We start from the raw sequence: 115,343 nt of genomic DNA on the forward strand, positions 1-115,343 counted from the left end.
TTCGGTCGTTCTGTCGGTTGACCTCACCCCCCAGCCCCCTCTCCTCGGGGAGAGGGGGAGCCTGACGATTTTGTTCTTTTTGCTAGAAGTATTCTGTCGTGTGCCGGTCTGACGCCGTAGGCGTCCGACCAGTTACCGCGTGCTGAGGTTGCCCGAGCTTCGTGCTGATGCCTGCCCTACCCCTGGCGGCGCGGACGTCAGCAGGCGGCAACCGGTCGGACGCATACGGCGTCGGACCGGCAGGCGACTCTATCATCAGTTTATACCCAACACAAACAAGAGCCCCCACCTGCTTGCGCGGGTGGGGGCTCTTGTTTGTAGCTGACAGCAGCTACACGAAGCTTAGCGAAGCACCAGCTTCACTTGCTGCACGCCGCTGGCGGTGGTCAGGCGGGCCAGGTACACGCCGGCGGGTAGGCCGGTGGGCTGCCAGGTCAGTTGCACCAGTTGTCCGGCGGCGGCAGTGCCGGTGGGCAGCTGCTGCACCAGGCGGCCGCTGGCGTCATAGATAGTCAGCGTGTAGGCTTGCTCCTGCTCCAGCACGAAGGACAGCGTGGTGCGGTCAGAGAAGGGGTTGGGGTAGCTGCGTAGCGCAACGGCGGCGCTTGTGCTGGCCTCGTCATTCAACGTCAGCGCGGTGCTGGTGGCCGCTGCCGACAGCGTACCAGCCGGCTCGGTGCCGTACACTAGTTGGCCTTGCAGGTATACCGTTACGCGGGCATTCTCCAACAGGTCTTTGCCCTTCGCTTGGTAGGAGTAGTCGTTGGTCTGCTGGAAAGCCGACCAATCCTGCTTGTAGAGACGGTACTGGATGTTGCCCGTGCTGCTGAGCGGCCCGAGCGTACCCAGCGCCGCGCTGAAGCGCACCTCGGCGTAGGTTTGCGTGCCCGAGCGGCCCGTTACAATCCGAACGTTGTTGTTGCCCAGTTGGGCATAGTCTACGGCCGAGAGCAGGGCGGCCGCGCCCTCGGGGCTCAGCCAGTAGCGCACCGTTAAGTCCTGATAGGCGGCGGGGGTATTGCCCTCGTTGCGCAGTTGCAGGGTAGTGCTGATGGTATTCGACGTGGTAGAGGAAGACGTGTTCTGCACGTACACGCGCAGGCTGCGAACGGCGGCTACCAGAGCCGGCTCCACGCCCCCTACCAGCTGCCCGTTGCGGTACACCGTGATGCGGGCATTCTCGGTGTAAGTGTTATTGCTGGCGTAGGAATAGTCGTCGGCTTCATTGAAGCTAGTCCAGTCCTGCTTGTAGAAACGAGCCTGGATAGGGCCGGAGCTGGCACCAGCGGCCAGGTTGCCCGCCGCAGCCGAGAAGCTGTACTCCATGTAGCCAAACGCGCCCTGACGCGGCTCCGCGAGCGGCACGTAGCGCAGCTGCACATTATTCGTTCCCAGCTGCGCATAGTCTACGGCACCTTGCATGATAGCGTAGTCTTCCGCCGTCAGCCAGTAGCGCACCGTCAATTGCTGGTAGGGAATGGCTGCGCTGCTCTCGTTGCGCAACTGCAGGTAGGGCTTGATGGTGTTGTTGGTGAGCTGGCGGTCAGCATCCTGGTGCAGCACGCTCAGGCTGGCGGCAGTACCTTGCACCGTTACCGCAAATGTCTGGCTTACCGTGGCGCAGCCGTTGGTGGCCGTGGCCGTTACGGTGGTAGTACCTACGGGGAAGGTGTAGGGTGAGGTGATGGGCGTTGCGGTACCGTTGCGTACGATACTATAAGTAAGCGTCGGAGCCGGGCTACCCGTGGCCATAGCCTCAAATGCTACCGAAGCGCCAGTCTGCCCATATGCGGCCGTGACCGGTGCTAGGGTAGGCACGGTTACTACGGGCGGAGCATTCACCGTTACAGCCTGCGTGTAGGTGTTGGTGCATGTGCCCTGCGTAATCGTCAGGGTGGCCTGGTAGGTGCCGGCTGCGGCGTAGGTGTGCGTGAAATTGCCTCTGGTGGTATAGTCAGTTTTGCCGTCGCCATCCACATCCCAGGCAAAGGTGGCGTTGGCCTCTACTACCGTAGAGTTGTTGGTGAAAGCCGTGGCCGTGCCAGCACAAGCGGTGGTAGCCGTGAAGGTTGGCTGGGGCGTTTCGCAGGTGAGGCCGGTTTGCACGGTGCGGTAGGTGGTGCCTATCCGGATGCCATCGAGTACCAACGCCGGGGAGCTGGAGCCCTGGCGAATAGCCAGCGTCCCAATATCAGACGGCGACGTGGTGCCGGCTTCGCTCACGCTCACGTTGGCCGTAGCAGGCTCGGCAGCAGCGGCCGGGTTGATGAACAGCTGGCTCACGTTGCCGCTTTCGTCGAACACGTATTTCACTACCAATTGATAGGTGGTGTTCAACTCATACTCGGTAGCGGTATAGGTAGCCGCACCACTGCCGCTGATGCCGAATTGCAGCTTGCCCGTACCCGTCCGGCGCACAAACACCCGTGGCCGGAAGGTAGAGCCCAGGTTAGAGGGGCCCAGGTGCAGGAAGTAGTCGCCGGTGGTAGTGGCGCTGCTCACGTTCACCAAAAACGACGCGTACACCGGCGTGCGGGCATATACCGGCGCAAACGGCCGGTTCACATCCTCGCCGCTGCCGGTTAGGGCCGTGGCGTTGCCGATGTTGCTGGCGTCGTAGCCGGGGTAGCTCAGGCTGGGCGTTACCACGGTGAGGGCGCGGGAGCCCGCGCCGCTGTGGGCCGTCCAGTTGTTGGTGGCAGTCAGCAGCGTATCGGCGGGATATTCGAAGTTTTCTACCAGCAGCAGCTGCGCCGGAGCGGCCAGCGTGGCCTGCTCCAGGGTAGCGGGGGCGGTGGTGAGGTAGTTTTCAGCGAAGCGCGTGTTGTCATCGTTGAACGCTACGGCGGCAAACGAGTACGACGTAGCCGGACGCAGGCCCGTTACCAGCACGCTGTCGGCACTGCCGCTGTACACTACGTAGTTGCGGGTGCCTACCTGGCTACCCTGCCCAAAGGCTGCGTTGGCGGTGTAGGTGGTGGCATCGACGGGCAGCGCATCCACAGCGCCACCCTGACGCACCAGCACTAGGCGCTTGGCCCCGTCGCCACCCGTCAGGCGCAGCACCACCGAGGTGCTGGTTATTTGCGTAGCCGCGAGGGTAGGCTGGGTGGTGGGCTCGGCAGCAAGCGCCACGGCGGCGGTGGTGAAGGCGAATTCCTGCCCATAGGCCGTGCTCACAGCCGTGGTGGCGTAGGCGCGCACGTAGTACGTGGTACCGGGCAGCAGGTCGCGCAGCACGCTGGCGAAGGTGCTGGCCTCGGTGCTGTCTACCGTGCGGTTGGTGCCCAGGGTAGGATTTGTTTCCGTACCCCACACCACGCCGCGGGCCGTTACAGGGCTGCCGCCATCGGTGGCGATGGTGCCGCCGGTGGTGGCGCTGGTGGTGGCAATGGCCGATACGGCCGTGGTGCTCAGCGTGGCCGGATACACGGGCGCCGTGCCAGTGCCGCTCACGGCTACGGCCTGGGCTGGCTGGCCGTTGCTGGTAACGGGAATGGAGACCTGATACGCTTGTGCAGCCCCAGGCGCAAAGCGTACATCCACCGTAGTGCTACCCACGGTGCCGCCCGTGGGCGCCAGCGAAATGGTGCAGCAGGCAAATGGATTGCTACCCGTGCGAATCTCCACGCCCGCCGGGGGCGTGAGCAGAATGGGATTCGTGAGGCCACTGCCGCTCACCGTAAACGACTGGCCTGCCGAAGCGCCACCCGCTACCACGCTGCCGAAGTCAGCGAGGGTAGTAGTTGAAACAGTGAGCTGTGGCTGCGGAGCCGTCAGAGTGATGGTGATGGGGGCGCTGGTGCCGGTTACGTCGCCGCAGTCGGTGGTGGCCTGGGCCACTACGTAGTAGGTGCCCGCGCCGGGGAAATCAGCACCACTCACACGGTAGGTGTTCGTGGTGACATCGCCCAGGAGCGTGAACGGGCCGGCCGTGCTGGTGCCATACAACCAGTTGAAGGTAGAGGGCGCGGCGGCCGTGGCCGTCAGCAAGTTACCCGTGCCATTAGTCGACAGCGTCTGGCTGCCCGCGGGCGTCACGGTCACGGCGTTGGTAGCCGGGGCCAGGGTTACGGTCAGGTTGGTGCCGTTGTCGGTGCCGAGGGTAGCGGGCGCGTCGCTCACCACCCGGATACGGTAGCCGGTGCCGCTGGGCGTGCCAGCCGGCAGCGTTGCCGAAATAGGCGAGCTGGTGCCCGTGCCGATGATGTTAGCGGTGGTATTCGTGGGGAATACGCCGCTGGCATTCGACAGCTGCGCCTTAAACGGACCGCTAAACGTACCCGTGGCCGTAAAGTCCACCGCAAACGCGGCGCTGCCGGTGTTGGCAGTCAGGCAATAAGACCCGTCGTAGGCCGAAGGCGTGGTGCTGATGCTGGCCATGGGCGTCGGGGTAGGCGTGGTGCCGCCGGCCAGGGTAGGCGTCAGCACCAGGTCATCCAGCCCAATGCCTTGGGCGTTGGAGCTGCCCCCTACCCCCAGGTAAGTCCAGCGCAGGTAGTAAGTGGCATCAGCGGGCAGGTTGAGGCCCGTGAGCGTCAGCTGCTTGGTTTCCGAAACAGGTGGGTAGTGATAGGCGTTGGTGCCGGCCGGCAGGCTCACCGTGGCGGCGGGTTGCGCTTGCCAGTTCACGCCGTCGGTACTCACAAAAAACTGCCACTCAAAGGCACGGGTGTTGGTGCGGTATTTTTCCACCGCAAACTCTACCCCCAGATCTTGCATGGTGGCGCCAGACGTGTTTTGCACAGCCAGCAGCACGTGCCGGGGCACCGTGTAGGTACCGCTGGCCAGAAAACCAATGGCGCGGTCGGGCGAGGAGGCCGCCGCCCCGAAGTTGTAGGTACCGCCCGTGGTAAAGTTGTTGCCGTTGGCGGCCTGCGAGAAAGCAGTGTAATTGTTGACGCTGGTGTAGGTAGGCGCAGCTTCGGCCGAGAATGTGAAGCCAGCCGGCAGCACCCCGGCCGCCGTGGTGCCCAGGTTGTTGAAATCGACCGTGGTAGCGGTGTTGCTGAGGGGCAGCTGGGCCTGTGCCGGCAGGGCCAGACCGCCCAGCGCCGTAGCGGCCACCAGCGTGCGGAGGCGCCCCAGCAGGTGCTGCGCAGGTCGCCGGAAAGTGGAAAAAGTAAAACGTGTATCCATAGAAAAGCGGCCGTGCCGCGACAAACCGTGAGAAATCAGGGATTAGTTGGTGGGGCCGTTGTCTACTTTCGCTTCCACCACGGCCTGCACTTCCAGGGGTAGGGCCGAAAGCAGATCCAGCCCCGTAGCGGCCTCAATGGCATCCACGGAGGTGCGGTAGTCGCCCCACTGCTCGCTGATGGAGTTGGTATTGGGCGTATCGATGGCAATGATGCGGGTGCCGGCCGTGATGCGGGCCACGTCGTTGTTGCCTACCGGCAAAATCACAATCACCTTCCACACGCGGTTGGGCACCGTCACGCGGCCCTGGTCGATGGTGGTGGTCACGCCGCCGTTGCTGCCCGTACCGCCTACCCCATAGCTACCGCAGATGATATACACCTCGTTATCAGGCAAAAACGTGCGCGTGTAGTTTTCCAGGTTGGCCCAGGTTTTCTGGTTGTTGTTGGGCGCCTGCGGAATCATATTCGTCATCAGGAACGTAGCCGAGTTGTTCTCGCGGGTGGAGGTGCGGTCGGCCGAGGGGCAGTTGTGGCCCCGGTCGAAGCCCGAGCCGGTGTAGCTGGTTGACTGCACCTGGTACCAACCGTCGGGCAGGCTGGTGTCGTTGCGAAAATTGTCTTGGCGGCCCACGCTACCCCGGTCTGAGGCGTCGAGGTGCCAGCTCACCCAGTTGGGCGTACCCCGGTCGCGGCTGTACGACACGGCGTACTGCGGCTTGTCGAGCAGATAGTTGTTGGGGTAGCTGGGGTCGGCGGTGGCGCCGCTGGGGTTGCCCAGCGCCAGGTGCGCATTGTCTTCCGACGGCGCCGCAACGCCAAACGGCGTCACCGCGAAATCGTCGATGTTCAGCCGCGCCGCCCCGCCCGAGGTCTTGCGAATCTCAAACTTCACCGCGCCCGGAATATTCACCGTGAAAGCCGCCGCCTGCAAGGTGCTGCTGGTAGTGAATACCGTGGCGCCTACCTTGGTCCACTTATCGCAGTTGCAGGCGGTTTGGGGCTGCGCCCACAGTTCCCAGCTGCTGCTGGCATCGGTGCCGTAGAGGGCGTGCTGCACCGTGACGGTGGCGGCCCCGTTGGGCAGGAAGAACTCCATGGTGAGGCGCCCCGCCTGTTGCAAGCGCACGGCCTGCGCACCGTTTTTGTGGTCGGCTTCGGAGGTGCCCGTTACGGCATCGGTGAGCAGCCAGGTGCCCGAGGGGAAGGTGACTTCGCCGGCCGGGTAGGTGGGTTTCGTGCCCGTATCGAAGGTTTCCTGCGTGCCGCCCGTGGGCGCAGTTTGCCCCAGCACGCGCGGTACCGAAAGGGCAAAGTAGGACAGGCAAAGCAGCCATGCGGTGCGGCTACCCAAGCGTAAAGGTGTTAGCATGAAGTAGATAAAAGGGTCCAAAACAGCCCCCTACCAGCAGGGGCGCAAAACAACGCACAAAGCTACGACGCTGAATAGGATCCTATTATCACTAAATTGTTAAATCTTGAAATTATATACAAACCGTTATTAATATAATAATATTTATACAGCTTATTAATTAGCAGCTCATCATCAGTAGTCCGCTAACGTGCATGCATTGGGTAGCACACTACTAAATTTCATATTGTGCATTACGTTAATATAATAAGGAGTAACTATGTACTCTTTTTATTACCACGCAACTGAATTATCATTCTCTCCCATGCCTCGGCCTTGGTTTGAGAAGCGAAATTGCATTCTTCATTATCCTGGTCTACCCGACGCAGATATTCCTGCTCTATTTTCTCGTTCTCCCAGAAAAAGCTGCTAGCCTGCGAGTTCCATCCTCTTTGCGTCGCCCACCAACTTTTTGATACAGGAGTTACTTCCGGCGTTTGCGCCGCCCGGCTGTGCGGACACGCTGGCTGGGCTAACTATTTGCTACAGAGGCTGTATTAATCAGAGCAATACAATATCTTAGAATACAGTCTAACGTAGCTTTTATACGCCATGATGGAGTTCAACGAAACGCAGAAAATGACCCAGTGGTGGCTGTGGCTCTTACTGGCTGGGGTGGTAGGAATTTGGGTGTGGGGTATTACGCAGCAAATTATTTTGGACCACCCTTTCGGCAACCATCCTATGTCGGATACCGGGCTGCTGATTTCCGCCATTTTCCCCCTGGCCATCGTGTTTTTTTTCCGCTCCCTTACCCTCTCTACAACCATTAATGCACAAGGCGTTTATTTACGCTATGCTCCACTCATGAGCACGCAAATAACCTGGGCCGACGTTCGGGAGGCGGAAATCATCCGCTACGGATTTGTAGGCTACGGCATCAAAGCTTCCCCTACCTACGGCACAGTATACAACGCGAAAGGCAATACCGGCTTGCTACTGCACAAAAAGAACGGCGAAAAAATCTTAATTGGCACGCAACAGCCTGAGCATCTTGCGCAAGCGGTTGGGCAGTTTATTCCCCTGCATTCCGTTGCTGGCTGAAGTCACTCCACGTTTTTCCGGAAGCTGCTTCGCTCCACTATATCTGCCAAGCGCTGGCCCTACCCCGCCGCCACGTAGGGGGGCACCTCGCTCAGCCGCTCGTTGGTGCGCTGCTCAAAATCGACGCGCCAGCAGTAGTGCTCCAGGCCGTTGGTGAGCAGCAGCAGCGGCGCCCCGATGGTTTGGTTGTAGGTGGCCGCCTGCATGGCCACGGCCGCCGTGATGGGCACCGTGGGCGCTTTGCACTCTACTAATAACAGCGGCCGGCCGTGGGCGTCGTAGGCGCAGAGGTCGGTGCGCTTGCGGCGCTGGTTGTAGGCGTGGCCGCGCTCCAGGGACAGCAGCCCCAGCGGGTAGCCCAGGTGGCCGGTGAGGTAGTGCACCACGTGCTGGCGCACCCACTCCTCGGGCGTGAGCACGACGTGCTTGCGGCGTAGCACGTCCCAGATTAGGATATTTCCGCCCGAATTTGTAACTTTGTAGTCGAAAGGCGGCAGGTTTAAGGCTTGCATCACCTCCAAAGGTACGGCCCAGAACTTCGGTTCCCGCTTTTTCGCTCCGTGCCGTCGTATCCTGACTTTTCAGGGACCGACGGTTTTTTTGTACCCGGATACATGGTTGTATGGCTATATGGATGAATGGTTGTTTTCACAGCCAATGACTTTGCCACACCTAAAATTTGAGGCTACAAGAACGTCATGCTGAGCTTGTCGAAGCATCTCGCGTGCTGATGAAAGATAGTACTCAACATCAGCACGCGAGATGCTTCGACAAGCTCAGCATGACGAACCAGAAAATCAACCATTTGACAATCAACAATCTAACCATATAAACTACATGAAAACAAAAGCTGACATTGTAGAAAACTGGCTACCCCGCTACACGGGCGTACTCCTGAAAGATTTTGGCCAGTACATCCTGCTCACCAACTTCCTGAACTACGTGCACATGTTTGCCGAGCAGTTTGGGGTAGAAGTACAGGGCCTCGACAAACCCATGCAAACGGCCACTGCCGACGGCATCACCATCATCAACTTCGGGATGGGCTCGCCCATGGCAGCTACTGTGATGGATCTACTCTCGGCCGTGAAGCCCAAGGCGGCGCTCTTTCTGGGCAAGTGCGGCGGCCTGAAAAGCAAGACCAAGCTCGGCGACCTGATCTTACCTATCGCGGCTATCCGCGGCGAAGGTACCTCCGATGATTACCTGCCCGCCGAGATTCCCGCCCTACCCTCCTTCCGGTTGCAGCGCGCGGTGTCGTCGATGATCAAGAAGTACGAGAAAGACTACTGGACCGGCACCGTATATACCACCAACCGCCGTGTGTGGGAGCACGACACGGCCTTTAAGGACTATCTGCGCCAGATCCGGGCCATGGCCGTGGATATGGAAACGGCTACCATCTTCACGGTGGGCTTCGTGAACGAGATTCCGCACGGCGCGCTGCTGCTGGTGAGCGACAACCCCATGACGCCCGACGGCGTGAAAACCTCGGAAAGCGACAAGAAAGTAACCGCCGACTTCGTGACCACGCACCTACAAATCGGTATCGAGTCGCTGCTGGAGCTGCGCAACTCCGGCGAATCGGTGAAGCACATGCGCTTCGAGTAGCCCCCCGCTGATGGCGTTTTCGGCCCTGCCCTACCCGGCAGGGCTTTTTTGTTGGCTGGTATTTTCAGCTACCCAGCGCCCCAGGGCTGAAGCCCTGGGCTACGGAGTGGCTAGGTACGGCTTTTCGCTGCATAGCCCAGGGCTTCAGCCCTGGGATGCTGGGGCAAATCTACCATAGCGTTGTACCTTTCGGCTCCATTTGTCCCCACTACCGATGATCCGACGCCTACTACCGCTTCTGTTCCTGCTGCCGTTTCTGGGCTGCCATTCTACCAACCGCCAACAGGCCGATTTACTGGTGTACAATGCCACGGTGTATACCGTAGATTCGGCATTCAGCAAAGCGCAGGCGTTTGTGGTGCGTAACGGCAAATTTGTGGCGGTGGGCCAAGCCGATGCACTACGGGCGAAGTATCAGGCCAAAGAGGAAATGGATGCCGACGGCCAGTTCGTCTACCCCGGTTTTTACGATGCGCACTGCCACTTCTACCGCTACGCCCTGGGCCTGCGCTCGGCCGATCTGGTAGGCACCGAGTCGTGGCCCGCGGTGGTGGAGCGCCTCACCGAGCACCACCAGCAGCAGCCCGATGCCACCTGGCTGGTGGGCCGCGGCTGGGACCAGAACGACTGGCCCCGCCAGCAATTCCCGACCAAAGACACCCTGGACGCGCTGTTTCCCAGCACGCCCGTGTTCATCACCCGCGTAGATGGGCACGCCGCCCTGGCCAACCAGGCGGCGCTGGACCTGGCCGGCATCACGCCCAACACGCCCATCAGCGGCGGCGTGATTGGGCGCGACCGGCAGGGCAAGCTCACGGGCCTGCTGGTAGATAATGCCGTGAAGCTGGTGTCGGCCAGAGTGCCAGAGCCGACTTCAACCGAAGCCGAAAAAGCACTCTTGCAGGCCCAGGAAAACTGCGTGGCCGTGGGCCTTACCAGCCTCGCCGACGCTGGCCTGGACCGCGCCGACATTGAGCGCATGACCATCCTGCAACGCGTGGGCAAGCTGAAGCTGCGCCTCTACGCCATGCTCAACCCTACCCCCGAAAACAAGGCCTACTACCTTCCCAAAGGCCCCATTTTCAAGGATCGGATGACCATTTGTTCCTTTAAGGTGTATGCTGATGGGGCGCTGGGCTCGCGCGGGGCCAGTCTGCTGGCGCCCTACACCGACCATCCCGAGGAAACCGGCTTCCTCCTCCAGCACCCCGAGTACTACCGCGACCTAGCCAACGAGCTGGCGGCCACCAAGTTTCAGATGAACACCCACGCCATCGGCGACTCCAGCAACCGCTTGCTGCTGGACATCTATGGCGCCGCCTTGCAAGGCCAAACCGACCGGCGCTGGCGCATCGAGCACGCGCAAGTGGTGAGCCAGGCTGATATTCCGAAGTTTGGGCAGTACCACATTGTGCCATCCATTCAGCCTACCCACGCCACCTCCGATATGTACTGGGCCGGCGAGCGGCTGGGCCAGCAGCGCCTCGAAACTGCCTACGCCTACCAGGACTTGCTGCAGCAATACGGCCAGGTGGCCCTGGGCAGCGACTTTCCAGTGGAGGACATCAACCCGCTCTATGGATTCCACGCGGCCGTGGCCCGGCAAGATGCCAAGAACTACCCCGCCGGCGGCTTCCAGATGAACAACGCCCTCAGCCGCCCCGACGCCCTGCGCGGCATGACCACCTGGGCCGCCCACGCTGCCTTCGAGGACAAGCAGAAAGGCCAGATCAAGCCCGGCATGGCCGCCGATTTTGTAATCCTAAACACCGATTTGCTGACCGCCCCCAACGATAAGCTCCGCGGCGCCAAAGTGCAGCAAACCTGGATTGCGGGGGAAAAAGTGTTTTCAATTAAAAAGTAAGAATGCCGATGATGGCGCGGGGCTGTGCCCCGTGTCTACTATTCGCAGGCCTCTGGCCTGCCCGTCTGCACGACGCACCCAAGCGTTCCTGGCGGCGCAGACGACAGCAGGCCAGAGGCCTGCGAATAGTAGACACGGGGCACAGCCCCGCGCCATCATCGGCATTTTTAATTCTTAACTCTTAATTCTCGTCCGCGCTGGGGCCATAGAGGCCGGGCACTGGAATATCGAGCAGGCGCAGGTACACGGTGAGTTGGCCGCGGTGGTGGATGCTGTGGTTGAGGCCCATGAGGCGGATGGCCGTGGCTTTGGGCGATTCAAAAATAGTATGTTCGCCGCGGTGCAGGCGGAAGTTTTCGGTTAGCTGTTCGTCGTTGGTGGCGTGTAGGGCCTGGCGCAGGGTAGCGCTGTACTCGTCGAAGCGGGCCAGCAGCTCTTCTTGGCTGGTAGGCGTGGGGCCGGGCTTGGGGCCGTTGGGGTCGAGAAAGTCGCGGGAGGCGTGCTGCACGAATAGCTGCTTGAACGCCAGCAGGTTGACCACGTGCGTAGCCAGCTGCCAGAGCGTCATGCTCTTGGGGTGCGGGCGGTAATCAGCCTGGGCGTGGGGCACGCGCTCCAGTACGCGGCGGGTGCTGGCCAGCTCGTGGTCCAGCTCGCTCAGAATGTTTTGCTGAATGGAAGAGGTATGCATGGGGATATGGGTGAAGGTGAAAACCGCATAAGAAGCCCAAAACTCGCAAAAAATTACGGGGTGAGGCACGACAACCGGCAATATTCCGCCAAGCAGTCGGCACGGCCGTTTTCGGCAGGGTAGCATACTTTTCACAGACAGGACGGCGCAGGAGGGTAGGCGCCGCCGCGGCGTGTAGCTTGTCGGCTCAGAAGTCAGCACGAGCGCGCACTTGCCATTTTTTTGATAGTATGCGGGCCGAAACGCTCTATTCTTTCATTTCCTGCTTACATGAAACTGATCCGCCACGGCCAGCCCGGCCACGAAAAACCCGGCATAATTCTCAACGAACAGAAGTACGATGTATCGGCTTTTGGCGAGGACTACAACGAGGCGTTCTTTGCCAACAATGGCTTGCAGCGCCTAGCCGAGTTTATACAGGCCCACGAAGGCCAGCTCACGCCCCTCGCCGACGGTGAGCGGCTGGGGCCGCCGGTGGCTCGGCCGTCCAAAATCCTGTGCATCGGCCTCAACTACGCCGACCACGCCAAGGAAACCGGCGCCACGCCCCCGCCCGAGCCGGTGCTGTTCATGAAGTCGACCACCTCCTACATCGGCCCGCACGACGACATCATTATCCCCCGAAACTCGGTGAAAACCGACTGGGAAGTGGAGCTGGCCGTGGTGATTGGCAAGCGCGCCTCCTACGTAGAAGAAGCCGATGCGGCCGACTACATTGCCGGCTACGCCCTGCACAACGACGTATCAGAGAGGGAGTTCCAGCTGGAGCGCAGCGGCACCTGGGACAAGGGCAAAGGCTGCGACACCTTCGCGCCGGTAGGGCCGTTTCTGGCTACCCCCGACGAGGTAGGCGACGTGGACAACCTGCGTTTGTGGCTGTCGGTGAATGGCAAAATGATGCAGGACGGCACCACGGCCAACCTCATTTTCAAGATTCCCTTCCTGATTTCCTACCTCAGCCAGTTCATGACCCTGCTGCCCGGCGACATCATCTCCACCGGCACGCCGGCCGGGGTAGGGCTGGGCTTCAACCCGCCCGTGTACCTGAAGCCCGGCGACGTGGTGGAGCTAGGTATCGACGGCCTGGGCACCGCCCGCCAGCAGGTGAAAGCGTATGGCCAGAATTGACGCCCACCAGCATTTCTGGCACTTCGACGCCGTGCGCGACGCCTGGATAACGCCCGACATGGCCGCCATCCGGCGCGACTTCCTTCCCGCCGACCTCGCCCCGCTGCTCCAGCAGCACAACCTGGACGGCTGCGTGGCCGTGCAGGCCAGCCAGAGCGAGGCCGAAACCGACTGGCTGCTGACGCTGGCCGACGAGCACGCTTTTATAAAAGGCGTGGTGGGCTGGGTGGATTTGCAGGTTGACAACGTAGCCGAGCGGCTGGCCCACTACGCGCAGTTCAAGAAGCTGAAAGGCTTCCGGCACGTGCTACAGGGCGAGGCCGACCGCGCCCTGATGCTGCAACCCGCATTTCGGCGCGGGCTGGCGGCATTGTTTGCCGCGGGCTTCACCTACGATTTGCTGATTTTGCCCGACCAGCTCGGCTACGCCGCCGAGCTGGCTGCGGCCTTCCCTACCCAGCCCTTCGTGGTCGACCACCTCGCCAAGCCCCTCATCAAGGCCGGCGAGCTGGAGCCCTGGGCGCAGGACATCCGGGCGCTGGCCGCGCACGAAAACGTGCTCTGCAAGGTGTCGGGCATGGTGACGGAGGCCGACTGGCAGCGCTGGCAGCCCCAGGATTTCCGGCCCTACCTCGATATGGTGTTTGAAACCTTTGGGCCCCAGCGGCTTTTGTTTGGCTCCGATTGGCCGGTGTGCAACGTGGCCGGGGGCTACGCCCGCATGGTGGAGTTGGTGGAAGACTACCTCCGCGCGTTTTCGGGCGCCGAGCAAGCCCGGTTTTGGGGAGAAAATGCTGGTGATTTTTACCGACTTTGAAAGCTATTCGAGTTAGCTAAGAAGGTTGTTGGAACGATGTAGAGACGCATACTTGCGTCTCATCGTCTGCGCCGCATAGCCTATATTGTTCCACAACAAGCCACTGGCGTAGAGACGCATCCTTGCACCTTATTATTCGACGACCATCGTTCAACGCCGAGACGCAACTATGCGTCTCTACATCGTTCCATCATTAACGCAAACAGTCCATTAATCCCACCCCATGGATTTACAACTTCAACATCAGGTTATTATCGTCAGCGGCGGGGCCAAGGGCATCGGCGAGGGTATTGTGCGGGTATTGGCGGCCGAGGGCGCCATTCCGGTTATTATCGGGCGCAACGAAACCGATAATCAGCAAGTGGTAGCCGACGTAACCGCCGCGGGTGGGCGGGCCGGCCAGGTGGTAGCTGAACTATCGGACCCGGCCGAGTGCGCCCGCGCCGTGCAGGCCGTGGTAGAGCAATTCGGCCGCATCGATGGTCTCGTGAACAACGCCGGCGTAAACGACGGTGTGAGCCTGGAACATGGTACGTATGAGCTGTTTATGCGCAGCCTGCACCGCAACATGGTGCACTACTACCTGCTGGCCCACCACGCCCTGCCGGAGCTAAAAAAGTCGAAGGGTGCTATCCTGAACATCACCTCCAAAACCGCCGAAACCGGCCAGGGCAACACTTCCGCCTACGCCGCGGCCAACGGCGGCCGCAACGCCCTCACTCGCGAGTGGGCCGTGGAATTGCTGAAATACGGCATCCGCGTGAATGCCCTGGTGGTGGCCGAGTGCTGGACGCCCGCCTACGAAACCTGGATTCAGACCCTACCCAACCCCGAGGAAAAGCTCCACGAAATCACCAGCAAGATTCCGCTGGAAAACCGCATGACCACGGCCGAGGAAATTGCCAACACCACCGCCTTCCTGCTCTCGCCGCGCAGCAGCCACACCACCGGCCAGATCGTGCACGTAGACGGCGGCTACGTCCACCTCGACCGTGCTTTAATTAATGGGTGATACGTTGTGCGTTGATACAAACTGTCATCCTTCATCTGGCGTCCGCTTGCGAAGGACCTTATGCCGGTTGAACGAGTCGTTGTGACATCTGTCGTTCTGCTGTGAGAAGGTCCTTCGCTCTGCTCAGGATGACACACGCTTTTTCACTCGCAACTGGCAACTCACAACTATGAATACCCTTGTCTGCTCCGCCCCTACCCAGCTCGCCTACGAGCACCGCCCCGCTCCTACCCTGCGGCCCGGCGATGCCCTGCTGCGCATCCGCCGCATTGGCATCTGCGGCACCGATTTACACGCGTTTGAAGGCACCCAGCCCTTCTTTTCCTACCCCCGCGTGCTGGGCCACGAGCTGGCCGGCGAAATTGTAGACCCCGGCGACGCCACCGATTTTCAGTTGGGCGAGGCAGTTACGTTTATACCCTATTTCGGCTGCGGCACGTGCATTGCCTGCCGGCGCGGCTTACCCAACTGCTGCGTGCAGATGCAAGTGTGCGGTGTGCACCTTGATGGCGGCATGACCGAGCTGCTAGCCGTGCCCGCTGCCGCGCTGGTGCACGGCAACGGCCTCAGCTTCGATGAGCTGGCCCTGGTAGAGCCGCTGGCCATTGGGGCGCACGGCGTGCGCCGGGCCGTGGTGCAGCCCGGCGAGTTTGTGCTGGTGGTAGGCGCCGGCCCCATCGGGTTGGGCGTGATGGAGTTTGCCCGCATTGCCGGCGCACACGTCATTGCCCTCGACCTCAACCAGCAGCGCCTGGATTTCTGCCGCTCGGCTCTCGGCGTGGCGCATACCATCAACGCCGCCGATGCCGACGTGACCGAGCAGCTCCGCCACATCACCCACGGCGACATGCCCACGGTGGTGATTGACGCCACGGGCAGCCTGCGGGCCATCAACAACGCGTTTCAGTACCTGGCCCACGGCGGCCGCTTTGTGCTGGTGGGCTTGCAGAAAGGTGATATCAGCTTTTCGCACCCCGAGTTTCATAAGCGCGAAGCCACACTCATGAGCAGCCGCAATGCTACCCGCGCCGATTTTGAACACGTGCTGCACGCCATGCACCAGGGTTTGGTGAAGCCTGCAACCTACATCACCCACCGCGTGCCGTTTGGGCAGGCCAAAGACGCGTTTGCCAGCTGGCTCGACCCCAATACGGGCGTCATCAAGGCCATGATAGAAGCCGGGTAAGCAGCCGCGTCTGGTACCATCTTAGGTTGATGCAGTGCCACCTAAATGTTGAGTGGCACCAAACGCAGCCGTTTGGGGCGGCGCGTTGCGCACGGCACTATAATTTTCGTCAGGTCCCAACCTTACGACTTTCAAAATCAGCCATGCATAACGCGCATACACTCAACGTTTATCCACTTAAAGTATCCTCCTTACCCCCACCACATGGCCCTTCCTACCTCTACTGCCGCTGCTGCGCCAGCTGCTACTAGCACTGCGCAGCAGCGCACGTATCTGTTGCCCTTCATCCTGGTTATCTGCCTATTCTTTCTGTGGGGCATGGCGCATAACCTCGATTCCATCTTGATTCCGCACTTGAAAAAGGCGTGTCAGCTCAATAATCGGCAGTCGACGCTGGTGGATACGGCTGTATTTCTGGCGTATTTCCTGATGGCTATTCCGGCCGGGGTCTTGTTGAAGAAGCTAGGGTATAAGTTCAGCATCATTATAGGGCTACTGGCCTTTGCGGGGGGCGCCTTTCTGTTTCTACCGGCCGCCGATGCCCGCTCCTATGGCCTGTTCCTGACAGCCCTATTCATTATCGGCTGCGGACTAACCATCCTCGAAACGGCTGCCAACCCTTACGCCACTGTGCTGGGGCCACCGGAATCAGCTACGAGCCGGCTGAATCTGGCAGCGTCGTTTAATGGGCTGGCGGCGCTGGTAGCGCCCATTATCGGTACTAATCTGATTTTGTCGGGCAAAGAATACACGCCCGAGCAGCTGGCGGCCATGACCGATGCGGCCCGCACAACCTACCTGAACGCCGAAGCGGCAGCCGTGAAAATGCCCTACCTCGTGCTGGGTTGCATTCTGGTGGCGGTGGCCGTGCTGTTTTACTTCTCCTCCCTACCCGAAATAAAGGCCGCCGAAAGCGAACCATCGCAAGGCGGTTTCTTTGCTGTGCTGAAGCATCGGCACCTGACTTGGGCCGTAGTGGCGCAGTTCTTCTATGTAGGGGCACAAGTGTGCGTTACCAGCTTTTTCATCCGGATGGCCAAGCAGGGTGGCGGCCTCGATGAGAAAACCGCAGGCTACTATCTCGGTTTGTATGGACTCCTATTTATGGGCGGGCGCTTCATCGGCACAGCTTTGCTGAAGTACGTTTCTTCGCCACGGTTGCTCTCCATCTACGCCCTTGCAGCCGTGGCCCTGTGCACCGTGGCAGTATTCGGCGACGGCGCCTACGTGATTTACGCATTGGGCGGGCTGGGCTTCTTCATGAGTATCATGTTCCCCACAATCTTTGCCCTGGGCATTGCCAGCCTCGGCGACGACACCAAGCAAGGCTCCTCTTGGCTGGTAATGTCGATTGTGGGCGGCGCCATCCTCCCCTACCTCATGGGCACTGTCATCGACCTGCAACAGGATAACACCCAAGCCGGCTACGTGGTGCCGCTGGCATGCTTCCTGGTCGTGCTGCTATTCAGCCAGTACGGGTATCGGGTGCGGGGGAAGGTGGTGTAGCCCCGGCTACCGACGCAATGGGAAAGGCCTTCACTGGATGGAAAAGCTGTATTCCTTTTTTGCCCTACCCCAATCAACCCTCGATAACAATCCTGGCTTGGTTGAGCATAACACCTAGGGCGCCCCCTTCGCCCCGCTGCAATAGCTTTTGGAGGTGTTACGATGCAAGAAGGCCGAACTGCAACACGCGGTCCGGCCTTCTTCGTTTCTGTGTACTGCGGTTCGTACGGCTATAGCTCCTTGGCAGGCATGGCTACGTTGGGGGTAGCGGGTGGCGGACCGGGGAAGGTATCTGTAGTAGCCGGGTCTTCGCGCAGCTTCTTACCGCGCAGCTGGAGCAGGAAAATCAGCCCCAGGATAAAGAACACGATGAGCGCCAGAATGCTGTAGCGCATATTACCGCCCGTGAGCTGCGAAATGCCACCGAATACCAGCAAACCGATAACAATCCCGACCTTCTCTGTCACATCAAAAAAGCTAAAGTAGGCAGCAGAGTTAGGCGTATTTTCAGGAATAATTTTAGAGTATGTGGAGCGTGATAAACTTTGCACGGCGCCCATGGTGAGACCAATGACAGCAGCCAGAATAAAAAAGCTAGGACCCTTTTGCACGAAATAGCCAGCAATACAGATCAGCATCCAGATGAATACAGCCCAACTGAGCGCCCGCGTATTGCCAATGCGCTCCGAGAGCTTGGCGAACAGGTAGGCCCCAATAATTCCTACAATTTGCAAAAGCAGAATAGTGATGATTAAATCCTTGCTCGGTAAGTGCAGCTCTTCATCACCAAATAAGGTAGCCACGTACATCACCGTTTGCACCCCCATATTGTAGGTAAAATAAGCCAGCAGGAAACGCTTAAGGTTAGGTTGGTGCTTAGTTTCTTCCCATACTTTACCCAACTCCCGAAACCCATTGAGCAGCCAACCGGCATCGGAGGCAGTTCCAGGCCGACGGCCGGGGTCGGGGGGTAGGGTGAAAAAAGGAATTTGCGCAAAGCCTGCCCACCAGATACCTGTAAGCAGAAAGCTCAGCCGGGTAGCCTCCCCAGGGCTCAAGCCAAACATCGGCGTACCTGACAGGGTAGGCCCCTGAATCAGCACTAGGCACAGCACCAGCAACAGCACCGACCCAATGTAACCCATAGAAAATCCGCGGGCCGACAGCGAATCGAATTGTTCCTCAGAGGAAATATCGGGCAAGTAGGAATTATAAAACACAATAGAGCCCGAAAACCCTATAGTAGCCAGTATAAAAACGAAGACACTGATGGTAAAGGTGTTTGGCTCGAAGAAATATAGCCCTGCGCAGGAAGCAGCCCCGAGGTAGCAAAAGATCTGTAAGAACAGCTTTTTTCGCCCCGAAAAGTCGGCTAGTGACGTTAGTAGCGGGCTAATGAGCGCGATGATTAGAAAGGCCGCTGATATAGAATAATTTTGCAAAGATGTACCCGGAATATGCAAGCCCAGAAACTCGACAGGGGTTTTGCCGCTATCTGTCTTAGTTACCTCCTTTACCATTGAACCCCAGTAGATGGGAAAGATAGACGAGGTAATAACCAGCGGATACACCGAGTTGGCCCAGTCGTAGAACGTCCAGCCGCGGGTGATGCGCTTGTCGTCTTTAGGTACGCTCTGAAAGCCCGCGTCGGGGGCAGGGGTAGCGGTAGCACTCATGCAGTCATGGGATTAGGGAGGGAATTTGCGATAGGTTCGGGCAAGATAACGGGATTCCGGCTGCCCGGTTGTTATCGTTGGCTCAAACTTACAATATCCCGATCTGCTACTCCTTACTGCCCACCAGCGCCGCATAATGCGCCTCTGTGTCCACATCAATTGCCCCGGCCGGAAACGGTACGGTGGCCACCCACTCCGGGTGCTGGCGCAGTAGCTGCTGGGCGCCGGCCGCGTCGGGTAGGGCTTGCAGCAACGGTAGCACGCTTTCCGCGAACAGCACTGGCACGCCGCGTACTGAATTGTACTCTGTTGCCACAATGGGCTGCTGGGTAGCCAGCTGCACTACCACCAGCTGCCGCAGCAGGGTAGGCGTGATATGAGGCTGGTCGCAGAGCAGCACGAGGATGCTGGTGGGTGCTGGCTGATGCTGTTGCAGTTGCAGTTGCGCTAAACCCGTTTTCAGCGAGGCACCCATGCCCGCTTGCCAGGTAGGGCAATGGACTACTCGCACAGGCAAGCCCGTTAGCTCCGGCAGTAGCTCTGCGTGTAAGGCGCCCGTTACCACCACTACCGGCCCCAGCACTGCTTCTACGGCTGTAGTAGCGGCTCGGCGCAAAAGGCTTTGCCCCTCGTATGGGAGCAGTTGCTTCGGCCTACCCAAGCGCGACGATGAGCCAGCTGCCAGCAGCAGCACGCCCACTACAGGCAGCGAAGAATCTTGGTTTTCTAACACGTGCGTATAGATAGCCAAGCCCCCTACCCTCCCAATTCACACACCGCCGACACGGCCGCGCTGGCGGCCAGTTCCCCATCGGAAGCAATGCGGGGGTGAATGGGGTGCGGCGAATCGCGCAGGAATCCGGCCGGCCGGCCCGACAGCACCGCCTGTATTTCGGCCACAATGGACAGGGCAATTTCCTCGGGCGTTTCGCTGCCCAGATTCAGGCCGATGGGGCTGTGCAGGCGTTGTTGCAGGCGCTGGGCAGCATCGGGCACGTCTTTTTCCAGTTCTTCGAGTAAGCGCAGGTATTTTTTGCGGGGTCCCAGCAGGCCGATGTATGGCGCGGGCGCATTCAGCAAATGACGCAGGGCGGCCAGATCGTAATAGTAGTTGTGGGTCATGAGCAGGGCGAAGCTGCCGTCCTGCGGCAGGGTAGGTACCTGGTCTACCGGCACCACGCGCACCGCTTCGGCCTCGGGGAAGCGTGTGGCCTGCGCCAGGCCGGGGCGGCCGTCTACCACGCGCACACGCCAGCCCAGGGTAGCGGCCATACGCACCACTGGTTTCACGTCGTTGCCGGCACCAAAAATGGTGAGGCGCACGGGCGGCCGCAGCAGCTCCAGGCTCACGCGCACCTGCCCTACCTCGGAAGGGTAGCTGCGGGTAGCGGGCTGGTTGTCGGCTAAGGCTTGGCGGGCGTCGGTCAGGATACGCTCGTACAGCGCCGAGTGGGTAGGCAGGCTGCCTTGTACTGCGCCGCTGGCCGTGACCAGCAGCCGCTCCCCTACCATAGCTGGCGCCGTAGAAGGGCCATCCAAGTGGAATACGGTGGCGACTACAGCCGGCTCCTCTACCCCTTCCCACCACGTGCGCAGCAGTTCCAACGGGTTGCGGGCATCGTCGAAAGCCAGGGGCTCCAGCAAAATCTGCACAATGCCCTGGCAGCCCAGCGCCGAGCCAAATTGCAAATCATCGTCGGGGTCGGTAGAGTCGTAGGTGACGACGGTGGGTTGCTGGCGCTGAATGCACTGCCGGGCGCGGCGGCGGGCGTCGCCTTCCAGGCAGCCGCCGCTGATGGCGCCGGTCAGCTGGCCGTCGGCGGTTACCAGCATACGGGCGCCCGGCCGGCGGTAGGCCGAGCCGGCCAGGTCGACCACCGTAGCCAGCGCGCACGGCCGGCCCGCTGCGCGATGCGCGTCGTAGGCAATAAGCAGGCGTTGGAGTTCGGTCATGGGAGTGATGGTAATACTTAACAGAACGTCATGCTGAGCTTGCCGAAGCATCTCGCGTGCTGATGTGAGATAGTATCTTTCGTCAGCACGCGAGATTTCTCCCGCTGGTCGAAATGACGAGCAACGATGGGCGCGTGCAACGCGCCCCTACGCCGAGGTGCGCAGGGCTTCCAGCATTTTGTCGGGCGTCATGGGGAGGCTGCGCAGGCGCTTGCCGGTGGCATTGTATACGGCGTTGGCCACAGCCGCGGCTACGCCCACAATCCCAATTTCTCCGATACCCTTCACGCCCAGGGCGTTGATGTAGGGGTCTTTTTCCGGCACAAACTCAATTTGCATATCGGGAATGTCGGCGTTGACGGGGATGTGGTACTCGGCGAGGTTGTGGTTGGTGTAGCGGGCGTAGTTGGGGTCGCGGAAGGTTTCTTCCATGAGCGCCGAGCCAATGCCAAAAATGGCACCTCCGTAGAGCTGGCTGGTGGCTGTTTTCAGGTTGAGCACCTGCCCTACCCCGTGCACGCCTACCCAGCGCGTCACCCGGATGGTACCCATGTCCGGATCTACCTCCACCTCGCAAAAGTGAGCACCAAAGGAGTGCATGGAATGGCCTGAGGGCTTCTTGCCCTCGCCCTTCTCGTTCTTACCACCCGGCTCCTCGGGGCTTCCAGCTGCGCCACCCGCTGCGGCAAAGTGCTTTTCCTCATAGCCAGACCCGTACTTGCCCATCGCCATGCCCTCTATGTCGGTCATGCCGCTGCGCGAGAGGGCAGCCACCAGGGTTTCGCCTTTTTGTGGGTTCTTTTTCAGGAACATGCGGCCTAACTCCACCTTCACGTCGGCGGGCTTGGCTTTGTAGAGCGGTGATTTTTTGTCGCCCACGGCCATGTCAATTACCTTTTTCCAGAGGTCTTCGGCTGCGGCCATAATGGACGACGACACCGTGCCGGCCGCCTGCGAGCCGCCCGAGCCAGGAGCCGTGGGCAAGCGCGTGTCGCCCAGCTCGAAGCGTACTTTTTCGGGTGGCAGGCCCAGCGCGTCGGCGCCTACCTGCGTCATCACAGTCCAGGTGCCGGTGCCCAGGTCGGTGGCGCCGCTCTGTACCACGGCGTGGCCATCGGCAAAAAGACGCACGCGGGCCGTGCCCTGGCTGCTGTGTACGGGATAGGTGGCCGTAGCCATGCCCATGCCCACCAACTTTTTGCCGCGGCGGGTCTGGCCGGGCTTGGGGTTGCGCTTGCTCCACCCAAACAACTCAGCGCCACGCGCATAACACTCTTTCAAGGACTTGCTCGACCAGGGCTTACCGTCGTCGCTGTAGTCTTTGTCGGCGTAGTTGAGCAGGCGGAATTGCAGCGGGTCCATGTTGAGCTGGTGGGCCAGATCATCCATGGAGCTTTCGAGCGCAAACGAGCCAGGCGCTTCGCCAGGGGCGCGCATCCATACCGAAGTCATCACGTTGGCGCGGGCCAGCTCGTAGCGGGCCGAGAAGTTCGGGCACGCATACAGCATGTTCACCACCTTGCTGTTCGACTCGGCGTAGTTGTCCCAGGGCGAAGTGGTCGATTTTTTCTCGTGCATCATCGCTACCAGTTTCCCTTCCTGGGTAGCCCCTATTTTCAGGGTCTGCTCCTGGTCCTCGCGGTGGCCTACCGAGGTATACATCTGGGGGCGCGTGAGCACCAGCCGCAGCGGCCGGTTCACGGCGCGGGCTGCCAATACCGTCAGGATGGTATGGGGCCAGAACGAGCCTTTGCACCCAAAGCCGCCACCCAAATGATGCGTTACGATGCGGATCTGGTCGCGCGGAATGCCCAATAGATTTGCCAAGGAGCCCTGGCTCATCGTGATATTCTGGGTCGATTCGTAGACCGTCAGCCGGTCGTTGCCTTCCCACACGGCGGTGGTGGCGGCGGGCTCCATGGGGTTGTGGTGATTGATGGCGTGCACATAGGTAGCCTCGTGCTTCACCGCCGCGCTGGCGTAGGCTTGCTCGGGGTTGCCGCGCACCTTATGCCCGTCGGTCTTGCCGTTCTGAATCTTCTGCGGGTCAAACAGATCGGCCTTCGGGTCATGGTAGGAGTCGATGGGCTTTTCCACTTGGTACGACACCTTGATGAGGGCCGCCGCCTGGGTGGCGCGCTCCAGCGTGTCGGCCACGACCACCGCCACCGGCTCGCCGGCGTAGTGAATCTCAGCGTCCTGCATAGGCAGGTAGGACTGGGCCGCCTGCCACTTCTTTTCCTCCTTCAGAGTGCTGGGCACTTTGGCTGGCTTCGGAATATTCTGGTACGTGAAAATGCTGATAACGCCGGGCTCTTTGGCCGCCGCCGCGGTATCGATGCTGGTTATTTTACCCTTGGCTATATCGCTGGTTTTCAGCACGCCGTGCACCAGGCCGTTCACCGGATACTCAGCCGAGTAGCGGGCGGCGCCCATCACCTTTGCCCGACCATCTACGCGGTCCATGGGCTTGCCTACTACATTGGTGGGCGGCAGGGTAGGTTCAAAGAAATTGGTTTCCATATCGGTAGAGGCGCCTTGCAGGCACCCGTTTATCGTTGCTGATGTGTGGTTATCATTTCGCGTCTATCGGTAACTTACTGATGATTAGAATTACTCACGAGCGAGATTCCTCGACAAGTTCGGAATGACGTTCTTTCATCAGCAAGCGAGATTTCTCCTCTTTGCTTAATGCGCAACATGGTCGAAATGACGTTCTGCGGTAATCTAATCAGGCTTTCTACCCCTTGGCGGCTACCTCCATGAGGGCGCGCACCAGCGTGTTCTGCACCATGTCTATCTTGAAAGCATTGTGCTCGTAGGGCTGCGCACCGCGCACCGCTGCGGCAGCAGCAGCCCGGAAAGTAGCCTCGTTGGCGGGCTTGCCTACTAGCATCTGCTCGGCCTCTTTCGAGCGCCAGGGCTGGGCCCCTACCCCGCCCAGTGCCACCCGCGCCGAGCGGATGGTACCGCCCTGCACATCGAGGCCTACGGCGGCCGAGGTTAAGGCGTAGGCGTAGCTGGCCCGGTCGCGGTTCTTCAGGTACAGCGAGTTGCGGGCGTGCTCGGCCTTAGGCACCGTCACGGCTACAATCAACTCGTCGGGCTCCAACACGTTTTCGATGTGGGGCGTTTTGCCGGGTAGGCGGTAAAACTCAGTGATGGGCACGCGGCGCTGTTTGCCCTTGGCGTTTTCCAATGTCAGCACAGCATCCAGGGCAATGAGGGCCACCGACAAGTCGCCGGGGTAACTGGTGGCAATGCAGGCATCGGAAGTGCCCAGGATGGCCAGGTTACGGTTGTCGCCTTCTTTGGCAGGGCAGCCGGTGCCGGGCTCGCGCTTGTTGCACGGAAAGGCCGTGTCGCGGAAGTAGGGGCAGCGGGTGCGTTGCAACACGTTGCCGCCGATGCTGGCCATATTGCGCAGCTGCGCCGACGCCGCCAGCAGCAACGACTGTGAAATGGCCGGGTACTGCTCCATCACCAGCTTGTGCTCGCCCACGTCGCTCATGCGCTCCAGGGCGCCAATGCGTAGGCCGTCGTTGCTTTGTTCGATGCCCTTGAAGGGCAGCATGTTCACATCAATCAGCTGGTCGTGGTTTTCCACGTTCAGCTTCATCAGGTCGATGAGGGTGGTGCCCCCGGCAATAAACGCCGACGATTTATCGTCGCGCTTGGCCCCGGTGGCTTCTTTGGCCTTGGTGGCCTGGAGGTAGGAAAAGTTATGCATGAGCGGTGAGATGGTGAGGTAGTGAAATGGTGAGTTTTGTCGTTCAGACGGCACAATCAGCGCCATCAGAAACTGTTGGTGAAGGGAGGATGAGGCTGCGAATTCATTCGTGCAGCAGACATTTGACACTGTATTGTTCACAGCAACAATGCCTTACTCACCATCTCACGATTTCGCCATCTCACCTTTCGCTTCCAGAATGGCCGCCGTGATGTTGGGGTAGGCGCTGCACCGGCACAGGTTGCCGCTCATCCACTCCCGCACTTCGGCCTCGGAGCCGGCGTGGCCTTCTTTCACGCAGGCCACGCCCGACATGATCTGGCCCGGCGTGCAGTACCCGCACTGGAATCCGTCGTGCTTGAGGAAGGCTTCCTGCATGGGGTGCAGGTTGTCGCCCTGGGCCAGGCCCTCGATGGTGGTTATTTCCTTGCCCTGGTTCATCACGGCCAGGCTGAGGCAGCTTACAATGCGGCGGCCGTCTACGTGCACGGTGCAGGCGCCGCATTGGCCATGGTCGCAGCCTTTCTTGCTGCCGGTGAGGCCCATGTACTCACGCAGGGCGTCCAGCAGGCTCACGCGGGGCTCTAGTTGCAGCGTGCGCACGGTGCCGTTCACTTTCAGCTGCACCGGCGACACGCCCGCTACCTTTTTGGAGAGGGCCGTGAGGCGTTCGGCCTGGCTGATGAAGGGCGGCGCCATCACCAGACCTAGGATACCCCCGGCCTGCTTCATGAAATTCCGCCGCGAGCCATCGTTGGGCGTAACTCCGGGGTTGGTGCCGCTCTGGTCGGCCGGAGAATCGTTATACATCAGAAAGAAAAGTTTAATGAGAAATTGGGTGGAGGGAGCTACGCTCAGCAGGTAGCGTTGGCATATCCTACAACTGTTGCTGAAATGCGTTTGTTTGGTAGTCGCTTACTTAGAATCTTTCTTAATTAACAGATTCACAATATTTTATATTTAAAAAGCAAGCAGCCTCTGGTCTACGGCTATGCCGAAAAGTTGGTTGCAGGCAATTAGATATCTATCCCTTTATTGGTGGTTAGCAACTGGTATCTTTGTCGGCCAGATTTGCTTTTGCCTGAGCAGTCGGTGGGTTGCAGTGTTCTACCCCTCTATCTCTCAGTTGCTTGCCCTTCCTTTTGTCTATGCCTACTTCTTTCCTGCGTTTCTTTGGTTTGACTACTTTTCTGCTGGCCGCCGCTTGTACCAGCAACAAAAACCTGGAGCAAGACAGCCCGCAGGTCAGCGCCGAGGTAGTGGCCCCTACCCGGCCCGCCGCCCGACCTAAGCCACGCCGCCTGGCACAACTGGATACCACGCATTTCTCACCCCAGTTCATTCGTAGCTTTCAGGAAGCCAACAAAGCCGAAACCAGCTTCGATGTGCACGGCGGCTGGCTCCTGCTCAGCCCCACCGACTCCGTGGCGTTTCCGGTGGCCGAGTTGCCTGCCAACGCACCAGTGGTATATGCTGCCACCGATAAGGGCCGTACGTATCGGCTCACGCTCACGCGCCGTAACTACTCCACGGTGCACTATGTGGCAGAAGCGCGTCAGGGCAGCAAGCTATTGAGCCGTCAAACCGGCTTGGCGGACCTTAATCCGAGCTTCTTCGCAGACATCGAAATTCCAAAGGACAGCGAAACGGGCCTACCCTACAGCGGCTACGAGTTTCAGGCTACTGCGCCTCAGCAACAGGGCTTTGCTGTGCTCATCGGCCGCAGTCAGGATGCAGACAAAGCGCAGGTGTACGGCGGCACTCAGCCGCAGCAAAGCGCGTGGCACAACGTGCCTACCCTGCGGCGGCAGTAGGTGGTGAGATGGTGAGATGGTGAGATGGTGAGTAGTGAGTAGTGAGTAGTGAGTAGTGAGTAAAGAATACGACTGTCATCCCCTATCTGGCGTCCGCTTGCGAAGGATCTTATTACGCTAGCACAAGTCGTTGTTACGCTTGTCGTTCACACGTGAGAAGGTCCTTCGCAAGCGGACGACAGATAGAGGATGACAGACGCTTTCTACTCACCACTCACAACTCACCATCTCACCATCTCACCATCTCACAACTCCTCAGCCGGGTGTTTGTCTTGGCGGCGGGGCTGTAGTAGCTTGGCAATCAGACCGGTCCAGCCGGTTTGGTGGCTGGCGCCGAGGCCGCTGCCCGTATCACCGTTGAAATACTCGTGAAACAGCAGGTAGTCGCGGAAATGGGGGTCCGTTTGCAGTTGCTCGTTGTTGCCCATAGCTGGTCGCCTACCCTCCGCGTCACGCAGAAACAGATTGCTCAGTCGCTCCGTGAGGGCATCGGCCACAGCCAGCAGCGACACATACTGGTTGGAACCCGTGGGGTATTCCACCACAAAATCGTCGCCGTAATAGTGATGAAACCGCTGCAACGACTCGATAATCAGAAAGTTGACGGGAAACCAGATGGGGCCGCGCCAGTTGCTATTGCCCCCAAACAGGTCTGACTGCGACTCGCCTGGCTCATAGCTCACGGTAAAGCTCTTATCCTCCGCCTTATACACGTAGGGGTGCTCTAGGTGGTAGCGCGAGAGCGCGCGTACGCCGTACTCCGAAAGGAACTCCGCTGTATCCAACATGCGGGCCAACAGCCGCTTTACGCGGTGGCCACGCAGCAGGGACAGTAGGCGGGTAGCACCTTCCCCCGGTTGCTGCCAGTGCGACACCAGCTTGGCCAGATCGGGGCGGTGGGTCAGAAACCAGTCCATGCGCTCCTTAAAGCGGGGCAGTTTCTCCAACATATCATCGTTGAGCACCTCCACAGCAAACAGCGGAATCAGCCCTACCATGGAGCGCACCTTCAGCATCTGGCGGCCACGGTCGGGCGAGTTCAGCACGTCGTAATAGAACTCGTCCTCCTCATCCCAAAGCGAATAGCCACCCCCTACCTTGGTCATGGCCTCGGCTATGTAGAGGAAGTGCTCGAAGAACTTGCTGGCCATGTCCTGATACACGGGATTGGTGCGGGCCAGCTCCAGGGCAATGCGCATCATATCCAGGGCAAACATGGCCATCCAACTGGTGCCGTCGGCCTGCTCAATGAACACGCCCTTCGGCAAATCGGCACTGCGGTCGAACACACCAATGTTATCCAGCCCCAGGAAGCCGCCCTCAAACACGTTGCGGTTTTCGGCGTCTTTGCGGTTCACCCACCAGGTGAAGTTGAGTAGCAGGCGGTGAAATACTGATTCTAAGAATTTTGTATCGCCTTTGCCGCGCCGGTTTTTCTGGTCGATTTTGTACACGCGCCACGTGGCCCAGGCGTGCACGGGCGGATTCACGTCCTCAAACTTCCATTCGTAGGCGGGCAGCTGGCCGTTGGGCTGCATGTACCAGTCGCGGGTGAGCAAGCGCAGCTGCTGCTTGGCAAACTCCGCATCCAGCACCGCCAATGGCAGGCAGTGAAACGCCAAATCCCAGGAGGCATACCAGGGGTATTCCCAGGTATCGGGCATTGAGATGATGTCGGCATTGTTGAGGGTGGTCCAGTTGTGGTTGCGGCCCTGCTTGCGCTGGGGCGGCGGTGGGGGTAGGGCCGGGTCACCATCCAGCCACTGACGCACGTTATAATAGTAAAACTGCTTGCTCCAGAGCATGCCCGCATACGCCTGCCGTTGGATGTTGCGGGCGTCGTCGCTGCGCATATCGCGCTGCACTATCTCGTAATATCTATCGGCTTCTTCGCTGCGCTGCTGCACCAGCTGGTCGAACTCCGAGAAGGGCTCGTCTACGTTAGGCGCTGCCAAACGTAGGCGCACCACGCGTTCCTCGCCGGCCGGAATGGTCAGGGAGTAGCGCACGGCCGCCTTGGTGCCATAGCGTGCCGGGTTAACGGCTTGGTTATGCCCATACACCACATAATCGTTGATGCCGTCTTTGAAATACTGCGCGTTGGAAGGGGCATTGTAGAGGCGCTGGGTGTTGGTTTCGTTGTCGCAGAACAGCAATTCGGGCTCACCATCGTAGTAGAGGCGTCGCTCGCCCAGCTCCTGGTGGTCGATGGCAATGCTCCCTCCTGCTTCGGCTACACGCAACTGCGGGCGGTAGTCGTCGCGCCCCCATGCCCACGTATTCCGAAACCATAACTGGGGAAGCACCTGCACGGTAGCTTCCTCGGGGCCACGATTGCATACTTTCAACTGAAGCAGCATGTCCTCTGGCCCCGCTTTGGCGTACTCAATGAAGACGTCGAAGTACCGGTTTTCCTTGAAGATAGCCGTATCCAGCAGCTCAAATTCCGGCTTGTGGCGCCCCCGCCGCGCATTTTCCTGCACCAGCCACTCATACGGAAACGTGCGTTGCGGATACTTGTACAGCATCTGCATGTAAGAGTGCGTGGGCGTATTATCGAGGTAGTAATACAATTCCTTTACGTCCTCGCCGTGGTTGCCCTCAGGGCCGCTCAGCCCAAACAGCCGCTCTTTCAGAATGGGGTCTTGCCCATTCCAAAGCGCCACTGATAGGCACAGCAGTTGGTCATCGTCGCAGATGCCGCCAATGCCGTCTTCGCCCCACCGGTAGGCCTTACTGCGGGCCATGTCGTGGGTGATGTAGTTCCAGGCGTTGCCGTCGGGGCTGTAATCCTCGCGCACCGTACCCCACTGCCGCTCCGAGAGGTAGGGACCAAAGCGCCGCCAAGGCGTTGCGGGGTCGTCAGTCTGCGCCAGCCGGTGGTGTTCGGGGCTTTCTTCTGTGGTGGTCATACGGTTTCAATTACCGATTTTGCGGATGCCTGCTTCCCTCTTCACTATATTCAGATTAGTGTACCGGCACACCTTGTCCAACACCAGTGCTTGTGCACCATAGCCAAGCAACAGCCACAGTACACGAGCACTGATGAGGTTCATAGTAATATTAGCCATTATCGGCAAAGCCGGGGTAGAGGGTCATGCCCCCATCAGCAAAGAGCGTAGTCCCTGTCACGTAGTCCGATTCGTCGGAAGCCAGCCAGGCGGCTACCTCGCCAATATCGTCGGGCTGCCCAATGCGGCCATACGGAATCAGTTCCAGCAGTTTGTTGAGTGCTTTCTTCGTGCCCCAGGCCTCTTCGTTGATGGGTGTCTGAATGGCGCCCGGCCCAATGCTGTTCACCCGAATTTTGTGCGGCGCCAATTCCTGCGCCATGCTCTTCATCATCAGCATGATACCGCCCTTCGACGTGGCATAGTTGACGTGCCCGGCCCACGGAATTACTTCGTGCACAGAGCTCATGCAGATAATTTTGCCGGCAGCTTTTGAAATCTCCGGCTGCACGCCGCGCTTCACAAATTCGCGGGCGGCTTCGCGGGCACACAGGAACTGACCCGTCAGGTTCACGTTGAGAACCGCATTCCACTCGTCCAGGGTCATATCCAAAAAGCTGGCATCTTTCTGAATACCAGAGTTATTGACCAGGATATGCAGCGTACCGTAGCGCTTTTTGATGTCCTCGAACATCGCCAGCACCTCGGGCTCCTTGCTCACGTCGGCACGCACAGCGTAGGCCTCGCCGCCTATTTTTTCGATGGCCGCCACGGTTTTATCGGCGCCTTCCTCGTCGCTGTGGTAGTTCACTACCACCTTAGCGCCATCGGCGGCCAGGGCCAGACATACTCCTACCCCAATGCCCGAGCTGCCGCCCGTTACCAGCGCCACCTGGTTGCGCAACCGTGGCTGCGCTTTCATTTCTATAGCCATATGCAAAGTCAAAAAGAGAAAACGGAATAGTCCGTAGACTGCTAAATGACCCCGCAGGTTACAGGAATGTGGCAAATAGCGCAACCGTAATCAGCACGTGAGTAAGTCAGTTCGTGGCTTACTTCCCTACCCTGCAACCGTCCCTGTTCCGCTAGAACCTCATCCCTCTATTGTCGAAAATATAGGAGCTACTTATTTTACAATCAGCAGTTTATGTCTAACTACATCTTGCCCTGCGCACTGAATCTCAAGCGTATATAGCCCCGCCGGAAGCGCAGCCAAGGAGTGCGTAGTCGTACCAGCGGCAGCGTGCCCTGTGTACACTACCTGCCCTGCCCCGTCTATAACCCGAAAGGTGGCGGCGGCAGCCAGATGCAGTGTTAGCTGCTCTCCTATCGGGTTCGGGAAAAAGAAACCCGGCTTTTCTAACGACAGCGCCGCGACGGAACGTACAGGCGCATCGGCAGCTTGCCCGTCTGTATCTATCTGCCGCAACCGATACGAAGCGGCCTCGCCGCCGAGTGTGTTATCGAGATATTGATACGTTTGGGTGTGCGTGGTAGCGCTGTGGCCGGGCAGACTGCCTACCAGCGCAAATGTGTTACCATTGGTGCTGCGCCACACCTCAAACTGTGCGTTGTTCAGCTCCGTGGCCGTGGTCCAGCGCAGCAGCGCCCCAGTAGCGCAACGCTGTGCCGTGAACGATGTCAGCTCAACCGGCAATGGGTTTTGGGAAATAAGAGGGCTGGTACTGGCCAGCGCAAACCAGCTGAACGAAGTAAACTCACCAGATGTAACGGTGCCACTGCTAGCGGTGCCCGTGTAGGCGCTACGGCCGATATTACTCCAAACGTTATTGTTGTTCTTGGCAACAACCAGGGAACCGGCTTCGGGCGCATTCACGAAATCGTCGTCGCCATAGCTCACCGTCACGGTACCAGCGAAGTCGCCCGCGGCTGGGGCGGGCGTGGGGGTGATTTCAAAATAGCGCACCCGACTTACCCGCGTCAGGCCACCGCTTAGGCTGCCTATGCCGCCTTCCTCTACCTGGGTAGCAGTGAAAGTGGTCGGGTAGGCGAGCTTGGTGATGTTGAGTACGAGCGGCCGATACACACTACCGCGAAGTCCTACCCTACCCAATGGGAACCGCAGGCTGCCGGCACCATTAGCCACATACGACATAGGGCCATTGATAAAGCTTTCCACAGCGCCGCCATTAATAGCAGCTCCTATGGCCATGGTCAACGGATTAACGATGGTGGTAATGAGCGGCCCCGCCGTGAGTTGCAGCGTGCCGTTCACCATCACAGGCGTTGCCAGCAGCACTCCATTAGGGTTATTGATTTGCAGCGTCACGCCGGCACTCAGGTAGCTGTCGGTTCCTACGGCGCCCAGGGTAGCCCCGCTGATGGTTTGGGGTAGCACCCCGTTCAACACCAGTTGCCCGGTGGCTGGGGCGCCCGTATTGGTAGGCGCAAAGCGCATGGCTCCCTGGATGTTCAGATTACCCGCTATTTTCAATTCTCCCGTCACATTGGGAGCAAATACAACTCCTGGTTCAATCACCAAGTCGCCCCGAATGGTTAGGGCTGTGCCACTACCGGTGTAGCTGGTGATGGAGCCGGTAGCGGCCGGATTGGCGCGCAGCACCAGCGTAGGGTAACTGCGTTTGCTCAGAGAAAGCGCCGAAGAAGATGTATTGGTGACACGGAATTCCCAGCGGCCGGCCTCGGTTCCGGTAACGGGCGCCAGGTTTTCTACTACCGTTGCGTGCCCGCGGTTGGTATAGTGCTGGTAAGTGCCGCCATTGTAGATATACACCGTCGGATTGGTGCCGGCCACCGTCAGTGCAGCCCCCGCGCTGTTGCTATTCGGGCCGGCGCTGTTTGTCACCGTTCCCTTGTTGTAGATGGCTAATGCTACCTCATTTGCAGCGCTACGCATTAAGGTTAGCGCGCTACCGTTGGTATTGAGGGCTGGTATTTCAAAGCCGATGGGCTCCCCACCCCCAGGGTTCACAACCAACGACTGTATAGAAACGGAGGGCTCTATCGTGACGGTAGTAGTAGCCGCAGATTGCAGCAATACCTTGTAGCTGGCTGCTACGAACGTGTGGTCCAGCACTACATCGGTAGTGGCACCGGGCACGGCATCGTTGCTCCAGTTGGCCGCATCAAACCAGAAATTGGTGCCCGCCCCTCCATCCCACCGCACGGTTTGCGTGTTTGTAACCGGCGCGTTGGCCGCTCCCGAAACCACAACGCCAGCCGAGGTAGTGCCACTAGTATTGGTGATTGTTCCGGCCACCGTGCCAGCCGTGGCACTACGCAACACCACGTATACTGTGGCCGTCAAGTTACCGCCAACCGGAGCGCCAGTCGCTACGGACGTAGTGTAAGGCCCACCCGACGCCAAAGCCACGGCGTATCCCGCCGGCGCCGTAATGGTGGCAGCGTTGCTCAGGCTACTACCCGTAAGAGTATAGCTCTGCTCATCCGAATCAATACCAGTAGTCGTCACAAAGTTGGTAAGCGTGGATGGCACTGCTGTTAGCGCAGCCCCGCAGTTGTTGGCAGGCACGCTACTGTTGCGCGGAGCCGGCGTACCCGTCGTAAAATCAGTGCGGTTGTTATCTGTATCCGTGCATCCATTGCTTCCTCTACTGACGCTCAGCGTAGCACTTGGTGCTAGTGTGGGTAGGGTACCCTCATAGTCGTTTGCCGTAGATCCATAGCCTACGAAATCCACCACATTGGCTCCCGTAGGCCCCGTTACGATCATAGCACTGTTTGCCAGGGCCACCTTACCGGCAGTCCCCGCCATACTAATTTGCCCCATTGCATCTGGCGCAGGCAAATCGGCACCAATGGTTCCACCGCTAGCTAGCTGAATCAGGTAATAACGACCCGGCGCAATGGAGCCGGTAAGGCTAAGGCTTGCCGAAAAAGTACTGGTAGACGCGGCATACTGCACGGTCCAGCCACTCAGGTCAACTGTAGTATTGCTTCGGTTGAACAGTTCCACAAAATCATTCCTGTACGTGGCCCCACTGTTGCCCCCTGCTCCATACACCTGACTTATCACAATAGATGAGCTAACGGCGGGCCGGGCACTACCAGCCTGCTGTGCCTGACCGCGCATCGCTACTGTTGCGAACAGTCCCCCTACTATGAAGCATACTTTCGAGAACAGATAGCTCCGCCGCTTCACACAGATATTCATAATGCAAAATGATTAAATACAATACACAAACGATATCAGCTACACTACTATCGTTATACAAAATGTGGTCCAACAGCCATTTAAAGCATCAAGTCGGTATAAAACACAAAAGCGTCCTAAGTCTGAACTTAGGACGCTTTTGGTAACAAGACTAACTATTAGCCTATTCTTTCACCACCTTCCGGGTTACTTTCTCGGCTTTCGTTTCTATTGTCACCAAGTACGTACCAGTACGTAGGGTGCTAAGCGAAACGCTGTTTGTAGCATCTAGCGTGCTAGTCAATAGCGTCCGTCCTGTCAGGTCCGTTACAATCACACGGGCACCTACAAGCGATTCGTTGGCGCTGATGTGCAGCACATCACGAACTGGATTCGGATAGAAGGACATCTCGCGGGCGGCTTCTGTATTCGTAATAGCAGCTATTGGCGAGTAGGCAAAGGTACCATCTTCGTCCACCTGCTTCAGACGGTAGTAAGAAGTGCCCGACAGAGGCTGCTCATCAAGTGTCGAGTACACCGTTTCGCTCCCCTTAGAGCCTTGCCCTTTCACGAACTGCAACACGCTAAACTGCTCGCCATCCTGGCTGCGCTGCACCTCAAACCCTTTGTTGTTCTTCTCGCTGGCCGTAGCCCAATCGAGTTTCACACCACGGGCAGTGAGTTTTGCAGCAAACGACTTCAACTCTACGGGTAGCGGCGTACCTGGGACAGTAGCATCTACTGGCACTATTTGGGTAGGAGGTGTTGGCGTGCGGTAGTTCTCAGCACCTGGCACCGACAACCGCTGACCTGAGTTATTAACCGCTACATAGTTGTAGTCGAACACATAGAAGTAGTATTGCTGGTTAGGGTCCAGTCCTTTCACTACTGCTTGGTCACCGGTACCTGTGTAAACAGCGTAGTAGCCTGGTGCCACAGTATTGCCTTGTCCAAAGGTACCATCTGCAGCTAGATAGCTTTGTCCATCTTGCGGCTGCGAACTGCCACTTAGTGAGTTGGAAAGACTAGCAATGATAAGTCGTCCTTCACCTGAGCCATTTGCTGCTCCTCCCTGTGTTGGAGAGAAAAATACAGTGGCAGACGAGCCATTACGTGTTACACTGATAGTTGTTTGCACAGTAGGCTCCGTGTCGAGTGCTCTACCACTGAGCCCGCCATTTACCGAGAAATCCTGGAAGGTCTTTACCGTAAAATCATCGCTACGGAATTGCAGCTTCGATGTGGCATCCCCAATGTGGGTAGGTTTATAGCGCACATATACCACCTGATCAATGCTAAATGTATTTGCATCTGGGGTGAACGTCACTGTTTGGCCAAAATCAGCATCATTCTGCGTCAACGAAATCTGGAACTGATCCTGCAGTGGATTGTTGAACTGGCTTGGCTGTGTCAGCACTTCTGCTACTGTAATAGCTTGACGAACCCGCGAAGCACGCACCGTAACTGCTACTAAGTTTGATACTGTTCCGATTACTACGTTGTTGATTTGCGGAGTTTGCGCCAAAATCTCAACTGAAGGAGCGCTAAATCCTTTCACCTGCACGGCAGCTCCTACGGCAGGGTCGCTGGTGTTTGAAATGCTAGCTAAGTCAGGTTGAGCACTGGCCACAGAAGGCAAGTAGCGAACATAAATCGACACTGGATTTTGAAATCCGTCACCGGTAGCATTGTTGCGCGTCACGGTGATTGTATTGCCAGTAGCACCGTTTAAAGTAGCGAAATCTGCTTCTTGCAACGCCACTTGAAAGTTGTTGGGAGCTTGTACCGTAATATCACGAATTAAGCCCTGACCATTCAACTTATAGCTTTGAGTTGCTGAAGCGACACCAGGAACCGTTGAGAAGTCGGTCAGAGTGTTATCGGCTGATATGGTCGCAGCAGTGCCATTACTGTTTGCCACCACGTTTACTATTTTATTAGGCGCTCCGCTGTTAGGGCTGCTAGCTGTAATCGTACCAGCGTAGTTACCTGTGGTAAGTGGGCCTGCTAGTCGCACTTCAATCGTACGCTCGGATACCCTACCATTGACTGGCTGGAATGATAGTGGCTTCGATTCAAAATCACCTATCCCTGCTTCACGAATTTCAATATTGGGATTTGATGAAGCAGAGCTGGCGGGCGTTAGCACCAGTGGGTTAGTTCCCAGCAGTGTACCACCAACCTTAAATGTCAGTACCTGCGCCGATCCGTTTGAGGAAACCGGACCGAAATCTAACGTTGCTGGGTCGGGATTAATAAAAATATCAGCTACAGTAGGAGCAGCCAAACCATTGCCATTCACTTGTAGAATGGAGTTAACAGTGGTACCCGAAGAAGCAGCAATAGTAGCAGCCCGATTACCGGTAGTAGAAGGCGAAAATTGCACTTGTAGCTCAGTGCTATTCAACGTACCACCAGTTCCAGTCAATGTGACTTGCGCTCCAAAAGCTCCCGCTGTGCCACGACGGATTAGAAACTCATTTGAAGGCGAGTTAACTATGATCGTATTGTTATCAAGATTTTGCCCGCTTACAAAGAAAGAAATGGCAGTAGAGGAGCGTCCAACCTGTGTATCCGAGAAAGTGATATTGGCGGGTGAAACCGTAACAACTGGTGCTGGAGCAACTCCTGTGCCTGTAAGCGTAACAAACTGCGTAGTTGCACCAGCGCTAACAAACGACACGTTACCATTGAATGCACCTGTCACTACAGGAGCAAATCGAACTTCCACTACTGCATTCACAGTACCACTAGCCTGTGTGAGCATTAGCGTGTTACCAGCAGTGAGATAAGCAGCATCACCTTGCTTGCGGAATTCGTAGCCAGTTGGCACTTGCACAGAAATATCGCCCATTAAGCTGCTACCCTGAACAGCAATGCTCTGGGTGTTCGACTTAGTGTTTGTTTCTACGTTGCCGAATGCCAGCGTTGAAGGTGAAACAGCAATAGTTGGTGCAACAGCCGTTCCGCTAACTGAAACTGTTTTCTGTGTAACTCCTGTAGTATTAAACGTAATCTGCCCACTATATGTACCTGCAGCCGTTGGATTGAAAACAACTTCTACAACCGAATTGACAGCACCGTTAGTTGGGACTAATGCAAGGGTAGCCCCTTCCGCTAAATAAGCAGCATCGCCCTGCCTGCGGATTCGGTAACCAGATGGCGCGACAACGTTGATATTAGAAGTTAGCCCACTACCCGAAACACTAACCGTTTGCGAGGCCGATTGAGCATTGATAGCCGTATTCGGAAACCCTAAAGATGTTGGCGTAATAGTGAAGTTTGACGCAACAGTACCGATTAGACGAACATCATCAATAGCAATAAGATCACCCGAAGTAGCAAGGCGTCGGAATCTCAATTCTATAGTTTTTGAGGTAGGAGACCCTACAAAAGGATTATTAAAGGTTACTAAATTCCATCCCGGACGGCTAATGTCTACGTTGCCAATGGCTATGTATGTGCTACCAGCACCAAAAGATGCAGTCCTATATTCTGCTACGAAATCTCCTGGTTGGGAATATCCTCCTGGATCTACGTAGACCCCAAAGCTTAAGCTGATATTAGTAAGGTTAGAAATATCTATAGGCCGTATAGAGGTAGTGTATACCACACCATCTTGTGGAAAATCTCTTACACCATTCTGTAAAGGGCCAAAATAAAGTAACGATCCACCAGAAGCTCCAGCATAACCACTGGATGCTGGTATAGGCAACTCCTCTGAATTATCATTATTCAGCACCGAAGAGTTACCAGAAAATATAAGCTGCTTATTATCGAAGTCTTTAGCCGTATTAGCAGCACCTACTGTTTTAGTCGCTGCTGTACCAAATGTTTCCGTAAAAGCTTGAGCAAAACTGCTTACTGATGAACTTAACAGTAAGAGCAGAACTGCAACCCAAGGTCGAGCATATCTTCCCCAGGGCAAACTGTACAATTTTTTCATAATGAGTGGAAAAAGGAGGTTCTTCTGAAATATGCTTTTTTCGAAGCATAAGGTTTGTGCTTCTACGCAACAAGTCTATTCTATATCATAAATATTTAATGAAAATTTATGATATATCTAATAAAAGCCAATTAGGCATTCTTCATTATTCCTTCCATTTAGGGAGCCATAATTCATGCCAAGCCCCGTAATGAGACACTAATTACGTATTATTCTACTATGTGTACTATTGATTTATAATACTTTACGGTATGACTATTCCCTAGCTAAGTACAATTGCTAGACGGAGCGACTTGTTTCGCAATGCAAAATAGGTGATATAACTTTCCCGATCATACAGTCTACAATACTAATACTTGGTTACTCCCACAGCGGATATAACTCCAAGTCCACTTCCTGCCCAAAGAAGATACGGGTGCTTTCCTCAAAACTGCGTGTAAAATCGGATACGTAGAAATGATGTTGCGGTCGAACGGAGACTGTCGCCAGCAGTTCATGCTCTGTTAGCAACACTTTTAGGGCTGCAGCTACTACGTCAGAAGGATCAAGCACGTCAATACGGTCCTGGTAGAATTGGGTTATCTGTTCCCGAATCAAGGGATAATGGGTACAGGCTAGCACCAACGCCTCAATAGCTTCCAGTGACGAATCGGACAAGTAATTCTGGATAACGCTTTCACTAATAGCATTATCAAAAAAACCCTCCTCTACCATAGGGGCCAGCAGCGGGGTAGCCAAGGCGTGCAACTCAATCCCAGCGGCTAAGTCGTCAATCTTTTTGCGGTAGACGTTGGAGCCTACTGTTTGCTTGGTACCAATCAGGCCAATGGTGCGCCCGGCGTAGTGCTGCCCTACGTACGCCACAATAGGATCTATTACATTCAGCACCAGCGCTTTGCTACCCACATATTCGCGTACCAACTCGTAGGCAGCGGCTGAAGCCGAGTTGCAGGCAATGAGAATAGCCTTGCACTGCTGCCGCAGCAGCACGTCGCAGATCTTAACAGAATACGCCTGAATGGCGGCGGTCGACTTGTCGCCGTAGGGCAAGTGCGCTGTATCGCCGAAGTAAACAAGTCGCTCGTGGGGTAGGGCACGGTTTACGGCCCTGGCTACCGTGAGGCCACCAATACCGCTGTCGAAGATGCCGATGGGGCGGGATGCAAAATCAGAAGAAGGCGCCATATCGGGCGCGAAGGTAGGACAATTCGAGGTGTGGTACGGACCTGCGTTGCGGTATATTACTCCATTATCTGCTATATTTCTCACTCTCTTTTCATTCAGTGCCTATGAGTGAAGTTTTAGCAAAAATCGATGCTGCACTGCTTGCCTTCGACTCTCGCCGCGGCCGGCCGGTGGCCATTGAGCTAGGCGAGCGACTGTACACGCAGTTGGTACTGGATGTGGCGGCTGTTCCTACCTCCCAACAGGAGCTGGCCATTAACGCCGGCCGGCCTGTGGCCTACAAGGGCTTGGAAATCCTGCGTGATGAGCATCACGTGGACCGCATCTGGATTATCTGAATCACGGGCGCAGAACGTTACCTTTGTAACATGAATCTGCTTTCCGCTGAGAATATCTCAAAAAATTATGCCGACCGTTGGTTGTTCCGCGACCTGAACTTCGGCCTGCAACAGGGGCAGCGCGTGGCGCTGGTCGGCATCAATGGCACCGGCAAAACCACGTTGCTGCGCATTTTGGCCGGCATTGAGCCCGGCGACACGGGCTCGGTGAGCGTGCGCAAGGAAACCCGCGTGGCTTTTCTAGGCCAGCAGCCGGTGTTCGACGAGAACCTGACGGTGGAGGAAACCATCTTTGCCAGCCAAAACGCTACCTTGGCCGCCATCCGCGACTACGAGCACGTGGTGAACGACCCCAACCACTCGCCCAACGAGTTGCAAAGGGTGCTAGAACTAATGGACACGCACAATGCCTGGGACTATGACTCGCAGGTGAAGCAGATTCTGGGACGGCTGGGCATTTTGGGTGAGCTGCTGGAACGCAAGGTCAGCAACCTGTCGGGTGGGCAGCGCAAGCGTGTGGCCCTGGCCCGCGTGCTGATTGAGGAGCCCGACGTGCTGATTCTGGACGAGCCCACCAACCACCTCGACCTCGACACCATTGAGTGGCTCGAAAACCGTCTGGCCTCCCCTACCCTCACGCTGCTGATGGTGACCCACGACCGCTACTTCTTGGATAAGGTAGCCAACGAAATTGTGGAGCTGGACCAGGGCCGCGTGCATCGCTACCAGGGCAACTACTCTTACTTCGTGGAGAAGAAGGCTGAGCGCGAGCAGATGGAAACCGTGGAGGTAGAGAAGGCCCGTAACCTGTTGCGCAAGGAATTGGAGTGGATGCGCCGCCAGCCTCAGGCCCGCGGCACCAAGCAAAAAGCCCGCATCGACGCGTTCTACGAAACGCAGGAGAAAGCCAAAACCAAGATTGGCGGTCCACAGCTGGAGCTGTCAGTGAAAACGACCCGCCAGGGCGGCAAGATCATTGAGGTAGAGCACTTGCACAAGCAGTTCGGCGACCATGTGGTGCTGGATGATTTCAGCTATGTGTTCAAGAAAAAAGACCGCATCGGCCTGATTGGTCCCAACGGCGCGGGCAAGTCTACCCTGCTGAACATGCTCACGGGCCGCCTGGCGCCCGACTCGGGTACTGTAGATGCAGGTCAGACCACCGTGTTTGGTTACTACACCCAAACGGAGCTGGAATTCGACGAGTCGCAGCGCGTGATTGATATTGTGAAGGAGGTGGCCGAAGTAGTGGAAATGGCTAACGGCGACGTGGTAACGGCCTCGCAGTTTTTGCAGCACTTCCAGTTTCCGCCGGCCCAGCAGTATACGCTGGTGAGCAAGCTGAGCGGAGGCGAAAAGCGCCGCTTGCAGCTGTTGCGCGTGCTGATCAAGAACCCCAACTTCCTGATTCTGGACGAGCCGACGAACGACCTGGATATCATTACACTGAATATCCTGGAAGACTTCTTGCTGAATTTCGCAGGCTGCTTGCTCATCGTATCGCACGACCGTTACTTCATGGATGCGCTGGTAGAGCACGTGTTTGTGCTGGAGCCAGGCGGCGTGATGCATAACTTCCCCGGCAACTACACCGACTACCGCGAGTGGCAGAAGGAGCACAACACGGCCGAATATCAGCAGCAAGCCGCCAAAACGGCCAAGGCCGCCGCTGGCGTGGCGCCTGCCGCCGCCCCGGCTGCCCCCGTTCCTACCCCTGCGGCTACGCCCAAGCGCAAGGCTTCGTTTGCCGAGAAAAAGGAGTATGAGGCCTTAGAAGCCGACATGGAGAAGTTGGAAGCCGAAAAGCAGCAACTTGTAGAAAAGCTCAGCAGCGGCACTGGCGCCCCACAGGAGCTAGCCGATTGGGCCGCCCGCCTCAAGAAGATTGATACCGAACTCGACGTGAAGGGTGAGCGGTGGCTGGAACTAGCCGAGTTTGTTTAAAATAGTGAAGTGGTGAGCTTGTGAAGTTGTAAAATAAAAAGGGTATCATCCTGAACTTGCGAAGGATGATACCCTTTTTATTTCCCTATCAGCACATCAACAATCAACCCATCAGCACATCACCCTACGCCTTCCACACTTCTTGGCGCACGGCTTTGCCTACTGTCAGAAAAAGGCGGGTAGGGTTGGGGATGAGCGTGAGGCGGGCTTCCTTGCCGGAATATTTCTCCGAGTCGATCCAGACGCCTTCCTTGGGAGTAGGCTCGCCGCTGGTGTTGGCGGGCAGGTAGGCAGTGGGCAGCAGCACGTCGGTATCGGAACCCAGGTCGTCGTGCACTTTCTCCAGCGCTTCTTCCAGAAACTGGCCGTACTCATCGTTGAAGTCGTCTTCCAGGTCGTGCAGCTCCTCTTCCACGTCGTCGTAACGGGCGTCGTCGTAGGTGAGGGTTTGCAATTCCTGCTTCTTCTCAATCAGGGTAACGAGGGCTTGATTTAGTTCAGTAACGTTCATAGGTGTACAACGGCGGAGGTTAGAGTTAGCGGTACAAAGGTGGGGAGGAATCCCTACATTTCTACGGTGGCCGGGCTGTGCAACCCGCGAAAGGCCAACCGACAGACTAATATACGAGGCCGCCGACAGTTGTTTCCGACAGCCCGGTAGTGGCTTCTTCTACGCACTGGCAAAGATTCGCCGGTGCTTTTCGCGCTGATATTGTGTAAACCTCTTTTCTTTACCGCCGTTCTCAAAAGACCGACGTTTTTTACTTCTTCAATTCCCTTTTATGGCTCTCTCCCCCGACGTTCAGCAGAAAATCAATACCTGGCTCTCCGGCAACTACGATGCGAGCACCAAAGCCGACATTCAGCAACTGGTAGCCACTGGCCAGGACGATGCGCTCAACGATGCCTTCTACCGCGACCTGGAGTTTGGCACCGGCGGCCTGCGCGGCGTAATGGGCGCGGGCTCCAACCGCATGAATCGCTATACGCTGGGCATGGCCACGCAGGGCCTGAGCAACTACCTGCTGCGTTCGTTTGGCGGCCAGGAAATCAAAGTGGCCATTGCCCACGACTCGCGCAACAACAGCAAAGAGTTTGCGCGCATCGCGGCCGATATTTTCTCGGCCAACGGCATCACCGTATATCTGTTCGATGCCCTGCGCCCTACCCCGGAGCTGTCGTTTGCCATTCGCTACCTGGGCTGCCAGAGCGGGTGCGTTATCACGGCTTCGCACAACCCCAAGGAGTACAACGGCTTCAAGGTATACTGGAACGACGGTGCCCAAGTGGTGGCGCCGCACGATAAGAATATCATCGAGGAAGTACAGAGCATTCAGTCGGTGGATGAGGTGAGGTTCCAGGCCGATGATTCACGGATTCACTTGATTGGACAGGAGCTAGATGATGCCTACCTCACGCAAGTACAGCAACTCAGCATCGACCCGGCCGCTATTCAGCGCCAGTCGGACCTGAAGATTGTGTATACCCCCCTGCACGGCACGGGCATCACGCTGGTACCGCAGGCGCTGGAGCGCTTCGGCTTCCGCAACGTGCATGTAGTACAAGAGCAGGCCACTCCGGACGGCAACTTCCCCACAGTGCAGTCGCCGAACCCCGAGGAGAAAGTGGCCATGCAACTGGCTCTTGACCAGGCTAAAGCCTTGGATGCCGACATCGTACTAGCCACCGACCCCGACGCCGACCGCGTGGGCATGGGCGTGAAAAACGATAAAGGCGAATGGGTGCTGCTGAACGGCAACCAGACGGCCGCGCTGCTCACGCAGTACATCCTCTCGGCCCGCAAGCACGCCGGCAAGATGACCGATAAGGACTTCATCGTGTACACCATTGTAACCAGCGACGTGCTGGGCGACATTGCCAACCGCTACCAGGTGAAGGCCTACAACACGCTCACGGGCTTCAAATACATTGCTGGCATCATCCGCGACCTGGAAGGCCAGGAAACCTACATCTGCGGCGGCGAGGAAAGCTACGGCTTCATGATTGGTGACTTCGTGCGCGATAAAGATGCCGTATCGGCGTGCGCGTTGGTGGCCGAAATGGCAGCCGTGGCCAAAGACAAGGGCCGCACGCTCTACGAGGAAATGGTGCAGATGTACGCCGACTATGGCCTCTACAAAGAGCACCTGATTTCGCTGACCAAGAAGGGCCAGCGCGGCGCCGAGGAAATTCAGGAGATGATGCGCGAGCTGCGCGCCAACCCGCCCGTTACCATTGCCGGCTCACCGGTAGTGGAAATCCGGGACTACAAAACTGGTAAAATCACGGATAAGCGCACTGGCCAAACCACCGACACCGGCCTGGAAAGCAGCAACGTGCTACAATTCCTGACCGAAGACGGCAGCAAAATCTCGGCCCGCCCCAGCGGCACCGAGCCCAAAATCAAGTTCTACTTCAGCGTGAAGCAGCCGTTGGCGTCCACTGTTGATTTTGCTCTGGCCGACCGCACGCTGGATCAGCGCATTCAGGCGATTATCGAGGATATGCAGTTGAAATAGGGCTGATTTAGGACCTGATAGATTAAGAAAAGGGCTGTCATCCTGAGCAGCGCGAAGGACCTTCTCCCGCAAGAACGAGTCGTTGCTACGCCTCTCGTTTTTGTAGGAGAAGATCCTTCGCGCTGCTCAGGATGACAGCTCTTTTCGTTTCACTACCCTAGTCCCTCACTCATATCTGCCTTCTTAGGCGTAGGCTCGTCGAAAACAGCTCCCCGTTGGGGCGGCGCACGATGAAGATCAGCTCGCGCTTGTCGCCGGAGTGCAGCAGGCGGCTGATTTGTGTGAGTGTCATGCTCCCAGTGGGCTGCATGTTGATGATGAGCAGCTCATCATCGGGTTGCAGGCCGGCGTTGGCAGCGGGCGAGCCAGGCTCTACCTTTAGAATCAGGTAGCGGCGGTAGTCGGTGCCAACTGCCAGTAGATCAATACCACTCATATCGTGCTCGAAGGGGTCGTGGTAGAGCGTGTTGGGACGTAGCAGCAGCACACTCCGATGGTAATCGATGATGGTGGTGAAGCGCTTCAACAGCTCGAAGCCCAGGCCACCGTCGCGCGGCACGGTAGTTTTTAGGCGCACTTCCTGCGCATCGGGAAACGACGTGAGCAATGACTGCACCCGGTAGCGCCCCAACTGCATGCTCTGCACCCGCGCCAGATAGCCATTGATGTTGCCGCTAAGACCCAGCCCTAGCTGCGCCCGCAGCCGGCGCTGGGGTAGAGGGATATCGGACGCCGAACCGGTTTCCAAAGACAGGGCATGCCCTGCACCCGTGTCCAGAAGCAGTTTCAGGGGCATCGTCAGCGTGTCGTTGAGCTGCACGGCGGTGGTCAGGTAGGTGCGGTTGGCCCGCATCGTCAGTGGAATGCGCGCCCACCGCCGCGAGCGGGGTGCTTGGTAGCGGACGGGGTCGTGGAGGTAGAGCAGGGCCGGGTCGGCGTGGATTTCCACTACAAAGCTCTGGAATACATCGTATCCTAGAATACCGTGAATGGGCATGCCCACGTAGGCCGACAAGTTGAGCACATCCTCCGAAAGCGTGAAGAATGTGAGAGAAGGTGCCACCACACCCGGCAGCTGCACCTGCACGCTATCGACGCGGTAGGCCAGCAGCGGCTGCTCCGATTCGCCGGCACCCATCAGCCGGATTTCTTCGCCGGTGCGCAGTTGCAGAAAATTCTTTACGGCCGGATCGGTGAGAATGGAAATCCCTACCCCCGAATCGAGCAGGAAATTATAAGGTCCCTGTCCGTTGAGCCGGGCACTCACAATAATCAGATTGCGCTGCAACAGAAACGGTAGGCTGATGCGGCGCGTGCTCGGCCGCTCGAACCGGAAGGCCGGCTTTTCCTGCGCTGCCAGCGGCCCGGCGCTCAGCAGCAGTGCCGCCAGCAGCCACAGACGACTACCCTGAAAAATCAGTGCAAGTGCTTGAACCAGGAGCATACGGGGTGGGAAAGGGCGTCGGGGAAGATACGTAAAAAACGTACGCCCTGCTACCTCACCCCTACCCTAGCTTACCCCGGCAATTCCCACGTACCCTGTGGATTGTAGTGTAGCGCCCCACCCCGAATGTGCAGCGGCGCCGCCACGTTGTTGTGGTAGAGCTGGCCCGTGCCCAGGCCCTGCGGAAAGCCGTCGGTTACGTACTGCCCGGCAAATTGACTGATGGCATTCAGCCCCACATTGGACTCCAGCGCCGAGGTCAGCCACCAGCCAATGCCTAGCTGGTTGGCCGCGTGCAGCCACTGGAGCGTGCGTTGTAGCCCGCCCACCAAGGTTGGTTTCAGGATGATGTAGGCCGGCCGAATTTCTGAAAGCAGCGCCGTTTGCTGTTCGGCCGGCACGCCAATCAACTCCTCATCCAGGGCCACTGGCACCGGCGACTCCTGGCAGAGACGGGCCATTTCCGCCCACTGCCCCGCCCGAATGGGCTGCTCGATGGAGTGAATGGCAAACTCACTCAATGCCACCAGTTTGGCCAGCGCCTCGGCGGGTGCAAAGGCGCCGTTGGCATCCACGCGCAGCGTCAGCTCCTTGGGGCCGGCCACCGCTCGGATTTCGCGCAGCAGCTGTAGCTCCGTGGCAAAATCCAGGCTTCCGATTTTCAACTTCAGGCAGGAGTAGCCTTCCGCCAGCTTTTTCTGGATTTGCTCACGCATGAAGGCCGCATCGCCCATCCAGACCAGCCCGTTGATGGGTAGGCCCGCCTCCCCCCGGCTGAACGGCGTATCGTAGAGCAGGCGCTGGCCGCCGTGGTGCAGGTCGAGCAGGGCGGTTTCGAGGGCGAAGCGCAGGGCGGGCAGCTCTTCTCCCACCAGCTGGTGCGCGTGTTCGGGTGGCGACTCTGCCAGGGCACGGCGGTTGAACTCGGCGCACAGTGCCTGAATGTGTGCCTCGAAACCAGGGCCGTAGTCGGGACTGAGGCCGGCCAGCGGGGCGGCTTCGCCTAGCCCTACCACGTGGGGCTGGGCGGTGTCGTAGACGTGTAGGTACCAGGCCACGTGCTCCGTGAGGGCACCGCGCGAGGTGCGGGCCGGGAAGTTGAAGCGAAGCGGGCGGTGCGAGTAGCGGAGCGTAAGCATAGAAAACCTACGGCATAGGGGCCGTTGGTACACAACAGCGTGAATTGATTTCGGTTGGTTTCTACAAAAAATAAACCCTTGGCCAAGCCAAGGGTTTATGCATGCAATAAGCTTCGCAACTACTTAGCGAGTAGCTGTGGCCGGACGCGTGCGGCTGGCCATACCACCTTTGCGGCCGGCAGCGCGGGCCTCTTCTGAGGTGAAACGGTGCCCGCGGCCGCTGGCGTGCGAGGCCTTTCCGCCTTCGCTGGCAATGCGGCGCTGCTGCTCGGGGTCCATGGCCGCAAAGCCGCGTGGGCTTTTCGTAACGGCCTTGTTGGCCCGGCGTTGTGCGGGGCGACGGGTTGTGGCAGCGGGAGTTGCGTTGGTTTGCATAGCGTTTAGGAGTAAGTGGATGAAGTACAAAACCTGCTATCTACATAAGCAAGTCGAAACAAGAGACGATAAAAAGAATAGAAAGGCACACCTTTATAGCTATAAATCAAGGTTTATACTGAACAGTATAGTTACTTACCGCAACGCGCCGCGACAAATACGGATGAGCTTATAAAGCGTCGCATGTAGCACAATTCATTGTCCAACACCTACCTTTTGCCGTACGTATTAACAACCAGCCAATTCCATTTCGTATGTCTACTACTGCATCCCCATCTACCGCTACCGCTGCCGCTACCTCTACCACCCTCAACACCAACTGGCTAACCCGCTACCAGGCCGTGCGCGAGCAGTCGGTGGCGCTGTGCCGCCCGCTGCTGGCCGAGGATACAGTGGTGCAGCCTACCCTCGATGTGAGCCCACCGAAATGGCACTTGGCGCACATGAGCTGGTTTTTCGAGACGTTTCTGCTGCGCGAATACCTGCCGGGCTATACGGTTTTTCACCCCGGGTACGCCTACCTGTTCAACTCCTATTACAACTCGCTAGGCAGCCGCGTAAACCGCGCCGACCGTGGCACCATCTCGCGCCCGCCTCTGGCCGATGTGTATGCCTATCGTGCCCACGTAGACGCGCACATGGCGCAGCTGCTGGCCCTGGCCGACACGCTGCCCGCCACGTTTGCCGAGCTGTTTGAGCTGGGCTTGCAGCACGAGCAGCAGCACCAGGAGCTCCTGGCTACGGATATCAAATACATTCTGAGTACCAGCCCCTTGGCGCCTGCCTACCTCCCCGCACCCGACGCGCAGCCAGCGCCTACCCAGGCACCGGCCGCCACCTGGCTGCCCGTAACGGGGGGCGTGCACCGCGTGGGCTACGAGGGCACCGACTTTTGCTTCGACAATGAGCTGCCGGTGCACAGTACTTACGTGGCCGACTTTGAGCTACAGAACCGGCTGGTAACCAATGCCGAATACTTAGAATTCATACAAGCCGGCGGCTATAATGATTTCCGCTATTGGTTGGGGGAAGGCTGGGAGCTGGTGCAGCGCGAAGGCTGGCAGGCCCCGCTGTATTGGGTGGAGAAAGACGGGCAGTGGCTGCGTTTCACCCACCACGGCTTGCAACCCCTGAATATGGCCGCGCCGGTAACGCAAATCAGCTTCTACGAGGCCGATGCCTACGCGCAGTGGTCCGGCCACCGCCTACCCACGGAGCAGGAATGGGAAATTGCGGCCCGGCAGTTTCAGCCCACCACGGCGGCCGGCACCTTCCTCGAAAGCGGCCTGTTCGACCCGCAGCCCCTACCCACCGACGCCGACCCCAGCCAGTGCCATCAGCTGCTCGGCGACGCTTGGGAATGGACCTACTCGCCCTACCATCCCTACCCTGGCTACCAGCGCGCGGCCGGGGCACTGGGCGAATACAACGGCAAGTTTATGGTGAATCAACTGGTGCTGCGCGGCGGCTCTTGCGCCACCCCTGAGAGCCACATCCGTCCTACCTACCGCAACTTCTTCCACGCCGATAAGCGCTGGCAGTTCACGGGTATTCGCCTGGCCCGGTAGCGTCTGTCATCCTGAGTGGTGCGAAGGATCTTCTGCCAGTTGAACGAGTTGTTATTACGTCTGTCGTTCAATATCGTGAGAGGGTCCTTCGCTTCATTCAAGATGACAACCTCATTGTAAAACTGCACCCGACACCTTTTCCTTCATGCCCCACCTCTCCTCTCCTACCTCCACCGAGCCAGTGGCACCTGCTTCTACTACTGATTTGGGCCAGCACGTAGCCGATGGCCTGAGCCGTATGCCCAAAATGCTGTCGTCGATGTATTTCTACGACGACGAGGGCAGCCGGCTGTTTCAGCAGATTATGGCCCTGCCGGAGTATTACCCCACCCGCACCGAGTTTGCGCTGCTAACCACGCACCAGGCCGCCATTGCCGATGCCTTGCGCCCCGCAGCCGCCGACGAGCATTTTTTTTTGGTGGAGTTGGGCGCCGGCGACGGCCTGAAAACCAAGATTTTACTGCGCCACTTGCTCGCTACCAACGCCCGTTTTACCTACGTGCCGGTAGATATTTCGACAGGGGCGCTGGATGGCTTGGTGGCCAGCTTGGCCGACGAGCTGCCGACGCTACCTGTGGAGCCCGTAACGGCCGACTACGCCGACGCCCTGACGCTACTAGCGGCCCGGCCCGGCCGCAAAGCCGTGCTGTTTCTGGGTTCCAACATCGGCAATTTTCTACCCGAAGACCGGCATGACTTTCTACGAAGCGTGGCCCGCCCGCTCTCCTCCGACGACCGGCTGCTCATCGGCTTCGACCTTCAAAAAGACCCGCGCCTGATTCGGGCTGCGTATGATGATACGCAGGGCATCACGGCGGACTTCAACTTCAACCTGCTTAAGCGCCTGAACCGGGAGCTGGGCGCCAACTTCGACTTGGCGCACTGGCAGCACTATACCGATTATGACCCGCTGAGCGGGGCCGTACGCTCCTTTTTGGTGAGTACCCGCGCCCAAACGGTGCAGTTTGCGGCCCTGAATTTGGACGTAGCGTTTGCGGCCTGGGAGATGATTCATACCGAAAACTCCTACAAATTCACCCTCCCCCAAATCAAGCAGTTGGGACAGGAGGCGGGGCTCACACTGGTTCATTCCTTCTCAGATGCGCAGGCGTATTTCGCCGATGTGGTGCTGGCGCCTGAGTAGCCACGGCCCCACCTGCAGTTACGTTTCTCCTTCCTGACCTCTCCGTCTATGCCTTCTATGTCCTTAGTGAGCTTGGCTTCCGGCTACGGCCCCTACCCTACCCCCGCCGTGGCGGTGGAAGCGGCTATGGCTACCCTGCGCAGCGAACGGGCATTGCCGGTATCGGCGGCCGAAGGGCAACTGAAACTACGTGCGGCCCTGGCGGCGCACTACCGAAAACGAGGCGCTGCCCACGTAACGCCCGAGCATGTGGTGGTGACGCCTGGCGGCAAAGCAGGTTTGCTCACGCTGCTGCAAGCCGTGCTGCAACCCGGCGACGAAGTGCTGGTACCAACGCCCGCATGGTTTGGCTTTTGGGAGGTGATTCGACGGGCCGGTGGTGTGGCGCGTATGCTGCCGCTTTCAGCCGATGATAACTACGCCTTTACCCCGGCGCAGCTCGCGGAGGCCCTCACGCCCCGCACTCGTTTGCTGCTCCTCACCAACCCCAACAACCCCACCGGTCGTCTTTACACGCGGGCGGAGGTAGGGGCGCTGCTGGAAGTCACGCAACAACACCCCAAGGTGCTGGTGCTCTCCGATGAAATCTACGACCTGGTGCAGTTTGGCGAGGAGCCTACCCCTACCCTGCTTTCCTTCCCTGATCCGCACGCGCAGCATCTGGTGCTCAATGGCTTCTCGAAGTCGCTGGAGCTGGTGGGCTGGGGCGTAGGCTACTTGGTAATACCGCCAGCGCTAGCCCGCAGCTGCGCGGCCATTCAGTTTGCCACCGGCAAATCGGTGCCCGCGCCGGCCCAGGCAGCGGCCCAAGCGGCCGTAGAAGCCGCCGACGCCATTGCGGCCGACCTGTTGGCCCGTCTGGCGCCCAACCGGGCGCAACTCCTGCACGCCCTGGCCGCCCTACCCCACGTGCCCACCCTACCCCCACCGGCCGGCACCTACTACGCCTTCCCCGACTTACGCGCCTACTTGCCCCCAGCCGAATCGGTGGAAGTTGCCTCAGTTGCCCTGGTGGCCCATCTAAAATCCAACGGAGTAGAGGTGGTAGACGGCACCAGCTGCGGCACGCCGGGCTTTGTGCGGCTGTCGTACGCCGTGGAGCCCGAGGTACTAACCGAGGCGCTACCTCGGCTGCGAATGGCGCTGGAAGCAATGCGCAAGTGAATTTAGAGCGCTGTCAGCAACCCCAGTCCCTCCCCTCCGGGAAAGGGGGTGCCAGACGACATGTGCAAGAACTGTTGAACGCACCCCTCTCCCGGAGGGGAGGGGCTGGGGTGGGGTTACGCTACCCAGTCGCTTCGCATTCCGTTACCTTTGCCGGCCCATTCATCTGTTTGCCATGTCTTTCGCCGCGCTTCGTCCACATATCAAACCCACTCTGTTGCTGGCCTACCCAGTGGTGCTGAGCCAGTTGGGCCACGTGCTCGTCAACGTCTGCGACAGCGTGATGGTGGGCCATATTGAGCCGCCCGCGCTGGCGGCCACGTCGTTGGCGGCTATTTCGCTGGGTGTGAGCACGAGCACCGTTGGGTTGGTGCTGGGCCTGGGCGTGTCGTTGGGCATCACGCCGCTGGTAGCCGCCGCCAACGGCCGCCGCGATGTGCCCGCGTTGGGCAGGCTGCTGGTGAACGGTGTGTGGCTATGCTTGGCGGCGGGCCTGGTGCTGGCCTTGCTGGGCTTTGCCCTGACGCCGCTGCTGCGCTACCTGCACCAGCCGGCCGCTGTAGAGGCCCTGGCTCGGCCCTGGATTCAGGTGCTGTTTGTATCCTACGTGCCGCTGATGCTGTTTCAGGCGTTCAAGCAGTTTGCCGAGGGCCTGGGCCTCACCCGCCAGGCTATGTACTTGTCCATCATAGCCAATGTAGTCAACGCCTTTTTGTGCTACGTGCTGATTTTTGGCCATTTTGGGGCAGCGCCGATGGGCATGATGGGCTCGGCCTGGGCCACCCTCATGGCGCGCGTATTGATGGCCATGCTCATGGGAGCCTATGTGCTACGGGCAGCCCGCCTGCAACCCTACCGCGAGGCCGCCAGCGCCCAACTCCTCCCCGATGCCGTTACGCTACGCCGGTTGCTGGGCCTGGGCGCACCCATTGGCGTGCAGATGATGTTTGAGATGGGTGCCTTCAGCTTCTCAGCCATCATGATCGGCTGGCTGGGCGCTACGCCGCTGGCCGCGCATCAGATTGCCATCAATGTAGCGTCCGTCACTTACATGGCCGCTAGTGGCATTGCGGCAGCGGCCACCATCCGGGTAGGCAATTTTTATGGTCTGGGCGACGGCCCTAGCGCCCGGCAGGCGGGTTTCACGGCGTATTGGCTCACCTTCGTGTTCATGGGCACAATGGACCTGGTACTGGTAGTGGGCCGCGGTTTCATCCCCTACCTCTACAACGACACGCCACTGGTAGTGGAACAAGCCGCCGGGCTGCTGCTCATTGCCGCGCTGTTTCAGGTATCCGATGGCTTGCAGGTGGTAGGGCTAGGCGCCTTGCGCGGCCTGGAAGACGTAAAAGCGCCCTCCGTGGTGGCCTTGCTGGCCTACTGGGCTATAGCGCTGCCCGTGGGTTACGGCCTGGGCTTTGGGCTGGGCTGGGGCGCCACCGGCGTGTGGATAGGGCTACTCACCGGCCTCACGCTAGTGGCGGGCGTGCTGCTGTGGCGCTTCCGGCAGCACAGCGCCCAAACACCGGCAGCCGTGAACCCCGAGCGCATTGTGATGGCGCATTGAGTGGTGAGATGGTGAAATGGTGAAGTTGTGAAGTTGTGAATATGGCTGTCATCCTGAGCATTCCGCGCATCAAGCGGCGACGAAGGACCTAATCACAATTGAACGATGGGCATAACAACGACTCGTTCTACCGGCATAAGGTCCTTCGTCGCCGCTTGATGCGCGGAATGCTCAGGATGACAGCCATATTCACCATCTCACCATCTCACCACTTCACCATCTCGCAACTAAAAAACTCCCTTTCAGCGTTGGCACGGAAGTAGTATTTCTATTTGCCATGTCCTTCCTATCGTTTTTATTGCCTGCCCTGCTGCTGGGCCGTTTTTCTTCTGCTCCCGCGCCTACCCAAACCACGCCGCCTAAGCCGGTCGTTATTGCCTGGTCGGCACAACGCAAGCTCACCTGGGCCGATTTCAAGAGCAAGCCTACCCCTGCCGACCGCTTAGCTGCGCTTACATCAGGTAATATCGATGTGCAGGTAGGCTGCAAGGATTTCGTGTTTTCCTCGCAGGTGCAGGCTGTATTCATGCCCACCGAATCGTGGGTGCGGGAGGCTACCACGGCCAGCCCCGACCTGCTGCGCCACGAGCAGCTACACTTCGACATCACAGAGCTATATGCCCGCCGCATGCGCCAGAAGCTGAGCCAGACTCAGTTCGACTGCCAGCACCTGCAACCCAAGTTTCAGAATCTGACCAAAGCCGTGTTTGCGGAGTGGCAGCGCGAAGAAGCCCGCTACGACCAGGCCACCAACCACGGCCTGAACAAGCAGCAACAGCAGCTCTGGGAAACTCAGGTGCAGCAAAAGCTGGCGCAGCTAGAGCAGTTTGCCCTGGCCCAGTAAGTTGTTTTGGGGTTGCATTTTTCGATAAAAGCCCGTCATTTCGACCAGCGAGAGAAATCTCGCGTGCTGATGGTAGATACTATCTCTCGTCAGCACGCGAGATTTCTCTCGCTAGTCGAAATGACGGGCTTTTGAAATTACTACCCTTATGACACCCTCTCCTACCCCACTTTCCTGGGATGAATTCCTGCGCGTCGATCTGCGCGTGGGCACTATTGTAGAAGTTCGCGAATTTCCGCAGGCGCGCAAGCCAGCTTACCAGCTGTTTGTTGACTTAGGACCCGAAATCGGGCTGAAGCAATCCAGCGCCCAGATCACGCACCACTACCAGCCCTCCGACCTCCTAGGCCGCCAGGTGTGGTGCGTAGTCAACTTCCCGCCCAAACAAATCGGCCCGTTTCGCTCCGAGGTCCTCGTGACGGGCACACCCGATGCGGCTGGGCATATTGTGCTGACCTCAGTAGCCAGCCCCGTGCCTAACGGCAGCCGCCTGATTTGAGAGTGATGAGAGTGTGAAGTGGTGACTGAAAAAGACGCCTGTCATCTTTGCGCACTCGCTCGGCCATACTAAATGAGCACTACACCTAAGTAACTATTCCTTAGAGCCGTCTGCGCCACTTGCACGAGCTATACGGTAGGCAGGCGCACATAGTAGAGCTGCTGGCGCGTAGGTTTCACTCGGCATAGCCGGGCGAGCACAGTGCTATTTCGCTTGATTGTTCTGGCTGGCTTCTTCCAGCTTCTTTTCGCGTGCTGCCAGACTATCAATAATCTCCCCGTAGATACCGTCCAGGTCTTTGTCGTGGATGGCGTAGTAGCGGTAGCTCTGCTGAAAGGTCGAATCTGAGACTTGGTGCTGCTGCAATACCAAGCGCTGCTGCTCGTTGTAGAGCGCCCGCGCCGAATCGGTGCTCAGGCGTCCCGACTCAATACGCGCTTCCAAAATGTGCAGGTCGATGAGGATGCTGCGCATTTGTTCTTTGGAGAGCAAATTGGCAGGTGGCACAGCCATTTCGGGCCGGTCGCAACTGCTCAGCAACAGGCTCAAAGACAGCAGGGCGTAGGATAAAAGAGTTTTCACGTGGGCAAAGTTAGCCAGATCCTGTAGTTTAGCCGTGATGAATACGCCCGAAGCCACGCCTTTCCAGCAACTCGTGCGCCGTTTGCGGCAAATGGAGATACGTATTCTCAAGACCGCCGATGCGCAGCTACAAGGCGATTTCAGCTCGGTGTTCAAAGGAACGGGGTTGGAGTTTGATGATGTGCGCCTCTACCAGTACGGCGACGAAGTGCGCGCCATCGACTGGGCCGTATCCAGCAAAGGCCACGGCACGTTTGTGAAGACGTACAAGGAAGAACGCGAACAGTCGGTTTTATTGCTACTCGATGTCAGCGCCTCGCAGCAGGTAGGTGCCCAGGGTAGGCGCAAGCTCGATGTGGGCCGCGACATCTGTGGTCTGTTGGCGCTGGCCGCCGCCCGGCAAGAGGCGCAGTTGGGTATTTTCGCATTTTCGGACCAAAAAGAGTTGTTTCTATCGCCGGGCAAGGGTATTCGGCACGCCTACGCCCTCATTAAACGGTTGTTTGACTTGGAGCCCCGCTCGCGTCAAACCAACGTAGCCGAGGGCATCAAGCAGGCGCTGGGCCTGCTGAAGCGGCGCAGCATTGTGCTCTTGATTTCGGATTTCATCGACACCAACTACGAGCGGGAGCTGACCATGCTGGCCCGCAAGCACGACCTGATTGTGGTGCAGCTGCTGGACCAGCGCGAGCGGGAGTTTCCGCCCCTGGGCATCATTCCGCTACTCGACCAGGAAACCGGCCGCACGGTGTGGACAAACACGTCCTCGGCGGCGTTTCGGGCTCGTTACCGGGCTACGTATGAGCAAAACCGCGAGCAGATCGGACAAATTTGCCGGCGCCACCGCACCGAGTTTCTATCCATTGCTACCGACTCCGACTTTGTGCCGCAGCTGGTGAGCTTGTTTCGGAGGCGCAACCAGCGGGGCGGCCGTGGGTAAGCGTGGCGCTTGGGTAGGGCAGCTACTAGCGGTGCTTTTGGGGCTGCTAGCTAGCACTGCATACGGGCAGGCCGGGCCCCGCAACGACTCTTTGCCGCGGGGACGGTTTGTGCAGCCTACTGTGCGCGTGGGCCAGCCCATTCGCTACGAGCTGACTTACCGGCACGCGCCCAACCTGGAGGTGATTTTCCCGGATTCGACGGCCAGTTTCGCGCCGTTTGAGCTGATTCGGCGCTCCTACCAACCTACCCGCACCCGCCAGGGCCGCAGCCTCGACCGCACCGTGTACCTGCTGCGCACCTTTTCTCTGGACCCCGTGCAGCACCTGCGCCTGCCTGTGCTGGTGTTGCGCGGCCGCGATACGCTCACGGTGCCCGCCCTCCCCGACTCGGTGCGCCTAACGCGCACGGCGGCTCCTTTACAACCCGGTGTTCCTACCCCTACCCTCCGCGCTAATGTGCAGCCGTTGCCTGTAGAGGCGCGCTTCAACTATCCGTACTGGCTGGCGGGTTTCGCAGCGTTGGCACTTGTGGCCGGGGGGCTGGTACTAGGCTTTCGCAAGCGCCTGCGCCGACGCTACCAACGATACCGTCGGCGCAAAAACCACGCGTATTTTCTGGCACAGTATGCCCGCCACGTGGAGCGGTTTGAGCTGTCGCGCTCCCTTACCAATATGGAGCGCGCCATCACACTCTGGAAAAACTACCTCAGCACCCTCGAAAACAACAGCATCAACAGCCTGACTACCCGCGAGATAGTAGCGCACTACCACCACGACCCACGCGTGGCTCAGGCCCTGCACCTGGCCGACCGCATGATCTACGGCAACCAGCTCATGGAGGAAGAAACCGAAAGTGCCTTGGTATTTGAGCTGTTGCGCGAGTTTGCAGAAGTGCGCTATCAGGCCGATGAGCGCTCAGCGAATCCAGCACGGCAGTAGCTCAAATAGCCCCTTAAGAACTGCGCTATCCTAGATATTATACTCAGCACTAATTATTTACCAGCCGTATGCGCAGTAGGCTTGAACACAGTACGCAACGCGTGCAGCGCGGCTGGATGGTAGATTGTTGCGTGCGTTTCTTCGGGCATAGATTCGTAGTACCACCGGATAGTGCGCTTCGCTGCTTTCAGCGCGGATGGTAACCGGCGCGATTCCGGAATCTGAGCATCATCGCTGCTGGAGGCAACGTACACCGTTTTTGCCGGACCGCTGTAGCTCGTTAGCAGTGCCTTGGCCTGGTCTACCAACTGGCCCTTGTTCCACCACAGGCTAGGGTCGAAGGCAATATAGGTGTCGAAAAGCTCTGGCTCCAAGAGCAGTGTTTCCAGCACAAACAGGCCCGCCAACGACTCCCCCATGATGGCCGTTTCGGCAGCGGTGTGGTACCGTTCCCGGATTAGGGGCATGAGCTCCGTGCGAATAAACAGCCGAAATGCGGCCGATCCGCCTACCTGTGGGGCAATCTTCCGATCTTCTTCGCTGTTGGTGGGGCCAGTCAGGTCGCGCCGGCGTTGGGTATTTTCAATTCCGACCAATATAAACGGGCGCATGGTTCCGTTGCCCGTGAGCACCTGCACCAAACCAGCCACATGCAGGAAGTCTTCTTTCTGCCCGCCATCGGGCATATACAGCACGGGCAGCCGGATGGCGGCTGAATCGGTATAACCCGGTGGCACATACACGTTGATGCGGCGCGTTTCGTGCAGCGCCTCCGACGGCAGCGTGAAGGTTTGCCCGATGGTCAGGGGCGTGGACGTTGTTTGGGCGTGCGCCGCTGGGTAACAGCTCACAAAGAGCAACAAGGCGCAGAGTACAAAGAGACGACTAGCTTTCACAAGAAAGAGAATAGTATAAGATACCGGAAGGAGCCGCGAAGGTACGCGAATGAGCCTAGGCCCCGCGCTTATCCCTTGTATTCTAGGCACGGGAAGAATCGGTGGTTGCTGCTAGCTCTTCCCCGCTCGTGCAGGTACACGTCGTACCAAACTACACGCCCAGTGCAGAGAGGCCTACCCCTACTGCGCCTTTGCTCGGTTTGTATACTTTGCGAAAGATTTATCTTCTCGCCTGTATAGCCGATCTGATGCCAATAACACACAACAAGGAGCTAGCCGCCCCACCCCACTACCCCGTCTTAGACGGTCTGCGCGGAGTTGCGGCCATCATCGTGGTTACCTTTCATCTGACCGAGCCACTAGGAACTGGGCATCTGGATATTCTGGTCAATCACGGCTATTTGGCGGTCGACTTCTTCTTCCTGTTATCTGGCTTCGTGATTGGCTACGCCTATGATGACCGTTGGTACAAGATGAGCGTGAGCGGTTTCCTAAAGCGCCGGATCGCACGCCTCCAACCCATGGTAGTGCTGGGAGTGACCCTCGGCGCCATCGGCTTCTATTTCACGGATTCTACCATCTGGCCACTCATTCATACGGTTCCCGTCTGGAAGATGCTGTTGGTGCTGCTCATTGGGTATACCATCCTACCCGTGCCGCTGTCGCTGGATATACGGGGCTGGCAAGAGATGCACCCTTTGAATAGCGTGGGCTGGTCGTTGTTCTTCGAATACATAGCAAACCTCTTGTATGCCCTCTGGATCCGGAAGTTTTCCAACACCGCTTTATGCATTCTGGTTGGCCTCTCGGCTATTGCCCTGGCTCATTTGGCCATCACCAACGGCGACGTTAGTGGCGGCTGGACGCTGAATGTGGAGCAGGTCCGCATTGGACTCACCCGCACGATGTTCCCTTTCAGTGCTGGCCTGTTGCTTTCTCGGGTAGCCAAACCCACGGGGCGCATACGCAACGCCTTTTTCTGGTGCAGCCTGCTACTGGCTATCCTGCTGTACATGCCGCGCCTGGGCGGCGCGGCGCATCTGTGGCTGAACGGACTTTATGAATCGGTATGCATTCTTCTTCTTTTCCCGCTCATCGTTTACCTGGGTGCCAGTAGCGCGGAGCAAACGCACCGCGAGAGCAGCCTATGCAGATTTTTGGGCGACCTATCCTACCCGCTTTACCTGGTGCACTACCCGCTGGTCTATTTTTATGTTGCTTGGATCAGCAACCATCCAGGTACCACGCTCGCGCAGGCGTGGCCCTATGCGCTACTTATTTTACTAGGCGGAATCGTGCTGGCGTATGCTGCCTTGAAATGGTACGATGAGCCGGTTCGCAAGTGGTTACGGAGAAAACTTGTGTAGGGTCGGAATATCAAAATATAGGCAGCCACGGCGCTGGCATCAGCCACTTACCGCTATCTGTTCTTATTCTACAGTACTCGTAGTGAGGAGCTTGAACTGCTTTTTTGCTTAGAACTAGTTTCGTAGGCAGCAAAAAACCTGTACCTTCTCCGGTATCGTACCGCAGCGCACACTTTGTAGCGCGTTGGATAGATGGCCTACCCCGGCCACCAGGTCACGAAGCCGCTCGTCACTAGGACTACCTTCCTACCCATACTCCACATCCTATGCAAACGAACCACGTTACGTACCACCCCCAGGCCTCCGTGCCTTCTAGCCTACGGCACACCCTGCGCCGGAGTATTCTGCCAGCCGTACTGCTGAGCCTGCTTTCGGGCTGTCAAGAGGAGGTTTTTATCGACAGTGACGCGACGGGCGGAGTGGCCCCTACCCAAGTCAGCGCGCTGGCCGTTGTGCCCAAAAGCGAAGCGCTGCTGGCGCTGACTAGCTACGACAACAAGTACTACAACCAGTACGGCACATACGGCCCTAGCTTCAAGGCCAACTACTGGTTTGATCTGGCCAAGACCCGGCGCATGGACTTCTGGACCCAGGCCGAGGCCATCGAAACCGTCATCGACGCCTACAACGTCAACCCTACCACTGAGTACAAGAACAAAATTCAATATCTCTACAACGGCATGCGCGATGCCCACGGCCTGCTGTGGAGCAGCAACGAGTTCAACGACGACATCATCTGGGGCTCCTTGATGTGCATCCGCGCCTACGAGATCTGGAACGACGGGGGCATGCTGGATATGGCCCGGCAGAACTTTGACCTGGTGTGGGCCCGCGGCTGGGACACCACATTGGGCGGGGGCTTGTGGTGGAAAACCGACAAGCTTTCCAAAAATACCTGCGTGAATGCGCCGGCCGTGATTTGCGCCATGCGGCTCTACAAGGCCACCGGCGACGTGAGCTACCGCAACAAAGCCAAGATGATTATGGATTGGCTGGTGCCGCAGATGTATGTGTCCGCCACCGGCGAAGTGAAGGGGGCAGTGAACAAAGCCGGCCAGATTACGGAAGGCGCCTTGCTGTATACGCAGGGCACCTTCATTGGAGCGGCCAATGAGCTGCGCCCCTACTACAGCAGCCCCGACTACCGGGCCATGGGCCTGAAAGCCGTGGACTACGCCCGCACCAGCTTGTCCAAGTCGCCCGGCGGTATTTTGCAGGACGAAGACGCCGTACTGGACATCCAGGGAGGTAAGTCCATCTTTGCGCGGTGGGCCTGCATTTTCGTGAAAGACACCGGCACCGCCTCCACGTACGGTCCGTGGCTGGACCTAAATGCTAGCCAGGCGTGGTCGATCCGCAACTCAAACGGCATCATGTGGAATTTGTGGAGCACGCGCACCTCCGACACGGATAATCTGAACTCGTGGCGCACGAATGGCGGCGTGTCCATGATGCTTAATCTCTATCGCTTTCGCTAGCCTAACAGATAGAAAATTAGATACTATATGTAGTCAAAAGAAACAGAAAGCCCCTCCAATGAGGGGCTTTCTCGTTTTCACGGTAGGGTGATAGCGCAGAGAGCAACAATCTATTATCTCTGGCATCAATTGCTATCAGACACACCTGATGAGAAACTGCGCTGCGTGAAGTTTTAATGAAGCATTGTTGCATATAAACCAATAACTGCTTTAATATTGCATCATTGTTTCACTAAAACTTCACGTAGCGCAGTTTACTTCTATGAAATTCAACCTTTCCACCTCTGCTTTTTTACTGGCTTTGCTCGCCACGGCAACGCTGTCTTCGTGTGATGACAACGATTCTGAAACACTGCCAGATACAGCTGCATCTGAACAAGAGTACCGTTACGTGCGGATACTGGTAAGCGACGAGCAAGCCACCAAGCTCACCCAGATTACCCCATCTGACGCCTCGGTAGCGTCTTTCGACACGAAGTTTCCGCTGGCTAATCTATACACCACAGCCTCGGGTCGATTTGCAACAGTGCTGTATCAAAACCAAAATCTGGTAGAGGTATTCGATACGGGCCTGGAGTCGCACGTAGACCATGTGGATGTGAAAGGCACGCCAAAGTGGGCTGCCATCACGGCCACTAGCCCGAAGCCTACCCACTTCAAGAGCAAAAACACTGAGTCGCTGATTTTCAACGACGGCGACGGCACCCTCAGCGCTGGCAACGACGCCGATTTTCATACGCCGGGCGCCAAATTCAAGACCATCAATGCCGGGCTGCTGCCGCACCACGGTGCCATGGCCCAGTTCGACAATGGCAACTACGCCGTGACGGTTGCCCCTACCTCTGGCGCCAGCCCTACCAGCGTGCGCGTGGTGAGTAGCACGGGCAGCCTGGTGCACGCCTCCACGCTGACGACTGGCAGCATCCACGGCAACGCCACCGATGGGCAGAACGCCGTATTTGGCTGTTTTACCACGGCTGCTAATACTTCGGGCAGCGTACTGGTAGTGAAGCAGTCGGGTGAGCAGCGCCTGATTGCTAACCCTGCTGATTTTGGTGCCTTCCGTCTGGCCAGCATCTATTACGCTGAGGGGGCCAACAAATTCATCGGCTATGTAGCAACCAAGGGAGCTTACCTCATCGACCTGGGCACTGACCGAATCACGCCCATCTACACTGGTGCAGATGCTATACAGTGTAAGGTAGACCAGGCAGGCAAGAACCTATTGATTCTTACCCTGGACGGAAAGCTGCGCGTGTACGACCTCGCCACCGGCACCTTGAAAAAGGAAGGCCAGGCCGTTGCCGCTACCCCCGCTGCCGACACGTATAAGCCGGTGCTGGAAGCTACGGAGCGCTACGCTTACATTGCCATGCCGACGCTGGGCGAGGTGCATCAGGTGAAACTCACTGACTTCAGCAGCGTGACCAAGCACAAAGTATCGGCCCGGCCGGTGCGCCTCACAGTAGCCGGCTTCGAGAGTAGCGCTGCGCATTAACGGCTCACGGCTTGCCCAGGCAGCCACCGATAGAGTAGTATCTTTGGAAGACTTCCGTGGCGGAAGGGATACAGTCGTATCCTGCACGCCCGGGAGTCTTTTGCCGTTTACTCTGCTTTTTACTCTATGCTTGAACAGCTCTGGCACCGCCTGCTGGCCCCTTTCCTGGACGCCCTGCGCTACTCCACGCTCACGGGTTACAGCTGGCAGGAGCCGCGCTTGCTGTTGTTGCTGCCGGTGGTGCCGCTGCTGTTTGTGGGGCGCTGGGCACTGGCCTACCGCCGCCGGGCCCGGCTGGGGGTGGCCTTTGTGGGGGGTAGGGTGCGGCAGGACTGGTCGGCGCTGTTGCGGTTTGTGCCCGATGTGGTGCTGGCCCTCAGCCTGATGTTTGGCCTGGTAGCCCTGGCCCGCCCCCAGCGCACCGACGAGCGCGTGGTGCAAACAGGAGAAGGCATTGACCTACTGCTAGTGCTGGACGTGTCGGGCTCGATGGAGCTGGGCGACCTGCGCCCCAACCGTCTGGAAGCCGCCAAGCGCCTGGCCCGCGAGTTTGTGGACAGCCGCGCCGGCGACCGGGTAGGGCTGGTGGTGTTTGCCGGCGACGCCTACTCCCTGGCCCCGCTCACCACCGACTACGACCTGCTGCGCGACGAGCTGCACAACCTGCGCCTGGGCATGATTGCCAACGATGGCACGGCCATTGGCTCGGCGCTGGGCGTGGCCACCAACCGCCTGCGGGCCTCGCGCAGCCGCACCAAAGTCTGCATTCTGCTCTCCGATGGCGAGAACACTGCCGGCAGCCTCGACCCGCTCACAGCGGCCCAGTTGGCCCACGCCTACGGCCTGAAAATCTATACTATCGGCCTGGGCCGCGACGGCACCGTGCCCTTCGGCACCGATCCCGCGGGCCGCACCCGCTACGTGGAAACCCGCCTCGACGAAACCACCATGCGCCAGATTGCCCAGGCCGGCGACGGCCAGTTCTTCCGCGCCACCGACAACGCTGCCCTGCGCCAGGTGTTCCGGCGCATCAACCAGTACGAGAAATCCGAAATCAAGCAGACGCGCTTCCGCAACACTAAGGACTATTACCGCGTGTACCTGGGCTGGTGCGTGTTGTTTTGGCTGGTCTGGTTGGGGCTGAAAAATACGTTTCTGACGAACGCGCTGGAGGATTAAGGCTACCCTTCCACACACCCCACCGCGGCAGTGCCTACCTTTGCGGCATGAGCATTGCCGAGAACATTCAGCACATAGAAACTGAGCTGCGCGGCACCGCCGCCCGGCTGGTAGTCGTCACCAAAACTCACCTGGTAGCGAAGCTGCAAGAAGCCTACGACGCCGGCGCGCGGCTGTTTGGCGAAAACAAGGTGCAGGAGATGGTAGCCAAGCAGCCCGAGCTACCCGCCGATATCGAATGGCACCTCATCGGGCACCTGCAAACCAACAAGGTGAAGCAGCTGGCGCCCTTCGTGCACACCATCCAGAGCATCGACAGTCTGAAGCTGCTGCTGGAAATAGAGAAGCGCGCCGCCCAGCACGACCGGGTAATCAACGGGCTCCTGCAATTCCACATTGCTGATGAGGAAACCAAAACCGGCCTCAGCTTCGCGGAAGCCGAAGAAATCCTGCAATCGGAGGAATTTCAGCAGTTCCGCCACGTGCGCCTCACGGGCGTGATGGGCGTGGCTACCTTCACCAATGACACCGCCCAATTGCGCCGCGAGTTCCAGACGCTGCGCGGCTACTTCGAGGAGCTACGCAACCGCTTCTTCGCTGAGGCTGACTATTTCCGGGAAATTTCCATGGGCATGAGTGCCGACTACCCCTTGGCTATTGAAGAGGGTAGCACGCTGGTGCGGGTAGGCAGCGCTATTTTCGGGGCGCGGGGGTAGGATGCCCCTACAGAACGTCATTTCGACCAGCGGGAGAAATCTCGCGTGCTGACATCGGATAGATATTACCATCAAGCGAGATTTCTCCCGCTGGTCGAAATGACGTTCTGGCGAAGCACGCGAGATTCTTCGACAAGCTCAGAATGACGCTCTAACCACTCACCATTTCACCACTCACTATTTCACCATTTCCATGACTGCCCGACTTATTCTACAACTTGCCGCCCTGCTCGGTGCCCTGGGCGTGGGCATTGGCGCCTTTGGCGCGCACGGCTTGCGTGCGATGCTAGAAGCCACCGGCCGCTTCGATACGTTTGAAACCGCCGTGCGCTACCAGTTCTATCACACGCTCAGCCTGTTGGCAGTAGGCGTGCTACTGTACGCACGCCCCGAGCTGCGCCTGCTGGGCACCACGGCCGGGCTGTGGCTGGGCGGCATCCTGATTTTCAGCGGGTCGTTGTACGTGCTGTGCTTCACGGGCATTAAGTGGCTGGGCGCCGTTACGCCGCTGGGTGGCCTGCTGTTCATTGCCGGCTGGATTACGCTGCTGCTGGCTGCCCGGCAGCTGTAGGCAGGAATTATATATTCCATTGACTGAAGCATTGTAGACCGTCATGCTGAGCTTGTCGAAGCATCTCGCGTGCTGACATGGGATACTACCTAACAAAGCGGTAGAGATGCTTCGACAAGCTCAGCATGACGGTCTTTTGACTTTCTAAATAGCTTCAATAACTCAGTTCAGCCCTACTTTGCCTTTCACGGATTCAAAGAGCTTCTTTGAGTCGAATCCTACTCCTTGCTTGAACACGAGTTCCGTGTTACGAACCTGGCGGATGTCCTGCTCCACGTCGCCGGCCACCAGCACCAGATCGGCTTGCTTGCCTACTTCTACAGAGCCGATTTGGGCAGCCCGGCCGAGGTAGGTGGCACCGTTTAGAGTTGAAATTTTGATGGCCTGCGCCGGCGTAAAACCAGCTTCGACTAGCAGCTCCACTTGGCGGCGGTTAGCGTAGCCGGCCACCGTGCGACCGGCGCCGGTGGGGTCAGTGCCGGCCACCAGCAGGCCGCCGGCGTCGTAGAACATCTTTTCCCAGGCCATTTCCTTTTTGAACAGCGCGGCGCTGGCTGAGTCGCGGCCCTGGTTGCGCTGCCAGGTGGTTTGCTCGCGCTCCTGGAGCTGTGGAATCAGCGCTTCCAGGCCGCCACCCAGCACCACCTCGCGGCCCGTGTAGGGCTCAAATACGGGTAGGGTTGATGTGAGGGCCACCTTCTTGCTGATCAGAAATTGAATAAGCGCCTTCATTTCGGGGCTGTTCTCGGGCAGGTTTTGCAAGCCGCGGTGTGAGGTAGGGTAGTCGCACACGTCGGGTTGGTGGTTGGGCTCGAAGTCGGAGCTGGCCATGAAGCCGTGCTCCAGGTTGTCGATGCCCAGCTCGGCGGCTTCGCGGTAGGTGATGGCGCACAGGTGGCCCGTTATTTTGAGGTGGTGTGGGTGCGCTACCCCTACCACGGCGGCCAGGTCGGCGCGGGTGGCGTGCATGTACATCTTGAATGACGTGCAGCCCCGGTCGGCCCAGTAGGTGGCGGTGCGGGCCGCGTCCTCGGGGCCGTGCACCGTATTCAGGGCCGGAATATCCATGCCGGGCTCCTCAATGTAGGGCGCCGTCACGTCGATACTCGGCCCAATGAGCTTGCCCTCGCCAATCAGGCGCTGAATGGCCAAATCGGTTTGCGGCTCCACGCTGCCGGCCGTGCGGATGGTAGTAGCGCCTCCAGCCAAGTACAGGCGCGGAAACGAGTAGGGCATCTCGGCAATGTTGAAGAAACTACCCGCCGGCATGGTATAATACAGGTGCTCGTGCAGCATCACTAGGCCCGGCAGCAAGGTTTTGCCCGCGCCGCTGATGATTTCGGCTTCCTTCGGCACTTTCACTTTCCCGGCTTTGCCTACCTGCGTGATGCGGCCCGCCTGGAACACCACTGTTTGGTGCGCCTGCGCCGGCCGACCGGTGCCGTCGATGAGCTTCACGTCGGTAATAGCTACTACACTGGCTTTCACCTTGATGTACTCCTGCACTTGCGGCGTGAACGTAGTTTGCGCGTGGGCCGACGCGGCGAAGACAATGGCCGAAAAAAGTAGAAGGCGTGCAAGCATAGCGCGAAGATTTAGGTGGGGAAGATAGCGAATGGCAACGTTCGATAGGCTTTTGCCGACTGTGGTATTGGCCGCGCCGCTGTATCTTCCACCATCGCCACATAGCCCTCCACTTATGCCTACCCCTACCCTCCTGAAAAGCGCTGCGTTTGCGGCAGCCCTCTTCGCGGCCGCCGCCACAGCATCGGCCCAACGCAGCACTACGCATCAACTGAAAGCCACGCCCCAAACCGTGGCCTGGGGCTACTACGACGCCCAGGCCAAGCCGGTGCTGCGCATCAAGTCCGGCGACGCGGTGCAGGTTGAAACGCTCATCACCTCCAGCCCTACCCGCCTGGAAGGTGCCGGCGTAAAGCCCGATCAGGTAGAACAATCCTTGCGCGACATCTACAGAGATGTGACCAACAAAGGTCCCGGTGGGCACATCCTCACCGGGCCTATCTACGTGGAGGGCGCCGAGCCCGGCGACGTGCTGGAAGTGCGTATCCGGAAAATAGACCTGGCTATTCCCTACGCTTACAATGCCTTCGGACCTACCAGTGGGTTTATTCCTGAGGATTTCGGCTACGCCAAAATGCGGATTATCCCGCTCGACAAAAAGCGCATGATGGCCGATTTTGCGCCGGGTATCGAAATTCCGCTGCGGCCATTTTTTGGAAGCATGGGGGTAGCGCCGCCCCCGGCCGCGGGCCGCGTGAACAGCGCGCCGCCCGGCATCCACGCCGGCAACCTGGATAACAAGGAGCTGGTAGCCGGCACCACGCTCTACATTCCGGTGCATGTGCCGGGGGCATTGTTTGAGGTAGGCGACGGCCACGCCGGCCAGGGCAACGGCGAAGTTGACATTACCGCCCTGGAAACCTCGCTGACCGGCACGCTGGAATTCATTGTGCGCAAAGACATGCACCTGACCTGGCCCCGTGCCGAAACGCCTACCGCCTACATCACCATGGGCACCGACGAGGACCTCACCAAAGCCGCCAAAATTGCCCTGCGCGAGATGATAACCTACCTGCAACAGGCCAAGCACCTCAGCAAAGACGACGCCTACATGCTGGCCAGCGTGGCCGCCGACCTAGAAATAACGCAGGTAGTAGACGGCACCCGCGGCGCCCACATGGTACTGCCCAAGAAGATTTTTACAGCAACGAAAAAGCAGAAATAATCCGTTTTCTGCCGTGCCGGATTAGCCATGCGCCCCAGGGCTGAAGCCCTGGGCTACGGAGCGTTTTCGCTTACAATCCACTGATTAGCCCAGGGCTTCAGCCCTGGGACACAGGATGCACGAACCCGCTATACTGTAGCTGGTGCTGCGGAGCCGGGGTAGGGCGGCACCAGCTACTTCCAATTTTTCAGAAGCCGCCGCATCATCACAATCTCGCCGGTGTGGTAGGCGGTATGGTCGGCAATGAGCAGGGCCTCACGCAGTAGCGTTTGCCCCGTGCCATGTGGAATGGGCGCCAGCAAGTCCTGCGCGGGGTCGCGCAGCAGGGCGATGAACCGGTCCCGGTCTTCCCGAATTTGCGTGAGCGTTTGCTGCCATTGTTCCTCTGTGGCGTTGGCGTCGCGGGCGGGCCAGTACCCCTCGGGCCATTTAGGCGACTCGTGTTTCTCCTGGCTGGAAAACTCCAGAATATCCCACTGTGCAATGCGCACGTGCTCAGCTAATTGCCAGATAGTATACGGCATATCCGGCACGTGCTTATTGAAGACCAGTAGCGGCACATCGGCGCAGGCTTCTTCAAAGGTGATGTGGGCGTTGGCCTCTGTTAGCAGGCTAACCAAGTGGTCGACAAGTGCCTCGCGGGTGTTCTGTTCCATAGCAGAGAAGTTGAAAAGGGTATGAGGAAGTATACGCAAAAACGGCCGCAGCAGAAACCAAAAATGGCCCGACTCTTCGCAGAGCCGGGCCATTGGTAGCCGCAAGCAGTTGTCTTACGACTTCTTCTTGGCTTTCATTTTGGCGTCGCCGATTTTCACTTTCTCTTTGCCCTCGGTATCCATGGCGGAGGTGGTCATAGCGGCAGCGTCTTTCACCTCACCTACCAACGATACCATGGCGTTGCCAGACGCTGAGTTCGACTCGATGGTCAGCACTTTGTTTTGCATGCCCATTTTGCCGGCGCTGTTGAATTTAGCCGTTACGGAGCCGGTTTTGCCGGGCATCACCGGGTCACGGGTCCAATCGGGGGTAGTGCAGCCGCAGCTTACGCCGATGTTGGAAATCACCAGCGGCGCGGTGCCCGTGTTCTTGAACTTGAAGGTGTGTTCTACGATGTCGCCTTGCGCTACGGAGCCGAAATCGTACTTCGACTCTTCAAACTGAATGTTGGGGCCAGCTACTTTCGCCTGAGCGTTGGCGGGTGCAACTGTTTGGGCCTGAGCCGCAACGCCAGCCATCGACAAGGACAGGGCAAGGAGGAGTATCTTTTTCATGATGCTAGAACGTTTGGTAGTTAGCGTAGAACAAAGTTAAGATTTCCGGGCAGGGAGCCAAGAACTTTGCCAGTTTGGCCTTTAAACTGGCGTAAGGCTGGTGAAGTTCAGAAGAATGGATTAGAATTTCATTAGTTTCTACTCAGCCGGCGCATCAGCAATGAGCTTCTGGTTGAAGTTCAGCAGGAACAGCCGCTCCGAGGCGCGGGTAATGGCCGTGTAGAGCCAGCGCGCAAACTCGGAGTTGACCATATCTTCTTTCAAAAAGCCGTGGTCGACGAACACGGCCTGCCACTGGCCGCCCTGGGCTTTGTGGCAGGTGAGGGCGTAGGCAAACTTCACCTGCAAGGCGTTCAGAAACGGGTCCTTGCGCAGGGCCGCCGACTTGTCGCGCTTGGTGGTAAGGTGGGCATAATCCAGTCCCACGGCGTCGTAGAGGGCTTTGTTGCGGTCGGCGGGTAGGGCGGGGCTTTCGGTGTGCAGGGTGTCGAGCAGCAGCTTTACCTCCTGCTCGGGCTCGTCGGGGTAGTCTACAAAGCGCACGCGGGCATCGGCAAAGTGAAACCCGAACTCCTCCGTGCGCCGCACGATTTTGGTGACCTGCACAAAGTCGCCGTTGGCCAGAAAGCCCATTTCTGAATCGTTGGGCAGCCAGAAGTAGTTGTTGCGCACCACCATCAGGTAGTCGCCCGACTCAATCTCATCCTCGGCCTCGAACAAAATGCGCCGGATGTACTGGTTGTACTGGTTGGCGTTTTTGTTGGAGCGGCAAATAATGGTGGTGTTTTCGTGGCCGAAGTTCTTGTAGGCCCAGCGCAGGCCGTCTTCCAGCTTGTCGCCCCCCATCTTGAAAATGTCGCGGTAGCCGCTGGTAAAGAACTGGATGTGGGGCTGTTCCTCGCGCAGTTCTTCGCGCAGGATGGTAGCATTCACCAGGATACCTGACTCCTCGGCCTGGCGCATCACCTGGCGCAGCTCCACCGAATCGACGGCGGCACGGAAGCGGTGGCGCAGCAGCTCGGGGTCGAGGGCGGGGCTCAGGAGTTGGCCCACGGGCGGCAGCTGGGCCGTATCGCCGATGAGCAGTAGGCGGTTGGTAGGCTTCTCGAATACGTAGCCCAGCAGGTCGTCGAGCAGGCCGTTTTCACCGAACGCCTTTTCGTCGGAAATCATGGAGGCCTCGTCCACGATGTAGAGCATGTCGGCGGTGCGGTTGGGCTGGCGCTGGAAGTTGAGGCGCTCCGAAGATGCGCCGCCGGTCTGGCGGTAGATTTTCTTGTGGATGGTGCTGGCCGCCACGCCCGAGTACACGCTCATCACCTTGGCGGCGCGGCCGGTGGGCGCCATCAGGGTGTATTTGCGGCCGCGCTGTTGCAGCCATTGCACCAAGGCGCTTACCACGGTGGTTTTGCCCGTACCGGCGTAGCCGCGCAGCACAAATGCTTTGCGGCCGGGCAGTTCATCGCGCAGAAACACGTCGAGCTTCTGAAAAAGCAGGGCTTGGTCCTGGGTAGGCTCGTAGGGGAAATAGTCGCGGACGGAAGGAATTCGGACGGATAGCATAGAGGGCAAAGATACAACGCTGTTCTTGGTGGAGGGAAAGCAACGCCATCGAACCAAGGCTACTGCCCTCGCTCGGCTGTGCCGAGTGAGCACTACGCCCCAGCAGCTCTGCTGCGCGCGTCTGTCACGCGTTGAGGCGGTTTCGAGCAAGCGGCGCAGCCGGATTCGGGGCATAGCCCCTCAGGCGTAGTGCTCACTCGGCACAGCCGAGCGAGGGCGGAGCCTGCCGGTCCGACGCCGTAAGCGTCCGACCGGTTGCCGCATGCTGAGGTTGCACGAACGGCCTGCGGACGTTGCATATGGCGGGGCTGTCAGCACGCGGCAACCGGTCGGACGCCTGCGGCGTCGAACCGGCAGGCGCCAGCGCGGAAGCCCTGATAGAATCAAAGGGAGCACTAATGCAGGCTGTGCAATTCTTGCCACGCATGGCAGCAGCCGTAACTTGGCAAGCTCAACCACTACCTTACCCGCCACCCAACCTACGCCTACCGACCGCATGCAGCAGCCATCAAGAAGAAAGTTTTTGAAGAACAGCACAGGCCTTTTGCTCGGCGCCATGGTGCCAGGACCTGTTAAACACTTCTGGCGGGCGCCCGCTGCTACCCTCACGGTGCACCTGAATCAGCCATTGGGGGAAATATCGCCCCTTATTTACGGGCAGTTTATCGAGCACCTGGGTAGGGCCATCTACGGCGGTATCTACGACGACCGGAAGCACCGCTTCCGGCCCGATGTGCTGGAGAAAGTGCGCGGGCTGCGCCCGCCGCTGCTGCGCTACCCCGGCGGCACCGTCACCAAGATCTACCACTGGAAAGACGGCGTGGGCAAGCACCGGCCGGTGCGCAAAAACCTGATCTGGGGCGGCCTCGACAACAACCACGTGGGCACTGACGAGTTTATGCAGTACTGCCAGCAGCTGGGGGCGGCGCCGTTTCTGACCGTGAACATGTCGACCGGCACGGCCGAGGAAGCCGCCGAGTGGGTGGAGTATTGCAACGGCATGGGTACCTACTATGCCACCCAGCGCCAGAAAAACGGCCACGCCGCGCCCTACCAGGTGCAGTACTGGGGCCTGGGCAACGAGGAGGCCGCCCGCGAAGACGCCGGCACCCTGCAAAATCCGCAGGACTACATCAAAAAAGCCTGGTACTACGCCAAGCTGATGAAGTTGCAGGACCCGTCTATTAAGCTGATTATGGTAGGCGACAAGCCCGACTGGAACCAGCAAATCTTGCAGGAGCTGCACCCCATCTGCGACTACCTCTCGCTGCACCTCTACGCCAGTTCCAAGCCCGGCGACCCGGCCTCGCTGTTCACTTCCATTGCGGCTATGGAAGCCAGCATCAAAGTTACCGCCGCCCAGATTAAGGCGTATGCGCCGGCTACCGTGGAAACATTTAGCAAGTGGTACCGCTTTCCGCCGCGGCAGCAGCCGGTGAAGATTGCCATTGATGAATGGGGCATCTGGGAGGCCGGGGGGCGCGGCGCCTACAACCTGGAAATGGACTACACCTGGAACCACGCGCTGGGCGTGGCGGCGTTTCTGAACGTGTTTCAGCGCCACGCGGCGGTTATTGGCCTGGCTACCTGGGCGCAGACGGTGAACGTGCTGGCTCCCATTATGACCGACGACACCACCAGCATTTGCCAGACCATTTACTACCCCCTGGCCCTGTACCGCAAGCTGTGCGGCCCCACCAGTGTGGCCGTTACGCTTGCGGGCGCGGAGCAGCTGGACGTGGCCGCCTCCACCGACGGCAAGACGCTAACCCTCGCCATAGTGCAGCCTAGCGCTCAGGGCGTTGATATCCGGCTTGACGCCCCCACTACCGGCAGCTGGACGGCCCACGAGCTAACCGCTCCCTCTCTGGAATCAATGAACACGCTGCAAACGCCCGGCACGAACGTGGTGAGCTACCAGCAGCGTACCCTACCCCCCGGCACTACCACCTACACCGTGGCCGGGCACAGCATTGTGCTGCTACAAGCGGCGCTCCGGTAGCTGGTGCCGTATGTAGTGCGTTACGTATTGCTACTCCCAACAAACCTAATGATCTTTTTTGCCCCTACCCGTGCGTTGCTGCCCTATTTCCTCCTGGCAGTGCTGCTGTCTGCCTGCGCCGGTACACGGCAGCCGGGGCAGTCGTTGCGGGTGGAAGCGGGCTACTGCGACCCGCCCCACCTCATTGCCGACGACCCGGCTTTCCTACCCCTACCCACCATGCAGCCGTTGCTGCGCGACAGTCTGCTATCGAAGCGGTTTTCGCAGCGTAGCCTGCTGCTGGCCAACGCGGCCGGCGTGCTGCCGCAGCTGCACGAACTGGTACGCCTGGAGCGCGCCACGCCCACCGGCAACGCCCGCAGCGAGCTGTACCAGGCTCAGCAACAACGCATTCTGACGCGCTTGCTTCTGCTCTCCACCACCATTGCCAGCGTGGCCGCCGAGCTGGACTGCGAAGGCGAACGGGCCGACCAGGTAGCCAGCTACCTCACGGAGCACGCCAACCGGCGCGAGCAACGACTCACGGTGCTTTCCATTGCCGTGGGGGCGGCGTCGGGTATTGCCACTACGGTGGTGGAAGGGCGCGCAGGGCAGTATGCCTTTGGCATTGGGGGTGGCTTGGCCACGGCCGTGCTGGGCGTGCTCACACTCACCTCCAACCCTACCGTGCAGTTCACGCACCCGCGCAATTTACTGGCGGATATTTGGCAGGAAAACCAACAGTCTACGGCCTACCCGCCGTCGGTGTGGTATGTACTCACGGAGCCGGCCTTCAGCAACCAGGGGCAGTCGTCGCTGGCGCACAACGCGCGCCGCCGCTGGCAACACTATGGCCAGCTAGAGCGCCCCGACTCGCGCAAGGGCCGGGCGCAGCTAGCACTGCTTTTTGGCGACGGCGGGCACTACGATGCCGACGCCCTGCACCTGCGGGCCGATATGCTGAACGAGTTGCAAGCCTCGGTGCGACTAATCAACCAGGATTTGCGGGGCTTGCTGCAAGAGCTGACGCCGCCTGGGCAGTAACCTCCTCTCCGATCTTTTCAACGCATCTCTAATGGTCCTCTAATGTTGCGCTTTGGGTAGGAACGTACCTTTGCAGGGAAATTATCTGATGCTGATAGCCAACGTTTTGTCGATTATTGGTATCTAGTTACTACGCGTAGCGGCGACTAGCCTATGAAGATTTTGTTGGTAGAAGATGAGCTAAAGGTGGTCACGGTCCTGAAGAAAGGATTTGAGGAAGAGGAGTATGCTGTGGATGTGGCATTTGATGGCAAAACTGGCCATTTGATGTCTATGAGTAATCAGTATGATATCATCGTGCTCGACATCAGCCTACCCATCTTCAATGGCTATGAGCTGTGCGAATTAATTCGGCGGCGCAACGTGCACGTGCCCATCCTCATGCTCACGGCCCTGGGCACCACCGACAATAAAGTGGAAGCCCTGAACCTGGGCGCCGACGACTACGTGGTGAAGCCCTTCGAGTTCAAGGAGTTGCTGGCCCGCGTGCGGGCGCTCACCCGCCGCGCCAACCCCACCTACAGCCCTACCCTGCTGCAAGCCGACGACCTGGAGTTGAACACCCAGACCAAAATCGTGCGGAGCGGCGACACCCAAATCAGCCTCACGGCCCGGGAGTTTTCGTTGCTGGAATTGCTGCTGCAACACAAAAACGAAGTGCTTTCCCGCACCTACATTGCCGAGCAGGTGTGGGCCCTCAACTTCGACACGGGCACCAACGTGGTGGACGTGTACATCAACTACTTGCGCAACAAAATCGACAAGCCCTTCAACCGCCGCCTCATCCAAACGGTAGTAGGCATGGGCTACAGCCTGCGGGACAGTGAGTGGTGAGATGGTGAAATGGTGAGTGGTGAGTTTTGCTGTTCTGTCATCCTGAGCCTGCGAAGAACCTTCTTACGTGAGCACGATTAGCAAAGCAACGACTTGTTCTGTGGGCATAAGGTCCTTCGCAGGCTCAGGATGACAGAACAGCAAACTCACTATCTCACCATCTCACCATCTCACAACTCCCCATGACCATCCGCAATCGACTGGCGCTGCAATTTACCTTACTGGTGGGGCTGCTGCTGGGGGGTGGCCTGGGCACGGTCTACTACCTTTCCTGGCAGAATACCCATAAGCTCTACGAGCAGCGCCTGCAAGAGCGTGCCTACACGGCGGCTACCCTGTTTCTGGAAGCCGACGAGCAAAGCCCGGTGAGTATAGAGCGGGCGCGCACGCGCTTTCAGCGCAACCTGAATGCCGAAGTCGTTGGTATTTATGACGATAAGAACCAGGCGCGCTTTGGCACCTTGCCCAACGCCGCCTTCACGCCGGCCCTGCTGGCGCGCGTACGCCGCACCCGCTACGTGAGCCGGCGCCACCACGAGGAACAGCTGGTTGGCATCTACTACCCCGATAACCAAGGCAATTTCTGCATTCTGGTGGCGGCCGTAGACCGCTCCGGGCAGCAGCGGCTAGCCCACCTGAGGCTGGTATCGGGCGGGGTATTGCTCATAGGAATGATCCTGAGCTTTGTGCTGGGCCGATGGTTTGCGCGCACGGCCCTGGCGCCCATCAGTCAGTTGGTGCACCATGCCCAGCGCGTGGGCGCATCGGATTTGCAGCTGAACCTACCCGCCCCACCGCCGCCCGATGAGCTGGGCGAGCTGTCGGCTACCCTCAATCTAATGCTGCAACGCCTCAAGCACTCCTTCGAGCAGCAGCAGAGCTTCATCAACAACGCCTCGCACGAGCTGCGCACGCCCCTCACGGCTATGATTGGCGAACTGGAAATTACGCTGGCCCGCCCGCGGACCGCGGAAGTGTATTCCGACGCCCTTCGCTCGGCTTTGGCCGATGCACACAAGCTGAAGGAAATTATCAGTCGCCTGTTGCAGCTGGCGCAGTTGGGCTCGGGCGAGGCCCGGCTGCCGGAGGGCGGCACCGTCCGGCTCGACGAGGTGCTATTTGAGGCCTGCGAGGAGGCTACCCTATTGCAGGAAGGCAACCGGGTGCGTATCACGCTGGGCGACCTACCCGAGGACGCGGCCCTGCTGACCGTGCCCGGCGACCGGCACCTGTTCCGGTTGGCTCTCAGCAACTTAATCGACAATGCCTGCAAGTTCTCGGAAGGCCCGGTGCTGTGCTCTCTGGCTTACATGCCGGGGCAGGTCACCTTCACCATTGCCGATACTGGCATTGGCATTGCGCCCGCCGATTTGCAGCACGTGCGACAAACGTTTTTCCGGGCCGCCAATGCCCACGGGTTTCGCGGGTATGGGGTAGGACTGGCCCTGGCCGCCAACATTTTCAGCCTGCACGGCGCCACCCTGGAAATAGAATCGGAGCTGCACAAAGGCACTACCATGCGCGTGGTGCTGGCGGTGTAGTGCGGCAAAATCGGTGGGCCATTGCTAGGGTGTAGAGACGCAACCTTGCGTCTTGTCGTTGAACGATTTCGGCCATTTGGCGCGGGCGACGAGACGCAAGGTTGCGTCTCTACACCGTTCGACAGTTAACTCAAACGGCTTCTAAGGGTATCGACCTGACCCTTGGCTAGGGACGCTGGAGGGTAGGCGCTTCGTGACTACCACTCTAATCTGATTCTAATACACTTCTAATAAGCCTATAATCTTTGCCCTCTATATAGCTGGTAATTTTGCATTGTCCTTTGGATACCCTCCCAAAATCATGCAAATACACCTGTTTATCAGCATTCTAACAATCAGCCTACTTGGTATTTTACCGGGCCATGCGCAGTCGCCGGCCTTGCCGGGCGCGGCGGTGGCCCCGGCTCCTACCGACACGCTGGCGCTGACCCTACCCCAGGCCGAAGCTGCTTTCCTGAACACCAACTTTGCCCTGCTGGCCGAGCGGTTCAACATTCCGGCGGCGCAGGCCGATGTGGTGCAGGCCCGCCTGTTCGACAACCCGGAAATCTCGCTGGAGCGCAACCTGTTCAACCCCTACAATGGCCGCTTCTTCGAGCACAATGAGGACCGCTTTCAGCTGGTAGGCGGCATTGAGCAGCTGATTCAGCTGGGCGGCAAGCGCCGCAAGGCCGTTGACGTGGCCCGCACCGGCGTGGCCATTTCCGAGCTGGAGTTTACGGATCTGGTACGCACGCTGCGCTACGAGCTGCGCGAAAACTTCGTGACGCTGTTCTTCCGCCAGCAGACGCAGGCCATGTACGCCCGGCAAATCAACGCCCTGCAAGAAACACTCAACATCACGCAGCGCCAGTACCAGCGCGGCAACGTGGCCCTGAAAGAGGTAGTACGCCTGAAAACGCAACTCTTTGAATTAGAGAGCGAGCTAAAGGACCTGCGCAACGATATTTCCGAAGACCAAGCCGAGCTGAACCTGCTGCTGGGCAGCCGCCAGCCGCGCTACCTGCGCCCCCAGCTGCCCGCCACGCTTCCCACTACCCTAAGCCTGAACACGCTCCCGCTCGAACAGGCCCTGGCCACGGCCCGCGCTAACCGCCCCGACCTGCAAGCCGCCGCCGCCACCGTGCGCCAGCAGGAGCAAAACGTGCGCCTGCAAAAGGCCCTGGCCGTACCCGACCTGACCGCCGGCACCTTCTATGACCACAACGGCGCCGTGGGCAAGCACTACACCGGCCTCACGGTAGGCATGCCCATCCCCCTATTTAACCGCAACCAGGGCGGCATCAAGCTGGCCGAGGCCCAGCGCCAGGGTAGCGAGCAGTTGCTCAGCCAACAGGAGGCTACGGTGGTAAACGAGGTGACCCAGGCCTACCGCAAGGCCCAGGAAGCCGAGCGCATCTCCAATGCCTTCCCGCCCGAGTACTTCGCCGACGCGGACGAGCTGCTCGACGGCGTGCTGCGCAGCTACCAGCGCAAGGCCATTGGCCTGCTGGAATTCCTCGATTTCCTGGACTCCTATAAGTCGGGCGTCATTCAGCTGAACCAAAGCCGCGCCGAGCGCCTCAACGCCTTCGACAAGCTCAATGAGCAGTTGGGGCAGCAGGTATTCAGCTACTAGCCAAATACTTGTATGGCCTAACCAGAACGTCATGCTGAGCGCAGCCGAAGCATCTCGCGTGCTGACGTCTGGATTACCATTGCAGCATCAGTACGCGAGATGCTTCGGCTGCGCTCAGCATGACGGGCTACTAGTCCGCTCCTCATTCCCCGAATCACTTCCCTCATGTCACGTTTCACTACCTTTTCTATGCGCTATATCCTTCCGGGCCTGCTGCTGGCAGCCAGCCTCGCGGCCTGCTCGGAGCACAACCCCGACGCCCCCGTGGCGGCGGCCGAAGCGCCGGTCGCGGTGGTTTCCGATTCGCTCATGGCGCGCATTGCGCTAGACACGGTGCAGCAGCGCCCCGTGATTAACGAGCTGAAACTCACCGCCAAAATTGCCTATGACGAGTCGCGGGTGAATAAGGTGTTTCCGCTGGTGGGCGGTATCGTGACCAAGGTGAACGTGGCGCTGGGGCAGTATGTGAAGGCCGGGCAGGTGCTGGCCGAGCTGGAAAGCACCGACATTGCCAACTTCCGCTCCGAGTCGACCACGGCCACGGTGGATTTGGCGAAAGCCCGGCAGGAGCTGGCCTCTACCAAGGAGCTGTACGAAGATGGCCTGGCCTCGGCCCGCGAGTACCAGCTGGCCCAACAGGAAGTGCGCCGCGCCCAGGCCGAGGTGCAAAAAAACAAGCAGATTGGCGCCATTTACGGCACCCAGCAAACCCAGGGTGCGGCCCGCTACCTGGTGAAAGCACCAGCCGCGGGCTTCGTAGTGGAAAAAACCGTGAACCCACGCACGCAACTGCGCTCCGACAACGACCAGCCGATGTTCGTCATTTCGGACCTGAATACGGTGTGGGCGCTGGCCAGCGTGTACGAAGACGACATTTCGCGCGTGCAGCCGGGCACCCCGGCCGTGGTACGCACCCTGGCCTTCCCCAACGAACCCGCCGAGGGCAAAATCGACCCGGCCTTCAGCGCCCTCGACCCCGAAAGCCGCGTGCTGACGGTGCGTGTGCCGCTGCAAAATCCTGATAATAAGCTCAAACCCGAAATGTTTGCCACCGTTACGGTGTCGGCGCCCACAGGCGCCACTAAACTAAGTGTGCCGTCGTCGGCGCTGGTGTTTGAGCGCAGCCGCAGCTACGTGCTCGTGTTCAAGGACCGGAACAACATCGAAACCCGCAATGTGGAAACGGTCGGCACTGCCGGCGGCTACACCTACCTCAACGGCGGCGTGGAGCCCGGCGAACAAGTCGTGTCGCGCAACGCGCTACTGCTCTATCATACGCTAAATCAATAGTGAAGCAACTACTAGCAAAAGCTAGAGCTAGGAGCTAGTTCCCCTCCTCAGTTGAGGAGGGGTTAGGGGTGGTTGATGTTCGTCGCACGACTTACTAGTTCTAGCTCTATTCTAGCCTTTCAACCACCCCTAGCCCCTCCTCAGCTGAGGAGGGGAACTAGCTCTAGCTGCACGCGACGCTAGTCACAGCCGCTCATAGCATCTAATTTTTATGCATAAATTCATTCACGGCATTCTGGGGTTTTCGCTCCGGAACCGCTTCTTTATTTTCTTCTGCACGGCCCTGGTGGTGGCGGCGGGGCTGTATAGCTACCAGCGCACGCCCATCGATGCCTTCCCGGACGTGACCAATACGCAGGTCACCATCATCACGCAGTGGCCGGGGCGCTCGGCCGAGGAAATCGAGAAGTTTATTACGCTGCCCATTGAGGTGGCCCTGAACCCGGCGCAGAAGAAAACCAACATTCGCTCGACTACCCTCTTTGGGCTGTCGGTGGTGAAGGTGGTGTTCGACGACGATGTGGACGACGCTTTTGCCCGCGTGCAGGTCAACAACCTGCTACCCTCGGCTGAGTTGCCCGAGGGCATCGACCCCGAGGTGGAGCCGCCCTACGGCCCGACCGGCGAGATTTTCCGCTACACCCTGGAAAGCGAGAAGTACGATGTGCGCGAGCTGAAAACCATTCAGGACTGGGTGATTGACCGGCGCATCAAGGCCGTGCCCGGCGTGGCCGACGTGAACAGCTTCGGCGGCGAGGTGAAGAGCTACGAAATCAGCATCAACCCGCGCCGGCTGGCCGAGTACGACATCACGCCCCTGGACGTGTACGAGTCGGTGGCGCGCTCCAACATCAACGTGGGCGGCGACATCATCGAGAAAAACGACGAGGCCTACGTGGTGCGCGGCATCGGGCTGTTGAGCACGATGGAGGACATCCGCACCATCATCATCAAGAACGTGAACGGCACGCCCATTCTGGTGCGCAACGTGGCCGAGGTGCGCGAGTCGGCCCTACCCCGCCTGGGCCAGGTAGGCCTGGATATGAACCCCGACGTGGTGGAAGGCATTGTGGTGATGCGCAAGGGCGAAAACCCTTCGGAAGTCATTAAGCGCCTGAATGCCAAGGTAGAAGAGTTGAACGAGAAAGTGCTGCCGGCCGGCGTCAAGATCAAGACGTTCTACAACCGCGAAACGCTCATTGGCTACGCCGTGGGCACGGTGCAGCACAACCTGGTAGAAGGCATCGTGCTCGTGACGCTGGTGGTGCTGCTGTTTATGGCCGACTGGCGCACCACGGTGGTGGTGTCGGTGGTGATTCCGCTGGCCTTGCTGTTTGCCTTCATCTGCCTGCGGCTGAAGGGCATGAGCGCCAACCTCTTATCCATGGGCGCCATCGACTTCGGCATCATCGTGGATGGCGCGGTGGTGATGGTGGAGGGCATCTTCGTGGCTCTCGACCACCTGGCGCACAAGGTAGGGATGGAGAAATTCAACCGCCTGGCCAAGCTGCGCCTCATCCGCAAAACCGGCGCCGAGATGGGCAAAACTATCTTCACGGCCAAGCTCATCATCATCACGGCGTTGCTACCCATTTTCTCCTTCGAGAAGGTAGAAGGCAAGATGTTCTCGCCCCTGGCCTGGACGCTGGGTTTCGCCCTGCTGGGCGCCCTCATCACCACGCTCACGCTGGTGCCGGTGCTGGCGAGTATGCTGCTGAACAAGAACGTGCGCGAAAAGAACAATCCGTTCATCAACTTCGTGACGCGCAACAGCCTGCGCCTGTTCCGGCGCGTGTACCGCAACAAGGCCGTGAGCCTGGGCTTTGCGGCCATCTGGCTGGTGATGGGCATCGGGGCGTTCCGGCTGCTGGGCACCGAGTTCCTACCCCAACTCGACGAAGGCTCGCTGTACGTGCGCGCCTCGCTGCCGATGAGCATTTCGCTGGAAAAATCGGTGGAGCTGACGCAGGAAATGCGCAAAACGCTGGGCTCATTCAGCCAAGTGAAGCAGGTGCTCAGCCAAACCGGCCGTCCCAACGACGGCACCGACCCCACGGGCTTCTACAACGTGGAGTTTCATGTGGTGACCAAGCAGCTGCCGGAGCTGAAAAAACCCGCCTACCGCGAGGCCCTCATCGACAGTATGCAGCACCAGCTGCACGCCCTGTTGCCCACGGTGGTGTTCAGCTTCTCGCAGCCCATTCAGGACAACGTGGAGGAAGCCGTGTCGGGCGTGAAGGGGTCCATTGCGGTGAAGATTTTCGGCGACGACCTACCCTTCCTCGACCAGAAAGCCGACAGCGTGTATGCCATTCTGAAGGGCGTGCGCGGCATCGAGGACCTGGGCGTGGTGCGCAACCTGGGCCAGCCCGAGCTGCACGTGGAGCTGGACGAGCAGCGCATGGCCCGCTACGGCGTGAGCAAGGCCGACGCCAACGCGGTGGTGGAAATGGCCATCGGCGGCAAGGAAGCCTCGCAGCTCTACGAGGGCGAGCGGCGCTTCAGCATCCGGGTGCGCTACCAGCCCGAGTTTCGCAAAACCGAGGAGGAAATCGGCCGCCTGATGGTGCCTACCCTCAACGGCTCGCAGATTCCGCTGCGCGAAATTGCCACCATCAACCTGCTCACCGGCCCCTCGCTCATCTTCCGCGACGACACCGAGCGGTTCATCGCCATCAAGTTCTCGGTGCGCGGCCGCGACATGGGCTCCACCATCGAAGAGGCGCAGCGCAAGGTGAATGCCCAGGTGCCCCTACCCAAGGGCTTTTCCTACGCCTGGGCCGGCGACTTCGAGAACCAGGAGCGCGCCACCCAGCGCCTGGCCGTGGTGGTGCCCATCTCGCTACTGCTGATTTTCTTCATCCTGTTCGTGCTCTTTGGCAACATGAAAGACGCCGGGCTAGTGCTTCTGAACGTGCCCTTCGCCATTACGGGCGGCATTGCGGCCCTGCTGCTCACGGATACCAATTTCAGTATCTCGGCTGGTATCGGCTTCATCGCCCTATTCGGTATCTGTATTCAGGACGGCGTAATTCTGATTACCGTATTCAAGCAGAATATCCTGAAGAAGATGCCGCTCGATGAGGCTATTTACGACGGCGTAACCTCACGTATCCGGCCGGTGCTGATGACTGCTATGATGGCAGCCATCGGCCTGTTTCCGGCGGCCATTAGCACCGGCATTGGCTCCCAGACGCAGAAGCCGCTGGCTATTGTAGTGATTGGCGGACTGGTGACGTCCACCATCCTCACGCTGTTCATCTTCCCGCTGATTTTTGAGCGCACGCACCAGGGCTACCGTCGGCGCCAGGAAAAATTGGCTGCGGGCTAGCATCTGGCCCCTACCGCCAACGCCGGGTAGTATGCGTAGATGCGCGTACTACCCGGCGCTATTGTATAACACACCCCTCTAACGATTTAGACATATGATTCTTGCTCCTTTCGCCTTCCTACCCCCTTCCTTGCAGATGCAAGTAGCCGGCACACTCCGCGCCGAAGTTGAAGCTCAACCAACTCCCCTCGATACCGCCATTGATTGGGTAGAGCTACTGAAAGCCGTGAACCCGGTGCTACGCTGGAGCCCCGCCAGCAACAGTCTAGAGCTATCCGACGACAGCTGGCAGCAGTTGCTGCACGTTGCCGTGCCTAGCTTGCCTGTTTCCCAGGTTGCTTCGGAGAAATGAGTTGGTGGCGAACCAGGCAGGCTTTGCTTTTGCCTTCTTTTACACAGCCTTTGTGTGTTTACTTATAGCAAACACGCAAGCATGATTTGTTAACAAAGACACAACTACGCTGTAAAGCCTTTACGCAGTAGAAAGAACAAATTTGCGGGCTGCACCAGTTGGCTGTTGCGGCACACCGGCTTGCAGGCCTCCTACAACTACCACCGCAATAGCCTTTGCTAGCAGCGGTACGGGCATTGACAGTAGCGGCTGCATTGCCCTACAATTTCGCTACCCTACCTCCGGGCGAGGTGCCAACACAGTCAATTACGAAGCTGCTTTAGAGTGGCAGTTCGGTGGGAACGACGATATTAACGGCGTGCTGTACTTGCTGCAGTAGAAAGCCACGCCGTGTAGACCGTCATGCCGAGCGGAGTCGAAGCATCTCTGTTGTGAGTAATTCCTTATGGTAACAACGAAGCGGTAGAGATGCTTCGACTGCGCTCAGCATGACGTTCTTACTTATCACGACTATTCGCCTACCATCTCATGCACCTAACCCGCTCCTTTCTTTCCCTACTCCTCAGCCTGGGCCTGACTGCCACTGCCCACGCCCAATCCACGCCCCAGCACCGCACCGAAAATGTAGTGCTGGTAACCCTGGACGGTATGCGCTGGCAGGAGGTGTTCGGCGGGGCCGATACCAGCCTGTTTCGCCAGAGCAAGCACTACTACGCCAACCGCGCCGACCTGCAACAGCAGTTTGGGCAGGGCACGGCCGCCCAGCGCCGGCAGGCACTTATGCCCTTTCTGTGGGGCACGGTGGCCAAGCAAGGCCAGCTCTACGGCAACCGCGAGGCCGGCAGCCAGGTGAACGTGACCAACAACCAGTGGTTTTCCTACCCCGGCTACAATGAACTCCTGACCGGCGCCGCCGACAACGCCCGCATTCACAGCAACAACCCGCTGCCCAACCCCAACGTGTCGGTGCTGGAGTGGCTTAGTCAGCAGGCGGCGTTTCGCGGCAAGGTGGCGGCGTTTGGCTCCTGGGACGTGTTTCCGGCCATCCTGAATGCCCGGCGCAGCGGCCTGCCCGTGCATGCCGGCATGGACCCCGTGCCCGGCCCCGGCCTCTCGCCCCAGGAAGTGCTGCTGAATGAGATGCTGCCCGCCACACCTAGTCCCTTCGGCACCGAGCGCCTCGACTCGTTCACCGACCAGTACGCCCTGGCCTACCTCAAGCGGAAGAAGCCGCGGGTGCTCTACATTGGCTTTGGCGACACGGATGAGTTTGCCCACGCCGGCGAGTACGGCGCCTACCTGCACGCCGCCCACTACACCGACGCGTTCTTGCGTCAGCTTTGGGCCTACCTGCAAACCGACCCGCAGTACCGCGGCAAAACCACCCTGCTCATCACCACCGACCACGGCCGCGGGGCCGCCGCCAACAGCAAATGGCGCGACCACGGCGCCGATGTGCCCGGCGCCGACCAGATCTGGCTGGCCGCCCTCGGCCCCGACACGCCCGCTACCGGCGAGGCCCGCACCGGCCAGCTCTACCAGAATCAGGTAGCCGCCACCCTGGCCCGCCTGCTGGGTCTCACCTACGCCCCTACCCCCGCCACGGGCAAGCCCGTAGGGGCTGTGGTAGGGCAGTAGTATAGGCTACATGAACGTCATTTCGACCATGTTGCGCATCAAGCAAGGAGGAGAAATCGCGCGTGCTGATGTTGCATGGTCATACTGAGCGAAATCGAAGCATCTATACTAATAGTAATTCCTGACGATCGGGATTATCGCTGCACGCGAGATGCTTCGACTTCGCTCAGCATGATGTTCTTGATTTCACTCCTTCTGCACCCGCATGAAATCCTACCCTTTCCTCTTCCTGGCACTCCTCCTTACCCACCTAGCCCCGGCCCAGCAGCGCGCCCGCAAGGTGGTATTCATCATTGCCGATGGCATCCCGGCCGATGTGCTTGAGAAGGCGCCTACCCCCAACATTCGCAAGCTGATAGCGGCCGGCACCTACCTGCGCGCCCACGTGGGCGGCGACCAAGGCACCTACACCGAAACGCCCACCATCTCGGCGCCTGGCTACAACGACCTGCTCACCGGCACCTGGGGCTACAAGCACAACGTGTGGGACAACGATATTAAAGACCCCAACTATCAGTACAAAACCATTTTCCGCCTGCTGAAAGACCAGCGCCCCGCCAGCAGAACCGCTGTTTTCTCTACTTGGCTAGACAACCGCACCAAATTGCTCGGCGACGGCCTGGCCGCCACCGGCAACCTGCACCTCGACTACCACGCCGACGGCTACGAGCTGGACACCGTTGCCTACCCCCACGACAAGCAGAGCCAGTACATTCACGCCATTGATGAGCGGGTGGTGCAGGAAGCCACGAAAACGCTGGCCACCAACGCCCCCGACCTCTCCTGGGTGTACCTGGAGTATACCGACGATATGGGCCACCGCCACGGCGACAGTCCCGAGCAGCTACAGGCCCTGGCCTACCTCGATGCGCAAGTGGGCCGCCTCTGGGAAGCCGTGCAGACCCGCCAGCGGCAGCACAAGGAAGACTGGCTGCTGGTGCTCACCACCGACCACGGCCGCGACCCGCAGACCGGCCGCCACCACGGCGGCCAATCGGCGCGGGAGCGGGCTACCTGGGTGGTGCTCAGTACGAAGGAGGTGAATACCTACGCCCGCCAGCAGCCGGTAGGCATTGTGGATATTCTGCCCACCGTCGCCCGCTATCTACAACTTTCCCTACCCCAAGCCACGCAACGGGAGCTAGACGGTGTGCCGCTCCTTGGCCCTGTGTCGCTGGCCGGGCCGCAGGTACAGGCCACTGGCGACAGTCTGCGCATCACCTGGCAGGCGCTGGGGCCGAAAACGGAAAAGGTGAAGGTGTGGCTCACTCCCACCAACAACTTCCAAACGGGCGAGCAAGATGCCTACACCCTCCTGGGCACCGCACCGCTAGAGCGGCAGTCCTTGCTAGTCAGCCGAAAACAATATCCCGGCGAGTTCTATAAGATTGTGCTCGAAGGCAAGCACAACACTGTAAACCGCTGGCTGACCAGCGAGAAACCCGGTTCAAAGGCGCAGAAGAAGTAAAAGCTTTCTGCTTGCGCCGCTTAGCTCAAGGCAGATGCTGTAGTAGCTCGACAATACCCGCCTCACCTGACAGTAGCTTGTAGGGTTTACAACTGCTGGACGAAATCGAACACCTACCCAAAAAATATAACAATTCCGTAAAGACTGGTACATACCCAAGTAATCCTGAAAGAAGAAGTTTGAAGTAGCGCCAAGCAGCTGCTCGCCAATGGGATACCCAGCGCCGCTGAGCATCCTGCCGGGCAAGTAGCTGCTTCATTTTTTTCATGGATTTGTGTTGATGGAATTATCCTCTGGCTTACCGCTGCCCCTACCCTCCGCCCGCCTGCTACGCCTACGCCGGGTAGCGTTTCCGTTGCTTCGGCAGCTAGCTCAGCTGCGCCAGTTGCAGCGTCTGTATAAGGAGGTAGAAAACTGCTCGGGCCTGGAGTTTGTGGCGGCGGTGCTCACGCAGCTGCGCATTGAGGTGCGTGTGGAGGCTGCCGAGCTGCGGCGCGTGCCCACTACGGGGGCCTTTGTGGCCGTGGCCAACCACCCCAGCGGCCTGCTCGATGGCTTGGTGCTGCTACACGTGCTGGGCAAAGTGCGCCCCGAGCTGCGGGCGGTAGCCAATGAGGCCCTAGCTCCCCTGCTGGCCCAGCTGCACGAGCAGCTGGTGCTGGTGAAGCCCGACGCGGGCGAGTGGCAGCGCAACGTACCCAGCGTGCGGAAGCTATTGCGGTTTTTGCAGAATGATGTGCCCCTACTGCTGTTTCCGGCGGGCGCGGTGGCCCACCGTACTACACCGTTTGGGACCGTAGAAGAGCCCGGCTGGAACCCTACGGCCGAGCGCCTACTGGTAACGGCCCGCGTGCCAGTGCTACCTATTTGGGTGAGCGGTCAGAATAGCCTGTCGTTTAGTTGGCTGGGGCTGTTGCACCCGCTGCTGCGCACGCTGCGCCTACCGGCCGAGCTGCTGAACAAGCAGGGCACCACGGTGCACGTGCGCGTGGGGCAACCTCTGCTGCCAGCACAACAGCAACGCTTTGCGCAGAACGAGCTGCTGCCTTTTTTGAAAGCACAGGTTCACGCCTTGGGCTCGGCTGTAATGTCAACTAGTGTAGCCATACCCTGCGCTCCGCCTGTAGTAGCCGAAACCTGCCCTACCCTGATTGCCCAGGAGCTAGCTACCCTGCGCCCCAAGCGGCGCGTGCTGGTGAGCGGCTCCTGGGAAGTATACGTGGCCAAAAGCCGCGAAATTCCCAACGTGCTCCGCGAAATAGGCCGGCTGCGCGAGCTGACGTTCCGGGAAATTGGCGAAGGCACCCAGCAGCCCACCGACCTCGACACCTACGACACCTACTACCGCCACCTGTTCCTGTACGACCGGCGGGCGGGCTGCCTGGTAGGGGCCTACCGCGTGGGGCCGGGCCGCAACATTCTGCGCCAGCACGGCCGCCGCGGGTTTTATTTGCACTCGTTGTTTCGGCTGAAGAAAGAGCTGAAGCCGCTGCTGAGCGAGTCGCTGGAGCTGGGCCGGTCCTTTGTGCGGCCCGAGTACCAGCAGCAGACCCTACCCTTGCTTTTGCTTTGGAAAGGTATAGCCGCCTACCTAGTGGAGCACCCCGAGTATCGCTACCTGATTGGCCCCGTGAGCATTAGCAACCGCTTCTCGCCGGTATCAAAAGCGGTGATGGTAGACTTTATTCGTCGGCATTGCTTTGATGAGGAACTGGCGGCCCACGTGCAGCCCCGCAAGCAGTTCCGCTACCGCCCCCTCGCCGGCGACACCGACACCACAGCTACCCTGCAACGGGGCCTCGACAGCGTAGAAGCCCTCAACCATCTCATTGGGGCACTAGAGCCCAGCGGCCTGGGCGTACCGGTGCTGCTGCGGCACTACATCCGCCAGAAGGCCCGCTTCGTGGGCTTCAACCTCGACCCCGCGTTCAGCAACGTCCTCGACGGCTTTGTAGTCCTCGACGCCTACGACCTACCCGACCGTACCCAGCGGCTGTTGGAGCGGGGGTAAGTGATTTGATTAGCTGTTAGCTGATGGCTGTTAGCTATTAGCGTTCGTTTGAAAGAAGCTAGTAGCTAACAGCCATCAGCTAACAGCTAATTCATGACACAACCATAATGCGCCCGTAACGCCTAAGTCATAGTAGAACAGGACCTTTGAACTGAATCAACGGACTGACGCTATGCATGCTCCCACCACGATTCCGCTCCTGCGCCGGCTACTAAGCTGGCTGGGCTATGTGCTGTTCCAGCTGGTGCTGGTGGTACTCTACGGCCTGCACCTCATTCGGGCCTTCCGCTCGCCGTTTCGGGCCAACGAGCTACCGCCCCGCCAACTGCGTCCTCGTTTCTGGGCCCGCCCGGCTATCGGATGAGCAAGGCCCCGCCCCGCCGCCGTCTCGATGTAGTTGTTATTTCCGACGTGCACCTGGGCACCTACGGCTGCCACGCCGCCGAGCTGCTGCGCTACCTGCGCAGCGTGCGACCTAAGGTGTTGGTGCTCAATGGTGATATTGTCGACATCTGGCAGTTCAGCAAAAACTACTGGCCCCCGGCGCACATGCGCGTGGTGCGCCACCTGACGGGCTTGCTGGCCAAGGGCACCCGCATTCACTACCTCACCGGCAACCACGACGAGCTGCTGCGCCGCTTTGCCGGCACCCGGCTCGGGGCGCTTTCCATTGCCAACAAGGTGGTGCTGGACCTGCCCCACGGCAAAACCTGGCTGTTTCATGGTGATGTGTTCGACGTGACCATGCGCCACGCCCGCTGGCTGGCGCGGCTGGGCGCCCACGGCTACGACACACTGATTTTGCTGAATCGCCTGGTCAATTTTCTGCTGACGAAGATAGGGCGGCCGCGGGTGGCCCTGTCGAAAGCGGTGAAAAACCGCGTGAAGGGGGCCGTGAGCCTAATGGGCGATTTCGAGAAAACGGCCGCCACCATTGCCGCCGACGCGGGCTACCGCTACGTGGCCTGCGGGCACATTCATCATCCTACTATCAAACCCATACAAACCACGGGCGGCGAGGTGATGTACCTCAACTCTGGCGATTGGGTGGAGAACCTCACGGCCCTGGAATATACCGCCGCCACCGGCTGGCAGCTCTACCACTACGCCACCGACCCCGCCATGCAGCTCCCCGCCCTCCCCGACCCCGACGACCTCGACACGGACGACACCTTGCTTACCAGCTTGCTGGCTGAATTCAATATTCCGCAGGGGTAGGAAAACGAAAAGGCTTCCAGCACGATGTAGAGACGCATACTTGCGTCTTGTCGTTGAACGATTCGGCCGGACGACGAGACGCAAGTATGCGTCTCTACACCGGGTAGACGACTCACTCAATGCACACAAATAGTCGCCACTTTCCTTTATAAAATTCTGATAATCAATACGCTTCTATGCCCCGCATTCTTTACGCTATCCAGGGAACCGGCAATGGTCATTTGAGCCGGGCCCTGGATATCGTGCCGTTGTTGCAGCAGCGCGCCAGCCACCTCGATGTGCTGGTGAGCGGACCGGCTACTGATATTTCTCTCCCCTTTCCTGTGCAGTACCGCTGCCACGGCATGGGGTTTATCTTTGGTAAAAAAGGCGGTATCAACTTCGCCAAAACGTTCTGGCAGCTGAACTCGGCGGCCTTCGTGCGCGAGATACGCTCGTTGCCACTGGATAAATATGATCTGATTATCAGCGACTTCGAACCGGTGTCGGCGTGGGCGTGCCGGCTGCACCACCGGCCGTGCGTGGCCCTCAGCCACCAGAGCGCCGTGCTGCACCCGGCCGCGCCCCGCCCCAAGCGCCCCGATCCGGTGGGTAGGGCGGTGCTGCGCCACTACGCGCCCGCTACGGCGCACTTCGGCTTTCATTTTGAAGCGTATGCGCCCGGCATTCACACGCCCGTTATCCGGCAGCAGGTGCGCGAGCTGGTACCCGAGCAGCGGGAGCACTACACAGTGTATCTGCCTGCTTTTGAGGAAGAACTGTTGGTGAACCGGCTGCGCTACCTGAGCCGGACGGTGCGCTGGGAGGTGTTTTCGAAGCACAGCACCCAAGAGTCGGAGCACGGCAACGTGCGCGTGCGCCCCGTGAGCGGCGCGGCCTTCACCCAGAGCATGGCGCACAGCGCGGGCGTGCTCTGCGGCGCTGGCTTCGAGACGCCCGCCGAGGCCTTGTACCTGGGCAAGAAGCTGCTGGTAGTGCCCATGAAAAACCAGTACGAGCAGGCCTGTAACGCCGCCGCGCTGGCAAAAATGGGCGTGCCAGTGGTCAAAAACCTCAAAGACAAGCACCTTGACGCGCTCGACCACTGGCTGGCCCAGGGCCGCGCCATTCCCGTGCACTACCCCGACGAAACCAGTCAGATTCTGGATACTGTGCTGCGGGAGCACGTCCCCGAGCCTACGCCCACTATCTTCATATAATACTGACACTTGGCTGAGTTGTCGCCCGCCGGTCCGACGCCGTAGGCGTCCGACCGGTATCGTGCAACGGGCTGCGTGCTGATGCCTTCCATTTACCCACGTGGCGCAGCCGACCGCAACGATACCGGTCGGACGCCTACGGCGTCGGACCGGCGGGCGACACCCCAGCCATCCTCATATTATTCTGTTCATGAGTACCCTACCCGCCGCTTTCTTTCCGTCTATTACCCCGCCGCTCTACTCCCGCCCCGATTTTGGGCCGGATTTCCGGTGGGGCGTGTCGACGGCGGCCTACCAGATAGAAGGCAGCTGGGATGCCGAGGGCAAGGGCTGGAGCATCTGGGACGCGTTTGTGCGCGGCCGCCGCGCCATCAAAGGCCGCGAAACCGCCGATGTGGCCTGCGACTTTTACCAGCGCTGGTCTACCGATCTGGACATGATGCAGCAGCTGGGCATTCCCGATTTTCGGTTTTCGGCGGCGTGGTCGCGGGTGCTGCCGGCCGGCACCGGCCCCGTCAATCCCAAAGGCCTGGATTTTTACGACCGGCTGGTGGATGGCTGCCTGACCCGCGGCATCACGCCCTGGCTCACGGTGTATCACTGGGATTTGCCGCTGGCCTTGCAGCAGCAGGGCGGCTGGACCAACCGCGCCGTGGTGGGCTGGCTGGCCGACTACGCGCAGGTACTGGCCCGCCGTCTCGGCGACCGGGTGCAGCACTGGATGGTGCTCAACGAGCCGATGGTGTTTACCGGGGCGGGGCATTTGCTGGGTATTCATGCGCCGGGTAGGCGCAGCCTTGGGGCGTTTCTGGCCGCTACCCACCACGCCACGCTGGCCCAGGCCGAGGGGGGTAGGGCGCTGCGGGCCGCGTTGCCAGCTTCGGCCCAGATTGGCACTACCTTCTCGTGCTCCTATCTCACGCCCTGGCGCGTAGGCCTTCCCCGCGACGAGCGGGCCACCCGCCGCGCCGATGCCATTCTGAACCGCCTGTTTGTGGAGCCTACCCTGGGGCTGGGCTACCCCACCGCCGAGGCCCCGCTGCTCAACCGCATCAACCGCTACATGCAGCCCGGCGACGAGGACCGCCTCCTCTTCGCCTTCGATTTCTGGGGTGTCCAGAACTACACCCGCGAGGTGGTGCGCCACTCGCCCTACGTGCCGCTCCTGTGGGCCAACCTGGTAGGGGCCGCTAGGCGCGGCGTGCCCTACACGCAAATGGGCTGGGAGGTGTTTCCCGAAAGCCTCTACCACATGCTCCGGCAGTTCAGCGCGTATGCGCACGCACCGCGCCTGCTAGTCACCGAAAACGGCGCGGCCTTTCCCGATGTCGTCACTCCCGACAATCGGGTGCACGACGTAGCCCGCCAGGCCTACCTGCACGCCTGCATTGGGCAGGTGCTGCGGGCGCGGCGCGAGGGCGTGCCCGTAGACGGCTACTTCGCGTGGTCTTTCACTGATAATTTTGAGTGGGCCGAAGGCTACGAGCCACGCTTCGGGCTGGTGCACATCGATTATGCTACCCAGCAGCGTATTATCAAGGATTCGGGGTGGTGGTATCAGCAGCTGCTGGCGGGCGAAACGATGCGTACCGCTCCTGCTTTCAGCAGCGCCGCGGAGCAGCAGTCTATCTATTGAGTCGTCGTCACGCCCAAGGCAGTAGATGTCATTCTAAGCCTGTCGAGGCGGCCTGCGTGCCTTGGCTGCTTCAGTTTTCTGAAGAATAACGACCTGATCATCAACCAGCAAAAGGCTGCTTACTGCCGTCACTATGGCTTGCCACGAACTACGCCGAGGTGCTGGGTGCAGAACGTGGCCGTGAAGGTGGTGCCCACGCCGGGGGTGCTGCTGACGGCGATGGTAGCGCCCCCGTTTTCAATCAGGCGCTTTATCATGTAGAGGCCCACGCCCGTGCCCTCCACGTGCGTGTGCAGGCGCTGAAACACCTGAAACAAGCGCCCCTGCTGGACCTCATCCAACCCCAGCCCGTTGTCCTGCACGCTCAGCGTCACGGTGTTTGGGTGCGGCGCGGCGCGCACCCAAACCTGAGTCGCCCGGTCCGGCGCGCGGTATTTGACGGCGTTGGAGAGCAGGTTGTAGACGATAGAGCGCAGATTGGCCGGCACAAAGCCTACCCTGAGGCCCGCCGGTATGGCCACTTGCACCGTGGCCCCCGCCGCCTGGATTTCGGGCGCTAAGTCGTGGATGACGGATTCGAGCACGGCGGCCAGGTCCAGCTGCTCGACAAGCCCCTGCTGACTTTGTTGCAGGCGCACCAGGTCGGTGAGTTGGGTAATGGTGTTGCGGAAGCGGTGCACCGTGTCATCGAGCAAAGTCAGCAGGTGAGCAACCAACTCGCCTTGCCGCACCTCAATCGGCAAAACGTCGCCCAGAGCCAGCAGCAGCCCCTCGATGTTGGTGATGGGAGATTTCAGGTCGTGCGAGGCCGTGTAGATGAACGTGTCCAGATCGGCGTTGGTGCGGGTCAGGTGGGTGTTGCTCTCGCGCAACTCCTCGTTGGTGGTGGTCAGCACTTCATTGAGGGCCGCCAACTCCTGATTGAGACGTTGCACCTGATGGCGGGCGTGCACTTGCTCGCTCACGTCGGTCACTACGCAGGCCAGGCGCGTGATCTGGCCCGCCTCGTCCCGCAGGGGTTGGAGCACGAACGTGCAGTGGGTTACTTCATCCGGTCCGTGGTAGGGTAGCTTCGCGGCGAATTCCTCCAGCACCAAGGGCTTGCCCTGCTCCCAGGCCTGCTGCAACAGCGCGGGTAGGCCCAGGCCAACGAGTTCGGTCATCACCTCGAAGTAGGGCCGTCCGAGCAGCTCGGACGGGGCACGCCCAAGAAATCTGGCCATGCGCGGGTTCACTAGCTCAACGATGTGCGACGGCCCACGCGTCACCCAAATAGCCGTTGGGGCCTGTTCAAAAACGGTTTCTATCAGGCGTTCTTGCACGGCACGCACCCACTCAGCCCGCACCTGCTCCGTCACGTCTACTACGTGGTGAATGACGTAGCGCACCGCGCCGTCTGGCCCAAGTACGGGGGTATTGACGGGCTGCCAGTAGCGCTCCACAAAGTGGCCCGGCTGGTGGGGGTCGGGCACATCGTAGTGCTGGCGGGCCATTTGGTGCGGCTGCCGGGTTGCCAGCACCTCCTGCAACGAAGCGCGCAGCCGGACAACAGCTTGGGCCTCGGGTGCGGCCGGATTGTCTGGAAAAGCCTCAAACAAGTACTGCCCCAACAGCTGTGCGCGGGTAGTAAGCGTGGCCGCCAGGTAGGCGTCGCTGACAGCCTCAATCAATAGCGCAGGCGACAGCACCAGGTAAGCGCCCGGCAATGCCTGAAAGATGAGGGTCATATCCGCAGCAAGGGACATAGACGAGCAGGTTGATAGGGGCGCGGGGAGTGTCTTATCTGGTAAAGATAGAACAATCCACAGTCCTCACTGCCAACAACTTTCGGGGGCGCTAGCGCCGCAGCAACCGTCCTTGCAAAAGCAGTGCACAACGCAGCGGGTTCCGAAACGTAGCAGGTAACCTGCGTTTCGGAACCCGCTGTGAGATGTATCCGCATTAAAAAGGCCGGACCTGTTTCTGAATGAGAATCAGAAACAGGTCTAGTTATTAATACCCAGGATTCTGCTTCAACTGGCCGTTCAAGGTCAGCTCCGTGGTTGGGATGGGGTAGATGCGGCGGTAGGTATCAGCGTTGGTTTTCATGCCCTGACCCCACACCGTTTCCCACTTACCGAAGCGGATCAGGTCGTTGCGGCGCCAGCCTTCCCAGGCCATCTCGCGGCTGCGCTCTTCGAATAAGGCGTTCAGGTCCACGGTGGGTAGGGCGGGCACCTGGGCGCGGGTGCGGATCTGGTTCACCAGATCTTTGGCCGTAGCGCCGTCGGGGTCCTGGCCGCCGCGCAGGAGGGCTTCGGCTTTCATCAGCAGCACGTCGGCGTAGCGCAGCAGCACCAGGTCGTTGCCTTGGTCGCGGGAGGTGGAGGACTTATCGGGGTAGTATTTGATGTTGCGCGTGCCCTGGGCCTTGCCCAGCTCGTCGTTGCCCACATCGAACTTGGCCGCGTCGCGGAACGTGAGGCGGTCCGACAGCTCCAGGTGGTAGCTGATGGCCGTGTTGCCATCGGCGCCGGTGTAGCGCGAGTCGAGGCCCTTTTTGGTGGTAGCAATGAGGATGGGCGTGCGGCCGTCGCTCAGGTACTGCTTGCCGGCCAGCCACTGCTGGTTGCGGGTGTCGGTGGGCTCTTTGTAGAGGGCGTAGAACTCGGGCCAGGTCAGGCTGGCGTTGCTGGGCGTGAAGAGCAGGCCGAACTTGTCCCGCATTTGCTGGTGCAGGGCAAAGCGCGACATCATGTTGCCCTGAGCCAGGTTGGCATCAAACGGCACGGCAAAGATGATTTCTGTTACCTGCGGGCCGTTTTCCACCGCAAATACATCCAGATAATTCGCGGCCAGGCTGTGCTTCTTGCTTTTGATGATAGTATTGCAGGCGGCAATAGCCTCGGTGTAGCGCGGCTGCCCGATATACACTTCCGCATTCAGATAAAGCTTGGCTAGCAACGCCTGGGCCGTGCTCTGGGTAGGCCGCCCGTAGGTCTGAGCCGATACGGTAGCCGAAAGGTTGGGCAGGGCCGCCTTCAGCTCACTTTCGATGTAGGCAAATACCTCTTGGCGGGTGGCGTTGGTGGGCTGCTCGGTGCTGCCAAACTCCGGCACCAGCGGAATGTTGCCGTACGAGTCCATCATCTGGTAGTAGTACAGGGCGCGCATGGTGCGCAGCTCGGCCATAAACTGCGCCTTGAACTCCCCATCGGCCGTGTTCTGAAACAGCGCCAGGGTGCGGTTGCAGGTGCTGATACCGCTGAAACCCCAGTCCCAGGCCGTGCGCACAAACTCGTTTTGCGGGTTCCAGGTGTGCAGGCTCAGCTGCTGGTAGCGGGCGCCATCGTAGTAGTTGCCGTTGCGGGCCACAATCACGGCCTCGTCGGTACTGAGTTCCTGGAGGTTCCAGTATGCCTTGGCCACTTCGCCGCGCATCTGGCTGTACACCGGCCCCGAGGCGGCAATAAACTGCTCAGGCGTGGTGAGAAAGTTACTGGGCGTGTACTCCGATTCGATGGGCGCATCGAGGTCCGTGCAGCCGGCCGAGAGCAGCAGGGCCGCCAGGGCGCCGGCCAGGGGTAGACGTATGATTTTCGTAGTCATAGGTAGTCGATGGTTGTGTGGACCCCACCCCCGGCCCCTCCCCTCCGGGAGAGGGGTGCCAGACGAAAGGTGAATGGTGAAGCTGTGAGCAGTGAATGATTCACTTTTCACTCTTCACAACTTCACCCCTAGAACGCACCCCTCTCCCGGAGGGGAGGGGCCGGGGGTGGGGTGCCGCTTAAAATTCCAGGTTCACGCCCAGCACGTAGGAGCGGGTTTTGGGGTAGAAGTTGTTGTTGTCGAGGCCGGGGGTGAGGCCGCCCAGGTTCATCTCGGGGTCGATGCCGCGGTACTTGGTGAGGGTGAACAGGTTCTGGGTGGTGAGGTACACGCGCGCGCGCTTCACGTACTCGTTTTTGATGGGCAGATTGTAGCCCAGCGTGGCGTTGTCGAGGCGCAGGTAGGCGCCGCTTTCCAGGTAGCGGTCGGAGTAGTAGTTGGCGCGGTTGTCGTTGTAGGGCTCGTTCAGGGAGAAAACCGGCAGATTATTGGCCGTGGATTGAGCCGGAATGTTCTGGTTGGCCAGCGTGGCGTTCAGGATTTTATTGCCCGTCACCCCGCGCAGGAAGAAGTTGAGGTCCAGGCGTTTCCAGCTCACGGTGTTGCTCACGCCGTAGAGCAGCGTGGGCTGGGCGTTGCCCTGGTAGCGGTAGTCGGCCAGGGTAGGCGAGCCGGTGGTGGTACCGTCGGCCTTGTAGAACAGCGACAGGCCATTCTCGTCGCGCCCTGCGTATTCCGGCAAAAAGAACTGCCCGATGGGGTAGCCCGTTTTCACGATTTGCGTGGAAATGCCGCTCTGGCCCGAGCCGCCGGGGTAGGCCGTGTACACTTGGTCGAGGCGGAACTGGTCGTTGGCCAGCTTCTCTACCTTGTTCACGTTGTGGGCTAGGTTTCCGCTCACGTTCCACTGAAAGTCAGCGGTTTGCACCGGCGTGGCGTTCAACGTCAGCTCTACCCCGCGGTTACTGATTTCGCCCACGTTGGCGTACAGCGTGTTCACGAAGTACTGCGTCGTCGAGACGGGGTAGTTCCAGATCAGGTCGGAGGTGCGCTTGTCGTACACCTCCACCGTGCCGCTGAAGCGGTTGCCGAGCAGGCCGAAATCCAGGCCCACGTTCAGCATGGCCGTCGATTCCCACTTCAGATCGGGGTTGGGGTTCTGCGTGGGGCCGATGGCCTTGATGAAGCTGCCATTATAATAGAAGGTGCCCACGCTGCTGTAGCGCTGGGTGGCAATCAACGGGTCGAAGCCCAGGGAGTTGCCCGTGATGCCGTAGCCCACGCGCAATTTCAGCTCCGTGAGCTTGCTCTGGCCTGCCAGGAAGTCTTCGCGGGTGATATTCCAGGCCAGCGAGGCCGCCGGGAACGTACCCCAACGGTTGTTCACCCCAAACGCCGACGACCCATCGCGCCGTACCGACACTTGCAGAAAGTAGCGGTCCAAGAGGCCGTAGTTCACGCGGGAGTACAGCGAAATCAGGCGCAGAGTAGAGATGCCCAGGCTGTAGCCGGCAATAGCCGCGTCGTAGTTGGGCGTCACGCCGTTGGGATTACCCAGGCCTAAGTTGTTGTAGCCCAGCTGGTCCGACACAAAGCCGCGGGTGTCCGTCTGGAAACCGTCGCCGTTTTTGTCTTCCTGCCAGGAATAGCCCACCAGCAGTTTTAGGTCGTGGGTGGCGTTGTTCAGCGGGTTGTAGGTCAGGTAGTTCTCCAGAATTTTGCGGGTGTTTTCCAGGCTGTAGCGCCGGGCCAGGCCCTTGGCGGCCAGGCCGGTCACGTTGTTGGCGTTCGGCACCGGCGACTCCCGGCTCTGGTAGGCCCCGCCCTTCACCGACTCATTCTGCATGCTCAGGCTGAGCGTGTTGGTGAGGTTGGGTAGGATGGTGAGCTGGGCGCTGGCGTTGCCGAGCAAGGTGTTGATTTTGCGCTCCTCGCTGTTCTGGTTCAGCAGCGCCACCGGGTTGTAGTACTGCGTGCGGGTCAGGTTTTCCTTGTAGGTGCCGTCGGGGTTTTGAATGTTGGTGGTGGGCAAATGGTTGAACATGTTGCGGTACACCAGGTCCGAAATCAGGTGCTGCGTGAGCAGGGAGTTGGTCAGCGTGAAGCGCAGTTGCAGCTTGTCTTTCAGCGTTTTCTGATCGAGGTTGATCTTGCCGATGATCCGCTCACTGTCGGAGGTCTTCATCACGCCCTGGCGCTTGAAGTAGTTGACGCTGGCGTTGAAGGCCGACTTCTCGGAGCCGCCGCCGTAGCTGATGGTGTGGTTGTGGCTGATGCCGGTGCGCATCACCTCCTTTTGCCAGTCGGTGTTGGTGCCCTCGTCGTTGTCGGCGGGGCTGAGGCTCTTGCCGTTGGCCTCCAGGTAGTTGCGCAGCTGGTCGCCGCTCAGCATGTCGATGGTATTCGACACCTGCTCTACCCCCACGTAGCCGCTGTAGGTCACAGCCGCGCTGGGCTTCTGCCGCCGCGTGGTGATGATGATAACACCGTTGGCGGCCCGCGCCCCGTAAATGGCGGTGGCCGAAGCATCTTTCAGCACATCAATGCTCACAATATCGTCGGGCGCCACTAGGTTGATGCTGGCCGCCGGTACGCCGTCAATCACGTAGAACGGCTCCTGCGCCTGCCCCGTCCGCAACGACGACGCCCCGCGCAGCACCACCGCAGGCGTGGCGTTCGGGTCGCCGCTGCGGGTGATGTTCAAGCCGGCCACCTTGCCTTGCAGCACCTGGTCGGGGGTAGCCACCACGCCGCGGTTGAACTCGCGCGGCTCCACGTTGGTGATGGAGCTGGTCACCTCGCCCTTTTTCACCGCGCCGTAGCCAATCACCACCACGTCGTTGAGCAGCTTGTTGTCCTCGGCCAGCGCCACGTCGATGCTGGTTTGCTCGCCCACCGTCACTTCCTTGACCACGTAGCCCATAAAGGAAAAGACCAGCGTGGTGGCTTCCTCGGGCACTACCAGGGCGTAGCGGCCCTCGGCGTCGGTCACGGTGCCGGTGGAGGTACCCTTGGCCATCACCGTCACGCCGGGTAGGGCCGTGCCCGAGCGCGCATCCGTGATTCGGCCTTTCACCTCCCGCGCCGCTTTGCGCGGGGCGCGGGGCTCGGGCGGGGCCGTGTCGGGTGTCAGAATGATAACGCCCTGATTTTCTTCCAGGTGCAGGGGCGTGCGGCGCGTCATCTGCCGGATGATGTCGCCTACCTTGGCTGCCCGGAACTCGGCCGCTTCTACGCGGGCTTGCTGCACGTCGCGGGCTTCATACACAATGTTGACGCCGGTTTCGCGCTGAAGACGCTGCAACGCCGTGGCCAACGACCCCGCCGGCACGGCGAAGTAGGCCACTTCGGCATTGGCTTTCTGGGCAAACCCCAGGTAGGGTAGCGTGGTGGTAGCCCCCAGAAGGGCGCCCGTGAGCAGCAGCCGGCGGCCGCGCTGTCGGCAGTACGTTAAGAAGTCGAGGTGTAGCATAAAGGGTCGGTTTTGGGCAAAGCGTGGCCCGGCAGGCGGTTTGCCTGAGGGGGTGAAAAGCAGGAAAATGGAGTGCTACTGCGGCCCTACTCTACCCGGTAGGTAGTGGCCGAAACTTTGGTGATGCGCAGGTGGTGGCGTTGCAACAGCACGTTGAGCACGTCGGTAATCTGGTCGGCGGAGAGCTTCGAATCAAGTGTACCCGAGAAGGCAATGGCCGGCACCTCGGGCCGCACCTGAAACTGAACGGGGTAGTAGTTTTCCAGCAGCAGTAGAATTTCGGGCAAGGAAGCTTGCGCAAACGTCAGCAGCTGACTGGCAGGCAGGGCGTCGGTGTATTCGTTGTGGGTGAGCGTATATTTCTGATTATGCGATGTATAGACAAGCTGATCGTGCGGATACAGCACGCCCAGCACGGTATCCTGTCGGGCCACCTGCACCCGGCCGGTGCGCACCAGCACAGTGGTAGCCGGGAGCTGGGGGTAGGCCTTCACCAGGAAAGATGTGCCCAGCACCTTCACCGCCACTTTGCCCGTGCGCACCACAAAAGGCTGCCGTGGATTTTTAGTGACGGCGAAAAACGCTTCGCCGCACAGTTGCACGGCGCGCACGGCCCCAAAGCGGGTCGCGCACGTCAGCTCCGAGCGTGGCCGCAGCCACACGTGGCTGCTATCGGGAAGCACGATTTCGCGCTGCTCCCCTACCCCCGTGGCGTAGTGCAGCTCGCCTGGCAACGAGCGCCACCACGCCACAGCGCCCAGCAGCAACAGCGGCACCAGCACCGCCGCCATCCGCAGGGCCGGCCACAGCGGACGAACCCGCGCCACCGGTTGCGTCCGGGCATGGATTCCCGCCAGAATCCGGGCCCGCCGCGCCGCGTCTGCTTCCTCGTTGATGAGCGCGTCATCATCAGGGGTAGCGGCCACCAGCGCATCCAACCATTGCTCCCGTTGCTGCTCGGCGTGGTGCGAAGTGAGGCGGCTTCGCAGGTAGCGTTGCAGACGGGCAGGCAAACGGCGGAAGCGAGAATGTGAGGGCTTCATGATAGAGTTGCACAAGCCCGCGGCAGTAACCATCCGCTAGGCTTGATGTAACGAAAGCTTAATATTCGGGGAGGGATACCTCACCCCTGGGAGCGGGGGAGCCTAATGGGCAGCAACGATTATATAAGAAACTGTCTGTGTTACTTACTGCACGGTGTAGAGACGCATACTTGCGTCTCGTCGTTGAACTATTTCGTGCATATGGTGCAGACAACAAGACGCAAATATGCGTCTCTACACCGTTTCGGCTACCTTTTTAGCTAAACCAAACAGCTCCGGAACTACCGGTATTTCTTGTTGGATTTAGAACTCAGTACCTCCACAATAGGCTGGCCGGTGCAGGCGCTGGGTAGCTTGCTGCCCACCAGCAGGGCAGCGGTGGGGGCAATGTCGGTGATGGAGTGGGGCTCGTAGCTGATGCCGGGCGCGATGCCGGCGCCGAACCACAGCAGAGGCACGTGACTGTCGTAGAGGTAGCCCGAGCCGTGGGTGGCCCCTACCCCCAGCTCCCAGGTCCAGCCGGGTTCCAGCTCGAAGCGTACGTCGCCAAAACGCTTGTAGTAGAGGCCGTTTTGCAGTTTGGTTTCCAGGAAAGCACCGGTGCTGCTGGTGAGTAGCTGCGTGGTGGTATTCACTTGGGCAATACCGTCCTGGTCGCGGAGGTAGTCGGCCAGCAGGTTTTGCACGCGGGCCAGCTCCAGCTTGCGGCTGGCAATCAGCGGGCGGTTGAGGTAGTACATGTTGTTGCGCTCCGCCTCAATCCACTGGCCTGGCCCTAGCTGCTGGGTGAGGTAGTCGGCTGCGCCCTGGTTGAGGGTGGCGTGGTGCTGGGCGCCACTGGGCGCGTGGTGCTGGGCCAGGTACTTGGGCACTTCACTGGCGCCGTGGTCGGCGGTCAGGAAGATAGTGTAGTTGCCCTTGCCCACGGTTTTGTCGAGGGCTTGCAACAGGCGCGCAATTTCCAGGTCGAGGCGCAGGTAGAGGTCGTTTTCTTCCTTGGAAAGCGGCCCGAAGGTGTGGCCCACGGCATCGGGGCTGGAGTAGCTGATGGCCAGCAGGTCAGGCACATCGTCGCGGCCCAGGTCGGTGTTGGCGAGGGCCGCCAGGGCTAGGTCCGTGAGCAGGTTGTCGCCGAAGGGCGAGACGTTGACCGCCTCGTAGGCCGGCGGATTTTGCGGGGCCAGCTTGCCCAGCTCGTAGGGAAAGGTAGCGGCGATTTTACCCTTGAATATTTTCTCGTAGGCGTTGGAATCGGCCACGCTGTTGAGGTAGGCCTCGGGGCCGCGCAGGGGCGTCCAGGTTTGCTGGCGGTAGTAGTCGGCCTTTTTCTGGGCGTTGAAGTCGGCTACCCATTTGGGCAGCGTGGGCATGTAGTAGGTGCTGGAAATGAAGTCGCCGGTGTTGATATCAAACCAAAACGCCCCATCGGCCATGTGCCCGGCCGGCAGCGCCGACGCCCGGTCTTTCAACGACAGCGCAATGACCTTGCTGCGGCCGTTGGACACCATTTTCATTTCGTCGCCCAGGGTGGTGCTCACCTGGTTGCGGGCCGATACGCCCATGCTCCGGGTGGTAGTGCCCACCAGCTGCACGGTGGAGTCGTCGGTGCAATACACGTCGTGGCGCAGGCGTCGGTCGTACCAGGAGTTGCCCACAATGCCGTGGTAGCGCGGCGTGGTGCCCGTGTATACCGAGGAGTGGCCGGGGCCTGTCACCGTCGGGATGTAGTTGTAGTGGGTGTTGCGGCACTGAAACCCCTCGCGCAGCAAGCGCTTGAAGCCGTCGTTGCCCATCTGGTCGAGGTAGCGGGGCAGGTAGTCGGCCCGCATCTGGTCGACCATGATACCCACTACTAATTTGGGCTTTTTGGGGCTTTGGGCGAGCAAAGCAGGGGCGCTACCCAACAGGAGCGCAGAAAGAACTAGTTTTCGGAACATACACAGGATGAGGCGCTAGCGCGTGGTAAATCGTGCGAGCACCAAAGCAGGGAAAAAAAAACGCGCAACACGACTGCTGCGGCTGGTAGGCGGCGGGCTGCTTGCTTTCCCGGCCGGGGCGGCCGCCTACATCTATCAGTTGCAGTGCGCGGCTTTTTCAACCATCGCCTACCCTCGATTTAACGAAGAGGTAACATGGGCTGCTTCGCTGCGTGCCTGCTACTTGGTCGGATAGTCGCCTGCCGGTCGGACGCCTACGGCGTCGGACCGGTATCGTGGAACGAGAGGCGTGCTGACGCTTGCTACTACCTACCCTACCCCACACGGTGCGAACATCCGCAACGATACCGGTCGGACGCCTACGGCGTCGGACCGGCAGGCGACGGCAGACAACTATTCTTAGCTCAGCAGCTTCACCAGAAAAGGCGAAAGCTTGTGCAGGGCGCTGTTCATCTGGTTGCGCACGGTTTGCTCGGACGTGGCGAAGCGCTCGGCAATTTCCCTCACCGAGAAGTCGTGGACCATCCCCAGCAGAAACACCTCCTTCTCTTTGGGCGGCAGCGCCTGGGCCCGCGCCTGCACGGCGGCTAGTGTATCGTGACTTACAAGGTGCTTCAGGGTCAGCTCGGTAGCGGCTTCCTGGGTAGCGCCGAAGTGCTGCAAGTGGCGGCTGCGGATGTCGGCGTCGCGGAAGCGGGTGAGAATTTTCTTACGCAGCGCCCCCAGCAGGTAGCCCTGGGCGTTGGTCTGCACGTGCAGCTGGGCGCGGTTGGCCCACAGGTCGCAGAACAGCTCCTGGGTGACGTCCTCGGCGTCGGGGGCGTGGCGCAGCACCTTATGGGCGTACCGGTACAGCTCCCGCCAGTGCGCTTCGAATAGCTGCTCGAAGGCCTGGTAGTCGTCGGTGCGGATTCGTTCCAGTAGCTCAAGTAGGGTGTCAGTAGCCACAGCGCATTCTTTGCGCCAAAGGTAGAAGGCTAGGCGTGCGATAAGCGAGGTGATGCGCAGATATCACACAGGCTTTACCGCCCGGTAACACGACCGTAACACAGCCAAAAGAGGGCGCTAGGGCCGATAATCGTTGGTAACAATTACTTGATAACGGCGAAATATATACGACACAACACGGGCCTTCCTTTGTGCCGTCCGAAGACTTCCCGGAGCTGCTCCGCCGCGAATAGCCACCGCACAGCCGCTTACGCCCTACGCAGCCCTCAATTGATAAAGCATTAATAAACAGACTCATCCGACTACACCGACCCGAATCTTGCCGGTGGTTTTCGCTGATTTGCTTGCTCTGCGCGCGGCTACGTTTCGGGGGTCTTTTTGTTTCCGCCACTTCTCTACTGCCTCTATGCCAAAACACGTACAGCTACGACCACACCGAGCCGCGGGCAAGCGGACGGTTGTAACGCTTGTTGCCCTGAGTCTAACGGGTTCGGCCGTGGCCGCCCGGCCCCTACCCTCCTCGCACGGCCAGCCCGTAGCAAAGGCGCTTCCGGCGCTGGTTGCTACCCCAGTTACGGGCCGCATCACCGACAAAGCTGGCCAGCCCATCCCCGGCGTGACCGTACTAGTGAAGGGCACCAACACCGGCACCACCACCGACCCCGACGGCCGCTTTCAGCTGACCGTGGACGACCCCGCGCAGGCGGTGCTGGTGGTGTCGTTCATCGGCTACGAAAAGCAGGAGCTGCGCGTGGCCGACCAAACGGACTTCGCCATCACGCTCTCCGATGCCACTACCGGCCTCGATGAGGTAGTGGTGATTGGCTACGGCACGGCCAAGCGCGAGAACGTGACGACGGCCATTGCCACCCTCCCCAACCCCGAGAAGCAGGCCAACCGCCCTATTTCCACAGTGCAGGACATGCTGCAAGGCAACGTGGCCGGCGTGACGGTGCTGCAAAACGGCGGCGACCCCTCGGCTACGGCGCGGGTGGTGATTCGCGGGGCGGGCACCTTCAACAGCGAGAACCCCCTGTACGTGGTGGACGGCATGCCCTACTACGGCGGGCCGATTAATCCCAACGACATTGCCAGCCTCACGGTGCTGAAGGATGCCGCCGCCGCGGCTATTTACGGGGCGCAGGCGGCTTCGGGCGTCATCGTCATCACCACCAAGAGCGGCAAGGCCGGCGTGCCCCGCGTGACGGTGGATACTTACCAGGGCTGGCAGTCGGCCTACAAGCTGCCGCACGCGTTGAACGCGGCCGAGCAGGCCGCCGCCTACAACCAGGCCGCCGACAACGCCGGGGTAGGCCGCCCCGCCGCCCACGACCCCGCCAAGAACCCCTGGGGCCAGATCACGCGCACCGACTGGATAGACGAGATTTTCCGCACGGGCAGCATCTACAACCTGAACGCCACCGTGAGCGGGGGCAACGAGCGGGGCCGTTTCCTGACCTCTTTCGGCTATTTTGACCGCGAAGGGCTGCTGCGCAACACCAACCTGAAGCGCTACACGCTGCGCCTGAAATCGGACTACGACATCAGCCCGAAGATTACGGTGGGCCAGAACGTGTACATCAACCAGCGCGAAGCCCGCGGCACCAACACCAGCAACAGCTACTCGGGTAGCATCATCAACGCCATTTACATGCCCTCGGCAGCACCCGTGCGCAACGAGGACGGCACGTTTGGGGGCGTTACGCCGATGGCGCCGGCCCCGGAGTTTGCCTTTGCCGGTGCCTACGGCGACGTGTACAACCCGGTGGCGCTGCTGGAGCGGCCTACCGTGAACAGCCCGCTGCTGAATCTGAACGGCATTGGCTATGTGGAATATAACCCGCTGAATAACCTGAAATTCCGCAGCAGCTTCAGCCTGGATTTGCAGCGCGAGTCCTACAAGCGCTTCGACCCGCGCATTCCGGAGCCGGGCCGTACCAACACCATGAACTACCTGACCCAGAGCCAGGGCGACCGTCGCCGGTGGATTTGGGACAACCAGGTGAGCTACCAGAAGGCCCTGGGCAAGCACCTCTTCGACCTCACAGCCGTGTACTCGGCTCAGCGCACCAACTACGAGTACTTCTGGGTGCAGGGGCAGAACTTCGACCGCGAGGACGACTGGTACCAGTACATCGGCAACGCCAAGGAGTTTGTGCAGCGCCCTACCAGCGACGTGTGGCAGGACGCCCTGACCTCGGCCATCGGCCGCCTCACCTACAGCTACGATGACCGGTACTTCCTGTCGGGTAGCGTGCGCCGCGACCAGACCTCGCGCCTCTCGCGCTACAATTCCGACTATTTTCCGGCTATTTCCGGGGCCTGGAAAATCTCGTCGGAGTCGTTTTTCCACGTGGCGCCCATTCAAACGCTGAAGCTGCGCGGCTCGTGGGGGCAGATTGGCAATATTCAGTCGGTGGCCTACTACGCCTACAACGTGCCGCTCGTGACGGGGCAGTCCTACCTGGGCAGCACGCCGGCCTACTACGCGGGCTACTATATTAATAAGCAGTCGAACCCCAACCTGAAATGGGAGCGGTCCGAAACGTTTGACGTGGGCCTGGACCTGGGCATGCTGGATAACCGCCTGACCATCACCGCCGACTATTTCCAGAAATACACCCGCGGCCTGATCTTCGCCGTGGCCCCCAACACCAGCGCCGGGGTAGGCGAAGGCGCTACCTCCAACGTGGGCACCGTGCTGAACAAAGGCGTGGAGCTGGGCTTGGGCTACAACGACCAGGTAGGCGAGTTCCGCTACCAGGTGAACGGCAACATTGCTACCCTGAAAAACCGCGTGCAGGACCTCGACGGCTACGGCGCCGACTTCATCCAGCACGGCGACAACGTGCGCAGCCAGCTCTACCCTTACCGCTCGACGCCGGGGCAGCCGCTGTACTCCTACTACCTGATTCCCAGCGAAGGCCTGTTCCAGTCGGCGCAGGAGGTGGCGGCCTACACCAACGGCGAGGGCAAGCTGATTCAGCCCAACGCCAAGCCCGGCGACCTGAAGTTCCGCGACACGAACGGCGACGGCCGCATCGACGACAATGACCGGGTGTACAAGGGCAACGCCATGCCCAAGCTCACCTACGGCCTTACGCTGGGCGGGCAGTGGAAAGGCTTCGACCTGAGCATGTTCTGGCAGGGCGTGAGCGGCGTGAAGCTGTTCAACGCCTATAAGTTCTCGACCTACAACGCCGGCTTGCAGGGCTACAACCTGGATAGCCGCGTGCTGAACGCCTGGACGCCGGAGAACACCGATACCGACATCCCGCGCCTCTCCACCAACGACGCCAACCAGAACTTCAGCCGCGTGTCGGACTGGTACCTGGAAAACGGCAACTACCTGCGCCTGAAAAACCTGACCATCGGCTACACCCTACCCGCCGCCCTCACGGACCGCGTGCGCACCGGCGCCAGCCTGCGCTTCTACGCCACCGCCGAAAACCTGGTGACCTTCACCAAGTATTCCGGCCTCGACCCCGAGGTAGGCGGCATCGGCCTCGACGTGGGCACCTACCCCCTGCCCCGCACCTTTACTATTGGGTTGAATTTGGGGATTTAAGCAGACGTAGCACCCCACCCCCCGGCCCCCTCCCCTCCGGAGAGGGGGAGCCGAACGATTGGGGACGCAAGTAGAACGCACCGCGCCGCCGTGGCTCCCCCTCTCCCGGAGGGGAGGGGGCCGGGGGGTGGGGTCCACCGAAAGAACAAACTCCCATGAAACGCACATACGCTACCCTTCTCTTCACCTCCCTGCTCCTCGGTGCTGCTACCGGCTGCCAGGACGACTTCACCGACCTGACGCCCCAGGGCACCATCACGGACGCCAACTTCTGGCAGACCGACGCCGACGCGGTGGCCGCTTCCAACGCCCTCTACACCTACATGAGCAATGACGACATGTTTGGGCGCGGGTTTTTCTGGCTGATCAACGCCTCCGACGACATGGTGACCGGCCGCGTGCGGGCCACTGCCGCCAACGTGCGCAACTTCACGGCCACCGGCAACGAGGGCGACACCAACAAGATGTACGGCTACTCCTACCGCGTGATTCGCCGCTGCAACGAGATTCTGAAGAACGTGCCCGGCATGAGCATCAGCGAAAACCTGAAAAACCGGGCGCTGGGCGAGGCCTACTTCATGCGGGCCTTCACCTACTTCCACATTGCCACCCGCTACGGCGACCAGCGCGCCGGCGTGCCCATCGTGACGGTGGACAACATGGACCAGAACGCCTTCCCGCGCCCCGCTAGCGTGGTGGAAAACTACCAGCTGATGGAGCAGGATTTCAAGAAAGCCGCCGAGCTGCTGCCGCTGGTCACCACCTATTCCGGTGCCGATTTGGGTAGGGCGCACAAGGATGCGGCCCTGGCCTACCTCACCAAAACCTATGTATTTTGGGCGCAGTACGATAAGAGCAAGTGGGCCGAAGCCGAGAAGGCTGCCGATGCCGTAGCCAATTCCGGCTCGGGTAGGGCGCTGCTGAACACGGGCCAGCCGCAGCAGGACTTCCACAGCGTGTTCACCATCCCCAACAACTGGACTTCGGAGTACATCTGGTCGGTGGTGTCGGGCAAACAGGACGGCAGCATTCTGCCGGGCGTGCTGCTCGAAAACAAAGGCTGGGGCCAGTACAACGGCTGGGGCTACTTTCAGCCTACCTTGGAGCTGTACCAGGAGTTCGAGGCCAATGACCCGCGCCTGAAGGCGACCATCCTCACCTTCGGCGACGAGTTTACCTACCTGGGCGCCACCAAGCGCTACTCGTCTACCAACTCGCTCACGGGCTTCCAGTTCAGCAAGTACATGCAGCCCTACGAAACGCCCATCGCGGCCCACCTGAACGCCAACGGCGACAAGCCCACCACCGACCTGAACGTGCCGCTGATGCGTTACGCCGAGGTGCTGCTCTTGAAAGCTGAAGCCCAGATTATGCAGGGCAAGAGCGGCGACGCGGCCCTGAACGCCGTGCGCCGCCGCGCCGGCCTGGCTCCCAAAACCGGCGCCACCCTCGCCGACCTCAAACACGAGCGCCGCGTAGAGCTGGCCGGCGAGTTTGCCGACCGCCACGCCGACCTGGTGCGCTGGGGCGACGCCCAGGCCGCCTACGCCAAGCCCCAGCACGGCCGCGCCTACGCCGACCAGTCGAACCCCGCCTCTACCTACCGAGTGGTAGAAGTGTGGCCCGCCCGCACCTTCAACCCCACCGTGCACCACGTGTGGCCCATCCCCCCCACCGATTTGGCCAACTCTGGCATCGCTCAGAATCAGGGCTGGTAGCTACATGCCCAAACGGTATAAAGTAGAGACGCATACTTGCGTCTCGTCGTTGAACGTCCACCGTCTGAATCGTTCAACGATGAGACGCAAGTATGCGTCTCTACACCGTTCAAACCTCATACAGTACATGATCAAAACCATTGCTTCTGCCGTCCTCACGGCCTTATTGCTCACCACGGCCGCCCACGCCCAAACGCCGCGCTTCCAACCCGCTCTGTCCCTGGAGCAGGGTCACTCCCACAACGACTACTGGCGTCCGCATCCGCTGTTCGACGCTTTGCAGCTCGGTTTCAAAAGCGTGGAGGCCGATGTCTTTCTGATTGACAGCACCTTGCAGGTAGGCCACGAACGCGCCGCCCTGCGCCCCGACCGAACCCTGCAAAGCCTCTACCTCGACCCGCTACGCCAGCTCAACGGCCAGTATTACACCAAGCCCGCCGAGCTGTGGCTGTACGTCGATTTCAAGAACGATGGCCCCGCCACCTACGCCCGGCTGAAACAGGTGCTCGGCCGCTACCGCGAGCTGCTGTCTACGCCCCAGCAGCCCCGCCCCGGCGGCGTGCGCGTGATGCTCACCGGCGGCTACCCCCGTCAGCAGGTTCTCGCCGAGCCCGATCGGCTGGTGTTCCTGGATGGGCAGCTCACCGATTTGCAGCCGGAGCTGGCCGCCGCTATTCCGGCCGTCAACGCCGATTGGCAGAAGACCTTTCGCTGGGACGGGGTAGGCCAGATGCCCGCCGCCGAAGCCACCCGCCTGCGCCAGCTCAACGACCAGGCCGTGCGCACCAGCCAGAAAGTACGCTTCTGGGACTTGCCCGCCGCCACCGCCGCCCAGCGCCAGGCCGTGTGGCAAGAGCTGCTGCGCTACCCCGCCCTGCTGGTAGGCGCCGATGAGCTAAGCGAGCTAAAGCAGGTAATTGACGCGCAGCGCAACGCCACCTCGCGCAAGTAGAGACACAGCATCTTGTGTTTCTGCCCGATACGCCCCTTCCGAAATACCTCTAACAATCCCATGCGTTCTTTCCGTTACCTCCTGCTAATCAGTAGCCTTGGCCTGTCTGCCTGCGCGTCTTCCCAACCCGCTACCCCCGACCGTAGTGCGGTGATTGAGGCCATCAAGCATACGCCTGATGTGCGGCCGGTAGAGGTGCCGCTCTACAAGCGCGAGTACCAGTCGCCCGGCGCCTACCCCGTACCTGACTTGGTACCCTACGCCGGCCCGAAAAAACCCATCAAGAACATCATTCTGATGATTGGCGACGGCATGGGGCCGGCCCAGGTAACGGGCGGCTTGCTGGCCAACCGGGGCCGCCTGTTCATGCAGCAAGCACAGACTACGGGCCTGAGCATCACCCAGAACCAGTACGGTAAGATTACCGATTCGGCGGCTAGTGCCACGGCTATGGCTACCGGCCACAAAACCCGCAACGCCGCCATCGGCATGGACTCACTGGGGCATGAGTTTCGCTCTATTATGTGGGATGCGCGGGAGCACGGCAAATCCACCGGCGTGGTGGTGGCCTGCGAGCTGACCGACGCCACGCCCGCCTGCTTCGCCGTGACCCACCCCGACCGCAACGACCAGGAAGCCATTGCCTTGAAGTACCTCGCCGCGCCTATCGACTTTATGTATGCCGGCGGGCTGCGCGCCTTCACCCAGCGCCAGGACCACGCCGACCTGCTGCCGCAGTGGCGCCAAAAAGGCTATCAGGTAGTTACGAAGCCCGGCGAGGTAGCCAGCATTACCGGCCCCAAGGCCATAGCCCTACTCGCCGAAAACGGCCCGCCCGCCGTGGCCGAGCGCACGGCCGCTTATATAAACCAAGGCGTAGATAAGGCTTTGGAAGTGCTCAGTAAGAACAAAAACGGCTTCTTCCTGATGATTGAAGGCTCGCAGATCGACGATGCCGGCCACTTCAACAACGCCACCCAAAACGTGCAGGAGGTGCTGGACTTTGACCAGCAGGTGGGTAAGGCCTTCCGGTTTGCAGCCGCCAACGGCGAAACCCTGGTTATCGTAACGGCCGACCACGAAACGGGCGGCTACAGTATTATGGGCGGCAGCGCCCCCAGCGGCAAAATAGCGGCCAACTTTGCGACCAATAAGCATTCCGCTGTAATGGTGCCCGTGTTTGCTTATGGGGTAGGCAGTGAATTATTTACGGGCATGTATGAGAATACGGAAATTTATTATCGTATCAAAAAAGCATTGAATTGGAATAGCGCCGATAATAATTAAATGTAAACCAGAACGTCATGCTGAGCTTGCCGAAGCATCTCGCGTGCTGACGAAAGATAGTATCTAGCATCAGCACGCGAGATGCTTCGGCAAGCTCAGCATGGCGTTTTAACTATTTATCAAATTATTATGATTATCAAAAAATACTTAGTGGTTAAATAATATATAAATGCAAAAGGTTGAGAAAAGTAAAATAGATATTTGCTCAAGCTCTATTCTATTCATCTTTCCACTACTTACGCATGAAACGCTCTACTACCTTCCTTTCCGCGGTGGCCGGCGCCACCTTATTTCTTTCTTCCTGCAACAAGCTGGAAGATGTGCAGCCGGTTGCCGACGCTACCACCCAATCGGCCGTGGCCTACTCCCTCCACAACTGGATGGGCGCCGTGGACGCCAACGTGTCGTTGTCGCAGCTGAGCATCCCCGGCACCCACGACTCGGGTGCCCGGTTTGAGCCGGTGTCTGGCACGGCCAAGTGCCAGACGCTCACCATTGGGGAGCAGCTCGCGGCTGGGGTGCGCTTCCTGGATATCCGCTGCCGCCACATCGACAATAGCTTTGCCATTCACCACGGCGCTATCTACCAAAACCTGAACTTCGACGACGTGCGCGCCGCCTGTCTGGCCTTCTTGCAGGCCAACCCCACGGAGTGTATCATTATGTCTATCAAGGAGGAACACACGCCCAGCAACAACACCCGCACCTTCGAGCAAACGCTGAACACCTACCTGCAACAGAACCCCGACAAGTGGTATCTGAGCGCCACTGTGCCTACCCTGGGGCAGGTGCGCGGCAAGATTGTGCTGCTCCGTCGCTTCGCCGCTGCTACCACCCCCAAGGGCATCGATGCTACCGCCTGGGCCGATAACACCACTTTCAGCATCAGCAACGGACAGGCCCAGCTGAAGGTGCAGGACCAGTACAAAGTGCCCGACAACGCAGCCAAGTGGACGGCTATGACGCAATTATTCGGCGAGGCCAAGACCGCCGCGCCCGGTCGCCTTTACCTCAACTACGCTAGCGGCTACAAGCCCGGTCTGTTCGGCATTCCCAATATCAACACGGTTGCCAACGATATCAACCCGCGTATTTCCACTTTTTTCAGCACGCAAACCACTGGCCACTTCGGCATCATTCCGATGGACTTTGCCGAAGCCAGCCGAAATAATTTAATTGTTAAGACTAACTTTTAACAGAATTTTAAAAGCGCGCTACACGTATATAGTTTATACGTGTAGCGCGCTTTTATCATTTCATTATCACGAATAAGCTAATTAATTAAAATTCATTTCAGAATAAAAGGCCATGCAAAACATTTTATTTCCATCCTGCCCACTTACACCTACAGATAATCCCGCAGCCGTTGTGCCTCCTGCTCAGCCAGCTACTACCCGTCGGCTGTTGGGCATTTCCATGGCGCTGCAGCTTAGCGGGGCACCCGCGCCTACCGCTGCCACTCGCATTCTGCTGGCCCGCTACGTGGCTGGCCAACTTTCGCTGACTGACATCTTGCCCGAGCTCTGGTAGGCAAGGTAGTGCTACTGGTGTTCTACCCTGCTGCTGGCTTAGGTGCCAAGCGAGAAGTCGAACACCACGCGGGAGCCATCGGGCGCAATGGCCAGCACCTGAATGATGCCGTTCTGGGCCGATAGCAGTGCTTGGTCTATATCCTGCGGACTATCAATGGCTTGCCCATTGATAAAGGCAATGATGGTACCGCTAGGAATGCCTACCTGATCGAAGAATCCACCGCGCCGCACCTCCTGCACCAGCACGCCCGCTTGCAGATTTAGCTGCTGCTTAATGGCAGCTGGCACGGGGGCAAAGCTGGCCCCGAGCTTGTTGTAGATCTTTTCCAGGCTGGCGTTGCCCCTGGCCGTGGCGGTTGCCTCCTCACCCTTGAGGGTGGCCGAGGTAGTGCGGCGCTGCTTGTTGCGCAGGTATGTGAGCTTCACCTCATCGCCGGGCCGATGCCGGGCAATCCGCTCCGAAAACTCTGCCGACGAATTCAGCTGTACCCCATCAATGCTTTGAATGATGTCGCCCTCTTGCAGGCCGGCCGCCGCCGCTGCGCTGTTTTCTAGCACCCCAGTGATGTACACGCCTTTCACCACGCCCGGCTGCAAGCCCTGCTGCTGTAGATACTGAGCCTCCACGGCCGGCGAGGGGTAGGAAACGCCCAATAGCCCACGCTTCACGGTGCCATACTTGCGCAAGTCGCCCAGGATTTTCCGGGCCAGGTTCACGGGGATGGCAAATGCGTAGCCGGCGTAGCTGCCGGTTTGGGAGGCAATGGCCGAGTTGATGCCAATCAGCTCACCGTCGGTGTTTACCAGCGCACCGCCGCTGTTGCCGGGGTTGATGGCCGCATCAGTCTGAATAAACGACTCGATGCCGGTATTGCCCGCGGGGGCCGCGTAGCCACGCTGGCTGGGCCGGTTGATAATGCCGATGCTGCGAGCCTTGGCACTCACAATGCCGGCCGTAACGGTGGTATTCAGCGAGAAGGGGTAGCCCACGGCCACCACCCACTCCCCTACCTGCACCTTATCGGAGTTGCCCAGCCGGATGCTGGGTAGGCTATCGGCTTCTATCTTGAGCAGGGCCAGATCGGTGTTGGGGTCGCGGCCAACGAGCTTGGCCGGAAACTGTCGGTTATCGGGCAGAATGACTTCAATCTGCGAGGCGTTTTCGACTACGTGGTTGTTGGTGGCGATATAGCCATTGCCCGTAATCAGCACCCCCGAGCCGGAAGCCATGGCCGACCCACGCCCCGCGGGCGAATCGTAGCCCTGCCCATACCCGGCAGCGTAGTTGCCCGAGGCGCCGTACGTGGTTTTGATGTGCACTACCGCCGGCGTGGCGGCTTTGGAGGCTTTCACAAAGTTGCCGATACTCCCCGAAGCGCCGGTGGCAGGCGTCTCCGTCGGAACAGCAGTTTGCACGGTGTCATCGGCAAAAAAGGCCGTGTGCTCGTCAGAGCTCCTACCCTGTTCTGGTTCTGGTCTGCTGGTGCAACTCACGCTAACTAGTTGCAGCAAACACAAGCCATCAAATAGCAAGCGCATGGTCGGTATTCTCATGAGGGTAGGGCTGTATGGAAGTCAGGCTCGAGCGCCGGAAGGCAAGTAGCTACTCTAACGAAATTCACGCAGCCAGGATTTGCTGCTGGGGTACGCATCCACAGAAGGTACAAAGAGCACTACCATATATACAGACCAACGCACCTTGCGCCAGCACAAAGCGCACAAAAGTCACTGTGGCTGATCTTCTCTTCCCACAGCATTACGACAATAACAGACTAATAAGTAAATACTTATACCATGTATCGAAGCCATTATACAGCAGCTAACTCATTACTAGCTGGACTGTTATAGGAGGTATTATAAGAACATTATTCCAAGTTATATCTCCTAAAAGCATTGAAACAGACGTATTCACATTCATCAATATAATACAATTAATACTTGATTTATAGACACTTATCTAGGTACCAACATTAATTTTATATGAAATGCCCTATTTATTCTATCATCTCTGCAACCTATTAACATGAATCAAGTATATGGACACAGACAATGAGACAATATGATTTATCATAGATCCTGTTCTAAAATATGATGTGATAGTCATATTTTTTTCAGAATAAAGTATATTTGCCTCATTGTTAGTGATTCATCCCGCAGTCCCTCCGACCTTACCTTTCCATACCACCCAGGATTGCTCCAGTTGCCAACCTTTCATTTTAATGTATGGAACGTTACACTTACTACAGTAACTCACAAAGGCTTATTTTACCAATTGTCGATAGCCTCATTATTTTCGGCGTTTTCCGCCTCACCGCGCACCAGTTGCTGGGTACCTGGCAGTTTGATGGGTACTACTCACTGTTTTTCGCAGTATTCGCGCTGCTGTGGTGGATCATCTCGGGCCAGTACGCAAATATCTATCGCGTAGACCGACTGATTTCCTACCCCGAAAAGCTGCGCAACCTGCTGCTGGCTTTCATGATCCATGCGGCCGTGCTGATGTCAGGCGCCTTGGTGTTGAAGGTGTACTGGCTGCCCATGCCCTACCTGCTGGCCATGTATGGTGCCATGATGGCGGGCATTGTGGCAGGCCGTTTTCTGCTGGCCTTCCTGCGGCGCACCTATCAACAGCACTTTGCCCGGCCACACAGCCGCTTCGTGATGGCGGGCACCAGCAGCAGCGCCCGGCAGCTCCAAGAGTTCTTGTCGTTGCACGACCCAATAGGCAACCAGTTCATGGGCTTTTTCACCGATGATGAGGTGCCGCAGGGCATGGAGCACATGATGCGCGGTGGCATCGATCAGCTGAAAGACTTCTGCAAGCAAAATCAAATTGACGAAATTTATTTCGCCATGCCGCTGGACCAGCGTGAGCTAGTGCAGGACCTGTCAGGCTTTGCCGACGACCACTTCATTTCCTTCCGCATCATCCCGGATTTTCAGGGTACCATGCGCCAGGACATCAACGTGTACTACTACAACCACCTGCCCATTCTCACGGTGCGGCAGCATCCGCTGGGTTTCCGACCCAATCAGCTGATGAAGCGGGCCTTTGATATTGCTTTCTCGGGCATGGTGATTCTGTTCATCTTCCCCATCATTATGCCGATTCTGGCGCTTATCATCAAGCTGGATTCGAAGGGCCCTGTGTTCTTCAAGCAGATGCGGCCCGGTAAGCGTAACCAACTATTCCCCTGCTACAAGCTGCGCACCATGCGCACAGATATGGTGGTGGAGCTACAGGCTACAAAGGGTGATGCTCGCATTACCCGCGTGGGTCGGTTCCTGCGCAAGAGCAGCCTCGACGAGATACCGCAGTTCTTCAACGTACTGCTGGGCCACATGTCGGTGGTAGGACCGCGCCCCAACATGGTGTCGCAGCTGGAAGAGTATTCCAAGCAGATCCGCACCTATCCAATGCGTCATACCGTAACGCCGGGCATCACGGGGTATGCCCAGGTGAATGGCTACCGCGGCGAAACCCGTGCCGATGGCGCCATGGAAAAGCGTGTGGAATATGATCTGAAATACGTAGAAAACTGGTCGTTCCTGCTCGATCTGAAGATTATTGGCAAGACGGTTTGGAACATGGTACACGGCGAAGAAAACGCCTACTAGCTCCTGCTTTTGCCTCCTGCTTTCCGCTATGTTACCCAAACGTCTTGTTTTAAACTCCGGCATCTCCACGGGTACCTTTCCGGAGTTTGTTGATACCATTCTGCAATTGGGCGCGGCCCGCACTTCGGCCTATGTGTGCTGCGCCAACGTGCACATGCTAGTAGAAGCTCACCGCGACGCCGAGTTTCGCCAGGTATTGGCCGACGCCGATGTGGTAACACCTGATGGCAGCCCGGTGGCCGGGGCCGTGGGCTGGTTCCACGGCAAGCGCCAGGAGCGCGTGGCCGGCATGGACCTCACCCCTGCCCTACTCGCCGAAGCTGAACGCCGGGGCCAGTCGGTGTACTTCTATGGCACTACGGATGCCGTGCTCAGCAAAATCCGGGAGCGGATTGAGCGCGAGCTGCCCAATCTGCGTATTGCGGGCATGGTTTCGCCGCCTTTCCGCAAGCTCACGCCCGAGGAAGAAGAAGCGCACGTGGCCGCCATCAACGAAGCCGACCCCGACCTCCTCTTTGTAGCGCTAGGCTGCCCGCGCCAGGAAAAGTGGATGGCAGCGCACCGAGGCCGCATTAAGGCCTGTATGCTAGGGGTAGGGCAAGCGTTCCTGACCTATGCCGGGCTGGAGCAGCGCCTACCCGCCTGGGCACGGCGCCTGTGGCTGGAGTGGGCCTACCGTCTGTGGCTGGAGCCGCGCCGCTTGTGGCGTCGCTACTTGGTTACTAACTCCCACTTCATCTACTTGATAGCCAGAAAAGTGCTGGCACGTGGCTAAGTATTGGTTACTCTACCACTACTCCACTAAAAAAGGTCGTCCGCTCGGACGACCTTTTTTAGTGGAGGTATCAGCAATTATCGGCTAACTACTAAGCGCTTGGTGTAGTTATGCCCGGCACCCGTTACGCGCAACACGTAGTTGCCAATGGGCAGGTTAGCCGTAGACAGGGGCAGATAGTTACTACCCTTCACCACCGACTGCACGTAGTGCGTCATTTCCTGGCCTTGCAGGTTGAAGATGCTAATGGTGACGCTACCCGCCTGCTCGAAGGGAGCAGCAATGGTGGTCTGCACGTTGGCGGGGTTTGGGAATACGCTGAACTCCGTGATGCTGGCAGCGGCGTTGCGCTCGGCGCCGGTAACGGTTAGCCCTGCAACGGTGCTGTTGCTGCTGCTCACGGCACTGAAGGTGTTGCCGCCTTGCACGCGCACCAGCTCCACATCATCGAAGTATAGCCACTGACCGGCTCCGGCTTTCGAGTACACCCCTACTTCGCATTGGCCATTCGTCACCTGAATACCACTAATTTCAATCTGCGTCCAGGTGTTGCTGGCACCGATGTTGGCCGTGCGCTGGCTGCCACCGTAGTTACGGGCCTGTAGCTGCACGGCGCTCTGGCCGCCGCTGCACTTGGCCCATACCCGCAGG

General features: G+C 59.3%; 83 protein-coding genes (1 of these 83 only partly in view). 50 read left to right on the top strand and 33 right to left on the bottom strand.

Translation table 11 applies throughout. From position 1 onward, the window contains the following. Positions 1-342: 342 nt before the first annotated feature. Both H8B15_RS10115 and H8B15_RS10120 read right to left on the bottom strand, forming a co-directional pair. Positions 343-5,139 carry a cellulose binding domain-containing protein gene (locus H8B15_RS10115; protein WP_187319568.1) on the bottom strand — a complete coding sequence of 1,599 codons (4,797 nt, stop codon included), beginning with the start codon at positions 5,137-5,139 and terminating at the stop codon, positions 343-345. Positions 5,140-5,181: 42 nt separating this feature from the next. After that, the gene (locus tag H8B15_RS10120) at positions 5,182-6,510 is read right to left on the bottom strand and encodes a DNA/RNA non-specific endonuclease (RefSeq protein ID WP_246455381.1); all 1,329 of its coding nucleotides are present in this window, start codon (positions 6,508-6,510) and stop codon (positions 5,182-5,184) included. A gap of 591 nt (positions 6,511-7,101) precedes the next feature. Here H8B15_RS10120 and H8B15_RS10125 point away from each other — a divergent pair. Then, complete coding sequence (locus tag H8B15_RS10125; RefSeq protein WP_187319569.1) at positions 7,102-7,593, top strand: hypothetical protein; 492 nt, start codon at positions 7,102-7,104, stop codon at positions 7,591-7,593. A gap of 59 nt (positions 7,594-7,652) precedes the next feature. On the opposite strand, the gene H8B15_RS10130 is transcribed toward H8B15_RS10125, so the two are convergent. Beyond that, the gene (locus H8B15_RS10130) at positions 7,653-8,105 is read right to left on the bottom strand and encodes a type I restriction enzyme HsdR N-terminal domain-containing protein (RefSeq protein ID WP_187319570.1); all 453 of its coding nucleotides are present in this window, start codon (positions 8,103-8,105) and stop codon (positions 7,653-7,655) included. A gap of 325 nt (positions 8,106-8,430) precedes the next feature. Between H8B15_RS10130 and H8B15_RS10135 the strand changes: the two genes are divergently transcribed. Together H8B15_RS10135 and H8B15_RS10140 are read left to right on the top strand one after the other, a co-directional pair. Continuing rightward, the gene (locus H8B15_RS10135; protein WP_187319571.1) at positions 8,431-9,204 is read left to right on the top strand and encodes an AMP nucleosidase; all 774 of its coding nucleotides are present in this window, start codon (positions 8,431-8,433) and stop codon (positions 9,202-9,204) included. Between the two features lie 214 nt (positions 9,205-9,418). Continuing rightward, positions 9,419-11,068 (top strand): amidohydrolase, encoded by a 1,650-nt coding sequence (locus H8B15_RS10140; protein WP_187319572.1) that lies wholly within the window; start codon positions 9,419-9,421, stop codon positions 11,066-11,068. A 181-nt stretch (positions 11,069-11,249) separates the two neighbouring features. Here H8B15_RS10140 and H8B15_RS10145 read toward each other — a convergent pair whose 3' ends face one another. After that, the gene (locus H8B15_RS10145) at positions 11,250-11,759 is read right to left on the bottom strand and encodes a DinB family protein (RefSeq protein ID WP_187319573.1); all 510 of its coding nucleotides are present in this window, start codon (positions 11,757-11,759) and stop codon (positions 11,250-11,252) included. A gap of 270 nt (positions 11,760-12,029) precedes the next feature. Here H8B15_RS10145 and H8B15_RS10150 point away from each other — a divergent pair, with 270 nt between their 5' ends. From H8B15_RS10150 to fucP, 5 genes are all read left to right on the top strand, one after another. Then, positions 12,030-12,887, top strand: a complete 858-nt coding sequence (locus H8B15_RS10150; protein ID WP_187319574.1) for a fumarylacetoacetate hydrolase family protein — start codon at positions 12,030-12,032, stop codon at positions 12,885-12,887. Then, on the top strand, positions 12,874-13,704 hold the full coding sequence (locus H8B15_RS10155) for an amidohydrolase family protein (RefSeq protein WP_187319575.1): 831 nt from the start codon (positions 12,874-12,876) through the stop codon (positions 13,702-13,704). Before H8B15_RS10150 ends, H8B15_RS10155 begins: the two co-directional genes overlap by 14 nt. Positions 13,705-13,927: 223 nt before the next feature. Further along, on the top strand, positions 13,928-14,716 hold the full coding sequence (locus tag H8B15_RS10160) for an L-fucose dehydrogenase (protein WP_187319576.1): 789 nt from the start codon (positions 13,928-13,930) through the stop codon (positions 14,714-14,716). A 169-nt stretch (positions 14,717-14,885) separates the two neighbouring features. Further along, the gene (locus H8B15_RS10165) at positions 14,886-15,902 is read left to right on the top strand and encodes a zinc-binding alcohol dehydrogenase family protein (protein ID WP_187319577.1); all 1,017 of its coding nucleotides are present in this window, start codon (positions 14,886-14,888) and stop codon (positions 15,900-15,902) included. A gap of 204 nt (positions 15,903-16,106) precedes the next feature. Further along, entirely contained in the window at positions 16,107-17,408 is a 1,302-nt protein-coding gene (gene fucP, locus H8B15_RS10170; RefSeq protein ID WP_187319578.1) for an L-fucose:H+ symporter permease, read from the top strand. Positions 17,409-17,638: 230 nt separating this feature from the next. Here fucP and H8B15_RS10175 read toward each other — a convergent pair whose 3' ends face one another. From H8B15_RS10175 to H8B15_RS10200, 6 genes are all read right to left on the bottom strand, one after another. Next, positions 17,639-19,084 (bottom strand): MFS transporter, encoded by a 1,446-nt coding sequence (locus H8B15_RS10175; protein ID WP_187319579.1) that lies wholly within the window; start codon positions 19,082-19,084, stop codon positions 17,639-17,641. A 106-nt stretch (positions 19,085-19,190) separates the two neighbouring features. Continuing rightward, entirely contained in the window at positions 19,191-19,817 is a 627-nt protein-coding gene (locus H8B15_RS10180) for a nucleotidyltransferase family protein (RefSeq protein ID WP_216859125.1), read from the bottom strand. 23 nt (positions 19,818-19,840) lie between these two features. Then, on the bottom strand, positions 19,841-21,037 hold the full coding sequence (locus H8B15_RS10185) for an XdhC family protein (RefSeq protein WP_187319580.1): 1,197 nt from the start codon (positions 21,035-21,037) through the stop codon (positions 19,841-19,843). 147 nt (positions 21,038-21,184) lie between these two features. Continuing rightward, the gene (locus H8B15_RS10190) at positions 21,185-23,560 is read right to left on the bottom strand and encodes a xanthine dehydrogenase family protein molybdopterin-binding subunit (RefSeq protein WP_187319581.1); all 2,376 of its coding nucleotides are present in this window, start codon (positions 23,558-23,560) and stop codon (positions 21,185-21,187) included. 217 nt (positions 23,561-23,777) lie between these two features. Then, positions 23,778-24,767, bottom strand: a complete 990-nt coding sequence (locus H8B15_RS10195; RefSeq protein WP_187319582.1) for an FAD binding domain-containing protein — start codon at positions 24,765-24,767, stop codon at positions 23,778-23,780. A gap of 165 nt (positions 24,768-24,932) precedes the next feature. Beyond that, a complete protein-coding gene (locus H8B15_RS10200) occupies positions 24,933-25,577 on the bottom strand; it encodes a (2Fe-2S)-binding protein (RefSeq protein WP_187319583.1) in 645 nt (214 codons plus the stop codon). A gap of 338 nt (positions 25,578-25,915) precedes the next feature. On the opposite strand from H8B15_RS10200, the gene H8B15_RS10205 reads away from it, so the two are divergent. Beyond that, positions 25,916-26,581 (top strand): hypothetical protein, encoded by a 666-nt coding sequence (locus H8B15_RS10205; protein WP_187319584.1) that lies wholly within the window; start codon positions 25,916-25,918, stop codon positions 26,579-26,581. A gap of 245 nt (positions 26,582-26,826) precedes the next feature. On the opposite strand, the gene H8B15_RS10210 is transcribed toward H8B15_RS10205, so the two are convergent. The 5 genes from H8B15_RS10210 to murI form a co-directional block, all read right to left on the bottom strand. Next, the gene (locus H8B15_RS10210; protein WP_216859126.1) at positions 26,827-29,493 is read right to left on the bottom strand and encodes an MGH1-like glycoside hydrolase domain-containing protein; all 2,667 of its coding nucleotides are present in this window, start codon (positions 29,491-29,493) and stop codon (positions 26,827-26,829) included. Between the two features lie 151 nt (positions 29,494-29,644). Continuing rightward, a complete protein-coding gene (locus tag H8B15_RS10215) occupies positions 29,645-30,466 on the bottom strand; it encodes an SDR family oxidoreductase (protein WP_246455382.1) in 822 nt (273 codons plus the stop codon). A gap of 192 nt (positions 30,467-30,658) precedes the next feature. Continuing rightward, a complete protein-coding gene (locus H8B15_RS10220) occupies positions 30,659-33,688 on the bottom strand; it encodes a lamin tail domain-containing protein (protein WP_187319585.1) in 3,030 nt (1,009 codons plus the stop codon). A 163-nt stretch (positions 33,689-33,851) separates the two neighbouring features. Beyond that, positions 33,852-37,613, bottom strand: coding sequence for a T9SS type A sorting domain-containing protein (locus tag H8B15_RS10225; RefSeq protein ID WP_187319586.1), 3,762 nt, complete (start codon positions 37,611-37,613; stop codon positions 33,852-33,854). A gap of 360 nt (positions 37,614-37,973) precedes the next feature. Further along, positions 37,974-38,798 (bottom strand): glutamate racemase, encoded by an 825-nt coding sequence (murI, locus tag H8B15_RS10230; protein ID WP_187319587.1) that lies wholly within the window; start codon positions 38,796-38,798, stop codon positions 37,974-37,976. A gap of 104 nt (positions 38,799-38,902) precedes the next feature. On the opposite strand from murI, the gene H8B15_RS10235 reads away from it, so the two are divergent. Both H8B15_RS10235 and H8B15_RS10240 read left to right on the top strand, forming a co-directional pair. Beyond that, complete coding sequence (locus H8B15_RS10235) at positions 38,903-39,136, top strand: hypothetical protein (protein WP_187319588.1); 234 nt, start codon at positions 38,903-38,905, stop codon at positions 39,134-39,136. A gap of 30 nt (positions 39,137-39,166) precedes the next feature. Then, on the top strand, positions 39,167-41,080 hold the full coding sequence (locus H8B15_RS10240) for an ABC-F family ATP-binding cassette domain-containing protein (protein WP_187319589.1): 1,914 nt from the start codon (positions 39,167-39,169) through the stop codon (positions 41,078-41,080). Positions 41,081-41,204: 124 nt separating this feature from the next. On the opposite strand, the gene H8B15_RS10245 is transcribed toward H8B15_RS10240, so the two are convergent. Continuing rightward, entirely contained in the window at positions 41,205-41,591 is a 387-nt protein-coding gene (locus H8B15_RS10245; protein ID WP_187319590.1) for a hypothetical protein, read from the bottom strand. Positions 41,592-41,862: 271 nt separating this feature from the next. On the opposite strand from H8B15_RS10245, the gene H8B15_RS10250 reads away from it, so the two are divergent. Further along, the gene (locus tag H8B15_RS10250) at positions 41,863-43,599 is read left to right on the top strand and encodes a phospho-sugar mutase (RefSeq protein WP_187319591.1); all 1,737 of its coding nucleotides are present in this window, start codon (positions 41,863-41,865) and stop codon (positions 43,597-43,599) included. A gap of 169 nt (positions 43,600-43,768) precedes the next feature. On the opposite strand, the gene H8B15_RS10255 is transcribed toward H8B15_RS10250, so the two are convergent. From H8B15_RS10255 to H8B15_RS10265, 3 genes are all read right to left on the bottom strand, one after another. Then, the gene (locus H8B15_RS10255) at positions 43,769-45,043 is read right to left on the bottom strand and encodes an aspartyl protease family protein (protein WP_187319592.1); all 1,275 of its coding nucleotides are present in this window, start codon (positions 45,041-45,043) and stop codon (positions 43,769-43,771) included. Between the two features lie 71 nt (positions 45,044-45,114). Next, positions 45,115-46,182: an o-succinylbenzoate synthase gene (locus H8B15_RS10260; protein ID WP_187319593.1), complete on the bottom strand. Its 1,068-nt coding sequence runs from the start codon at positions 46,180-46,182 to the stop codon at positions 45,115-45,117. A gap of 123 nt (positions 46,183-46,305) precedes the next feature. Beyond that, on the bottom strand, positions 46,306-46,557 hold the full coding sequence (locus H8B15_RS10265; RefSeq protein WP_187319594.1) for a KGG domain-containing protein: 252 nt from the start codon (positions 46,555-46,557) through the stop codon (positions 46,306-46,308). Between the two features lie 254 nt (positions 46,558-46,811). On the opposite strand from H8B15_RS10265, the gene egtB reads away from it, so the two are divergent. From egtB to H8B15_RS10295, 6 genes are all read left to right on the top strand, one after another. Beyond that, complete coding sequence (gene egtB, locus H8B15_RS10270; protein ID WP_187319595.1) at positions 46,812-48,125, top strand: ergothioneine biosynthesis protein EgtB; 1,314 nt, start codon at positions 46,812-46,814, stop codon at positions 48,123-48,125. A gap of 145 nt (positions 48,126-48,270) precedes the next feature. Beyond that, a complete protein-coding gene (gene egtD / locus H8B15_RS10275) occupies positions 48,271-49,269 on the top strand; it encodes an L-histidine N(alpha)-methyltransferase (RefSeq protein ID WP_187319596.1) in 999 nt (332 codons plus the stop codon). Positions 49,270-49,317: 48 nt separating this feature from the next. Beyond that, the gene (locus H8B15_RS10280; protein WP_187319597.1) at positions 49,318-50,433 is read left to right on the top strand and encodes a pyridoxal phosphate-dependent aminotransferase; all 1,116 of its coding nucleotides are present in this window, start codon (positions 49,318-49,320) and stop codon (positions 50,431-50,433) included. A gap of 175 nt (positions 50,434-50,608) precedes the next feature. Continuing rightward, positions 50,609-52,000, top strand: a complete 1,392-nt coding sequence (locus tag H8B15_RS10285) for an MATE family efflux transporter (RefSeq protein WP_187319598.1) — start codon at positions 50,609-50,611, stop codon at positions 51,998-52,000. A 277-nt stretch (positions 52,001-52,277) separates the two neighbouring features. Then, on the top strand, positions 52,278-52,844 hold the full coding sequence (locus H8B15_RS10290) for a DUF922 domain-containing protein (protein ID WP_187319599.1): 567 nt from the start codon (positions 52,278-52,280) through the stop codon (positions 52,842-52,844). Between the two features lie 148 nt (positions 52,845-52,992). After that, on the top strand, positions 52,993-53,343 hold the full coding sequence (locus tag H8B15_RS10295) for a tRNA-binding protein (protein WP_187319600.1): 351 nt from the start codon (positions 52,993-52,995) through the stop codon (positions 53,341-53,343). A gap of 204 nt (positions 53,344-53,547) precedes the next feature. Here the strand turns inward: H8B15_RS10295 and H8B15_RS10300 are convergent, their stop codons facing one another. Beyond that, complete coding sequence (locus H8B15_RS10300) at positions 53,548-53,925, bottom strand: DUF4296 domain-containing protein (RefSeq protein WP_187319601.1); 378 nt, start codon at positions 53,923-53,925, stop codon at positions 53,548-53,550. A 37-nt stretch (positions 53,926-53,962) separates the two neighbouring features. On the opposite strand from H8B15_RS10300, the gene H8B15_RS10305 reads away from it, so the two are divergent. Together H8B15_RS10305 and H8B15_RS10310 are read left to right on the top strand one after the other, a co-directional pair. Continuing rightward, on the top strand, positions 53,963-54,865 hold the full coding sequence (locus tag H8B15_RS10305; protein ID WP_187319602.1) for a DUF58 domain-containing protein: 903 nt from the start codon (positions 53,963-53,965) through the stop codon (positions 54,863-54,865). Next, the gene (locus H8B15_RS10310) at positions 54,858-55,805 is read left to right on the top strand and encodes a hypothetical protein (RefSeq protein ID WP_187319603.1); all 948 of its coding nucleotides are present in this window, start codon (positions 54,858-54,860) and stop codon (positions 55,803-55,805) included. Before H8B15_RS10305 ends, H8B15_RS10310 begins: the two co-directional genes overlap by 8 nt. A 53-nt stretch (positions 55,806-55,858) precedes the next feature. Here H8B15_RS10310 and H8B15_RS10315 read toward each other — a convergent pair whose 3' ends face one another. Continuing rightward, positions 55,859-56,656 carry an alpha/beta hydrolase gene (locus H8B15_RS10315; protein ID WP_343069149.1) on the bottom strand — a complete coding sequence of 266 codons (798 nt, stop codon included), beginning with the start codon at positions 56,654-56,656 and terminating at the stop codon, positions 55,859-55,861. A gap of 293 nt (positions 56,657-56,949) precedes the next feature. Here H8B15_RS10315 and H8B15_RS10320 point away from each other — a divergent pair, with 293 nt between their 5' ends. From H8B15_RS10320 to H8B15_RS10345, 6 genes are all read left to right on the top strand, one after another. Then, the gene (locus H8B15_RS10320) at positions 56,950-58,068 is read left to right on the top strand and encodes an acyltransferase family protein (protein ID WP_187319604.1); all 1,119 of its coding nucleotides are present in this window, start codon (positions 56,950-56,952) and stop codon (positions 58,066-58,068) included. A 266-nt stretch (positions 58,069-58,334) separates the two neighbouring features. Then, entirely contained in the window at positions 58,335-59,546 is a 1,212-nt protein-coding gene (locus tag H8B15_RS10325; protein ID WP_187319605.1) for a glycoside hydrolase family 76 protein, read from the top strand. 262 nt (positions 59,547-59,808) lie between these two features. Continuing rightward, entirely contained in the window at positions 59,809-61,044 is a 1,236-nt protein-coding gene (locus H8B15_RS10330; protein ID WP_187319606.1) for a hypothetical protein, read from the top strand. 126 nt (positions 61,045-61,170) lie between these two features. Continuing rightward, positions 61,171-62,223 carry a vWA domain-containing protein gene (locus H8B15_RS10335; RefSeq protein WP_246455383.1) on the top strand — a complete coding sequence of 351 codons (1,053 nt, stop codon included), beginning with the start codon at positions 61,171-61,173 and terminating at the stop codon, positions 62,221-62,223. A gap of 47 nt (positions 62,224-62,270) precedes the next feature. Next, on the top strand, positions 62,271-62,939 hold the full coding sequence (locus tag H8B15_RS10340) for a YggS family pyridoxal phosphate-dependent enzyme (protein ID WP_187319607.1): 669 nt from the start codon (positions 62,271-62,273) through the stop codon (positions 62,937-62,939). A 193-nt stretch (positions 62,940-63,132) separates the two neighbouring features. Continuing rightward, the gene (locus H8B15_RS10345; RefSeq protein WP_187319608.1) at positions 63,133-63,510 is read left to right on the top strand and encodes a DUF423 domain-containing protein; all 378 of its coding nucleotides are present in this window, start codon (positions 63,133-63,135) and stop codon (positions 63,508-63,510) included. A gap of 162 nt (positions 63,511-63,672) precedes the next feature. On the opposite strand, the gene H8B15_RS10350 is transcribed toward H8B15_RS10345, so the two are convergent. After that, entirely contained in the window at positions 63,673-65,094 is a 1,422-nt protein-coding gene (locus H8B15_RS10350; RefSeq protein WP_187319609.1) for an amidohydrolase family protein, read from the bottom strand. A 115-nt stretch (positions 65,095-65,209) separates the two neighbouring features. On the opposite strand from H8B15_RS10350, the gene H8B15_RS10355 reads away from it, so the two are divergent. Next, on the top strand, positions 65,210-66,259 hold the full coding sequence (locus H8B15_RS10355; protein ID WP_187319610.1) for an acetamidase/formamidase family protein: 1,050 nt from the start codon (positions 65,210-65,212) through the stop codon (positions 66,257-66,259). Positions 66,260-66,432: 173 nt separating this feature from the next. Here H8B15_RS10355 and H8B15_RS10360 read toward each other — a convergent pair whose 3' ends face one another. The 3 genes from H8B15_RS10360 to H8B15_RS10370 all read right to left on the bottom strand — a co-directional run bounded on the left by H8B15_RS10360 (position 66,433) and on the right by H8B15_RS10370 (position 69,093). After that, positions 66,433-66,915 (bottom strand): DinB family protein, encoded by a 483-nt coding sequence (locus H8B15_RS10360; RefSeq protein WP_187319611.1) that lies wholly within the window; start codon positions 66,913-66,915, stop codon positions 66,433-66,435. A gap of 114 nt (positions 66,916-67,029) precedes the next feature. Next, positions 67,030-67,530 (bottom strand): DUF1573 domain-containing protein, encoded by a 501-nt coding sequence (locus tag H8B15_RS10365; protein ID WP_187319612.1) that lies wholly within the window; start codon positions 67,528-67,530, stop codon positions 67,030-67,032. Positions 67,531-67,668: 138 nt separating this feature from the next. Next, the gene (locus H8B15_RS10370; protein WP_187319613.1) at positions 67,669-69,093 is read right to left on the bottom strand and encodes an ATP-dependent DNA helicase; all 1,425 of its coding nucleotides are present in this window, start codon (positions 69,091-69,093) and stop codon (positions 67,669-67,671) included. 442 nt (positions 69,094-69,535) lie between these two features. On the opposite strand from H8B15_RS10370, the gene H8B15_RS10375 reads away from it, so the two are divergent. The 15 genes from H8B15_RS10375 (at position 69,536) to H8B15_RS10445 (ending at position 90,254) form a co-directional block, all read left to right on the top strand. Continuing rightward, positions 69,536-71,095, top strand: a complete 1,560-nt coding sequence (locus H8B15_RS10375) for an alpha-L-arabinofuranosidase C-terminal domain-containing protein (protein ID WP_187319614.1) — start codon at positions 69,536-69,538, stop codon at positions 71,093-71,095. Between the two features lie 48 nt (positions 71,096-71,143). Then, on the top strand, positions 71,144-72,118 hold the full coding sequence (locus tag H8B15_RS10380) for a hypothetical protein (protein ID WP_246455384.1): 975 nt from the start codon (positions 71,144-71,146) through the stop codon (positions 72,116-72,118). 153 nt (positions 72,119-72,271) lie between these two features. After that, entirely contained in the window at positions 72,272-72,952 is a 681-nt protein-coding gene (locus tag H8B15_RS10385; protein ID WP_187319615.1) for a response regulator transcription factor, read from the top strand. Between the two features lie 182 nt (positions 72,953-73,134). After that, complete coding sequence (locus tag H8B15_RS10390) at positions 73,135-74,493, top strand: HAMP domain-containing sensor histidine kinase (RefSeq protein WP_187319616.1); 1,359 nt, start codon at positions 73,135-73,137, stop codon at positions 74,491-74,493. A gap of 301 nt (positions 74,494-74,794) precedes the next feature. Next, complete coding sequence (locus tag H8B15_RS10395) at positions 74,795-76,111, top strand: TolC family protein (RefSeq protein ID WP_187319617.1); 1,317 nt, start codon at positions 74,795-74,797, stop codon at positions 76,109-76,111. A gap of 189 nt (positions 76,112-76,300) precedes the next feature. Next, entirely contained in the window at positions 76,301-77,401 is a 1,101-nt protein-coding gene (locus H8B15_RS10400) for an efflux RND transporter periplasmic adaptor subunit (protein ID WP_187319618.1), read from the top strand. A 211-nt stretch (positions 77,402-77,612) separates the two neighbouring features. After that, the gene (locus tag H8B15_RS10405; protein WP_187319619.1) at positions 77,613-80,732 is read left to right on the top strand and encodes an efflux RND transporter permease subunit; all 3,120 of its coding nucleotides are present in this window, start codon (positions 77,613-77,615) and stop codon (positions 80,730-80,732) included. 94 nt (positions 80,733-80,826) lie between these two features. After that, positions 80,827-81,084, top strand: a complete 258-nt coding sequence (locus tag H8B15_RS10410) for a hypothetical protein (RefSeq protein ID WP_187319620.1) — start codon at positions 80,827-80,829, stop codon at positions 81,082-81,084. A 528-nt stretch (positions 81,085-81,612) separates the two neighbouring features. Further along, positions 81,613-82,722 (top strand): sulfatase-like hydrolase/transferase, encoded by a 1,110-nt coding sequence (locus H8B15_RS10415; RefSeq protein WP_187319621.1) that lies wholly within the window; start codon positions 81,613-81,615, stop codon positions 82,720-82,722. 205 nt (positions 82,723-82,927) lie between these two features. Beyond that, on the top strand, positions 82,928-84,190 hold the full coding sequence (locus H8B15_RS10420; protein ID WP_187319622.1) for an alkaline phosphatase family protein: 1,263 nt from the start codon (positions 82,928-82,930) through the stop codon (positions 84,188-84,190). Positions 84,191-84,470: 280 nt separating this feature from the next. Beyond that, positions 84,471-86,201, top strand: coding sequence for a bifunctional lysophospholipid acyltransferase family protein/GNAT family N-acetyltransferase (locus H8B15_RS10425; protein WP_187319623.1), 1,731 nt, complete (start codon positions 84,471-84,473; stop codon positions 86,199-86,201). A gap of 172 nt (positions 86,202-86,373) precedes the next feature. Further along, positions 86,374-86,565 (top strand): hypothetical protein, encoded by a 192-nt coding sequence (locus tag H8B15_RS10430; RefSeq protein WP_185283004.1) that lies wholly within the window; start codon positions 86,374-86,376, stop codon positions 86,563-86,565. Then, complete coding sequence (locus H8B15_RS10435) at positions 86,562-87,419, top strand: UDP-2,3-diacylglucosamine diphosphatase (RefSeq protein ID WP_187319624.1); 858 nt, start codon at positions 86,562-86,564, stop codon at positions 87,417-87,419. The genes H8B15_RS10430 and H8B15_RS10435 overlap by 4 nt, the downstream gene beginning before the upstream one ends. 176 nt (positions 87,420-87,595) lie before the next feature. Then, the gene (locus tag H8B15_RS10440) at positions 87,596-88,618 is read left to right on the top strand and encodes a glycosyltransferase family protein (protein WP_187319625.1); all 1,023 of its coding nucleotides are present in this window, start codon (positions 87,596-87,598) and stop codon (positions 88,616-88,618) included. A gap of 190 nt (positions 88,619-88,808) precedes the next feature. Continuing rightward, complete coding sequence (locus H8B15_RS10445; RefSeq protein ID WP_187319626.1) at positions 88,809-90,254, top strand: GH1 family beta-glucosidase; 1,446 nt, start codon at positions 88,809-88,811, stop codon at positions 90,252-90,254. 131 nt (positions 90,255-90,385) lie between these two features. Here H8B15_RS10445 and H8B15_RS10450 read toward each other — a convergent pair whose 3' ends face one another. The 6 genes from H8B15_RS10450 to H8B15_RS10475 form a co-directional block, all read right to left on the bottom strand. Continuing rightward, a complete protein-coding gene (locus tag H8B15_RS10450; RefSeq protein WP_187319627.1) occupies positions 90,386-91,999 on the bottom strand; it encodes a sensor histidine kinase in 1,614 nt (537 codons plus the stop codon). A gap of 247 nt (positions 92,000-92,246) precedes the next feature. After that, positions 92,247-93,842, bottom strand: a complete 1,596-nt coding sequence (locus H8B15_RS10455) for a RagB/SusD family nutrient uptake outer membrane protein (protein WP_187319628.1) — start codon at positions 93,840-93,842, stop codon at positions 92,247-92,249. Between the two features lie 178 nt (positions 93,843-94,020). After that, positions 94,021-97,314 carry a SusC/RagA family TonB-linked outer membrane protein gene (locus H8B15_RS10460; protein ID WP_187319629.1) on the bottom strand — a complete coding sequence of 1,098 codons (3,294 nt, stop codon included), beginning with the start codon at positions 97,312-97,314 and terminating at the stop codon, positions 94,021-94,023. An 86-nt stretch (positions 97,315-97,400) separates the two neighbouring features. Next, a complete protein-coding gene (locus tag H8B15_RS10465) occupies positions 97,401-98,357 on the bottom strand; it encodes a FecR family protein (RefSeq protein ID WP_187319630.1) in 957 nt (318 codons plus the stop codon). Positions 98,358-98,638: 281 nt separating this feature from the next. Further along, positions 98,639-100,294: an alkaline phosphatase PafA gene (gene pafA, locus H8B15_RS10470; RefSeq protein ID WP_187319631.1), complete on the bottom strand. Its 1,656-nt coding sequence runs from the start codon at positions 100,292-100,294 to the stop codon at positions 98,639-98,641. Positions 100,295-100,693: 399 nt separating this feature from the next. Then, positions 100,694-101,242, bottom strand: a complete 549-nt coding sequence (locus H8B15_RS10475) for a sigma-70 family RNA polymerase sigma factor (RefSeq protein ID WP_187319632.1) — start codon at positions 101,240-101,242, stop codon at positions 100,694-100,696. Positions 101,243-101,648: 406 nt separating this feature from the next. On the opposite strand from H8B15_RS10475, the gene H8B15_RS10480 reads away from it, so the two are divergent. From H8B15_RS10480 to H8B15_RS10505, 6 genes are all read left to right on the top strand, one after another. After that, complete coding sequence (locus tag H8B15_RS10480; protein WP_187319633.1) at positions 101,649-104,810, top strand: SusC/RagA family TonB-linked outer membrane protein; 3,162 nt, start codon at positions 101,649-101,651, stop codon at positions 104,808-104,810. 155 nt (positions 104,811-104,965) lie between these two features. Then, positions 104,966-106,528, top strand: a complete 1,563-nt coding sequence (locus H8B15_RS10485) for a RagB/SusD family nutrient uptake outer membrane protein (protein WP_187319634.1) — start codon at positions 104,966-104,968, stop codon at positions 106,526-106,528. 127 nt (positions 106,529-106,655) lie between these two features. After that, the gene (locus H8B15_RS10490; protein ID WP_187319635.1) at positions 106,656-107,480 is read left to right on the top strand and encodes a PI-PLC domain-containing protein; all 825 of its coding nucleotides are present in this window, start codon (positions 106,656-106,658) and stop codon (positions 107,478-107,480) included. Positions 107,481-107,540: 60 nt separating this feature from the next. Continuing rightward, entirely contained in the window at positions 107,541-108,767 is a 1,227-nt protein-coding gene (locus tag H8B15_RS10495; RefSeq protein ID WP_187319636.1) for an alkaline phosphatase, read from the top strand. A 242-nt stretch (positions 108,768-109,009) separates the two neighbouring features. After that, complete coding sequence (locus tag H8B15_RS10500) at positions 109,010-109,963, top strand: phosphatidylinositol-specific phospholipase C (protein ID WP_187319637.1); 954 nt, start codon at positions 109,010-109,012, stop codon at positions 109,961-109,963. A gap of 172 nt (positions 109,964-110,135) precedes the next feature. Next, entirely contained in the window at positions 110,136-110,297 is a 162-nt protein-coding gene (locus H8B15_RS10505; RefSeq protein ID WP_187319638.1) for a hypothetical protein, read from the top strand. 38 nt (positions 110,298-110,335) lie between these two features. Here H8B15_RS10505 and H8B15_RS10510 read toward each other — a convergent pair whose 3' ends face one another. Then, positions 110,336-111,853, bottom strand: a complete 1,518-nt coding sequence (locus H8B15_RS10510) for a trypsin-like peptidase domain-containing protein (RefSeq protein ID WP_216859127.1) — start codon at positions 111,851-111,853, stop codon at positions 110,336-110,338. A gap of 669 nt (positions 111,854-112,522) precedes the next feature. On the opposite strand from H8B15_RS10510, the gene H8B15_RS10515 reads away from it, so the two are divergent. Next, a complete protein-coding gene (locus tag H8B15_RS10515; protein ID WP_187319639.1) occupies positions 112,523-113,917 on the top strand; it encodes an exopolysaccharide biosynthesis polyprenyl glycosylphosphotransferase in 1,395 nt (464 codons plus the stop codon). 28 nt (positions 113,918-113,945) lie between these two features. Then, entirely contained in the window at positions 113,946-114,692 is a 747-nt protein-coding gene (locus tag H8B15_RS10520; protein ID WP_187319640.1) for a WecB/TagA/CpsF family glycosyltransferase, read from the top strand. 77 nt (positions 114,693-114,769) lie between these two features. Here the strand turns inward: H8B15_RS10520 and H8B15_RS21020 are convergent, their stop codons facing one another. Beyond that, a protein-coding gene (locus H8B15_RS21020) for an Ig-like domain-containing protein (protein WP_187319641.1) crosses the window boundary here: on the bottom strand, positions 114,770-115,343 show its end. It continues 2,573 nt past the right edge of the window; 574 of the gene's 3,147 nt are visible here — the last part of the coding sequence; its start codon lies off the right edge, out of view — the gene reads right to left on this strand; it ends in the stop codon at positions 114,770-114,772.

Origin of the sequence: Hymenobacter citatus, from assembly GCF_014333615.1 — a bacterium.
GTDB lineage: Bacteria > Bacteroidota > Bacteroidia > Cytophagales > Hymenobacteraceae > Hymenobacter > Hymenobacter citatus.

Coding starts and splice junctions, on each gene's coding strand:
- H8B15_RS10115 (WP_187319568.1), bottom strand. CDS start 5,139: ATGGATACACGTTTTACTTTTTCCACTTTCCGGCGACCTGCGCAGCAC.
- H8B15_RS10120 (WP_246455381.1), bottom strand. CDS start 6,510: ATGCTAACACCTTTACGCTTGGGTAGCCGCACCGCATGGCTGCTTTGC.
- H8B15_RS10125 (WP_187319569.1), top strand. CDS start 7,102: ATGATGGAGTTCAACGAAACGCAGAAAATGACCCAGTGGTGGCTGTGG.
- H8B15_RS10130 (WP_187319570.1), bottom strand. CDS start 8,105: ATGCAAGCCTTAAACCTGCCGCCTTTCGACTACAAAGTTACAAATTCG.
- H8B15_RS10135 (WP_187319571.1), top strand. CDS start 8,431: ATGAAAACAAAAGCTGACATTGTAGAAAACTGGCTACCCCGCTACACG.
- H8B15_RS10140 (WP_187319572.1), top strand. CDS start 9,419: ATGATCCGACGCCTACTACCGCTTCTGTTCCTGCTGCCGTTTCTGGGC.
- H8B15_RS10145 (WP_187319573.1), bottom strand. CDS start 11,759: ATGCATACCTCTTCCATTCAGCAAAACATTCTGAGCGAGCTGGACCAC.
- H8B15_RS10150 (WP_187319574.1), top strand. CDS start 12,030: ATGAAACTGATCCGCCACGGCCAGCCCGGCCACGAAAAACCCGGCATA.
- H8B15_RS10155 (WP_187319575.1), top strand. CDS start 12,874: ATGGCCAGAATTGACGCCCACCAGCATTTCTGGCACTTCGACGCCGTG.
- H8B15_RS10160 (WP_187319576.1), top strand. CDS start 13,928: ATGGATTTACAACTTCAACATCAGGTTATTATCGTCAGCGGCGGGGCC.
- H8B15_RS10165 (WP_187319577.1), top strand. CDS start 14,886: ATGAATACCCTTGTCTGCTCCGCCCCTACCCAGCTCGCCTACGAGCAC.
- fucP (WP_187319578.1), top strand. CDS start 16,107: ATGGCCCTTCCTACCTCTACTGCCGCTGCTGCGCCAGCTGCTACTAGC.
- H8B15_RS10175 (WP_187319579.1), bottom strand. CDS start 19,084: ATGAGTGCTACCGCTACCCCTGCCCCCGACGCGGGCTTTCAGAGCGTA.
- H8B15_RS10185 (WP_187319580.1), bottom strand. CDS start 21,037: ATGACCGAACTCCAACGCCTGCTTATTGCCTACGACGCGCATCGCGCA.
- H8B15_RS10190 (WP_187319581.1), bottom strand. CDS start 23,560: ATGGAAACCAATTTCTTTGAACCTACCCTGCCGCCCACCAATGTAGTA.
- H8B15_RS10195 (WP_187319582.1), bottom strand. CDS start 24,767: ATGCATAACTTTTCCTACCTCCAGGCCACCAAGGCCAAAGAAGCCACC.
- H8B15_RS10200 (WP_187319583.1), bottom strand. CDS start 25,577: ATGTATAACGATTCTCCGGCCGACCAGAGCGGCACCAACCCCGGAGTT.
- H8B15_RS10205 (WP_187319584.1), top strand. CDS start 25,916: ATGCCTACTTCTTTCCTGCGTTTCTTTGGTTTGACTACTTTTCTGCTG.
- H8B15_RS10210 (WP_216859126.1), bottom strand. CDS start 29,493: ATGACCACCACAGAAGAAAGCCCCGAACACCACCGGCTGGCGCAGACT.
- H8B15_RS10215 (WP_246455382.1), bottom strand. CDS start 30,466: ATGGCTATAGAAATGAAAGCGCAGCCACGGTTGCGCAACCAGGTGGCG.
- H8B15_RS10220 (WP_187319585.1), bottom strand. CDS start 33,688: ATGAATATCTGTGTGAAGCGGCGGAGCTATCTGTTCTCGAAAGTATGC.
- H8B15_RS10225 (WP_187319586.1), bottom strand. CDS start 37,613: ATGAAAAAATTGTACAGTTTGCCCTGGGGAAGATATGCTCGACCTTGG.
- murI (WP_187319587.1), bottom strand. CDS start 38,798: ATGGCGCCTTCTTCTGATTTTGCATCCCGCCCCATCGGCATCTTCGAC.
- H8B15_RS10235 (WP_187319588.1), top strand. CDS start 38,903: ATGAGTGAAGTTTTAGCAAAAATCGATGCTGCACTGCTTGCCTTCGAC.
- H8B15_RS10240 (WP_187319589.1), top strand. CDS start 39,167: ATGAATCTGCTTTCCGCTGAGAATATCTCAAAAAATTATGCCGACCGT.
- H8B15_RS10245 (WP_187319590.1), bottom strand. CDS start 41,591: ATGAACGTTACTGAACTAAATCAAGCCCTCGTTACCCTGATTGAGAAG.
- H8B15_RS10250 (WP_187319591.1), top strand. CDS start 41,863: ATGGCTCTCTCCCCCGACGTTCAGCAGAAAATCAATACCTGGCTCTCC.
- H8B15_RS10255 (WP_187319592.1), bottom strand. CDS start 45,043: ATGCTCCTGGTTCAAGCACTTGCACTGATTTTTCAGGGTAGTCGTCTG.
- H8B15_RS10260 (WP_187319593.1), bottom strand. CDS start 46,182: ATGCTTACGCTCCGCTACTCGCACCGCCCGCTTCGCTTCAACTTCCCG.
- H8B15_RS10265 (WP_187319594.1), bottom strand. CDS start 46,557: ATGCAAACCAACGCAACTCCCGCTGCCACAACCCGTCGCCCCGCACAA.
- egtB (WP_187319595.1), top strand. CDS start 46,812: ATGTCTACTACTGCATCCCCATCTACCGCTACCGCTGCCGCTACCTCT.
- egtD (WP_187319596.1), top strand. CDS start 48,271: ATGCCCCACCTCTCCTCTCCTACCTCCACCGAGCCAGTGGCACCTGCT.
- H8B15_RS10280 (WP_187319597.1), top strand. CDS start 49,318: ATGCCTTCTATGTCCTTAGTGAGCTTGGCTTCCGGCTACGGCCCCTAC.
- H8B15_RS10285 (WP_187319598.1), top strand. CDS start 50,609: ATGTCTTTCGCCGCGCTTCGTCCACATATCAAACCCACTCTGTTGCTG.
- H8B15_RS10290 (WP_187319599.1), top strand. CDS start 52,278: ATGTCCTTCCTATCGTTTTTATTGCCTGCCCTGCTGCTGGGCCGTTTT.
- H8B15_RS10295 (WP_187319600.1), top strand. CDS start 52,993: ATGACACCCTCTCCTACCCCACTTTCCTGGGATGAATTCCTGCGCGTC.
- H8B15_RS10305 (WP_187319602.1), top strand. CDS start 53,963: ATGAATACGCCCGAAGCCACGCCTTTCCAGCAACTCGTGCGCCGTTTG.
- H8B15_RS10320 (WP_187319604.1), top strand. CDS start 56,950: ATGCCAATAACACACAACAAGGAGCTAGCCGCCCCACCCCACTACCCC.
- H8B15_RS10325 (WP_187319605.1), top strand. CDS start 58,335: ATGCAAACGAACCACGTTACGTACCACCCCCAGGCCTCCGTGCCTTCT.
- H8B15_RS10330 (WP_187319606.1), top strand. CDS start 59,809: ATGAAATTCAACCTTTCCACCTCTGCTTTTTTACTGGCTTTGCTCGCC.
- H8B15_RS10335 (WP_246455383.1), top strand. CDS start 61,171: ATGCTTGAACAGCTCTGGCACCGCCTGCTGGCCCCTTTCCTGGACGCC.
- H8B15_RS10340 (WP_187319607.1), top strand. CDS start 62,271: ATGAGCATTGCCGAGAACATTCAGCACATAGAAACTGAGCTGCGCGGC.
- H8B15_RS10345 (WP_187319608.1), top strand. CDS start 63,133: ATGACTGCCCGACTTATTCTACAACTTGCCGCCCTGCTCGGTGCCCTG.
- H8B15_RS10350 (WP_187319609.1), bottom strand. CDS start 65,094: ATGCTTGCACGCCTTCTACTTTTTTCGGCCATTGTCTTCGCCGCGTCG.
- H8B15_RS10355 (WP_187319610.1), top strand. CDS start 65,210: ATGCCTACCCCTACCCTCCTGAAAAGCGCTGCGTTTGCGGCAGCCCTC.
- H8B15_RS10360 (WP_187319611.1), bottom strand. CDS start 66,915: ATGGAACAGAACACCCGCGAGGCACTTGTCGACCACTTGGTTAGCCTG.
- H8B15_RS10365 (WP_187319612.1), bottom strand. CDS start 67,530: ATGAAAAAGATACTCCTCCTTGCCCTGTCCTTGTCGATGGCTGGCGTT.
- H8B15_RS10370 (WP_187319613.1), bottom strand. CDS start 69,093: ATGCTATCCGTCCGAATTCCTTCCGTCCGCGACTATTTCCCCTACGAG.
- H8B15_RS10380 (WP_246455384.1), top strand. CDS start 71,144: ATGATCTTTTTTGCCCCTACCCGTGCGTTGCTGCCCTATTTCCTCCTG.
- H8B15_RS10385 (WP_187319615.1), top strand. CDS start 72,272: ATGAAGATTTTGTTGGTAGAAGATGAGCTAAAGGTGGTCACGGTCCTG.
- H8B15_RS10390 (WP_187319616.1), top strand. CDS start 73,135: ATGACCATCCGCAATCGACTGGCGCTGCAATTTACCTTACTGGTGGGG.
- H8B15_RS10395 (WP_187319617.1), top strand. CDS start 74,795: ATGCAAATACACCTGTTTATCAGCATTCTAACAATCAGCCTACTTGGT.
- H8B15_RS10400 (WP_187319618.1), top strand. CDS start 76,301: ATGCGCTATATCCTTCCGGGCCTGCTGCTGGCAGCCAGCCTCGCGGCC.
- H8B15_RS10405 (WP_187319619.1), top strand. CDS start 77,613: ATGCATAAATTCATTCACGGCATTCTGGGGTTTTCGCTCCGGAACCGC.
- H8B15_RS10410 (WP_187319620.1), top strand. CDS start 80,827: ATGATTCTTGCTCCTTTCGCCTTCCTACCCCCTTCCTTGCAGATGCAA.
- H8B15_RS10415 (WP_187319621.1), top strand. CDS start 81,613: ATGCACCTAACCCGCTCCTTTCTTTCCCTACTCCTCAGCCTGGGCCTG.
- H8B15_RS10420 (WP_187319622.1), top strand. CDS start 82,928: ATGAAATCCTACCCTTTCCTCTTCCTGGCACTCCTCCTTACCCACCTA.
- H8B15_RS10425 (WP_187319623.1), top strand. CDS start 84,471: ATGGAATTATCCTCTGGCTTACCGCTGCCCCTACCCTCCGCCCGCCTG.
- H8B15_RS10430 (WP_185283004.1), top strand. CDS start 86,374: ATGCATGCTCCCACCACGATTCCGCTCCTGCGCCGGCTACTAAGCTGG.
- H8B15_RS10435 (WP_187319624.1), top strand. CDS start 86,562: ATGAGCAAGGCCCCGCCCCGCCGCCGTCTCGATGTAGTTGTTATTTCC.
- H8B15_RS10440 (WP_187319625.1), top strand. CDS start 87,596: ATGCCCCGCATTCTTTACGCTATCCAGGGAACCGGCAATGGTCATTTG.
- H8B15_RS10445 (WP_187319626.1), top strand. CDS start 88,809: ATGAGTACCCTACCCGCCGCTTTCTTTCCGTCTATTACCCCGCCGCTC.
- H8B15_RS10450 (WP_187319627.1), bottom strand. CDS start 91,999: ATGTCCCTTGCTGCGGATATGACCCTCATCTTTCAGGCATTGCCGGGC.
- H8B15_RS10455 (WP_187319628.1), bottom strand. CDS start 93,842: ATGACTACGAAAATCATACGTCTACCCCTGGCCGGCGCCCTGGCGGCC.
- H8B15_RS10460 (WP_187319629.1), bottom strand. CDS start 97,314: ATGCTACACCTCGACTTCTTAACGTACTGCCGACAGCGCGGCCGCCGG.
- H8B15_RS10465 (WP_187319630.1), bottom strand. CDS start 98,357: ATGAAGCCCTCACATTCTCGCTTCCGCCGTTTGCCTGCCCGTCTGCAA.
- pafA (WP_187319631.1), bottom strand. CDS start 100,294: ATGTTCCGAAAACTAGTTCTTTCTGCGCTCCTGTTGGGTAGCGCCCCT.
- H8B15_RS10480 (WP_187319633.1), top strand. CDS start 101,649: ATGCCAAAACACGTACAGCTACGACCACACCGAGCCGCGGGCAAGCGG.
- H8B15_RS10485 (WP_187319634.1), top strand. CDS start 104,966: ATGAAACGCACATACGCTACCCTTCTCTTCACCTCCCTGCTCCTCGGT.
- H8B15_RS10490 (WP_187319635.1), top strand. CDS start 106,656: ATGATCAAAACCATTGCTTCTGCCGTCCTCACGGCCTTATTGCTCACC.
- H8B15_RS10495 (WP_187319636.1), top strand. CDS start 107,541: ATGCGTTCTTTCCGTTACCTCCTGCTAATCAGTAGCCTTGGCCTGTCT.
- H8B15_RS10500 (WP_187319637.1), top strand. CDS start 109,010: ATGAAACGCTCTACTACCTTCCTTTCCGCGGTGGCCGGCGCCACCTTA.
- H8B15_RS10510 (WP_216859127.1), bottom strand. CDS start 111,853: ATGAGAATACCGACCATGCGCTTGCTATTTGATGGCTTGTGTTTGCTG.
- H8B15_RS10515 (WP_187319639.1), top strand. CDS start 112,523: ATGGAACGTTACACTTACTACAGTAACTCACAAAGGCTTATTTTACCA.
- H8B15_RS10520 (WP_187319640.1), top strand. CDS start 113,946: ATGTTACCCAAACGTCTTGTTTTAAACTCCGGCATCTCCACGGGTACC.